Source organism: Mesorhizobium sp. RCC_202 (assembly GCF_041355295.1).
GTDB lineage: Bacteria > Pseudomonadota > Alphaproteobacteria > Rhizobiales > Rhizobiaceae > Mesorhizobium.
The window spans coordinates 1-114,131 of record NZ_JBFUPO010000014.1 but is presented as its reverse complement, the minus strand read 5'-3'; the positions used below and the strand labels follow the sequence as shown (position 1 = coordinate 114,131).

102 protein-coding genes and 1 tRNA gene (1 of these 103 running past the window's edge) are annotated in these 114,131 nt (G+C 63.8%); 58 read left to right on the top strand and 45 right to left on the bottom strand.

The window, feature by feature from the left end:
* Window positions 1-344 carry the 3' portion of a sugar transferase gene (locus AB6802_RS26590; protein ID WP_371013189.1) on the top strand. It extends 196 nt beyond the left edge of the window, so only the last 344 of its 540 coding nucleotides appear in the window; the start codon falls outside the window, past its left edge; its stop codon occupies window positions 342-344.
* 47 nt (window positions 345-391) lie between these two features.
* On the opposite strand, the gene AB6802_RS26585 is transcribed toward AB6802_RS26590, so the two are convergent.
* A complete protein-coding gene (locus AB6802_RS26585) occupies window positions 392-1,345 on the bottom strand; it encodes an NAD-dependent epimerase/dehydratase family protein (RefSeq protein WP_371013171.1) in 954 nt (317 codons plus the stop codon).
* A complete protein-coding gene (locus AB6802_RS26580) occupies window positions 1,342-2,634 on the bottom strand; it encodes an O-antigen ligase family protein (RefSeq protein ID WP_371013170.1) in 1,293 nt (430 codons plus the stop codon). The genes AB6802_RS26585 and AB6802_RS26580 overlap by 4 nt, the downstream gene beginning before the upstream one ends.
* Before the next feature lie 440 nt (window positions 2,635-3,074).
* Between AB6802_RS26580 and cysD the strand changes: the two genes are divergently transcribed.
* From cysD to cysQ, 3 genes are read left to right on the top strand one after another with little or no spacing between them, the layout of a single operon-like run.
* Window positions 3,075-3,980, top strand: coding sequence for a sulfate adenylyltransferase subunit CysD (gene cysD / locus AB6802_RS26575; RefSeq protein ID WP_371013169.1), 906 nt, complete (start codon window positions 3,075-3,077; stop codon window positions 3,978-3,980).
* 2 nt (window positions 3,981-3,982) lie between these two features.
* Window positions 3,983-5,920: a sulfate adenylyltransferase subunit CysN gene (gene cysN, locus AB6802_RS26570; protein WP_371013168.1), complete on the top strand. Its 1,938-nt coding sequence runs from the start codon at window positions 3,983-3,985 to the stop codon at window positions 5,918-5,920.
* Between the two features lie 10 nt (window positions 5,921-5,930).
* Window positions 5,931-6,713 carry a 3'(2'),5'-bisphosphate nucleotidase CysQ gene (gene cysQ / locus AB6802_RS26565; RefSeq protein ID WP_371013188.1) on the top strand — a complete coding sequence of 261 codons (783 nt, stop codon included), beginning with the start codon at window positions 5,931-5,933 and terminating at the stop codon, window positions 6,711-6,713.
* Window positions 6,714-6,924: 211 nt separating this feature from the next.
* On the opposite strand, the gene AB6802_RS26560 is transcribed toward cysQ, so the two are convergent.
* From AB6802_RS26560 to AB6802_RS26545, 4 genes are all read right to left on the bottom strand, one after another.
* Window positions 6,925-8,067 carry a DegT/DnrJ/EryC1/StrS family aminotransferase gene (locus tag AB6802_RS26560; RefSeq protein WP_371013167.1) on the bottom strand — a complete coding sequence of 381 codons (1,143 nt, stop codon included), beginning with the start codon at window positions 8,065-8,067 and terminating at the stop codon, window positions 6,925-6,927.
* A gap of 239 nt (window positions 8,068-8,306) precedes the next feature.
* Window positions 8,307-9,230, bottom strand: a complete 924-nt coding sequence (locus AB6802_RS26555) for a carbohydrate kinase (RefSeq protein ID WP_371013166.1) — start codon at window positions 9,228-9,230, stop codon at window positions 8,307-8,309.
* Complete coding sequence (locus AB6802_RS26550) at window positions 9,227-9,673, bottom strand: RbsD/FucU family protein (protein WP_371013165.1); 447 nt, start codon at window positions 9,671-9,673, stop codon at window positions 9,227-9,229. Before AB6802_RS26550 ends, AB6802_RS26555 begins: the two co-directional genes overlap by 4 nt.
* A 2-nt stretch (window positions 9,674-9,675) precedes the next feature.
* Window positions 9,676-10,899 (bottom strand): ROK family protein, encoded by a 1,224-nt coding sequence (locus AB6802_RS26545; RefSeq protein ID WP_371013164.1) that lies wholly within the window; start codon window positions 10,897-10,899, stop codon window positions 9,676-9,678.
* Between the two features lie 211 nt (window positions 10,900-11,110).
* Between AB6802_RS26545 and AB6802_RS26540 the strand changes: the two genes are divergently transcribed.
* From AB6802_RS26540 to AB6802_RS26495, 10 genes are all read left to right on the top strand, one after another.
* Window positions 11,111-12,139 carry a sugar ABC transporter substrate-binding protein gene (locus AB6802_RS26540; RefSeq protein ID WP_371013163.1) on the top strand — a complete coding sequence of 343 codons (1,029 nt, stop codon included), beginning with the start codon at window positions 11,111-11,113 and terminating at the stop codon, window positions 12,137-12,139.
* A gap of 95 nt (window positions 12,140-12,234) precedes the next feature.
* Window positions 12,235-13,311 carry an ABC transporter permease gene (locus AB6802_RS26535; RefSeq protein WP_371013162.1) on the top strand — a complete coding sequence of 359 codons (1,077 nt, stop codon included), beginning with the start codon at window positions 12,235-12,237 and terminating at the stop codon, window positions 13,309-13,311.
* Window positions 13,308-14,087, top strand: a complete 780-nt coding sequence (locus AB6802_RS26530; RefSeq protein ID WP_371013161.1) for an ATP-binding cassette domain-containing protein — start codon at window positions 13,308-13,310, stop codon at window positions 14,085-14,087. Before AB6802_RS26535 ends, AB6802_RS26530 begins: the two co-directional genes overlap by 4 nt.
* Window positions 14,088-14,221: 134 nt before the next feature.
* Window positions 14,222-16,684, top strand: a complete 2,463-nt coding sequence (locus AB6802_RS26525; RefSeq protein WP_371013160.1) for a glycogen/starch/alpha-glucan phosphorylase — start codon at window positions 14,222-14,224, stop codon at window positions 16,682-16,684.
* A gap of 150 nt (window positions 16,685-16,834) precedes the next feature.
* A complete protein-coding gene (gene glgB / locus AB6802_RS26520) occupies window positions 16,835-19,057 on the top strand; it encodes a 1,4-alpha-glucan branching protein GlgB (protein ID WP_371013159.1) in 2,223 nt (740 codons plus the stop codon).
* 28 nt (window positions 19,058-19,085) lie between these two features.
* Window positions 19,086-20,351, top strand: a complete 1,266-nt coding sequence (gene glgC, locus AB6802_RS26515; protein WP_371013158.1) for a glucose-1-phosphate adenylyltransferase — start codon at window positions 19,086-19,088, stop codon at window positions 20,349-20,351.
* A 90-nt stretch (window positions 20,352-20,441) separates the two neighbouring features.
* Window positions 20,442-21,887 carry a glycogen synthase GlgA gene (gene glgA / locus AB6802_RS26510; protein ID WP_371013157.1) on the top strand — a complete coding sequence of 482 codons (1,446 nt, stop codon included), beginning with the start codon at window positions 20,442-20,444 and terminating at the stop codon, window positions 21,885-21,887.
* Between the two features lie 3 nt (window positions 21,888-21,890).
* Complete coding sequence (locus AB6802_RS26505) at window positions 21,891-23,519, top strand: alpha-D-glucose phosphate-specific phosphoglucomutase (RefSeq protein ID WP_371013156.1); 1,629 nt, start codon at window positions 21,891-21,893, stop codon at window positions 23,517-23,519.
* Between the two features lie 277 nt (window positions 23,520-23,796).
* Window positions 23,797-25,797 (top strand): glycogen debranching protein GlgX, encoded by a 2,001-nt coding sequence (gene glgX / locus AB6802_RS26500; protein ID WP_371013155.1) that lies wholly within the window; start codon window positions 23,797-23,799, stop codon window positions 25,795-25,797.
* The gene (locus AB6802_RS26495) at window positions 25,797-27,452 is read left to right on the top strand and encodes an alpha-glucosidase family protein (RefSeq protein ID WP_371013154.1); all 1,656 of its coding nucleotides are present in this window, start codon (window positions 25,797-25,799) and stop codon (window positions 27,450-27,452) included. The genes glgX and AB6802_RS26495 overlap by 1 nt, the downstream gene beginning before the upstream one ends.
* Window positions 27,453-27,470: 18 nt before the next feature.
* On the opposite strand, the gene AB6802_RS26490 is transcribed toward AB6802_RS26495, so the two are convergent.
* A complete protein-coding gene (locus tag AB6802_RS26490) occupies window positions 27,471-29,234 on the bottom strand; it encodes a TadG family pilus assembly protein (protein ID WP_371013153.1) in 1,764 nt (587 codons plus the stop codon).
* Window positions 29,234-29,680 (bottom strand): TadE/TadG family type IV pilus assembly protein, encoded by a 447-nt coding sequence (locus tag AB6802_RS26485; protein WP_371013187.1) that lies wholly within the window; start codon window positions 29,678-29,680, stop codon window positions 29,234-29,236. Before AB6802_RS26485 ends, AB6802_RS26490 begins: the two co-directional genes overlap by 1 nt.
* Before the next feature lie 291 nt (window positions 29,681-29,971).
* Here AB6802_RS26485 and AB6802_RS26480 point away from each other — a divergent pair, with 291 nt between their 5' ends.
* The 4 genes from AB6802_RS26480 (at window position 29,972) to AB6802_RS26465 (ending at window position 35,394) form a co-directional block, all read left to right on the top strand.
* Window positions 29,972-31,564: a peptide ABC transporter substrate-binding protein gene (locus AB6802_RS26480; RefSeq protein WP_371013152.1), complete on the top strand. Its 1,593-nt coding sequence runs from the start codon at window positions 29,972-29,974 to the stop codon at window positions 31,562-31,564.
* Window positions 31,565-31,735: 171 nt separating this feature from the next.
* Window positions 31,736-32,659, top strand: coding sequence for an ABC transporter permease subunit (locus AB6802_RS26475; RefSeq protein ID WP_371013151.1), 924 nt, complete (start codon window positions 31,736-31,738; stop codon window positions 32,657-32,659).
* On the top strand, window positions 32,652-33,776 hold the full coding sequence (locus AB6802_RS26470) for an ABC transporter permease (RefSeq protein WP_371013150.1): 1,125 nt from the start codon (window positions 32,652-32,654) through the stop codon (window positions 33,774-33,776). Before AB6802_RS26475 ends, AB6802_RS26470 begins: the two co-directional genes overlap by 8 nt.
* A gap of 1 nt (window position 33,777) precedes the next feature.
* Window positions 33,778-35,394, top strand: coding sequence for an ABC transporter ATP-binding protein (locus tag AB6802_RS26465; protein ID WP_371013149.1), 1,617 nt, complete (start codon window positions 33,778-33,780; stop codon window positions 35,392-35,394).
* A 27-nt stretch (window positions 35,395-35,421) separates the two neighbouring features.
* Here the strand turns inward: AB6802_RS26465 and AB6802_RS26460 are convergent, their stop codons facing one another.
* The 4 genes from AB6802_RS26460 to AB6802_RS26445 all read right to left on the bottom strand — a co-directional run bounded on the left by AB6802_RS26460 (window position 35,422) and on the right by AB6802_RS26445 (window position 37,139).
* Window positions 35,422-35,718: a hypothetical protein gene (locus AB6802_RS26460; RefSeq protein WP_371013148.1), complete on the bottom strand. Its 297-nt coding sequence runs from the start codon at window positions 35,716-35,718 to the stop codon at window positions 35,422-35,424.
* Window positions 35,719-35,888: 170 nt separating this feature from the next.
* On the bottom strand, window positions 35,889-36,389 hold the full coding sequence (locus AB6802_RS26455) for a hypothetical protein (RefSeq protein ID WP_371013147.1): 501 nt from the start codon (window positions 36,387-36,389) through the stop codon (window positions 35,889-35,891).
* A gap of 119 nt (window positions 36,390-36,508) precedes the next feature.
* The gene (locus tag AB6802_RS26450; protein ID WP_371013146.1) at window positions 36,509-36,772 is read right to left on the bottom strand and encodes a hypothetical protein; all 264 of its coding nucleotides are present in this window, start codon (window positions 36,770-36,772) and stop codon (window positions 36,509-36,511) included.
* A gap of 290 nt (window positions 36,773-37,062) precedes the next feature.
* Window positions 37,063-37,139: transfer RNA gene (locus tag AB6802_RS26445), tRNA-Pro, on the bottom strand.
* 302 nt (window positions 37,140-37,441) lie between these two features.
* On the opposite strand from AB6802_RS26445, the gene AB6802_RS26440 reads away from it, so the two are divergent.
* Window positions 37,442-39,679 (top strand): AGE family epimerase/isomerase, encoded by a 2,238-nt coding sequence (locus AB6802_RS26440; RefSeq protein ID WP_371013145.1) that lies wholly within the window; start codon window positions 37,442-37,444, stop codon window positions 39,677-39,679.
* Between the two features lie 35 nt (window positions 39,680-39,714).
* Here AB6802_RS26440 and AB6802_RS26435 read toward each other — a convergent pair whose 3' ends face one another.
* The 7 genes from AB6802_RS26435 to betI form a co-directional block, all read right to left on the bottom strand.
* On the bottom strand, window positions 39,715-39,870 hold the full coding sequence (locus AB6802_RS26435) for a hypothetical protein (RefSeq protein WP_371013144.1): 156 nt from the start codon (window positions 39,868-39,870) through the stop codon (window positions 39,715-39,717).
* Window positions 39,867-40,565 carry a YoaK family protein gene (locus AB6802_RS26430; RefSeq protein WP_371013143.1) on the bottom strand — a complete coding sequence of 233 codons (699 nt, stop codon included), beginning with the start codon at window positions 40,563-40,565 and terminating at the stop codon, window positions 39,867-39,869. The genes AB6802_RS26435 and AB6802_RS26430 overlap by 4 nt, the downstream gene beginning before the upstream one ends.
* Window positions 40,566-40,657: 92 nt before the next feature.
* A complete protein-coding gene (gene betB, locus AB6802_RS26425) occupies window positions 40,658-42,121 on the bottom strand; it encodes a betaine-aldehyde dehydrogenase (RefSeq protein ID WP_371013142.1) in 1,464 nt (487 codons plus the stop codon).
* A gap of 52 nt (window positions 42,122-42,173) precedes the next feature.
* Window positions 42,174-43,826, bottom strand: a complete 1,653-nt coding sequence (gene betA / locus AB6802_RS26420) for a choline dehydrogenase (RefSeq protein ID WP_371013141.1) — start codon at window positions 43,824-43,826, stop codon at window positions 42,174-42,176.
* Window positions 43,819-44,823 (bottom strand): threonine/serine dehydratase, encoded by a 1,005-nt coding sequence (locus AB6802_RS26415; protein ID WP_371013140.1) that lies wholly within the window; start codon window positions 44,821-44,823, stop codon window positions 43,819-43,821. The genes betA and AB6802_RS26415 overlap by 8 nt, the downstream gene beginning before the upstream one ends.
* The gene (gene betC, locus AB6802_RS26410) at window positions 44,820-46,349 is read right to left on the bottom strand and encodes a choline-sulfatase (protein ID WP_371013139.1); all 1,530 of its coding nucleotides are present in this window, start codon (window positions 46,347-46,349) and stop codon (window positions 44,820-44,822) included. The genes AB6802_RS26415 and betC overlap by 4 nt, the downstream gene beginning before the upstream one ends.
* The gene (gene betI, locus AB6802_RS26405; RefSeq protein ID WP_371013186.1) at window positions 46,346-46,936 is read right to left on the bottom strand and encodes a transcriptional regulator BetI; all 591 of its coding nucleotides are present in this window, start codon (window positions 46,934-46,936) and stop codon (window positions 46,346-46,348) included. Before betI ends, betC begins: the two co-directional genes overlap by 4 nt.
* A 199-nt stretch (window positions 46,937-47,135) precedes the next feature.
* Here betI and AB6802_RS26400 point away from each other — a divergent pair, with 199 nt between their 5' ends.
* Both AB6802_RS26400 and AB6802_RS26395 read left to right on the top strand, forming a co-directional pair.
* On the top strand, window positions 47,136-48,302 hold the full coding sequence (locus AB6802_RS26400; RefSeq protein WP_371013138.1) for an acetyl-CoA acetyltransferase: 1,167 nt from the start codon (window positions 47,136-47,138) through the stop codon (window positions 48,300-48,302).
* Window positions 48,303-48,328: 26 nt separating this feature from the next.
* Window positions 48,329-49,333 (top strand): asparaginase, encoded by a 1,005-nt coding sequence (locus tag AB6802_RS26395; RefSeq protein ID WP_371013137.1) that lies wholly within the window; start codon window positions 48,329-48,331, stop codon window positions 49,331-49,333.
* Window positions 49,334-49,502: 169 nt separating this feature from the next.
* On the opposite strand, the gene AB6802_RS26390 is transcribed toward AB6802_RS26395, so the two are convergent.
* Both AB6802_RS26390 and AB6802_RS26385 read right to left on the bottom strand, forming a co-directional pair.
* Complete coding sequence (locus AB6802_RS26390; RefSeq protein WP_371013136.1) at window positions 49,503-49,988, bottom strand: GNAT family N-acetyltransferase; 486 nt, start codon at window positions 49,986-49,988, stop codon at window positions 49,503-49,505.
* Window positions 49,988-50,269: a DUF1778 domain-containing protein gene (locus AB6802_RS26385; RefSeq protein ID WP_371013135.1), complete on the bottom strand. Its 282-nt coding sequence runs from the start codon at window positions 50,267-50,269 to the stop codon at window positions 49,988-49,990. Before AB6802_RS26385 ends, AB6802_RS26390 begins: the two co-directional genes overlap by 1 nt.
* Before the next feature lie 178 nt (window positions 50,270-50,447).
* Here AB6802_RS26385 and AB6802_RS26380 point away from each other — a divergent pair, with 178 nt between their 5' ends.
* A complete protein-coding gene (locus AB6802_RS26380) occupies window positions 50,448-51,260 on the top strand; it encodes a class I SAM-dependent methyltransferase (protein ID WP_371013134.1) in 813 nt (270 codons plus the stop codon).
* 27 nt (window positions 51,261-51,287) lie between these two features.
* On the opposite strand, the gene AB6802_RS26375 is transcribed toward AB6802_RS26380, so the two are convergent.
* Entirely contained in the window at window positions 51,288-52,664 is a 1,377-nt protein-coding gene (locus tag AB6802_RS26375; protein WP_371013133.1) for a TIGR03808 family TAT-translocated repetitive protein, read from the bottom strand.
* 128 nt (window positions 52,665-52,792) lie between these two features.
* Between AB6802_RS26375 and greA the strand changes: the two genes are divergently transcribed.
* A complete protein-coding gene (gene greA, locus AB6802_RS26370; RefSeq protein ID WP_371013132.1) occupies window positions 52,793-53,269 on the top strand; it encodes a transcription elongation factor GreA in 477 nt (158 codons plus the stop codon).
* Window positions 53,270-53,271: 2 nt separating this feature from the next.
* Here greA and AB6802_RS26365 read toward each other — a convergent pair whose 3' ends face one another.
* The 4 genes from AB6802_RS26365 to AB6802_RS26350 all read right to left on the bottom strand — a co-directional run bounded on the left by AB6802_RS26365 (window position 53,272) and on the right by AB6802_RS26350 (window position 57,520).
* Window positions 53,272-53,658: a type II toxin-antitoxin system death-on-curing family toxin gene (locus AB6802_RS26365; RefSeq protein ID WP_371013131.1), complete on the bottom strand. Its 387-nt coding sequence runs from the start codon at window positions 53,656-53,658 to the stop codon at window positions 53,272-53,274.
* Window positions 53,655-53,885 carry an AbrB/MazE/SpoVT family DNA-binding domain-containing protein gene (locus tag AB6802_RS26360; RefSeq protein ID WP_059189028.1) on the bottom strand — a complete coding sequence of 77 codons (231 nt, stop codon included), beginning with the start codon at window positions 53,883-53,885 and terminating at the stop codon, window positions 53,655-53,657. The genes AB6802_RS26365 and AB6802_RS26360 overlap by 4 nt, the downstream gene beginning before the upstream one ends.
* A gap of 72 nt (window positions 53,886-53,957) precedes the next feature.
* Complete coding sequence (gene scpA / locus AB6802_RS26355; protein ID WP_371013130.1) at window positions 53,958-56,081, bottom strand: methylmalonyl-CoA mutase; 2,124 nt, start codon at window positions 56,079-56,081, stop codon at window positions 53,958-53,960.
* A complete protein-coding gene (locus AB6802_RS26350; protein ID WP_371013129.1) occupies window positions 56,078-57,520 on the bottom strand; it encodes a methylmalonyl-CoA mutase family protein in 1,443 nt (480 codons plus the stop codon). Before AB6802_RS26350 ends, scpA begins: the two co-directional genes overlap by 4 nt.
* A gap of 275 nt (window positions 57,521-57,795) precedes the next feature.
* On the opposite strand from AB6802_RS26350, the gene AB6802_RS26345 reads away from it, so the two are divergent.
* The 7 genes from AB6802_RS26345 to AB6802_RS26315 all read left to right on the top strand — a co-directional run bounded on the left by AB6802_RS26345 (window position 57,796) and on the right by AB6802_RS26315 (window position 66,957).
* The gene (locus AB6802_RS26345; protein WP_371013128.1) at window positions 57,796-59,319 is read left to right on the top strand and encodes a helicase HerA-like C-terminal domain-containing protein; all 1,524 of its coding nucleotides are present in this window, start codon (window positions 57,796-57,798) and stop codon (window positions 59,317-59,319) included.
* Between the two features lie 455 nt (window positions 59,320-59,774).
* Window positions 59,775-60,197, top strand: a complete 423-nt coding sequence (locus tag AB6802_RS26340; protein WP_371013127.1) for a helix-turn-helix domain-containing protein — start codon at window positions 59,775-59,777, stop codon at window positions 60,195-60,197.
* Between the two features lie 207 nt (window positions 60,198-60,404).
* Complete coding sequence (locus AB6802_RS26335) at window positions 60,405-60,860, top strand: hypothetical protein (RefSeq protein WP_371013126.1); 456 nt, start codon at window positions 60,405-60,407, stop codon at window positions 60,858-60,860.
* Window positions 60,857-65,107 carry a YadA-like family protein gene (locus AB6802_RS26330; RefSeq protein WP_371013125.1) on the top strand — a complete coding sequence of 1,417 codons (4,251 nt, stop codon included), beginning with the start codon at window positions 60,857-60,859 and terminating at the stop codon, window positions 65,105-65,107. The genes AB6802_RS26335 and AB6802_RS26330 overlap by 4 nt, the downstream gene beginning before the upstream one ends.
* A gap of 8 nt (window positions 65,108-65,115) precedes the next feature.
* Window positions 65,116-65,691 (top strand): invasion associated locus B family protein, encoded by a 576-nt coding sequence (locus AB6802_RS26325; protein ID WP_371013124.1) that lies wholly within the window; start codon window positions 65,116-65,118, stop codon window positions 65,689-65,691.
* A 12-nt stretch (window positions 65,692-65,703) separates the two neighbouring features.
* Window positions 65,704-66,429: a hypothetical protein gene (locus AB6802_RS26320; RefSeq protein WP_371013123.1), complete on the top strand. Its 726-nt coding sequence runs from the start codon at window positions 65,704-65,706 to the stop codon at window positions 66,427-66,429.
* A 54-nt stretch (window positions 66,430-66,483) separates the two neighbouring features.
* A complete protein-coding gene (locus tag AB6802_RS26315) occupies window positions 66,484-66,957 on the top strand; it encodes a DUF4189 domain-containing protein (RefSeq protein ID WP_371013122.1) in 474 nt (157 codons plus the stop codon).
* Between the two features lie 164 nt (window positions 66,958-67,121).
* On the opposite strand, the gene AB6802_RS26310 is transcribed toward AB6802_RS26315, so the two are convergent.
* Together AB6802_RS26310 and AB6802_RS26305 are read right to left on the bottom strand one after the other, a co-directional pair.
* A complete protein-coding gene (locus tag AB6802_RS26310) occupies window positions 67,122-67,949 on the bottom strand; it encodes a L,D-transpeptidase family protein (RefSeq protein ID WP_371013121.1) in 828 nt (275 codons plus the stop codon).
* Between the two features lie 171 nt (window positions 67,950-68,120).
* Entirely contained in the window at window positions 68,121-68,783 is a 663-nt protein-coding gene (locus AB6802_RS26305) for a haloacid dehalogenase type II (protein WP_371013120.1), read from the bottom strand.
* 152 nt (window positions 68,784-68,935) lie between these two features.
* Between AB6802_RS26305 and AB6802_RS26300 the strand changes: the two genes are divergently transcribed.
* From AB6802_RS26300 to AB6802_RS26285, 4 genes are all read left to right on the top strand, one after another.
* Window positions 68,936-69,814: a branched-chain amino acid aminotransferase gene (locus AB6802_RS26300; protein ID WP_371013119.1), complete on the top strand. Its 879-nt coding sequence runs from the start codon at window positions 68,936-68,938 to the stop codon at window positions 69,812-69,814.
* Window positions 69,815-70,013: 199 nt separating this feature from the next.
* Window positions 70,014-70,616, top strand: a complete 603-nt coding sequence (locus AB6802_RS26295) for a superoxide dismutase (RefSeq protein ID WP_371013118.1) — start codon at window positions 70,014-70,016, stop codon at window positions 70,614-70,616.
* Between the two features lie 247 nt (window positions 70,617-70,863).
* Window positions 70,864-71,301 (top strand): cytochrome c, encoded by a 438-nt coding sequence (locus tag AB6802_RS26290; RefSeq protein WP_371013117.1) that lies wholly within the window; start codon window positions 70,864-70,866, stop codon window positions 71,299-71,301.
* Between the two features lie 8 nt (window positions 71,302-71,309).
* Entirely contained in the window at window positions 71,310-72,257 is a 948-nt protein-coding gene (locus AB6802_RS26285; RefSeq protein WP_371013116.1) for a cytochrome c, read from the top strand.
* A 29-nt stretch (window positions 72,258-72,286) separates the two neighbouring features.
* Here AB6802_RS26285 and AB6802_RS26280 read toward each other — a convergent pair whose 3' ends face one another.
* Entirely contained in the window at window positions 72,287-72,676 is a 390-nt protein-coding gene (locus AB6802_RS26280) for an SET domain-containing protein (protein WP_371013115.1), read from the bottom strand.
* Between the two features lie 149 nt (window positions 72,677-72,825).
* Window positions 72,826-74,925 carry a S9 family peptidase gene (locus AB6802_RS26275; protein WP_371013114.1) on the bottom strand — a complete coding sequence of 700 codons (2,100 nt, stop codon included), beginning with the start codon at window positions 74,923-74,925 and terminating at the stop codon, window positions 72,826-72,828.
* A gap of 109 nt (window positions 74,926-75,034) precedes the next feature.
* On the opposite strand from AB6802_RS26275, the gene AB6802_RS26270 reads away from it, so the two are divergent.
* Window positions 75,035-75,403: an SH3 domain-containing protein gene (locus AB6802_RS26270; protein ID WP_371013113.1), complete on the top strand. Its 369-nt coding sequence runs from the start codon at window positions 75,035-75,037 to the stop codon at window positions 75,401-75,403.
* Window positions 75,404-75,812: 409 nt separating this feature from the next.
* Entirely contained in the window at window positions 75,813-76,238 is a 426-nt protein-coding gene (locus tag AB6802_RS26265) for a MucR family transcriptional regulator (protein ID WP_371013112.1), read from the top strand.
* Window positions 76,239-76,381: 143 nt separating this feature from the next.
* Here AB6802_RS26265 and AB6802_RS26260 read toward each other — a convergent pair whose 3' ends face one another.
* Together AB6802_RS26260 and AB6802_RS26255 are read right to left on the bottom strand one after the other, a co-directional pair.
* Window positions 76,382-76,810 (bottom strand): SufE family protein, encoded by a 429-nt coding sequence (locus AB6802_RS26260; RefSeq protein ID WP_371013111.1) that lies wholly within the window; start codon window positions 76,808-76,810, stop codon window positions 76,382-76,384.
* 171 nt (window positions 76,811-76,981) lie between these two features.
* A complete protein-coding gene (locus AB6802_RS26255) occupies window positions 76,982-77,374 on the bottom strand; it encodes a DUF5330 domain-containing protein (protein ID WP_371013110.1) in 393 nt (130 codons plus the stop codon).
* Window positions 77,375-77,928: 554 nt separating this feature from the next.
* Between AB6802_RS26255 and AB6802_RS26250 the strand changes: the two genes are divergently transcribed.
* The 3 genes from AB6802_RS26250 (at window position 77,929) to AB6802_RS26240 (ending at window position 80,856) form a co-directional block, all read left to right on the top strand.
* Complete coding sequence (locus AB6802_RS26250) at window positions 77,929-79,671, top strand: sensor histidine kinase (RefSeq protein WP_371013109.1); 1,743 nt, start codon at window positions 77,929-77,931, stop codon at window positions 79,669-79,671.
* Complete coding sequence (locus AB6802_RS26245) at window positions 79,646-80,434, top strand: peptidoglycan-binding protein (protein WP_371013108.1); 789 nt, start codon at window positions 79,646-79,648, stop codon at window positions 80,432-80,434. Before AB6802_RS26250 ends, AB6802_RS26245 begins: the two co-directional genes overlap by 26 nt.
* Window positions 80,435-80,508: 74 nt before the next feature.
* A complete protein-coding gene (locus AB6802_RS26240; protein ID WP_371013107.1) occupies window positions 80,509-80,856 on the top strand; it encodes a DUF1491 family protein in 348 nt (115 codons plus the stop codon).
* 5 nt (window positions 80,857-80,861) lie between these two features.
* Here AB6802_RS26240 and AB6802_RS26235 read toward each other — a convergent pair whose 3' ends face one another.
* Window positions 80,862-81,887 (bottom strand): DUF2336 domain-containing protein, encoded by a 1,026-nt coding sequence (locus AB6802_RS26235; protein WP_371013185.1) that lies wholly within the window; start codon window positions 81,885-81,887, stop codon window positions 80,862-80,864.
* Window positions 81,888-82,083: 196 nt separating this feature from the next.
* Between AB6802_RS26235 and AB6802_RS26230 the strand changes: the two genes are divergently transcribed.
* On the top strand, window positions 82,084-82,272 hold the full coding sequence (locus tag AB6802_RS26230) for a hypothetical protein (protein WP_371013106.1): 189 nt from the start codon (window positions 82,084-82,086) through the stop codon (window positions 82,270-82,272).
* A 22-nt stretch (window positions 82,273-82,294) separates the two neighbouring features.
* Here the strand turns inward: AB6802_RS26230 and AB6802_RS26225 are convergent, their stop codons facing one another.
* The 4 genes from AB6802_RS26225 to AB6802_RS26210 all read right to left on the bottom strand — a co-directional run bounded on the left by AB6802_RS26225 (window position 82,295) and on the right by AB6802_RS26210 (window position 86,537).
* A complete protein-coding gene (locus AB6802_RS26225; protein WP_371013105.1) occupies window positions 82,295-82,843 on the bottom strand; it encodes a DUF1254 domain-containing protein in 549 nt (182 codons plus the stop codon).
* Window positions 82,836-83,420, bottom strand: a complete 585-nt coding sequence (locus AB6802_RS26220) for a DUF1214 domain-containing protein (RefSeq protein ID WP_371013104.1) — start codon at window positions 83,418-83,420, stop codon at window positions 82,836-82,838. Before AB6802_RS26220 ends, AB6802_RS26225 begins: the two co-directional genes overlap by 8 nt.
* A 171-nt stretch (window positions 83,421-83,591) precedes the next feature.
* Window positions 83,592-85,748 carry a transglycosylase domain-containing protein gene (locus AB6802_RS26215; RefSeq protein ID WP_371013103.1) on the bottom strand — a complete coding sequence of 719 codons (2,157 nt, stop codon included), beginning with the start codon at window positions 85,746-85,748 and terminating at the stop codon, window positions 83,592-83,594.
* A gap of 159 nt (window positions 85,749-85,907) precedes the next feature.
* Window positions 85,908-86,537 (bottom strand): TetR/AcrR family transcriptional regulator, encoded by a 630-nt coding sequence (locus tag AB6802_RS26210; protein ID WP_371013102.1) that lies wholly within the window; start codon window positions 86,535-86,537, stop codon window positions 85,908-85,910.
* Window positions 86,538-86,650: 113 nt separating this feature from the next.
* On the opposite strand from AB6802_RS26210, the gene AB6802_RS26205 reads away from it, so the two are divergent.
* Window positions 86,651-89,062: an FAD-dependent oxidoreductase gene (locus AB6802_RS26205; protein ID WP_371013101.1), complete on the top strand. Its 2,412-nt coding sequence runs from the start codon at window positions 86,651-86,653 to the stop codon at window positions 89,060-89,062.
* Between the two features lie 117 nt (window positions 89,063-89,179).
* Window positions 89,180-90,733, top strand: a complete 1,554-nt coding sequence (locus tag AB6802_RS26200; protein ID WP_371013100.1) for a trimethylamine methyltransferase family protein — start codon at window positions 89,180-89,182, stop codon at window positions 90,731-90,733.
* Window positions 90,734-90,737: 4 nt separating this feature from the next.
* Here the strand turns inward: AB6802_RS26200 and AB6802_RS26195 are convergent, their stop codons facing one another.
* The 3 genes from AB6802_RS26195 to groES all read right to left on the bottom strand — a co-directional run bounded on the left by AB6802_RS26195 (window position 90,738) and on the right by groES (window position 93,145).
* On the bottom strand, window positions 90,738-90,902 hold the full coding sequence (locus AB6802_RS26195; protein ID WP_371013099.1) for a hypothetical protein: 165 nt from the start codon (window positions 90,900-90,902) through the stop codon (window positions 90,738-90,740).
* Window positions 90,903-91,036: 134 nt separating this feature from the next.
* Complete coding sequence (groL, locus tag AB6802_RS26190; RefSeq protein ID WP_371013098.1) at window positions 91,037-92,665, bottom strand: chaperonin GroEL; 1,629 nt, start codon at window positions 92,663-92,665, stop codon at window positions 91,037-91,039.
* Between the two features lie 114 nt (window positions 92,666-92,779).
* Complete coding sequence (groES, locus tag AB6802_RS26185) at window positions 92,780-93,145, bottom strand: co-chaperone GroES (protein ID WP_371013097.1); 366 nt, start codon at window positions 93,143-93,145, stop codon at window positions 92,780-92,782.
* Between the two features lie 248 nt (window positions 93,146-93,393).
* Here groES and AB6802_RS26180 point away from each other — a divergent pair, with 248 nt between their 5' ends.
* The 3 genes from AB6802_RS26180 to AB6802_RS26170 all read left to right on the top strand — a co-directional run bounded on the left by AB6802_RS26180 (window position 93,394) and on the right by AB6802_RS26170 (window position 94,461).
* On the top strand, window positions 93,394-93,657 hold the full coding sequence (locus AB6802_RS26180; RefSeq protein ID WP_371013096.1) for a hypothetical protein: 264 nt from the start codon (window positions 93,394-93,396) through the stop codon (window positions 93,655-93,657).
* Window positions 93,654-93,920, top strand: a complete 267-nt coding sequence (locus tag AB6802_RS26175) for a DUF1488 domain-containing protein (RefSeq protein ID WP_371013095.1) — start codon at window positions 93,654-93,656, stop codon at window positions 93,918-93,920. The genes AB6802_RS26180 and AB6802_RS26175 overlap by 4 nt, the downstream gene beginning before the upstream one ends.
* A gap of 154 nt (window positions 93,921-94,074) precedes the next feature.
* A complete protein-coding gene (locus AB6802_RS26170; RefSeq protein WP_371013094.1) occupies window positions 94,075-94,461 on the top strand; it encodes a DUF3168 domain-containing protein in 387 nt (128 codons plus the stop codon).
* Window positions 94,462-94,522: 61 nt separating this feature from the next.
* On the opposite strand, the gene AB6802_RS26165 is transcribed toward AB6802_RS26170, so the two are convergent.
* Together AB6802_RS26165 and AB6802_RS26160 are read right to left on the bottom strand one after the other, a co-directional pair.
* Window positions 94,523-94,909 carry an ester cyclase gene (locus tag AB6802_RS26165; protein ID WP_371013093.1) on the bottom strand — a complete coding sequence of 129 codons (387 nt, stop codon included), beginning with the start codon at window positions 94,907-94,909 and terminating at the stop codon, window positions 94,523-94,525.
* A 42-nt stretch (window positions 94,910-94,951) separates the two neighbouring features.
* Window positions 94,952-95,344 carry a RidA family protein gene (locus tag AB6802_RS26160; RefSeq protein WP_371013092.1) on the bottom strand — a complete coding sequence of 131 codons (393 nt, stop codon included), beginning with the start codon at window positions 95,342-95,344 and terminating at the stop codon, window positions 94,952-94,954.
* 257 nt (window positions 95,345-95,601) lie between these two features.
* Here AB6802_RS26160 and AB6802_RS26155 point away from each other — a divergent pair, with 257 nt between their 5' ends.
* The 8 genes from AB6802_RS26155 (at window position 95,602) to AB6802_RS26120 (ending at window position 102,893) form a co-directional block, all read left to right on the top strand.
* On the top strand, window positions 95,602-95,901 hold the full coding sequence (locus AB6802_RS26155; protein ID WP_371013091.1) for a hypothetical protein: 300 nt from the start codon (window positions 95,602-95,604) through the stop codon (window positions 95,899-95,901).
* A 63-nt stretch (window positions 95,902-95,964) separates the two neighbouring features.
* Window positions 95,965-96,630, top strand: coding sequence for a response regulator transcription factor (locus AB6802_RS26150; RefSeq protein ID WP_371013090.1), 666 nt, complete (start codon window positions 95,965-95,967; stop codon window positions 96,628-96,630).
* A 22-nt stretch (window positions 96,631-96,652) separates the two neighbouring features.
* On the top strand, window positions 96,653-98,041 hold the full coding sequence (locus tag AB6802_RS26145) for an ATP-binding protein (protein ID WP_371013089.1): 1,389 nt from the start codon (window positions 96,653-96,655) through the stop codon (window positions 98,039-98,041).
* A gap of 152 nt (window positions 98,042-98,193) precedes the next feature.
* The gene (locus AB6802_RS26140) at window positions 98,194-98,631 is read left to right on the top strand and encodes a hypothetical protein (protein ID WP_371013088.1); all 438 of its coding nucleotides are present in this window, start codon (window positions 98,194-98,196) and stop codon (window positions 98,629-98,631) included.
* A gap of 108 nt (window positions 98,632-98,739) precedes the next feature.
* Window positions 98,740-99,876 (top strand): c-type cytochrome biogenesis protein CcmI, encoded by a 1,137-nt coding sequence (gene ccmI / locus AB6802_RS26135; protein ID WP_371013087.1) that lies wholly within the window; start codon window positions 98,740-98,742, stop codon window positions 99,874-99,876.
* Between the two features lie 4 nt (window positions 99,877-99,880).
* The gene (ccmE, locus tag AB6802_RS26130) at window positions 99,881-100,321 is read left to right on the top strand and encodes a cytochrome c maturation protein CcmE (protein WP_371013086.1); all 441 of its coding nucleotides are present in this window, start codon (window positions 99,881-99,883) and stop codon (window positions 100,319-100,321) included.
* A gap of 125 nt (window positions 100,322-100,446) precedes the next feature.
* A complete protein-coding gene (locus AB6802_RS26125; protein ID WP_371013085.1) occupies window positions 100,447-102,435 on the top strand; it encodes a heme lyase CcmF/NrfE family subunit in 1,989 nt (662 codons plus the stop codon).
* Window positions 102,432-102,893 carry a cytochrome c-type biogenesis protein CcmH gene (locus AB6802_RS26120; RefSeq protein WP_371013084.1) on the top strand — a complete coding sequence of 154 codons (462 nt, stop codon included), beginning with the start codon at window positions 102,432-102,434 and terminating at the stop codon, window positions 102,891-102,893. Before AB6802_RS26125 ends, AB6802_RS26120 begins: the two co-directional genes overlap by 4 nt.
* Here the strand turns inward: AB6802_RS26120 and AB6802_RS26115 are convergent.
* Window positions 102,890-103,198 (bottom strand): type II toxin-antitoxin system RelE/ParE family toxin, encoded by a 309-nt coding sequence (locus AB6802_RS26115; RefSeq protein ID WP_371013083.1) that lies wholly within the window; start codon window positions 103,196-103,198, stop codon window positions 102,890-102,892. The two genes, AB6802_RS26120 and AB6802_RS26115, sit on opposite strands and share 4 nt — an antisense overlap.
* Window positions 103,195-103,464 (bottom strand): CopG family ribbon-helix-helix protein, encoded by a 270-nt coding sequence (locus tag AB6802_RS26110; protein ID WP_371013082.1) that lies wholly within the window; start codon window positions 103,462-103,464, stop codon window positions 103,195-103,197. The genes AB6802_RS26115 and AB6802_RS26110 overlap by 4 nt, the downstream gene beginning before the upstream one ends.
* A 224-nt stretch (window positions 103,465-103,688) precedes the next feature.
* Here AB6802_RS26110 and AB6802_RS26105 point away from each other — a divergent pair, with 224 nt between their 5' ends.
* From AB6802_RS26105 to AB6802_RS26085, 5 genes are all read left to right on the top strand, one after another.
* Window positions 103,689-105,242, top strand: coding sequence for a Do family serine endopeptidase (locus AB6802_RS26105; protein ID WP_371013081.1), 1,554 nt, complete (start codon window positions 103,689-103,691; stop codon window positions 105,240-105,242).
* A gap of 375 nt (window positions 105,243-105,617) precedes the next feature.
* Entirely contained in the window at window positions 105,618-106,292 is a 675-nt protein-coding gene (locus AB6802_RS26100; RefSeq protein ID WP_371013080.1) for a response regulator transcription factor, read from the top strand.
* 8 nt (window positions 106,293-106,300) lie between these two features.
* Window positions 106,301-107,770 (top strand): ATP-binding protein, encoded by a 1,470-nt coding sequence (locus AB6802_RS26095; protein ID WP_371013079.1) that lies wholly within the window; start codon window positions 106,301-106,303, stop codon window positions 107,768-107,770.
* A gap of 11 nt (window positions 107,771-107,781) precedes the next feature.
* Window positions 107,782-110,787, top strand: a complete 3,006-nt coding sequence (locus tag AB6802_RS26090; protein WP_371013078.1) for a bifunctional [glutamine synthetase] adenylyltransferase/[glutamine synthetase]-adenylyl-L-tyrosine phosphorylase — start codon at window positions 107,782-107,784, stop codon at window positions 110,785-110,787.
* Entirely contained in the window at window positions 110,784-111,056 is a 273-nt protein-coding gene (locus AB6802_RS26085) for a hypothetical protein (RefSeq protein ID WP_371013077.1), read from the top strand. The genes AB6802_RS26090 and AB6802_RS26085 overlap by 4 nt, the downstream gene beginning before the upstream one ends.
* A gap of 405 nt (window positions 111,057-111,461) precedes the next feature.
* Here AB6802_RS26085 and AB6802_RS26080 read toward each other — a convergent pair whose 3' ends face one another.
* A complete protein-coding gene (locus tag AB6802_RS26080) occupies window positions 111,462-113,783 on the bottom strand; it encodes a PAS domain-containing sensor histidine kinase (RefSeq protein ID WP_371013076.1) in 2,322 nt (773 codons plus the stop codon).
* Window positions 113,784-114,131 lie beyond the last annotated feature (348 nt).

The window sequence follows — 114,131 nt, the reverse complement described above, 5'->3', positions numbered from 1 at the left end:
CGTCCCTGCCCACCCACGAGGCGCCGGCCAATTCGGTCACCGCGATCGGCAAGATGTTGCGCGCAACCAAGATCGACGAGCTGCCGCAGCTTTGGAACGTGCTCAAGGGCGAGATGAGCCTTGTCGGCCCGCGCCCCTGCCTGCCGACGCAGACCGAACTGATCGAGCGGCGCAGGCAGTTAGGTGTGCTCACCGCACTTCCGGGCATCACCGGGCTTGCGCAGATCAAGGGCATCGACATGTCGGATCCGAAGCTTTGCGCCGAGACCGACGCCGCCTACCTCAAGGCGGCTTCCGTCGGCCTGGACCTCAAGATCCTGCTTGGCACGTTCTATCGCAACTGATGCGTGTCGCCCAAAAGTGTGCAGCGGTTTGGGGACAACGACATCCATCAAAGAAGACTTAAAAGCGCACCGCGCTTTAATCTGCGCGCCAACTGGCGGAGCCGGCCGAGCGTATCGGCTTCGGGCATCCAGCCTTCCGATGCCAGCAGAGACGCATCGCAAATCTGGTTTGCGGCGAGGCCCTGCCATGACGCTCGCTTGCCGAGCAGCGTCGCCGCCAGCCGAAGTGGCAGCGGCAACGTGGGAAAGAGGCGCGGCGGACGACCAAAACCTTGCCGGAACGCGATGACGATCTCGGACATCGCGATTGGCAAGGAATCGCTCGCGATGTAGACCGGGCGGAGCGGCGTCGACGTCGTCAGTATATGCAACACCGCGTCCGCCACCGCGTCGGCCGAGATCAGCGAGCGGACGCCGGTCAGCGCGCTGCTGGGCAACGGCAAGGCCGTGTCGGCAAGCCGCATGAGCGCCTTCATGTTGCCCTTCATGCCTTTGCCATAGACCGGCGGCAGCCGCAGCGCCGTTGCATCGGCGCGTCCGGCGGCGGCATAGGCCGCCAGCATCCTGATCTCGCCCTCGCGCTTGGAGCGCCCATAGGCGTCCTGCGGCACAGCGGGCGTGGCCTCGTCGATGGTGCCGCTGAAGCCGGGGCCTGCGACGGCGCGGATCGAAGACAGATAAACGAAGCGCCCGCCGCTGCCGGCTGCCGCTGCTTGGGCCAGCCTCCCGGTCAGGGTTGCGTTTGCCGCCATGTAATCCGCGTCGCTGGCGCGCCGGTCGCTGTTGAGGGCGGCGCAGTGAACGACATGCGAAACGTCCTGCATCAGCGCCAGGAAGGCGGGGTCCGGCGCATCGACCCCGGGCAACGTGACGGCATCGACTGCGTCCGCCAGTCGTTGCTGCTGTCGAGAGGCGATCCGTATGTCAAAGCCGGCCGCGCACAGCCGGCTGACCACCTGGCGCCCGATGAAGCCCGTAGCGCCGGTGATCAGGACCTTCATGATTGCCGGTTGGCGCCGGGGATTGTCGCGGGCGCGCTTTTCCCGGTCGGCGCCACAGTGCGCCCGGATGCAAGGTAGGTGCCCGAAATCAGGAACACCATCAGTGTCGCGTCGAGGATATCATGGCCGACAACAATGCCGGTCATTCCGCCGACGAGGTAGGTCATGACAGTGACAAGGATCATCGTCGCACCGAACCGCTCCACCGGAGCGGTGCTGAGCCGCAGCACCCTTGCCGCGTTCCAGGCGGCAACGATGAAGATCGCGGCCAGGGCAAGTGCCCCCAGCAGGCCGGCCTCCACCAGCGCGGTGATAAAGCCGTTATGGAAATGACTGAAGCCGGAGTCGAGGCCGAACCGGTCGTGAAATCCCTGCTTCATCAGGTCCCGGCTGGCGGAGATGCCATGACCGAAAATCGGCGCCTCGCGAAAAGCGCTAAGGCCGATATCCCACATCGCCACGCGAAAGCCGATCGCCGTCGAGTGGTCGCCGGTGGCGTTCAGCGCTTCCAGGTCGCTGATCATGAAGTCGGTGCGGTTTATGATGACCGGGAAACCGATTGCCGCGATCACCAGGCAGACCGCGCCGACAATCACCACGATCCGCACCAACTGGGCGCGCGTGAGCCCTCGGCGGTTGACGAGTAGGACGGCGACACCGGCGATCAGCATGGCCACCCAGATGGTGCGCGATCCCGAAAGGATGACGGAGGTGGCTCCGGCGAAGGCCGCGACAGCCAGCGGCTTCCAACGCTTTTCGATCCCGACCAGCGCGCCCGCCAGGCACATCATGACGGCAAGGCAGGCAACCGTCGCGAACACGATCGCATTTCCGGCGCCGCCTTCGGGCCTGGTGCCAAACCAGTAATGCTGGACGACCGCAAGCGCCAGCGCGCCGAAGCAGGCCGCGGCACTCGCCAGCACGGCGATGCGCGCCAGCGTGGTCTTGTCCGTAATGGTCCAGGTCGAATAGGAGATCGGGAAGAAGACCAGAGTGATCAGCGGCAGGAACAACCGCAGATCGTCCTTCACCGTGCCGTTGACGATCGAGGCCAGCACCATGGCCGCGCAATAGGCATAGATTGCTATGGTCAGCGCGAGCATCGGCCGGTCGATGTTGAAACGTCGCCGTTTTGCGGCCAGGAGCAGCGCCGACCATACCGCGCCGGCATTGAACGCGACGCTCACCAGCGAGCCGAGCACAGGCGGTGAGAAGAAACAGACGATCGAGAAATAGATGTTGATTTGTGCGGGCGTGAGATAGCGCCGGAGCGATGTAAGCGGGTTCAATGCCTTGCTTCGCAATCTTCCAGGTTGTCCGCAATCCACGAAGCCAGCCAATGCCGCTTCATGGTTTCCGTCGATCCTGCCTTGCCCCGTTCCCCAAAGCCCTATTAGCGGTTGGCGTCGGTCCGCGATAGGCCGGCGGGTGGATGTTCAGGTAAAAAACCGGTGCCGCGGAAATCCTTTGACCCGCGGGGGGCAACGGCTTTCCCCGGTTGGCAGATATTTCGATCCATAGGTAAGATTTTTCGCCGGGCCGGGCTTGGCTGGAAAATTCGTTCCCGAACCAGGGTGCTCCACACGCGTCTTGCATTGTTATCGGCGGTGCCGATCTGTTAGAACGCCTGCACGAAACAGATTGTCCCGATCGAACCTGGCCCGGCGTACGGCTTTCGCCCCAAAACGCAAGATTTCGTTCGGCGGCACGAGAGAATGCTCAACAGTCCATGAACATCGCGCTTACGCATCTGCAGCGGCTCGAGGCCGAATCCATCCACATCTTCCGGGAGGTCGCCGCCTCTTTTTCCAAGCCGGTGATGCTCTATTCGGTCGGCAAGGATTCCTCGGTGCTGATGCATCTGGCGATGAAGGCGTTCTATCCCGCCAAGCCGCCTTTTCCGTTCCTGCATGTCGATACAACCTGGAAGTTCCGCGAGATGATCGCCTTTCGCGATCAGATGGCGCAGAAGCTCGGCTTCGACCTGCTGGTCCATGTCAACGAAGACGGCGTGCGCGACGGCATCAATCCCTTCGACCACGGCTCCAACACCCACACCCATGTGATGAAGACGGTGGCGCTGCGCCAGGCGCTCGACAAATACGGCTTCGACGCCGCCTTCGGCGGCGCGCGCCGCGACGAGGAGAAATCGCGCGCCAAGGAGCGCATCTTCTCCTTCCGCAACGCCCAGCACGCCTGGGATCCGAAGAACCAGCGGCCGGAAATGTGGAAGATCTTCAACACCCGCATCGCGCCGGGCGAATCGATCCGCGTCTTCCCGCTGTCCAACTGGACCGAGCTCGATATCTGGCAGTACATCCTGCAGGAAAGCATTCCGATCGTGCCGCTCTATTTCGCCAAGGAGCGCCCCGTGGTCGAGCGCGACGGCATGCTGATCATGAAGGACGACGATCGCATGCAGTTGCGTCCCGGCGAGACGATCGAGAACCGCCTGGTGCGCTTCCGCACGCTGGGCTGCTATCCGCTGACCGGCGCCATCGAATCCGAAGCCGACACGCTGGAAGCGATCGTCGGCGAGATGCTGACGGCGCGGACCTCCGAGCGCCAGGGCCGCCTCATCGACCGCGACGAGGCGGGCTCGATGGAAAAGAAGAAGCGCGAGGGTTATTTCTGAGAATGCGCCACATCATGGCCAAGAGCCTCGCCCCGACCGATCAGATCCGCGACTACATGGCCGCGCAGGAGAAAAAGTCGCTGCTGCGCTTCCTCACCTGCGGTTCGGTCGACGACGGAAAGTCCACGCTGATCGGCCGCCTGCTCTCCGACACCAAGCAGATCTTCGAGGACCAGCTTGCCGCGCTCGAGAAGGACTCGCGCAAGCACGGCACCACCGGCGACGATATCGATTTCGCGCTGCTGGTCGACGGACTGGAGGCGGAGCGCGAGCAGGGCATCACCATCGACGTCGCCTATCGCTTCTTTGCCACGCCCAAGCGCAAGTTCATCGTCGCCGACACCCCTGGCCATGAGCAGTATACGCGCAACATGGCGACCGGTGCTTCGACCGCCGATCTCGCCATCGTGCTGATCGACGCGCGCCAGGGCGTGTTGCGCCAGACCCGGCGCCATTCGATCATCGCCTCGCTGCTCGGCATCCGCCACATCGTGCTGGCCGTCAACAAGATCGATCTAGTCGATTTCGACCAGGCGGTGTTCGACCGCATCGTTGAGGATTACCGCCAGTTCTCGCAAGAGCTTGGCTTCCAGACGATCGCGCCGATCCCGATGTCGGCCCGCTATGGCGACAATGTCACCAGCCGCTCGGACAAGACGGCGTGGTACTCCGGCCCGTCGCTGATCGAGCATCTCGAAACCGTCTCGGTCGACGAAGCCGCGGCGGAGCTGCCGTTCCGTTTTCCGGTGCAATATGTCAACCGGCCCAATCTCGACTTCCGCGGTTTTGCCGGCACGATCGCGTCCGGTTCCGTCGCGCAGGGCGACGAGGTCGTCGTCGCCAAGTCCGGCAAGGCCTCGCGGATCAAGCGCATTGTCTCCCAGGACGGCGATCTCGCCCAGGCGGTCGCCGGTCAGGCCATCACGCTCGTGCTCGATGACGAGGTCGAGGTTTCCAGAGGCAACATGCTGGTGTCGCCGGCGGCGCGACCGCAGGTCGCCGACCAGTTCGCCGCCAACATCGTTTGGTTCGACGAGGCGGCGTTGCTGCCTGGCCGCTCCTACATTCTGCGCACCGAGACAGACCAAACCAGCGCCACCGTCACCGATCTGAAATACCGCGTCAATGTCAACGATTTCGCCCGCGAGGCGGCGAAGTCGCTCGAGATGAACGAAGTCGGCATCTGCAACATCTCGACGCGTGCGCCGATCGCGTTCGATGCCTTTGGCGAGAACCGCACCACCGGCGCCTTCATCCTGATCGATCGCATCACCAACGCCACCGTCGGCGCCGGCATGATCCTGCATTCGCTGCGCCGCGCCGAAAACATCCACTGGCAATCGCTCGACGTCGGCAAGCGCGGCCGTTCCGACTTGAAGAACCAGCGCCCTGCCGTGTTCTGGTTCACCGGGCTCTCCGGCTCCGGCAAGTCGACCATCGCCAACCTGTTCGAAAAGAAGCTGTTCGCGTCGGGACGCCATACCTACATCCTCGATGGCGACAATGTCCGTCACGGCCTCAACCGTGATCTCGGCTTCACCGACGCCGATCGCGTGGAAAACATCCGCCGCGTCGCCGAGGTGGCCAAGCTGATGGCCGATGCAGGCCTGATCGTCATCGTCTCCTTCATCTCGCCCTTCGCCGCCGAGCGGCGCGTGGCGCGTGAGCTGATGGCGGAGGGTGAGTTCGTCGAGGTGTTCGTCGACACGCCCTTCGAGGAATGCGCCCGCCGCGATCCGAAGGGCCTTTACGCGCGCGCCTTGAGCGGCGAGATCAAGAACTTCACCGGCGTCGATTCGCCTTACGAGGCGCCGCTGAACCCGGAAATCCATCTGAAGACGCTCGGCAAGAAGCCGGAAGAGATGGCGGAAGCCCTGGAGCATTGGCTGGATGAGCGCGACATTGCCGAGGACCAGTACGACAATGGCGGCGGTATCTGACGACCAAGCCATGCTCGGCGTGTTCGAGCGCCTGGCGCTCGATGCCGGGCGCGAGGTGATGCGCGTCTTCCATGAAGGCTGCGCGGTCGACAGCAAGGCCGATTCTTCGCCGGTCACCGAAGCCGATCGCGAAAGCGAGAAGATCATCCTTGCCGGCCTGCGTGCCGCCTATCCGGATATCCCTTGCGTGGCCGAAGAGGAGGTTGCGGCGGGCGTCGCCACGCCCGATCTCGACGGCGCCTTCTTCCTGATCGATCCGCTCGACGGCACCAAGGAATTCGTCAACCGGCGCACCGACTTCACCGTCAACATCGCGTTGGTGCGCCACGGCGTACCGGAAGTGGGCGTCGTCTACGCGCCTTGCACAGGGCGTTTTTTCACCGGACGACCGGGCAACGCCGAGGCCCTGGAGGTCGACGCCGATTATCGCATAGTCGGCCGCCGGCCGATCACCGTGCGGGCAGGGGTCACGCCGCTCGCCGTCGTCGCCAGCCGCTCGCACAACACGCCGGAAACCGATGCCTTTATCCGTGATCTTGGGGCTGCCGAGATCGTCTCGGTCGGCTCATCGCTGAAATTCTGCCTGCTCGCCGCGGCGGAAGCCGATGTCTACCCGCGCTTCGGCCGCACCATGGAATGGGACACGGCAGCAGGTGACGCCGTGCTGCGCGCCGCCGGTGGCATGACGCGCACGCTTGACGGCGCGCCGCTCACCTACGGCAAGCGAAACCAGGCGAGCGACAGCGATTTCGCGAATCCACATTTTATCGCGACGGGGAAGAGCGCGGCTTAAACGTCAGCGATTGGTGGCCGCCAGTCATCGCTTCGTCTCCTAGGGCGAAGCAAGGAGCGAAGCGACGCGCGCAGACCCTGGGATCGATGCCGTTACGCTAAAGCGTTGCAGCGGTTACAGAATTCCGCACCGTTGCGATCGACGTCGAAGGTCACGGCATGGATCCTCGAGTCAAGCCCGAGGATGACGAACGGAAGGTGCGACGGGCTCCTTAAGCCGCCGCGACATGCGCCGAATTCGAGCCGATATAATTCCTGATCGTCTCGATGATCCGATCCTGGTCGGCTTCGCTGAGATAGGCGTGCATCGGCAGGCAGAGGATCTGCTTCGGCAGCTCTTCCGACACAGCCAACCCGGTCGGGGTGCGCGGGTAGTTCTTGTAAGCCACCTGCTCGTGCAGCGGCTTCACGTAATAGATCACCGACGGAATGCCCTTTTCGCCGAGATGCGCCTTCAGCCCGTCGCGCTTCGGCGTCTCGATGGCGTATTGCGCCCAGGCCGAGCGGCCATGGCCCAGATTGCGCGATGCCTTGACGATGTCGCCGAGACCCGCCGCATAGCGGTCGGCAACGACCTGGCGGGCGACCATCTCGTCCTCGAGGATGGCGAGCTTCTCGATCAGGATTGCCGCCTGCAGCGTGTCGAGGCGCGAATTGATGCCGACGCGGACATTGTCGTACTGCGTCTCGCCCTTGCCGTGGAACGCGAAGGACCTAAGCTTGTCGGCCAGCGCGCCGTCATTGGTGAACATCGCGCCGCCGTCGCCGTAGCATCCGAGAGGCTTCGCCGGATAGAAGCTGGTCGCGCCGACATGGCCGAAGGCGCCGCACATCTTGGTGTCGGCGGAACCGCCCATCGACTGGGCGGCGTCCTCGATCACCAGAAGGTTCTCGCGATTGGCGATCGCCATGATCGCCTCATAGTCGGCGGAAAGCCCGAACAGGTCGACCGGGATGATCGCCTTCGGCTTCAGCCGGCCTTCCTTCTTGACCATCTCGATCGCCGCCTCGAGGCTGGCGATGTCGATGTTGTAGCTGGTGCGGTCGACGTCGACAAAGACCGGCTCGGCCTTGGCCAGCGCCACCACTTCGGCCGTGGCGGCGAAGGTGAAGCTCGGCACGAACACCGCGTCGCCCGGGCCGATGCCGGCGGCAAACAGCGGCAGGAGCAGTGCGTCGGTGCCGTTGGCGCAGGCCACGACATGCTTGACGCCGATATAGGCCGCAAGCTTGTTCTCGAATTCGGTGACCTGCGGTCCGAGGATATAGCGGCCTTCCTCGACGACTTTGTCGATGGCGGCCTTGAGCCGGTCGCGGATTCGTTCGCGCTGCGCGCCAAGATCGATGAATTGCATGTCGGCCTCAAATGCCAATAAAACCGCCCGCTGGTACCAGACTTGGCGCGGCTGAGAAAGCCGGCCACGGCCAGGCCGAATTGCGTCAGTGTCGCAGCCTGTTACCGCTGTTTGCCGGCATATCGCCCTGGGAGGCCGGAAATCCAAGCTTCCGCGAGCATTTTCAACGCTTTATATCGCGTCGCTCGGGCCTTTGGAAACATAAAGTGATCGGGTGTCGTGGGCCTCTCGGCCTCCGTTCAGCCGATCTCGTGGCGCCAGGGTGGGTTGGCTCCGGCCCGCGAAACCGTCACGGCCGCGGCCCTGGCGCCAAGCTCCAGCGCCTTGCGGATCGCGTCCTCCGGCAGGTCGCCGATAGCCGCCTTGGTCAGCAGGCCCTGCTCGTGCAGCGAAGCCAGGATGCCGGCGTTGAACGTGTCGCCGGCGCCGACCGTGTCGACCACCTTCACCTTCTGCGGCATCACCGTGACCCTGTGCGCCTTGCTGTAGCCGACGGCGCCTTCGCTGCCATGGGTGACGACGATCAGCTTCGGCCCGCGGTCCAGCCAGTTGCGCACCACGTCCTCATGCGAGCCGGCCTCGTCGAACCATTTGAGGTCCTCGTCCGAGAGCTTGACGATGTCGGCCATCGCCATCATCTCGCGGATGCGCCTGAGATGCTTGGCCTTGTCCGGAATGAAGTTCGGCCGGATGTTAGGATCGAGCATCATCACACGGGCTTCGTGCTCGCGCCGCATGAACTCCTCATAGGCCGATCCGGCCGGCTCCGAGATCAGGCTGATGGCGCCGAACAACATCGCCTCGATCTCGGTGCCGAGCTTCGGCAGATCCTCGATGGTCAGCATGCGGCCGGCGGTGTTCTCGTCATAGAAGGTATAGGTCGCCTGGCCGTTGGTGAGCCGCACGAAGGCGAGCGTCGTCGGCCGGGGCGAGGTGTGCGCGTAGGTCGAGCTTACCTTGCTCGCCCCCAGCGCGTCGCGGAACTGGCCGCCGAACAGATCCGAGGAGAGGCCGGAGAAGAAGCCCGCCGGCGCGCCCAGGCGTCCGAGCGCGATCGCCGAGTTGAACACCGCGCCGCCGACATAGGGCGCGAAGGCGGCTTCGCCCTCGGTCGTTATGCGCGGCAGCATGTCGATCAGGGCTTCGCCACAGCAAAGGATCATGTCTTGTCGGTCTCCGGCGGATGGATCACGCCCTTGCGGATGATGATGTTGGCAAAAAGCCTGGGTTCTGAGGTCGCCACGATGGCGTGCGCGGCCTTGACGCGTGCATAGAAGTCGGGTCCGGCCAGCGCAACCACCTTGTGGCCTGGCGCACGCTTGGCGCACACATCTTCCATCTCATGATGCACGGGATCGGCGAGTGTGGGGTCGCCCTTCACCGAGGCGCGGAACAGCGCCTGCGGCACCGCCTCGTCCACCGGCAGGACGGCAAGCACGGCGTCGAGCACCGCGATGATATGGTGGCCGTCGGCGCGGATCAGCCGCCGCGCCTGCTCCTCGGCCGGGTAGTTGCCGTCGACGATGGCGATCTCGTCGCCATGGCCCATAGCCCGCAGCGTCGCCAGGAACTCGGGCCCGAGCAGCGACGGAATGCCGATCAGCATGGTCAGGCACCCCCGGACGTGTTCGGCCCGATGAGAAAACGCTCGGAAAGCGGCAGGCTGGCGCCGCCCAGCGCGCGTGCGTGGATGCCGACGGTTCCCTCGCGCACGATGGGCAGCTTCAATCCTTCCGCGTCGATGCGCGCGATCGCTTCGGTGACGGCGTCGACCAGCCGGCGGCGGACGGTCAGCGGCATCCAGCCGTCGATCACCGCGGCCTCGAAATCGATGACCGAGCAGGCGGCGACGATGGCGTAGGCGAGCGCGCGCGCCGCGCTGGCGATCCAGTCGTCGAGCTCGGCGCCGATCTCGCCCCATTCCTGCGGCGAGGTCCAAAGATAGGAGCCGTCGATGCCTTTGGCCGACAGGGCCTTTTCCAGCATGGCGATCGAGGCGACGTCGATGAGCTGCGCGGGCTTGCCGTCGGGTCCCGGCACCGGCATCGAGCCCAGCGCGCCGGCATTGCCGTTCGGCCCGCTGTAGAGCCGGCCGTTGAGCACGATACCGCCGCCGGCGAAGGCGCCGATGTAGAAATAGACGAAATCGCGCGCGCCGCCGGCGCGGCCGAAGACGAGCTCGGCCCCGCAGGCCGACGTCGCGTCGTTCTGCAGATAGACCGGGAAGTCGCATTGCGCCTGGATGTTGGCGCGGATGTCGCGGTGGCGCCATTCATCCATGATGTCGCGTGGCGCGCCCGCCGTATCGGCCCAGTTCCACAATTCGAACGGCATGGCGATGCCGAGGCCGGCGATGCGCTTGTCCTGCGCCGGCGTCAGCTCGGCGCGCATCGTCTTGATGCCGTCGGTGACGAATTCGACCGTCTCGCGGGGCGCCGGATAACGGTAGGAGTTCTGCAGCATGGCGCGCACATTGCCGAGGAAGTCGATCAGCACCAGCTCGGCCGAGCGCCGGCCGATCTTGAGGCCGATGAAGAAGGCGCCTTCCGGGTTGAGCGCCATGGGGATCGAGGGCTGGCCGATCTTGCCGCGCATCGGCGCCTGGCGCACCAGCAGCTTGTCTTCCTCGAGTTCGCGCATGATCACCGACACGGTCTGCGCCGAGAGACCGGTCATGCGCGCAATGTCGGATTTGGCCAGGCTGCCATGCTGGCGCACCAGGGAAAGCACGAGCCGTTCATTGTGGTCGCGCATGCCGCTCTGGTTGGTGCCGCGATGCAGCCGGCTTTCTAAAGCCTCGGGCGAACCGTGCCTGGCAGTGCCGGTCTCCACCCTGATCCTCCCGTCGTTTTACCCTTTGTGCTTTTCGTTCAGAATGTGTGAACAGCGCAAGAGTGTCAATAATAAATAAGAGTGATTTAATTATTGACAGCCGTTCTGGACTGGTGTCTTTTTGACATTGCGCTCACACTGGGAGAACTTCGGTGGGCGCTCCGCAAGCGCCGGTTGGCCGGCGCCCAAGGTGGTTCACTGGGAGGAAATCATGGGTAAATGGACTATACTGAAGGCGGCCGTCGCTGGCCTTGCCTTCTACGGCGCGATGGCCACGGCCTCGCATGCGGCCGACATCGTCGGCCTGATCACCAAGACCGAAGGCAATCCGTTCTTCGTCAAGATGCGCGAAGGCGCGCAGGCCAAGGCCAAGGAACTCGGCCTCACGCTGCAGACCTTTGCCGGCAAGTTCGATGGTGACAATGACAGCCAGGTCGCTGCCATCGAGAACCTGATCTCGGCCGGCGCCAAGGGCTTCGCCATTGTGCCGAGCGATTCCAGCGCGATTGTGCCGACCATCAAGAAGGCGCGTGACGCTGGCCTTCTGGTCATCGTGCTCGACACGCCGCTCGATCCGATCGACGCCGCCGACGCAACCTTCGCCACCGACAATTTCAAGGCCGGCGAGCTGATCGGCCAGTGGGCCAAGGGCACGCTGGGCGACAAGGCCGCGAGCGCCAAGATCGCCTTCCTCGACCTCGCCACCAACCAGCCGACGGTCGACTATCTGCGCGACCAGGGCTTCATGCAGGGCTTCGGCATCGACGTTAAGGATCCGAAAAAATACGGCGACGAGTCCGACGCACGCATCTGCGGCCACGAAATGACTGGCGGCGCCGAGGATGGCGGCCGCACCGCCATGGAAACCCTGCTGCAAAAGTGCCCCGACGTGAGCGTGATGTACACGATCAACGAACCGGCCGCGGCCGGCGGTTACCAGGCGCTCAAGGCAGCCGGCAAGGATGACGGCTCGGTGCTCGTCGTCTCGATCGACGGCGGCTGCCCGGGCGTCAAGAACGTCGCGGCCGGCGTCATCGGCGCGACTTCGCAGCAATATCCGCTGAAGATGGCGGCGATGGCGATGGAAGCCATCGAGAAGTTCGCCAAGACGGGCGAGAAGCCGAAGCCGACCCCCGGCAAGCAGTTCTTCGACACCGGGGCCACGCTGATCACCGACAAGCCCGTCAACGGTGTCGAATCGATCGACAGCAAGAAGGGCGCGGAACTTTGCTGGGGCTGACGCCTTCCTAAGACCCGCAATCGCAGACTAAACTCACCGAAAGGGCGGCTCCGGCCGCCCTTTCCCGAAACACGGGATCCTTTGGGAGGGGATAAATGAGCGACGACGCAACCGGCTCGGTAACAGCCGAGCGCGGCCTTAAGGGCAGCGACCAGTCCGTAGCGAGTTTCGACGAGGACGGGGGTTCGCTTCTCAAAACTCTGCAGCGCTTCCTGCACGAATATCCCACGGCCATCCCGTTCATCGTGCTGCTTGTCGGCGTGCTGATCTTCTCCTTCGCCGCGGGAGGTCGCTTCTTTGCGCCATTCAATCTTTCGCTCGTGCTGCAGCAGGTCACGATCATTGCGTTTCTCGGCATCGCCCAGACGCTGGTTATTCTGACCGCCGGCATCGATCTTTCGGTAGGCGCCATGATGGTTCTGTCGTCCATTGTCATGGGCAGGCTGACCGTTACCTACGGCGTACCGGTCGAATTGAGTTTTGCGCTGGGCCTGCTCACCGGTCTTGTCTGTGGCTTGATCAATGGGGTTCTGGTGGCGGTGGTCAAGCTGCCGCCTTTCATCGTCACGCTCGGCAGCTGGAGCGTTTATGGCGCGATGGTCATCTACGTCTCGCATTCCGAGACGGTGCGGGCTCAGGACATTGAGGCGGCGGGACCGCTGCTCCAATGGCTGGGCCACACGATCAGGCTTGGTGGCGGCGCGGTGCTGACCTACGGCGCCATCGCCATGATCCTGACGGCTATCGTCATCTGGTACGTGCTGAATCGCACTGCCTTCGGTCGCCATGTTTACGCCACCGGCGATGACGACGAGGCTGCTCGCCTTGCCGGTATCAACACGCGCGGCGTGTTCATCGCCGTGTACACGCTGGCCGGCTTCATCTGCGCCATTGCCGCCTGGGCGCTCATTGGCCGCATCGGCGCGGCAAGCCCGCTCGGCAACCAGACCGCCAATCTCGATGCCATCACCGCCGTGGTGATCGGCGGCACCTCGCTGTTCGGCGGCCGAGGGTCGATCGTCGGCACGCTGTTCGGCGCGTTGATCGTCGGTGTCTTCCGCAACGGTCTGGCGCTCGCCGGCGTCGATTCGCTCTGGCAGGAGTTCACCGTCGGCATCCTCATCATCCTCGCCGTCACCATCGATCAGTGGATCAGGAAGATTTCGGCATGAGCACGACACCCATCCTTCAAGCGAAAGGCCTCAACAAGCGCTACGGGCGGGTCGTGGCGCTCGACAATGCCGATTTCGACCTGATGCCGGGCGAGATCCTCGCCGTCATCGGCGACAACGGCGCCGGCAAGTCGACGATGGTCAAGGCGCTCTGCGGCGCGGTCATCCCGGACTCCGGCACGATCGAGCTCAACGGCGAGCCGGTGCATTTCCGCTCGCCGATCGAGGCCCGCCTGGCCGGCATCGAGACCGTCTACCAGAACCTGGCCCTGTCACCGGCGCTGTCGATCGCCGACAACATGTTCCTCGGCCGCGAGCTGCGCAAACCGGGCTTTGTCGGCCAATGGCTGAGAAGGCTGGATCGCGCGGCGATGGCGCGCATTGCCCGCGAAAAGCTCTCCGAACTCGGGCTGATGACCATCCAGAACATCAACCAGTCGGTCGAAACGCTCTCCGGCGGCCAGCGCCAGGGCGTTGCCGTGGCTCGCGCGGCCGCCTTCGGCAGCCGCGTCGTCATCATGGACGAACCGACGGCCGCCCTCGGCGTCAAGGAAAGCCGCCGCGTGCTGGAGCTGATGCTCGACGTCAAGAAGCGCGGCCTGCCGATCGTGCTGATCTCGCACAACATGCCGCATGTCTTCGAGGTGGCCGACCGCATCCACATCCACCGCCTTGGACGTCGCCTCGCCGTCATCGATCCCAAGCAATATACGATGTCCGACGCCGTCGCCTTCATGACCGGCGCCAAGGCGCCGCCGGAAGTGCTGGCGGCGTGATCGCGCCGCAATGTCGCGGGCGCAATCCGACGCGCAATTGCCTAAATCGATTGAAACTATGCTGCAACGCACTAAGATGGGCTGGGACGAACGGTGAAAGCCGGTATGATCAGGCCAATTGAACGAGAGGCGAAATGACATCCGCCATGACGATCGAAGTCCCTGTTCTCGACAATCCCGACCCCAAGACGCTCGCCGAAGAGGTCTTGATGTCGCTCAAATACCGGGTCGGCAAGGATACCACCGTCGCCACGCCCTATGACTGGCTGACGGCCTCGATCAAGGTGGTGCGAGACCGCATCATCGATCACTGGATGGAGGCGACCAAGGAAGCCTACGACCGGCAGGAAAAGCGGGTCTATTATCTGTCGCTCGAATTCCTCATCGGGCGCCTGATGCGCGACGCCTTCTCCAATCTCGGCCTGATGGAGAATATGCGCGAGGCGCTGTCCTCGCTCGGCGTCGACCTCGACGTGATCGCGGCGCTGGAGCCGGACGCGGCCCTTGGCAATGGCGGCCTCGGCCGGCTCGCCGCCTGCTTCATGGAAAGCATGGCGACTGTCGACATCCCTGCCCACGGCTATGGCATCCGCTATGCCAACGGCATGTTCCGCCAGGAAATTCAGGGCGGCTGGCAGGTCGAATTGCCGGAGAACTGGCTCGACCATGGCAATCCGTGGGAATTCGAACGGCGCGAACGGTCTTTCGAGGTCGGCTTCGGCGGCTCCGTGGAATCGATCACCTCCAAGGACGGCAGGCTCGAACGCCATGTCTGGAAGCCGACCGAGCATGTGCTGGCCGTCGCCTACGACACGCCGGTCGCCGGCTGGCGCGCCAAGCGCGTCAACACGCTGCGGCTGTGGTCCGGCATGCCGATCGACCCGATCCTGCTCGACAAGTTCAATGCCGGCGACCACATCGGCGCCCTTGCCGAAAGCAACAAGGCCGACGCGCTGTCGCGGGTGCTTTATCCGGCCGATTCCCATATGGCCGGACAGGAGCTTCGGCTGCGCCAGGAATATTTCTTCTCGACCGCCTCGCTGCAGGACATCGTGCAGCGGCATTTGAGCCAGTATGGCGACCTGAAATCGCTGCCCGACAAGGCGGCGATCCACTTGAATGACACCCATCCGGCGGTCGCCGTGGCGGAGCTGATGCGGCTCCTGATGGATGTCCACGGCATGGACTTCGACCTTGCCTGGGACATCACCAAGCGCACCTTCGGCTACACCAACCACACGCTGCTGCCCGAGGCGCTGGAAAGCTGGCCGGTGCCGCTGTTCGAGCGCTTGCTGCCGCGCCACATGCAGATCGTCTACGCCATCAACGCGCAGGTGCTGCTCGAAGCCCGCGCGACTGACAGGTTTTCGAACGAGCAGATCGCCCGGATCTCGCTGATCCAGGAAAATGGCGACCGCCGCGTGCGCATGGGCAATCTCGCCTTCGTCGGCTCGCATTCGATCAACGGCGTCTCTGCCCTGCACACCGAGCTGATGAAGGAGACGGTGTTCGCCGACCTCCACAAGCTCTACCCCGACCGTATCAACAACAAGACCAACGGCATCACGCCCCGCCGCTGGCTGATCCAGTGCAATCCGGGGCTGACCGGCCTTGCCCGCGAGGCGATCGGCGAACGCTTCCTGGACAACATCGAGGCCATCAAGGCGCTCGATCCTTTTGCCGACGACGCGGCCTTCCGCGAGAAGTTCGCCGGCGTCAAGCGGCAGAACAAGGTAAGGCTCGCCAACCTCATCGCCGACCGGCTCGGCATCAGGATCGATCCGTCGGCGCTGTTCGACATCCAGGTCAAGCGCATCCATGAATACAAGCGCCAGCTACTCAACATCCTGGAAGCCATCGCGCTTTACGACCAGATCCGCTCGCACCCCGAGCGGGACTGGATGCCGCGCGTGAAGATCTTCGGCGGCAAGGCGGCGCCCAGCTACCACAACGCCAAGCTGATCATCAAACTGGCCAACGACGTCGCCAAGGTCATCAACGGCGATCCGTCGGTACGCGGCCTGCTCAAAGTGGTGTTCGTGCCGAACTACAATGTCAGCCTGGCCGAGGTGCTGATGCCGGCCGCCGACCTTTCCGAGCAGATTTCGACCGCCGGCATGGAAGCGTCCGGTACCGGCAACATGAAGTTCATGATGAATGGCGCCTTGACCATCGGCACGCTCGACGGCGCCAATGTCGAGATGAAGGAGCATGTCGGCGACGACAACATCTTCATTTTCGGCCTGACCACCGCTGAAGTCGCGGAGCGCCGCAACAATGGCTACAATCCGCGTGCGGTTATCGAGGCGTCGCCGGAACTGGCGCAGGCGGTGGCGGCAATTTCGTCCGGCGTCTTCTCGCCCGACGACCCCGATCGTTACCGCGATCTCATGAACGGCCTCTACCAGAACGACTGGTTCATGGTGGCCGCCGACTTCGATTCCTACGCCGACCGCCAGCGCGACGTCGACGCCGTGTGGCGCAACAGTCCCGACTGGTACGCGCGCGCTATCCGCAACGTCGCCCGCGCCGGCTGGTTCTCTTCCGATCGCACGATCCGCCAATATGCGAAAGAAATCTGGAACGTGCCCGTCTGATGTGATTGCATGAGGTCACAAGCAATGTGGCCAGGTGCATGTCGCCCAAAAGTGCGCAGCGGTTTTGGGGTGACGACGTGAACCGAACAAAAAGGTGCATGTCGTTCATGCACCATAACAAGACTGGTGCCCGGGGAGGGCGACCGCCTGATGAGGAAGCCGCGCGTGACCGCTGCGACAAGCGGGCCGGACGGACTGGCGCCAGCCGGTGATGTCGCGGCGATTGTTGCCGGAACGCATGGCGATCCCTTTGCCGTCCTTGGCGTGCAGGCGGCCGGCAACGGCTTTGTCGCTCGCTGCTTCGTGCCGAATGCCGAGTTCGTTACGGCGCACACGCTGGCCGGCAAGGAAGTCGGCGAGCTTTCGCGCCGCGACGATGCCGGCTTCTTCGAAGGCAAGGTTTCGATCCGTAAGCGCCAGCCGCTGCGCTATCACGCAAGAAATGCCGCCGGCGACTGGTGGCTGACCGATCCCTATTCCTTCGGCCCGGTGCTCGGCCCGCTCGACGACTATTACATCGCGCAAGGCTCGCATCTGCGGCTCTTCGACAAGCTCGGCGCCCACATCATCGACCATGAGGGCGCGACCGGCGTGCATTTCGCCGTCTGGGCGCCCAATGCCAGGCGCGTTTCGGTTGTCGGCGCATTCAACGACTGGGACGGCCGCCGCCACACCATGCGCGACCGCCGCGACACCGGCATCTGGGAGTTGTTCATCCCCGACATCGGCGCCGGCCAGCCCTACAAGTTCGAGATCATCGGTCCCGATGGCGTGCGGCTGCCGCTCAAGGCCGATCCGTTCGCTTTCGAATCCGAACTGCGCCCGGCGACCGCCTCGGTGACGGCGCCGCCGATCGCGCATAAATGGGGCGACGAAGCGCATCGCAACTATTGGCGCAAGGCCGATCCGCGGCGCGAGGCGATGTCGATCTACGAGGTCCATGCCGGTTCATGGCAGCTCCACGACGACGGCACGTTCCTGTCCTGGGACGAGCTTGCCGCGCGGCTGATCCCTTATGTGGTCGAAACCGGCTTCACCCATATCGAGTTCCTGCCGATCTCGGAGCATCCCTACGACCCGTCCTGGGGTTATCAGACAACCGGACTTTATGCGCCGACCGCGCGCTTCGGCGATCCCGACGGCTTTGCCCGTTTCGTCGACGGCGCCCACCGCGCCGGCGTCGGCGTCATCCTCGACTGGGTGCCGGCGCATTTCCCGGTCGACGAGCACGGGCTCGTCCATTTCGACGGCACGGCGCTCTACGAGCATGCCGATCCGCGCCAGGGCTTCCATCCCGACTGGAACACCGCGATCTACAATTTCGGCCGCCGCGAAGTGGTGTCGTTCCTGGTCAACAACGCGCTGTTCTGGGCCGAAAAATACCATGTCGACGGTCTGCGCGTCGATGCGGTCGCCTCGATGCTCTACCTCGACTATTCGCGCAAGGCCGGCGAGTGGATCCCCAACGAAAAGGGCGGTCGCGAGAATTTGCAGGCCGTCAGTTTCCTGCAGAAGATGAACAAGGAGCTCTACGGCCACCATCCCGGCGTGGTGACGATCGCCGAGGAATCGACCTCATGGCCGAAGGTCTCGCGCCCCGTCCATGAAGGCGGGCTCGGCTTCGGCTTCAAGTGGAACATGGGCTTCATGCATGACACGCTGGAGTATCTCTCCAAGGAGCCGATCTTCCGCAAGCACCACCACAACGACATCACCTTCGGCCTGACCTACGCCTTCTCGGAAAATTTCGTGCTGCCGATCTCCCACGACGAGGTCGTGCACGGCAAAGGCACGCTGCTGGGCAAGATCGCCGGCGACGACTGGCAGAAATTCGCGACATTGCGCGCCTACTACGCCTTCATGTGGGGCTATCCCGGCAAGAAGCTCTTGTTCATGGGCCAGGAATTCGCCCAGCGCCGCGAATGGAGCGAGGCGCGCGCGCTCGACTGGAATCTGCTCGAATTCGCGCCGCATCGCGGCGTCTGGCAGACGGTGCGCGACTTGAACTACCTCTATCGTTCGCGGCCGGCGCTGCATGCGCGCGATTGCGAGCCGGAAGGCTTTTCCTGGCTGATCGTCGACGACAAGGAGAACTCGGTCTTTGCCTGGCTGCGCAGCGCGCCGGACGGCAATCCGATCGCCGTCATCTCCAATTTCACGCCGGTGCCGCGCGAGAACTATCGCGTGCCGCTGCCGAAGGCGGGCAAATGGCGCGAGATCATCAACACGGATGCCGCCGACTATGGCGGCACCGGCATGGGCAATGGCGGCTCGGTCGAGGCACGCGGGGAAGGGGGCGGCACATCGGCGACGATGCTGTTGCCGCCGCTGTCGACGATCATGCTGGAATTCGTCGCGGATCAAGGCAAATGATCCGGGAAGCTTACTTGGGAGGGTAACAATGGCAGAACTCAAAAGAACCCAGCCGCTGGCGCGCGACGCCATGGCCTATGTGCTGGCCGGCGGCCGTGGCAGCCGCCTCAAGGAGCTGACCGACCGGCGCGCCAAGCCCGCCGTCTATTTCGGCGGCAAGACGCGCATCATCGATTTCGCGCTCTCCAACGCGCTGAACTCCGGCATCCGCCGCCTCGGCGTCGCCACCCAGTACAAGGCGCATTCGCTGATCCGCCACCTGCAGCGCGGCTGGAACTTCCTTAGGCCCGAGCGAAACGAGAGCTTCGATATCCTGCCGGCGTCGCAGCGTGTTTCCGAGACGCAGTGGTATGAAGGCACGGCCGACGCCGTCTACCAGAACATCGACATCATCGAGGCCTACGGACCCGAATACATGGTCATCCTGGCCGGCGACCACGTCTACAAGATGGACTACGAGCTGATGCTGCGTCAGCACGTCGACGCCAATGCCGACGTCACCGTCGGCTGCCTGGAAGTGCCGCGCATGGAAGCCACCGGCTTCGGCGTCATGCATGTCGACGGCAAGGACAACATCATCGCCTTCGTCGAAAAACCGGCCGATCCGCCCGGCATTCCCGACAAGCCGGAGTTTGCCCTGGCCTCGATGGGCATCTATGTCTTCAAGACCAAATTCCTGATGGAGCAATTGCGCCGCGACGCCGCCGAGCCCGGCTCCAGCCGCGACTTCGGCAAGGACATCATCCCCTATATCGTCCAGCACGGTAAGGCGATCGCCCACCGCTTCGCCAAATCCTGCGTGCGCTCGACCGCCGAGAACGAGGCCTATTGGCGCGACGTCGGCACCGTGGACGCCTATTGGGAGGCCAATATCGACCTCACCGACATTACCCCAGAACTCGACCTATACGACCGCGACTGGCCGATCTGGACCTATGCCGAGTTGAAGCCGCCGGCAAAGTTCGTCCATGACGAGGATGGCAGGCGCGGCTCGGCCGTTTCGTCGCTGGTGTCGGGCGATTGCATCGTCTCGGGTGCTTCGCTGAAGAGAAGCCTGATCTTCACCGGCGCGCGCATCAATTCCTATTCGACGCTGGAAGAGGTGGTGATGCTGCCCGACGTCCATGTCGGCCGCAACGCCCGCCTCAAGCGCGTCGTCATCGACCATGGCGTTCACGTTCCGGAAGGGCTGGTGGTCGGCGAGGACCCGGTGCTCGACGCCAAGCGTTTTCGCGTGTCGGAAAAGGGCATCTGCCTGATCACGCAGGAGATGATCAACAAGCTGTCGACCTGACTAGGTCGATCAACAAGCTGTCGACCTGACTTAGGTCGATCAACAAGTTGTCACTTTGACCTGTCACGTTAAGATCGGAATGTGAGGCGCATGCAGGTTCTGTCGGTCACGCCCGAAATCTTCCCGCTGATCAAGACCGGCGGGCTTGCCGACGTGACCGGCGCCTTGCCGATCGCGCTGGCCGCCAAAGGCGTTGCGATGCGCACGCTGATCCCCGGCTATCCTGTGGTGATGGCCGCCTTCACCAAGAAGAAGGCAGTCTACCAATATCCGCTGCTGCAAGGCGGCAAGGCCTCGGTCCATGCGGTCAAGATCGGCGATCTCGACCTCTTCGTGCTCGACGCGCCGCATCTGTTCGACCGCCAGGGCGGCCCTTACGGCACCGCTTCGGGCGCCGATTGGCCCGACAATTGGCGGCGCTTCGCGGCACTGAGCCAGGTCGGCGGCGACATCGCCGGCGGCGCCATTTCCGGCTACCAGCCCGATCTGGTGCACGCCCATGACTGGCAGTCGGCGATGACGCTTGCCTATATGCGCTACGGCAAGGCGGTCGGAGTGCCGTCGCTGATCACCGTGCACAATCTGGCTTTCCAGGGCCAGTTCGGCGCCGGCATCTTCGGCGAGCTCGGCCTGCCGGCTGTCGCCATGCAGCTCGACGGCGTCGAATATTACGGCGGCGTCGGCTATCTCAAGGCCGGCCTGCAGGCCGCCTGGGCGATCACCACGGTGAGCCCGACCTATGCGCAGGAAATTCGCTTGCCGGAATTCGGCATGGGCCTCGATGGCCTGATCAACATGCGCGCCACCGACCTCTACGGCATCGTCAACGGCATCGATGTCGATATCTGGAATCCCGAAACCGACAAGCACCTGGTGGCGAATTACTCGGCCGACACGCTCGAGGCCCGCGCCAAGAACCGCAAGGCGGTCGAGGAGCGCTTCGGCCTCGCAGCCGACGGCAGCCCGATCGTCTGCGTCATCAGCCGGCTGACCTGGCAGAAGGGCATGGATATCCTGGCGGCGGTTGTCGACGGTATCGTCGCCGCCGGCGCGCGCCTTGCCATCCTGGGCTCGGGCGATGCCGGCCTGGAAGGCACGTTGCTTGCCGCCGCCGCCCGCCATCGCGGCCGGGTCGGCGTCGTCGTCGGCTATGACGAGGGCCTTTCCCACACCATGCAGGGCGGCTGCGACGCCATCGTCATCCCGTCGCGCTTCGAGCCTTGCGGCCTGACCCAGCTCTACGGCTTGCGCTATGGCTGCGTGCCGATCGTCGCTAGGACAGGCGGCCTCGCCGACACCATCATCGACGCCAACGAAGCGGCATTGTCGGCCGGTGTCGCCACCGGCTTCCAGTTCACGCCCAACAATGGCGGCGCCATGGTTCATGCGATCCAGCGGCTGGTCGAGCAGCATGCCAGGCCGGCGATTTGGGCCTCGATCCAGCGCCAGGGCATGAAGGCCGATGTCTCCTGGGACAAGAGCGCCGAAAGATATGTCGAACTTTATCGCTTGCTGCTTTCAAAAAGGACTGCCTGAGGCATGATCAGAACCGTCCCCACCAAACCCTTCACCGACCAGAAGCCCGGCACGTCCGGTTTGCGCAAGAAGGTGCCCGAGTTCCAGCAGGAGCACTATGCAGAGAACTTCATCCAGTCGATCTTCGACGCGCTGGAAGGTTTTCAAGGCAAGACGCTGGTGATTGGCGGCGACGGCCGATTCTACAATCGAGAGGTCATCCAGAAGGCGATCGCCATTGCCGCCGGCAACGGCTTCGGCAAGGTGATGGTCGGGCAGGGCGGCATATTGTCGACACCGGCGGCTTCCAACATCATCCGCAAATACAAGACCTTCGGCGGCATCATCCTGTCGGCCAGCCACAATCCGGGTGGCCCGCATGAGGATTTCGGCATCAAGTACAATGCCGGCAATGGCGGCCCGGCGCCGGAGAAAATCACCGACGCGATCTTCGCCAAGTCGAAGGAGATCAACAGCTTCAAGATCGCCGATATCGGCACGATCGACATCGACACCATCGGCACCGTCAAGGCGGGCGACATGACCGTCGAGATTTTCGACTCGGTCAAGGATTACGCCGAGCTGATGGAAAGCCTGTTCGACTTCGACGCGCTGAAGAAGCTGTTCAAGTCGGGCTTCCGCCTGCGCTTCGACGCCATGCACGCGGTGACCGGTCCCTACGCCAAGGAGATCTTCGAGCATCGGCTCGGCGCGCCGAACGGCACCTGCCGCAACTTCAAGCCGCTGCCCGATTTCGGCGGCCATCACCCCGACCCGAACCTGGTCCACGCAAAACATCTCTACGACGAGATGATGGGAGCCGACGCGCCCGACTTCGGCGCCGCCTCGGATGGCGATGGCGACCGCAATCTGATCATCGGCCGCGGCATCTTCGTCACGCCGTCGGACTCGGTTGCGATGCTTGCCGCCAATGCGAAGCTGGCGCCCGGCTACAAGGATGGCCTGAAGGGCATCGCGCGTTCGATGCCGACCAGTGGCGCGGCCGACCGCGTCGCCGAAAAGCTCGGCATCGGCATCTACGAGACACCGACCGGCTGGAAGTTCTTCGGCAATCTGCTCGACGCCGGCATGGCGACGATCTGCGGCGAGGAAAGTGCCGGCACCGGCTCCAACCATGTGCGCGAGAAGGACGGGCTGTGGGCCGTGCTTTTGTGGCTCAACATCCTGGCGGTGCGCGGCGAGAGCTGCAAAGAGATCGTCACCGAGCATTGGGCGACCTATGGGCGCAACTACTATTCGCGTCACGATTACGAGGAAGTCGAGAGCGACCGCGCCAACGCGCTGGTCGACGAATTGCGCGCCAAGCTCGGCTCGCTGCCCGGCACCAGCGTGCGCGGCTTGAAGATCACCAAGGCCGACGATTTTGCCTACCACGATCCGGTCGACGGCTCGGTGAGCGAGCATCAAGGCATCAGGATATTGTTCGAGGGCGGCTCGCGCGTCGTGCTCCGCCTCTCCGGCACCGGCACGTCCGGCGCCACCCTGCGCGTCTATATCGAGCGCTACGAGCCGGACACGGCAAGACACGACCTCGACACGCAGGCAGCGCTCGCCGACCTCATCGCCGCCGCCGACGACATCGCCGGCATCAAGAGCCACACCGGCCGCGACAAGCCGAGCGTGATTACTTGAGAGTGGTGCCCTGGCGATTGGCCAAAACGTCCATCGCTTCGTCATCCACGGGCGGAGCAAGGAGCGGAGCGACGCGGCGCAGACCCGAGGAGCCATGCCGTGACGCTGAGGCGGCGCTGCGGTTCAGAATTCTGCTCCGCTGCGTCCTTCGGTCGAGGTCACGGCATGGATCCCAGGGTCTACGCGACGGAGCTTCGCTCCCGCTTCGCCCTGGGATGACGACGTCACGGAGGCTTCGGCAAATCTCCAACGTTTGCAGTACGCAAGGCCGGCCCGCATGACACGGCTCGGCGCAACCATCACTTCCGAAGGCATCCGCTTCGCCGTCTGGTCGTCATCGGCGCGGCGCCTGTGGGTCTCGCTCTTCGACGACAGCGGCACGCGCGAAACCGATCGGTTGGAGCTGAAATCGGAAGGCGAGGGCACTCATGCGCTGTTCATCCCCGGCCTTGCCGAGGGCACGCGCTACGGGTTTCGCGCCGATGGCGATTATGCGCCTGAACGCGGCCTCTGGTTCGATCCCGACAAGCTGCTCATCGATCCCTATGCCGTCGAGATCGACCGGGCCTATCAATATCACTGGCGCCTTGCCGCCAAGCGTAGTGAGGGCGCCGACACCGCCTCGCTGATGCCGAAGACAGTCGCGCGTGCCTTGCCGCAACCGCTGCCAAGCAAGCTACCTTTATTCCAGCCCGGCGGCCTGATCTACGAGCTCAATGTCCGCTCCTTCACCAAGCTGCATCCGGACGTGCCGGAAGCCCAGCGCGGCACCATTGCTGCGCTCGCCCATCCGGCCGTCATCGATCATCTGAAGCGCCTCGGCGTCTCGGCCGTCGAGCTGATGCCGGTCACGGCATCGATCGACGAGCGCCATCTGCCGCCACTGGGTCTGACCAACGCCTGGGGCTATAATCCCGTCACCTTCATGGCGCTCGATCCGCGCCTGGCGCCCGGCGGGCTGGCGGAACTGCGCGACACCGTGGCGGTACTGCGCAAGGCAGGCATCGGCACCATCCTCGATCTCGTCTTCAACCACACCGGCGAGAGCGACCGGCTTGGCCCGACCTTGTCGCTGCGCGGCCTCGACGCGCAGGCCTATTACCGGCAATTGCCGGACGGGCGCCTGGCCAACGACACCGGCACCGGCAACACCGTTGCCTGCGATCATCCGGTGGTCCGCAAGATGGTGCTGGACACGCTGCGCCATTTCGTCCGGCAAGCCGGCGTCGACGGTTTCCGCTTCGATCTTGCACCCGTGCTCGGCCGCGTCGATGGCACTTTCGAGCCCGACGCGCCACTGCTGCAGGCGATCGCAAGTGATCCGATACTGGCCGACCGGGCGTTGATCGCCGAGCCCTGGGACATCGGCCCGAACGGCTATCAGCTCGGCAATTTCCGCCCGCCCTATCTGGAATGGAACGACCGCTGCCGCGACGACATCAGGCGCTTCTGGCGTGGTGACGCGGGCGCGCTCGGCGCGCTGGCCACGCGGCTTGCAGGCTCGTCCGACGTGTTCAGGAGGGAAGGGCAGCTTGCCAGCCGCAGCGTCAATTTCATCGCCGCGCATGACGGCATGACGCTGGCCGACATCGTCGCCTATGAGCGCAAGCACAATGCCGCCAATGGCGAGCAGAATCGCGACGGCCACAACGACAATCTGTCCTGGAATAACGGCGTCGAGGGCGAGACGGACGATGCATCGATCGCCGACGCCCGCTTCGGCGATCGATGCGCGTTGCTCGCAACGCTGTTTGCCTCGCGCGGCATGATCATGCTGACCGCTGGCGATGAGTTCGGCCGCACCCAAAAAGGCAACAACAACGCCTATGCGCAGGACAATGCCATCACCTGGCTCGACTGGGCCGGCCGCGATAAGGCGCTGGAGAGTTACGCGACGGCGCTCTCAGCGCTGCGCCGCGCTTTTCCGGCATTAACCGACACCCGCTTCCTGACCGGTCAGCCGGCGGCGGACGCGGACGTCGCCGATGTCGCCTGGCTGACCGAGACCGGCGCGCCTCTGGGCCAAGCCGACTGGAACGATCCTGCCCGACATCGCCTCGTCATGCTGCTTGGCGATAGCGAGGGCAATCGCCTTGCCGTCCTGATCAATGGCGACCGCCGCCAATGCGTCTTCTCCTTGCCGGTGCGAGACGGATTGGAGTGGCGTCCAGCAATAGAGGCGCAGCCGATCGACCAGGCGCGGCCACTCTCAGGCCGCAGCGTCAATTTCATGATCGAGCGCCGGGTGACAAAGACCCGAGCCGGGAAGGGTTCGTGATGGCTGGCGAGAATGCGGAACAAGGCGCCGAATGGTGGCGCGGCTGCGTCATCTACCAGATCTATCCGCGTTCCTTTCAGGATACGACCGGCGACGGCAGCGGCGATTTGAAGGGCATCACCGCGCGGCTCGGCCATGTCGCCTCGCTCGGCGTCGACGCCATCTGGCTGTCGCCCTTCTTCAAGTCGCCGATGGCCGACATGGGCTACGACGTCTCGGACTATCGCGACGTCGATCCGATGTTCGGCACGCTGGAGGATTTCGACGCGCTGATCGCCGAAGCGCATCGGCTCGGCCTGAAGCTCATCATCGACCAGGTGATCTCGCACTCCTCCGACAAGCATGAATGGTTCATCGAAAGCCGCGCGGCCCGCGACAGTGCCAAGGCCGATTGGTATGTCTGGGCCGACGCCAAGCCGGACGGCAACGCGCCCAACAACTGGCTGTCCGTCTTCGGCGGGCCGTCCTGGGAATGGGACGCCACGCGCCGGCAGTATTACATGCACAATTTCCTCGCCGCGCAGCCGGACCTGAACTTCCACACTATGGAGGTGCAGGATGCGTTGCTCGACACCGTGCGCTTCTGGCTGGAACGCGGCGTCGACGGCTTTCGCCTCGACACCGTCAACTACTATGTTCACGACCGCTGGCTGCGCGACAACCCGCCCTTGGCGGCGAGCGTCGCCGGCACCAATGGCTCGACCAGCACCTACGGTTTCCAGGAGCATCTCTTCGACAAGACGCGGCCGGAGAACCTCGATTTTCTGAAGCGGTTTCGAGCGCTGCTCAATGAATATCCGGACCGTGCCGCGGTCGGCGAGGTGGGCGACGAGGAGCGTTCGCTGCAGACGCTCGCCGCCTATGTATCCGGCGGCGACAAATTGCAGATGTGCTACACTTTCGACCTGCTCAGCCCGCAATTCTCGGCCGCTCATGTGCGCGGCTGCGTCGAGGCGTTCGAAAGCACTGCACCGCAAGGCTGGGTCTGCTGGGCCTTTTCCAACCACGACGTCGTGCGCCATGTCAGCCGCTGGACATGGCCGGGCGGCGATCCGGTCGCGGTGGCGAAATTCTCGATTGCGCTGCTTGCCTGCCTGCGCGGCTCGATCTGCCTTTACCAGGGCGAGGAACTTGGCCTCGAAGAGGCTGAACTCGCCTATGAGGATCTGCGCGATCCCGTCGGCATCCGCTTCTGGCCGGGCGTGAAGGGCAGGGATGGTTGCCGCACGCCGATGGTCTGGGAGGCGGAGGCTGAGAATGCCGGCTTCTCCACCGGCAAACCGTGGCTGCCGGTGCCGCAGGCGCATCGCGACCGCGCCGTCGATGTCGAGAATGGCGAGGACCATTCGGTGCTGTCGGCCTATCGCTCGGTGCTGGCCTTGCGCAAGCGCCATCCGGCGCTGACCATCGGCTCCATCCGGTTTCTCGAGGCGGAGGGCGACGTGCTGGCCTTCATTCGCGAGGGTGATGGCGAGAAGCTGGTCTGCGTCTTCAACTTCGCCGGCGATCAGGCGGCCTGGACGCTGCCGCCGGAGCTTGCCGATGTCGAGCTGGTCGCGCTTGAGATCGATAGCTCCGGCGTCCTTGCCGGTGTCCTCGAAGAGGCCACGCTAGCGCTGCCGCCCTTGGGCTGCTTCATCGGAAGGGTTGCCTAACCTCGTCGGCGGCCGGGCTTATTGGACGAGGACCGAGCGTCCGCAGGTCGCGCCTGTCACCCGCACGTCGGCCTCGCCGACACGCACGCCAAGCGCGCCGAGCAGGTTGTAGACGAGGCTGTCGACCGGCGCGGTCACACCGTCGAGCACGGTAACCACCGCCGGCTTCACGGTCCCCAGAAGCGCGGTGAGATCGATGCCGAGACCCAGCGCCGTGACCGTCAGCGACAAATTGTTGACCAGCGAGGTGGTGAGCGACTGCGTCAGGTTTTTGGTCGACACCGTCTTGATCGCCTTGTTGGCGATATCGGTGGCGTTGAAGGTCAGGTTGGTGGGCGTCATGTTGGTGATGTTGAAGTAAGACGAACCGTTGATCTGTATGAGACTGAGGTTGATCAGCAGCAGCTTCAGGCTGACATCCGCGATTTCCGCATCGGAGAAGGATTGCGGCTTGGTGAAGTCGGCGAAACCGGTGGCGTTGCTGTTGGCCAGATGCGCCGCGACCACGCCCGGTTGAGCGGCGATCGTAACCTGGATGCTGGATGGGCCGGTCGGACAGGTGATGTCGGTCAGCTTGGCCTCGGCGTAGGCGATCTCGATGTTGAGCGGCAGGTTGACCGCGAGCAGGCTGATGCCGCCGCCGAGATTGGAATTGCCGAGCCCGACGCTGGCATTGATCTTGATGCGCGTCTGCGCGGTGCGAACCACAGTTCCCAATTCCCCCACTGCCAGCCAGGGCGTGGATTGTGGCGGCTCGCCGATGGCGATCGAAACCGTTGTCGACAACAGCCCCGGTATCGTGGCGCCGAGGTTGACGGCGACCTGATTGGTGCCATTGGCAAGACCGGCGGCCGCCGTCAGCATGCTGAGCGCGCTCGCCGCCACGGTGAGCCCCGGCGGCTTCTGCCCGATGCCGAGATTGCCGACCGACCCGAGGTCGACAAGGGTGCTGAGCGGAATCTTGACGGTGTTGGTGGCGCTGGAGGCCATGGTCTGCAAGGCTACCTTGGCCGTGTTGCCAAGCCCGGGAACATTGGCCATGGCCGTGGCGATCTGCCCGACCGTTGCCTTCGAGGCGAGCACGTCGTTGTAGGAAACCCCGGTCAGATGCAATTGCGTCGCCAACGCATCGGTGAAGGAAAGAACGTCGATATCGGCTGAGATCAGCGAATTATAGTCCATCACGCTCAGCGAGATGTTGCCGCCCAGAAGGCCGCCGAGAAGCGCGTTGAGAATGCCGCCATTGAGGCTGGCGAGCCGCGAGCCGACCGAAAAGGCCGCTTGTGGCTGCGCGCTGGCGATGGCGCTTGTGCCGATCGTCGGCGGGCTCATCATGGAGGCAGCGAAATAGAGCGTGCCTTGCTTCTTCAGCGACACCTGGACGGCGTTGTAGGGCAACTGCCCCGCCTGGAAGCGGCTGCCGGTGGCGACGGTTGTCAGACCGGTATAGCGCCCTGGTGTGACCTGGACGACGGCCTTGGTTGCGGTCGGCGCGATCGTCGTGCCCGATTGCTGGACGGCGACGGAGTTGATGCCATTGTCGCTCAGCGCGGTCAGCACCGCTTGCTGGGCGTTGCTGATGTTGTTCGCCGCGGTGATCGCGGCGATGTCGACGATCGACTGCGCGGCGCGGCGCTCGTTATAAAGCGCGCCTTCGTCGACCGCGAAAGCAGTCAGGGCCAGCGCCACAGGCGTGCACAACGCTGTCATGACGGCGAAATTGGCGCTCCGGTCGGCAAGCAGCCGCCGGGTTGCCCCCATAAATCCCCCCTTGATACGCATCAAATTCCTCCGACACGGATCGTCGACTGGCGCTGGATCGTCGTGCCCGGCAGCGGCAGGTTCCGGAACAGGTTCCAGATCGGCAGGTTGCGCGCATCGTAAGTGACCGAGACGACGAACTGGCTGCCGTCGACGGCGCTGTCCTGCGCGCTGATTGTCAGCTTGGTGGGATCGACGAACGGGTAGCCCGCGACGTCATTTGTGACAAAGTCGGTCACCAGCGCTTGCCGTTCCGTCTGGTTCAGCCCGGCGATCGCCGTCCGCGCCGCATCGGCGGCGATCTGCTGCACCGAATGGCTGGCGCCGAAATAGATGCCGTATGCAACCATTCCGAGCAGAAGCACGATGAAGATCGGCGCCAGCATGGCGAATTCGACCGCCGACGTGGCCGCCGTATCGGCTCGGAAACGAGACCAAGAAACGAGGGTTTTCCGGTTTTTCAGCATGAGCTGAGAATGCCAAGACCTGGCTGCAAAAACAGAAAACGCATTGAACAACCGGCAGGTGCAGCAAGTTGAATTGAAGCTGTGAGCGTTAGATTTCGCTGTTTTAGCAAAGGTGCGCTCACTTAGCGTCAAGCAGGCAATGGTTGAAATAAAATACTCCTCTGTCTAGTCTCCTGCCACCAGCTGCCGGAAGGGACCGGCGGCACGCTTGAAAGGGGCCGTTTAACGGTTCCAATGCGTCAACACTCAAAAAGGCGTGGCTGAGGGGCCGCGCCGACAGGGAGAAACTTCATGCTGAAAAACATGCTGAAGGCGACGGTGTTCGCCGCCACCATGGCTCTGGCCACGGGTGCCTTCTACACGCACGCTTACGCCGAAACCGTCTACAACCGCGGTAGCGCCGCCGAGGCGGAGACGGTCGATCCGCACAAGACGTCGACGACCTACGAAGCCGATATCATACGCGACCTGTTCCAGGGCCTCGTCATGCATGACCAGAAGACGAACCTCATCCCCGGCGCCGCCGAAAGCTGGACGGTGTCCGACGACGGCACTGTCTACACTTTCAAGCTGCGCAAGGACGGCCTCTGGTCGGATGGCAGCCCGGTGACGGCGGACGACTTCGTCTATTCGTTCCATCGGCTGGAAGATCCGGCCACCGCCGCGGAATACGCTTCGATGCTCTATCCGGTGAAGGGCGCCGAGGACTTCAACACCAAGAAAGGCAAGGCCGAGGATATGGGCGTCAAGGCGGTCGACGCCAACACGCTTGAAGTCACGCTGAAGGCTCCGACGCCCTATTTCCTGGAGATGTTGACCCACCAGGCGACCTATCCGGTCAGCAAGGCTTCCATAGACAAACTCGGCGCCGACTGGATCAAGCCGGGCAAACTGGTCTCCAACGGCGCCTACACGCTGGCGGAGTGGGTTCCCAACGACCATATGAAATTGGCCAAGAATCCGAAATTCTGGGACGCCGCGAGCGTCAAGCTCGACGTGGTCAACTACATCCCGACCGAGGATCGCTCGTCGGCGATGAAGCGCTTCGAGGCTGGCGAACTCGACAGCTACGGTGACCTGCCGACCGAACAGCTTGCCGATCTCAAAACCAAATTCGGCGACCAGGTCCGCGTCGGGCCGTATCTCGGCACCTACTATTTTGCGATCAAGACCGACAAGGCGCCGTGGGACAATGTCGAGCTGCGCAACGCCATCTCGATGGCGATAGATCGCGACTTCCTGGCGGAAAAAGTCTGGCAAAATTCGATGCTGCCCGGCTATTCGATGGTGCCTCCGGGCATTGAGGGCTACACGCCGGCAGTGGCCAAATATGCCGACATGCCGCAAATCGACCGCGAGGACGCGGCCAAGAAGATCCTTGAGAAACTCGGCTACACGCCCGAGCATCCGTTGAAGATGGAGATCCGCTACAACACCTCGGAGAACCACAAGAACACCGCTGTCGCCATCCAGGAACAGCTTAAGCCGCTCGGCGTCGAGGTGACGCTGCTCAACACCGACACCAAGACCCACTACAGCTTCCTCGAGCAGAAGGGCAACTACGACGTTGCCCGCGCCGCCTGGATCGCCGACTACAAGGACCCGGAGACCTTCCTCGGCATCTCGCGCAAGGCGAGCGGCAACAACTACTCGAGCTACGACAGCAAGGCCTTTGAGGCCGCGATGGACAAGGCGGCAGCCGCCGGCGGCAAGCCGGAGGAGCGCATGAAGGACCTCGCCGAGGCCGAGCGCATCCTCGTCGACGATGTCGGCGAGATCCCTCTGCTCTACTACAGCTTCCACGACATCGTTTCCTCGAAGGTGCATGGCTTCGACGACAATGTCATGGACATCCATCCGTCCCGCTTCATCTCCAAGGACTGACAAGAAACCTTGGCCGTGCCGCCGCTCCATTTGGGGGGCGGCGGCGCGGTTTGTCGGCGTACCGGGCCGAAAGTCGGATTTGATTCCGGCGGGCCGGGTGCGAAGATCAGAGATGCCAGCGCCGCGGATCTTCGTCTGGAGAGCCGTCGCCCTGGCTGAAGCGGGGCGCCGATGCTGCGTTATGTCTTCCGGCGGCTGTTGACCGCCATCCCGACGCTGTTCGTCATCGTGACGGTGGCGTTCTTCCTGATCCGCGTCGCGCCAGGCGGCCCGTTCAACCAGGAGCGGGGCTTGAGCCCCGAGATCAAGGCCAATCTCGAAGCCCAGTTCGGCCTCAACGATCCGCTCTGGCTGCAATATGTCCACTATCTCGGCAATCTTTTGCGCGGCAGTTTCGGGCCGAGCTACAACTTGCCGGATTTCACCGTCACCGAGCTGTTCGCCAAGGGCCTGCCGATCTCGATCCAGATCGGTACTTCGGCGCTGATATTGGCGCTGCTGCTTGGCAGCATCCTGGGCACGATCGCCGCGCTCAACCAGAACAAACTGGGCGACTATTCGGTGATTGCGCTCGCCACTGCCGGCAGCACCATCCCCACTTTCGTCATCGCGCCGGTAATCCAGCTCGTCTTCGGTCTCTCCTGGAAGCTGCTGCCGATCGGCGGCTGGGGCGACGGCGCGCTGATCAACAAAGTCGGCCCGGTGCTGACGCTGGCCCTGCCGCAGATCGCCATCGTCGCCCGGCTGATGCGTGGCTCGATGATCGAGAGCCTGCGCTCGCACCACATCCGCACCGCCCGCGCGCTCGGGCTGTCGGACTGGTCGGTTGTGGTCAAGCACGCGCTGCGCGGCGCCATCCTGCCGATCGTCTCCTTCACCGGTCCGGCGGCCGCGGCCCTGCTAACCGGATCGATCATCGTCGAGACGATCTTTTCCATTCCCGGCGTCGGCCGCTACTTCGTCGACGCCGCGCTCAACCGCGACTACACGCTGGTCATGGGCACTGTGGTGGTGATCGCGCTCTTCACCATCGTCTTCAACCTGATCGTCGATGTCCTCTACGCGGTCGTCGATCCGAGGGTGCGTTATGACTGATCTTGCTGTCGTCGTTCCCGAACCGATCGTCGGCCGCTCGGCCTGGGGCAATGCCTGGGCGCGGCTGAAGCGCAACCGCGCCGCCATGTTCAGCCTCTATTACCTGATGCTGATCGCAATCATCAGCATCTTCGGCCCGTGGGTCGTGCCGCATGAATACACGACCATCTATGGCGACTATGTCCGCATGCCGCCGAGCCTGTCGGCCTACCCTAAACCGGAGATGATCCAGGGCGCGTTGACCGACGCCGTCAAGCGCATGCGTGTCGACTTCAAGGAATGGCATCAGGAGGGCAATCGGGTCATCGTCACCGTAAAGTCCACGAAGCCGGTCGACGACCGCAACGTGCGTTATCTCGACCGCTCCGACGCCTTCGACGACACCAGGATCGAGAGCAAGTCGCCGGACGGGCTCGAAGTGACGATGAGCTCGGCCGTCAAGCAGCAATATTTCTACTTCGGCACCGACAACACCGGGCGCGACCTCTTATCGCGCACGCTGATGGCCGGCCGCATCTCGCTGGCCATCGGCCTTCTTGCCGGCGTCGTCGCCGGCGTCATCGGCGTCATCTATGGCGCGACGGCCGGCTTTGCCGGCGGCAGGGTCGACGAGGTGATGATGCGCATCGTCGATGTGCTTTATTCGCTGCCCTTCATCTTCTTCGTCATCATGCTGGTGGTGTTCTTCGGCCGTAATTTCGTGCTGATGTTTCTGGCTGTCGGCGCGGTGCTGTGGCTCGACATGGCGCGCATCGTGCGCGGCCAGGCGCTGTCCATCCGCCGCCAGGAATATGTCCAGGCGGCCGAGGCGATGGGCGTCGGCCAGCGCGGCATTCTGCTGCGCCACGTCATCCCTAACCTGCTCGGGCCGGTCGTCATCTACATGACGCTGCTGGTGCCGCAGGTCATCATCCTGGAGAGCTTCCTCTCCTTCCTCGGTCTCGGCGTGCAGGAGCCGATGACCAGCTGGGGCGTGCTGATCTCGGTCGGCGCCAAGAACATCGGCTATGCCAACTGGCTGCTGCTGTTCCCGGCCTTCTTCCTCGTCTCGACACTGTTCGCGCTGAACTTCGTCGGCGACGGACTGCGCGACGCTTTAGACCCGAAGGATCGCTGAGATGGCCGCCGAAACGATCCTCAGCGTCAAGGACCTGCGCGTCCGCTTCCAGACCCTCGACGGCACCGTCGAGGCGGTCAAAGGCATCAACATCAAGGTCAACGCCGGCGAGACGGTCGCCGTCGTCGGCGAATCCGGCTCCGGCAAGAGCCAGACGATGATGGCGGCGATGAGCCTGCTGTCCTCCAATGGCGAGGCGACCGGCCATGTCGACTATCGCGGCCAGAACCTTTTGACGATGTCGAAGAGCGAGCTCAACAAGGTGCGCGGCCGCAAGATCAGCATGATCTTCCAGGAGCCGATGACCTCGCTCGATCCGCTCTACACCATCGGCAACCAGCTGATCGAGCCGATCCGCCGCCATCGTGGGCTGAACGGGCCGGCGGCCAGGGAAGAGGCGTTGAAGCTTTTGCGACTGGTGCACATTCCCGACCCCGAGCGGCGGATGAAATCCTACCCGCACGAAATGTCGGGCGGCCAGCGCCAGCGCGTCATGATCGCCATGGCCTTGGCCAACGATCCCGACATATTGATCGCCGACGAGCCGACGACGGCGCTCGACGTGACCATCCAGGCGCAGATCCTGGTGCTGCTTGCCGAGCTGCAGCGCAAGCTCGGCATGGCCATCGTCTTCATCACCCACGATCTCGGCATCGTGCGTCGCTTCGCCGACCGCGTCTATGTCATGCGCCAGGGCGAGGTGGTGGAGGAGGGCGACGCCGAGGCGCTCTTTGCCAAGCCGCAGCACCCCTATACCAAGATGCTGCTCGCGGCCGAGCCGACCGGCACCAAAGCGGCGCCGCCGGCCAACGCGCCGGTGCTGCTCGAAGGCAGGAATGTCGAGGTCACCTTCAAGATCGGCGGCGGCTTCCTCGGCGGCGAGCCGCTGATGCTGCATGCCGTGGACAAGATCTCGATCCGGCTGAAGCGCAACCAGACCATCGGCATCGTCGGCGAATCCGGCTCGGGCAAGTCGACGCTTGGCCGCGCGCTGCTCAGGCTGTTGCCCAGCGACGGCGTCATCCGCTTTGGCGACCGCGATATTTCGCAAGCCGACAAGCAGGCGATGCGGCCGCTCCGGCGCGAATTGCAGCTCGTCTTCCAGGATCCGTTCGGCTCGCTGTCGCCGCGCATGACCGTCGGCCAGGTCATCACCGAGGGGCTTTTGGTGCACGAGCCTTCGTTGAGCGGCAAGCAGCGCGACCAGCGCGCCGTCGAGGCGCTGCGCGAGGTCGGGCTCGACCCTAATGCGCGCAACCGCTACGCGCACGAATTCTCCGGCGGCCAGCGCCAGCGCATCGCCATTGCCCGCGCCATGATCCTGAAGCCGAAAGTGGTGGTGCTCGACGAGCCGACCTCGGCGCTCGACCGGTCGGTGCAAAAGCAGATCGTCGAACTGCTGCGCAAGCTGCAGGCCGACCACGAGCTGTCTTATCTGTTCATCAGCCACGACCTCGCCGTGGTGCGTGCGATGGCCGACTACATCATCGTCATGAAGCAGGGCAAGATCGTCGAGGAAGGGCCGACGGAAGAAATCTTCAGCAACCCGCAAGCCGCCTACACGCAGACGCTGATGAACGCCGCGATCGACGTCACCCGATTCAGGATCAGTGCCTGAGGCGAGAGCCGGGCACTCGGCGCGCCATCACTGCGCGGACGGGCACTGACGCTTTCGTGTCGCGATAATCGCCTGCTGCTGTTGCTGCAGCCGCTCGATCCGGGCGGTTTCGCGGTCGGCCACCACCGTCTTGACGCGCTCGCCGCCCAACAGCCAGCTCGGCACGCTGGTCTTGGCGACCTTGCCGCGGCCAATCGCGGTCCGCGATATCTCGGTGGCGGTGTCGCCGAGCGCGACGTTGAGTTCGCTGCAGCTCATCTTGTCGTATTTGGCCTGGTTGGCGCTGCCAGCCGTCGAAGAGCAGCCGGCTGCGACGAGAAGCATGGCGGTCAAACTAAACGGTAAGGCGACAGTCGGCGCGAACTTCATTTTCTACCTGGCCTCGTTCCAATGGTTTCGCATACCCCTTGAATTAGGACGGCTAGCCATTAGGCCGAAGTGAGGGCTCACTGTCGAGCGCATGGATAGCGGAGCCCGGAATAAGGCGAGTGGCCCTAGGCAGCTCGACCATGATCGGCTTGAACCCAAGCTAAGACGAGCCGCTCGTAATCTGCGAACAAAATATTAACCGCATCTATCCCGGCCTGTGCCGCCAGATTGGGTAACGCAGCAATGAATCTATCGAAGCTGTCCAGAACCAAATTTGGCGGGGGAATAGCGGTCCGCCGCGAAACCGTTGCAAGCCAATCCCGCACCCGTGAAACCATCGTTCTTGGCTCTCCCTGATGAGCAGAGATATCCATTCCGGCGAGGTCCGAGATGAATTGTTGATATCGAAAAGGAGCTACGTCCAATATGAGACAACGTTTCTTTTTCTGATTGTCATCGCCATATCGCTTGGCTCCGAGAAACATCCCTAACTCCAGTGGCATATTGAAACGCGGTAAGCCGCTGACCGGGTCACTCTCGGTCCGGGATAGATCATGTATGCCATAGCGGCTTTGTTCGACAATTCTGTATAATTTGTCGATACGAGTTTCCGCACCGTCGTCCATTTCTCGGGCACATCTTGCGCGGAACCCGCAGGCCAATACTGCAAATATCAAGGCGTGAAAGGCTGGTGAAAACGCGGCGTCAAATGGGCAATTTATGAAGACGTCACGCGATGCCATAGTCAGTGAGAGTACTTGCGTACATAGTTACTGACCACATCCAGCGCTTGGCGGTCGGATATCCTGCCAGGTTTTGTAACTGGCTTTTGAGCGAAGCTGTACGAAGCCGATCTGGCAGCAGCCTTCGCGGCCGGTTTGGCGGCAGCCTTCGCCGCTGGTTTAGCGGCAGTTTTCGCCACTGGTTTAGCGGCTGCTTTCGCAGCTGGTTTACCGGCTGCCTTCATCGCTGGTTTCGCAATTGCCTTTGCCGGTGCTTTGGCTGACATGACGCTAGAGACCTTCTTGATGTCGAACTATGCTCATACTCAAACAGATAGCACCTCAACCTCCAATGTTAAATGCCAACTGCCGAGGATCTAGGACATTCCAGCGCCTTAACTCCGTCATTCAAAGGCCGCCTGCAAGGCCGCTTGGACATCACTGAATGGCGAAAGTCTCATTTGAAACGTCAGACGGTCTCACGGCCGTCGCATGTTCCTAAATCGTTCTCTTCGGCAGATGCGGCCAAGCATCTGAACCAACTGCAAAAATCATCGATTGCGGGAAAACTTCGGACTGGTCGGAGTGGCAGGATTTGAACCTGCGACCCCCTCGTCCCGAACGAGGTGCGCTACCAGACTGCGCTACACTCCGTGACCAGACCGCGGGCTTATAGCCGCCGCCTTCCGATCCTGCAAGCGCCAATGGCAGCACTTCTGTCGCATTTCGCCGGCTTTCGTCGCGATGGTCCGGATGGCAGGAAATTCAGGCAGTCCGCGAGCGACCACTTCCAGTCTGTGTAACCAACCTTGAACCCGCTTAGGCGGTTCGCCGTCTCACGGAAACGGCGAACCTTTAGCTCTTTGTTTTCCATGCAACCGCGGATGGAAAACCGTTTCACACTTGTCCTGGAATTTGCTCTAAAACGAGCCCCGGCTGCCTGGAGTTCCTGAGTCTTGCCTCAACGCATTGTCAGTTTTGTCATGAGCGGCGGCGTCGGCTCGCGGCTCTGGCCGCTGTCGCGCGAGGACAATCCCAAGCAGTTCCATGACTTTTCCGGCGACGGCTCGATGCTGGCCAAGACCTTGCGCCGGCTCAAGGCGCGGCCGGATGGCGAAACGCCGATTTTCCTGATCGCCGCCGAGCGTCACGCCGAGCGCGTCCATGCCGACCTCGCCGGCCTCGATCTTTCCGGCGGCGGTCCGCTGTTCGAGCCAACGGGGCGCAACACGGCAGCCGCCGTGGCGCTGGCCAGCCTGCGCACGCTCTCGGAGTTCGGCGACGAACTGGTGCTGGTCGTGCCCTCCGACCATGAGATATCGACGCCGCGCAAGTTCTGGCAGAGCATCGAGGTGGGCGCGGCGGCCGCAAATGCCGGCCGTCTCGTGGTGTTCGGCCTCAAGCCGACCCAGCCCGAGACCGGCTACGGTTATATCGAGGTCGCGGCGGACAGAGACGGCGTGTTCGACGTTTCGCGCTTCGTCGAGAAGCCCGATCTCGCCACGGCGCAAAGCTATCTCGCGGCCGGGACATTTTATTGGAACACTGGCATCTTCCTGTTTCGCGCCGGCGCGATGCGCGATGCTTTCGCGGCTTTTGCGCCCGATATCTGGCAGACGACCGAAGCGGCTTACAAAGCGGCGATCAGCGATCTGTCCGGCCTTTACATGCCGCTGGATCTTTATACGGCGATCCCGTCGACCTCGATCGACTACGCCGTCATGGAGCGGGCGAGCGGCATCGCCATGGTGCCTGCCGGCTTTCGCTGGAACGATCTCGGTTCCTGGCAGTCGCTGCTCGATGTCGGTCCGTCCGACAGCCAAGGCAATGTCATCGTAGGCGATGTCGTCGCCATCGATTGCGAGAACTCCTATATCCGCAGCGAGGGCCGCCTGCTGTCGGCGATCGGCATGAAGGATGTGGCCATCGTGTCGACGGCCGATGCCACGTTTGTCGCCCCGGTCAGCCATAGCCAGCACGTCAAGAAGATCGTCGAGCAGCTGGAGAAATCCGGCCGGCTGGAGACCCGCTTTACGCCGGCGCCGGACCGCGTCATCGAGAGCGGCGCCTGGCAACGGCGTGTGCATCACTGGCTGTTCGACGAGACGCTGCCGCTGTGGTCGACGTCGGGCGTCGACGAGCATTATGGCGGCTTTCACGAGGCTCTCGCTTTCGATGCCTCGCCATTGATGAAGCTCAAGCGCATGCGCACGCAGGCGCGTCAGGTCTATGCCTTCGCGGTCGCCAAGGAGCGTGGCTGGGATGGCCCGGCCGATCGGCTGATCGCTCACGGCATCGACTTCATGGCCGGCAAGGGCCGTACCGAACGTGGCGGCTGGGTGCGTACGCTCAACATCGACGGTTCGGTCGCCGATCCCGTCGAGGACGCCTACGACCATTCCTGTGTGCTTCTGGCCCTGGCGCACGCCCACATTTCGGGCCACCCCGACGCGCTGCGGCTCGGCGAGGAGACGTTCGCCTTCCTCGATGCGCATCTTGAGGACAGCCGCATGACCGGCTTCCTCGAAACCTCGGACGGCGCCGGCGAGCGACGCTCCAACCCGCATATGCATTTCCTGGAGGCTTTTCTCGCCTGGCACCAGGCGACCGGCGATCGCGCTTATCTGCGCCGCGCCGCGCGCATCGTGGATCTTTTCCGCAGCCATTTCTTCGACGCCGAAAGCTGGACGCTGGGCGAATATTTCGATGAAGGCTGGAAGCCAGCCATAGGCGACAAAGGCAACTGGACCGAGCCCGGCCATCATTTCGAATGGGCCTCGCTTGTTGTCGACTTCGCCGGCCGCAGCGGCCAGAGCGAGCTCACCGCTTTTGCCCGCAAGCTTTATGCTTCCGCCATCGCCAACGGCCTCAACCGCGCCACCGGGTTGGCCTATGGCGCCGTCTCGCGTCAGGGCCTGCCGCTCGACACGGTCTCGCGCAGCTGGCCGCAGGCAGAGGCGATCAAGGCCGCGATCGCGCTAGACGGGTCGGGAGGCCCGGATCTCAAGCCGGAGATCGAGGCGCGTGTCGGCCGGCTGTTCCGCTGGCACATCGATCCGGCGCCGCTCGGCCTGTGGATCGACCGCATCGACGAACGCGGCCGCTCGCTGGCGACCGACGTGCCGGCCAGCATCTTCTACCATCTGGTCTATGCGCTGACGCAATATCTGGATGGGACGGCGGGAAAGGGGTGAGGAAGGGACCATACGTCTCGTTCCCTCGCGCCAGCCTACAAGGGCTTGGACTCTTCTTTCGGCTGTGGCTCGCGGTACTTTGCTTCCAGCCGGTCAAGAACCTCCGACACCGGAATGCCAAGTCCGCTTTCCTGTCCTTTGCGGATATCATCACGCAAAACGACTAGCTTCGTTTGCCGCTGTTCAGTCACGGTGTTGCCCCAGATGCGCTCTCTCGCACAGCCAGCGATGCAAGCGCCACGATCGGCGGCAGCGCGAATGACCAGACCCCGATCTGTACGTGGAGCAGCGCGGCGACCCCGCATCCGAGCGCGAAGACGGCCACCATGACCGACATTCGCTTGAGGCGCGCTCGTGATGCGGCCGTATCCTGCGCGGACGACCCGTGGATCAGGTCGGCCAGATCGAGCATGATCTGCGTTGTGGTGCCAGTCATCAGCGTCGATGGCGGCAGGCTGGCGAGATGGACGCGCTGCGCGGCGTTCTGAACGGCCATCGCCGAGACCAATGTCATCCCCGTGACGATGGCCGCCCAATGGTCGCCATCCGGGAAAGGCCCCAGTCGAACCGCCAGGACGGCGGCTGCGACCAGCAAGACGAGCTTGATCGCCAGCAGCGAGCGAAAAACCGGAAGCTCCCTGCTTCTAAGCGCGTGCGACAACAGCCGGCTGAGCACCACCACCACGCAAAACACCGGCAGCGCAAGCAGCTTCGACAGCGCGCCCGATGTGCCGAGCGCCAGAGAGGCGCCAAGCGTTACGAAATTGCCGGTGACATGCGCCGTAAACAGCCCCTGGAGCGCCAGGAAACCCATCGTATCGACATAGCCGCCGTTGAAGCCGAGCAGCAGCGGCAAAACGGTGGTTCGCTTGGCTTCGCCCGTCATGCAGGCCTCCCTAATTCTCGCGCACCGGGAAGCCTACGGCAAATCGCGGCGGGGCGAATAGTGGTATCGGCCTGCCGCGGCGGCTCGTGACCTCAATAGGGGCTCGCCACGTCCCCGGTCTCGACATACACGGCCTTGATCTGCGAATAGTGCGCCAGCGCGGCCAGCGAGTTCTCGCGGCCGATGCCGGATTGCTTGACGCCGCCGAAGGGCATTTCCACCGGCGTCAGATTGTAGGCGTTGATCCAGCAGGTGCCGGCCTGCAGCTCGGCGATCACGCGGTGGGCGCGCGGCAGGTCGCGCGTGAACACGCCGGCGGCAAGGCCGAATTCGGTATCGTTGGCGCGATCGATCACTTCGTCCTCGCTGTCGAACTTCAGCACGCTCATCACCGGCCCGAAGATTTCTTCACGCGCGATGCGCATGGTGTCCGTCACGCCGGTGAACACCGTCGGCTCGATGAAGAAGCCGCCATCAAAGCCCTGCAGCGCCGGCACGTTCCCGCCGCAGGCGAGCGTCGCCCCGCCCTGCTTGCCGGCTTCGATGTAGGAGACGATCTTGTCCTGCTGCGCCTTGTTGACCAGCGGCCCCATCTGCGTTTCGGGGTCGAGCGGATCGCCAATGCGGATCTTTTTCGTCCGCTCGACCAGCCGGTCGACGAAGCGGTCATGCAGGCCCGCCTGCACGAAGACGCGTGTGCCGTTCGAGCAGATCTGGCCAGTCGAATAGAAATTGCCGAGCATGGCGCCGCTGATGGCGTTCTCAAGGTCGGCGTCGTCGAAGACGATCAGCGGCGACTTGCCGCCGAGCTCCATCGTGGCATGCTTCATCTTCGAGCCGGCGAGCGACAGCACCTTGCGGCCCGTCGGCACCGAGCCGGTCACCGAGACCTTCGCCACGACATCATGGCCGACGAGGCCGGCGCCGACATCGCCATAGCCTTGTACGACGTTGAACAGCCCGTCCGGCAGGCCGGCCTCCGAGTAGATCTCGGCCAGCGCCAGCGCCGACAGCGGCGTGTTTTCCGACGGCTTGAACACCATGGCATTGCCCATGGCGAGCGCCGGCGCCGACTTCCAGCCGGCGATCTGGATCGGATAGTTCCAGGCGCCGATGCCGACGCAGACGCCAAGCGCTTCACGGCGCGTATAGGCGAAGGGTCCGCCGAGATCGATCATCTCGCCGTTGAAGGTCGCAACCGCGCCGGCGAAATATTCAAGGCAATCGGCGGCCGAAGGCGCGTCCGCCACCAGTGTCTCCTGGATCGCCTTGCCGGTGTCGAGTGTCTCGATGCGCGCCAAATCGGCATTGCGTGCGCGCAAAATGTCGGCGGCGCGACGCAGGATGCGGCCGCGCTCGACCGGCTTCATCCGCGCCCAGGCCGGCTGCGCGGCACGGGCGGCTTCGATAGCCAACTCCAGCACGTTCGGCGTCGCCGAATGCAGCGTGGCGATGACCTCGCCGGTCGCCGGATAGATCACCGGCAAGGGCGCGCCGCCTTCGTCCTCGATGTAGCGGCCGTTGACATAGTGCGATGCCGTTGGCTGAGCGCGCATGGGCTTCTCCAAAATCTAGTCGCTGTGGCGGAGCGTTTTGTCGGACAATGCCCTATCGGTCCGCCACCTGCCAGCGCGGATTGATCCAGGGTTCCTGGTTGGATGGCGCCAGCGGCGTGCGGCCAAGGATATGGTCCGACGCCTTCTCGCCGGTCATGATCGACGGCGCGTTGAGATTGCCGTTGGTCACGCGCGGGAAGATCGAGGAGTCCGCCACCCGCAGGCCTTCGACGCCGATGACCCGGCATTCCGGATCGACGACGCTGGTCAGATCGTCGGCGCGGCCCATCCTGCAGGTGCCGCAGGGGTGGTAGGCGCTCTCGGCGTGCTCGCGGATGAAGGCGTCGAGCTGATCGTCGCTCTGCACGTGGCTGCCCGGCGAAATCTCCTTGCCGCGGAAGGCATCGAAGGCTTTCTGACCGAAGATCTCGCGCGTCAGCCGGATGCAGTGGCGGAACTCGCTCCAGTCGTCGGGATGCGACATGTAGTTGAAGCGGATCACCGGCTTCGCCTTCGGGTCGGGCGAGCGCAATGTTACCGAACCGCGCGACTTCGAACGCATCGGTCCGACATGCGCCTGGAAGCCATGCGACTTCGCCGCCGCCTTGCCGTCATAGCGCACCGCCGCCGGAATGAAGTGATATTGGATATCGGGATAGTCGACCCCGGCTTGCGAGCGCACGAAGGCGGCGGCTTCGAAATGGTTGGTGGCGCCAAGTCCGGTCTTGAAGAACAGCCACTGGGCGCCGATCAGCGCCTTGGAGAACGGGTTGAGCACCGAGTTCAGCGTAATCGGCTTGGTCGCTTCCTGCTGGATATAGAGCTCCAGATGGTCCTGCAGATTGGCTCCGACGCCTGGACGATCGGCGACCACCGCGATGCCGTTTTCCTGCAGATGCGCGCCCGGGCCGATGCCGGACAGCATCAGGATCTTCGGCGAGTTGATCGATGAGGCGGCGACGATCACCTCACGCCGCGCCTTAACGACCTGAATCTGTTTGTGAGCTTCGATCTCGACGCCGACGGCGCGTTGATTCTCGATCACCACGCGCCGGGCGAAACCCTTGACCACGCGGACATTTCCACGCTTGAGAGCCGGCTTGAGATAAGCGTTCGCCGCCGACCAGCGACGACCGCCCAGGATGGTCTGTTCCATGGCTCCGAATCCTTCCTGCTTGGAGCCGTTGTAGTCGTCGGTCAGCTCGAACCCGGCCTGGCGGCCGGCCTCGACGAAAGCGCCGTAGAGCGGATTGTTGCGCGTGCCGCGTTGCACATGCAGCGGCCCACCGTGACCGCGCCAGCCGTCCTCGCCGCCGTCGGAATCTTCCATGCGCTTGAAATAGGGAAGCACGTCGGCGAAGCCCCAACCGGCAGCCCCCTGGTCGGCCCAATGGTCGAAGTCATGCGCATGTCCGCGCACATAGACCATGCCGTTGATCGAGGACGAACCACCGATCACCTTGCCGCGCGGTGTGGCGAGCACGCGGCCGCCCAGATGCGGTTCCGGCTCGCTGGCGAAACCCCAGTCGTAAAGGCTCATGTTGAGCGGAATAGACAGCGCCGACGGCATCTGGATCAGCGGCCCAATATCGGTGCCGCCGAACTCGATGACGATTACCGAGTTCTTGCCGTCCTCCGACAGCCTGTAGGCCATGGCCGAGCCTGCCGAGCCGGAGCCGATGATGACGAAATCCGCTTCAAGCATTGTTCATATGCGCCATAAAATCGGCGAGCGAGACATTGCCGCCGGTAGCCACAACGAGGACGGTCTTGCCCGCCACATCCACCTTGCCGCCGAGAAGGGCGGCGAGCGATGCCGCGCCCGACGGCTCCAACACCAGCTTCATCCGCTCGAAGGCAATCTTCATGGCCCGCCGCACCGAGGCGTCGTCTACGGTAATGCCGCGCACGCCGGCAGCCTTGACCGCCGCGAACGGCGCGTCGCCTGGACGTCGCGACATCAGCCCGTCGCAGATCGATTTCGGTCCGATCGGCATGGTCTCGATCGCGCCATGCGCCAGCGAGGAGCCCATGCCGTTGAAGCCTTCCGGCTCGACCGCGATGATCTCGGTCTTGGGCGACAGATAATGGAAGGCAAGCGAGACGCCGCCGATCAGCCCGCCGCCGCCGACCGAGCAGAACACAAGGTCGGCATGCGCGCTCTTCGCCGCCAACTGGTCGAGCGCCTCCAGCCCGGCGCCTGCCTGGCCGGCGACGATCTCGGGATCATCGAAAGGGTGGAGCAAGGTGATGTGCTCGGTCTCGGCGATCTCGCGCGCCTTGGCAGCCGCGACCTCTTCGCGGGCGCGCTCGCCATGGTCGGTCAGCACCACGCGCGCGCCATAGCCGGCGGTGGCATCGCGCTTGGCGGCCGGCGCATCGATCGGCATGACGATGGTGACGGGAATGCCGAGCGCCTGGCCGGCGGCAGCCAGCCCCTGCGCGAAATTGCCGGAGGAGTAGGCGACGACGCCTTGGCTCGCCTCGTCGGGCGACAGCCGCTTCAGCCGCCAATAGGCGCCGCGCACCTTGAAGGAGCCGGCCCATTGCAGCGATTCCGGCTTGACGAAGACACGCGCAGCGCCGGTTTCTTTGGCCAGCGCGGCCGACTCCAGCAGCGGCGTCACCTGCGTCGCCATCGAGGTGACGGCATAGGCCTGTTTCAGATGGTCGATGGTGGGAACGAGAATATCAGCCATCATTCGCCTCGCGGATACCGTTTGCTGTCTTCGAGGTTGTCGAGGTTCATATGATTGCGCATGTAGCGTTCCGACGCCTTTTGCAGCGGCTGGAACTCCCATGGGTAGTAGGCGCCGTTGCGCAGCGCCGGATAGATCACCCAGCGGCGCGCCTGGCTTTCGCGCACGGCGGCGTCGAAGCTCGCCATGTCCCAGCGCGCCCGGACCTTTTCCATGAAGCCCGCCACCACCTCCGCATGCGCCGGGTCGTTGGCGAGGTTGTTCAATTCCCGTGGGTCGGATTCGATATCAAACAGTTGTGACGGATCGATCTCGCAATGGACGAATTTGTATTTGCCCTCGCGGATCGCCACCATCGGCGCGTAGGAGCCCTCGGCGGCATATTCCATCAGCACCGGCTCGGAACGTTCCTTGCCGTCGAGGAGCGGCAACAACGACTGGCCATCGGTCCACGGCGCGATCGCGCTCATATCGATACCGGCGAGGTCGCACAGCGTCGGCGCGACATCGAGGTTGGAGACGGGCGCGCCGATCAGCCCGGCCTCGATGCCCTTGCCGGCCATCATCAGCGGCACTCGCGCCGAGCCTTCATAGAAGTTCATCTTGAACCACAGGCCGCGCTCGCCAAGCATGTCACCGTGGTCGGAGCAGAACAGCACGATCGTGTCATCGAGCATGCGGGTGCGTTCAAGCACCGACAGCAACTCGCCGACCTTATCGTCGAGATAGGAGATGTTGGCGAAATAGCCGCGCCGCGAACGGCGGACCTGCTCCGGCGTGATGTCGAAACTGTCGTAGTCCGAAGCCTTATAGAGCCGCTTCGAATGCGGATCCTGTCTGTCGTAGGGAATGAAGCCGACTTCCGGCTCCAGTGCCGGGCAATCCTCATAAAGGTCCCAGTATTTGCGCCGCGCGACATAGGGGTCGTGCGGGTGGGTGAAGGAGACCGTCAGGCACCAGGGCCGGCGCGTCGCGTCATCCGACGTGCGGGAGAAATCGTAGAGCCTCTGCACGGCATGGAAGGCGACCTCGTCGTCATACTCCATCTGGTTGGTGATCTCGGCGATGCCGGCGCCGGTGACCGAACCCAGATTGTGGTACCACCAGTCGATGCGTTCACCGGGCTTGCGGTAATCCGGCGTCCAGCCGAAATCGGCGGGATAGATGTCGGTGGTGAGGCGCTCCTCGAAACCGTGCAACTGGTCAGGCCCGACGAAATGCATCTTGCCCGACAGCACCGTGTGGTAGCCGGCGCCGCGCAGATGATGCGCATAGGTCGGGATCGAAGACGCGAACTCGGCCGCGTTGTCGTAGACTTGCGTGCGCGACGGCAATTGTCCGCTCATGAACGAGGCGCGGCCCGGCGCGCAGAGCGGCGATGCGGTGTAGTTGTTGGCAAATCGCGCCGAGTGGGCCGCCAGTGCCTTCAGATGCGGCGCATGCAGGAAATCGGCCGGCCCGTTCGGAAAGAACGTGCCGTTGAGCTGATCGACCATGACGATCAGGAAATTCGGTCGTCTGGTCGTCAAGGCAGGCTCCGTCCGCTGAGCTTGGTTTCGAGATAGTCTTCGATGAGCGCGATCGCGGTCGCAGCATCAGGCACGCCAGCTTTCAGCGCCCGCCGGATGTAAAGGCCGTCTATCAACGCCGCGGTCGCCTCCGCGACGCGATCGGCCTCGGCCCGCGGCAGGATGCCGGTCAGCCCGCTCATCAGGTTGGAATGCAGCCGCCGGGCATAGATGCGCAGCAGGCGGCGCAGCTCGGTTGATTTTTGCGCCTCGACATAGAAGGCGAGCCAAGCGGCTATGATCTCGGACTGGAACTGCTCGTCGGAGAAGCTGACCGCGACCACTGCCGAGACGCGCCGGCGCGGCAAGACGGCAGAACGAAACGCACGCCGCGTATCGGCGTTGAGCTCGGCCAGGATGTGACGCATCGTTGCAAACAGCAATTCGTCCTTGGCGCCGAAATAGTGATGCGCCAGCGCCGACGATACGCCGGCGCGGCCAGCGATCTCCGACATGGTGACATCCAGCGAACCGCGCTCGCCGATCGCGGAGATCGTCGCGTCGATCAGCGCCTTGCGACGCAATGGCTCCATTCCGATTTTCGGCATGCTGTTTCCGGCTTTTGCGGAGAGATTATTTTTTATTGACGCGTCAATCAACAAAAAATCGCGCCAATGGTACCTGCACCAAGCGATTGTCTGCTTCCGGCTCTTTTCGAGATGGGGACGATTGTTTATATTTGAACAATAAAGGCGAATTGCGCCACGGGCCCATATGCTAGGCTGGCGCCCAAGGATGGAGACCGCCATGACCGCATGCATCGTCGGCTGGGCGCATTCGCGCTTCGGCAAGCTTGAAGGCGAGACGCTGGAGAGCCTGATCACCAAGGTCGCCGTCGAGGCGCTCGACCATGCCGGCATCGGCCCGGACGATGTCGACGAGATCGTGCTTGGCCATTTCAACGCCGGTTTCTCGCCGCAGGATTTCACCGCCAGCCTCGTGCTGCAGGCCGACGACCGGCTGCGCTTCAAGCCGGCGACGCGGGTCGAGAACGCCTGCGCCACCGGATCGGCCGCCGTCCGGCAGGGCATCCGCGCCATCGACGCCAACGCCGCCCGCATCGTGCTGGTCGTTGGCGCCGAGCAGATGACGACGACGCCAGGACCTGAGATCGGCAAGAACCTGCTCAAGGCTTCCTACCTGCCCGAGGATGGCGAGACGCCGGCGGGTTTTGCCGGCGTCTTCGGCAAGATCGCTCAGGCCTATTTCCAGCGCTACGGCGACCAGTCCGATGCGCTGGCAATGATTGCCGCCAAGAACCACAAAAACGGCGTCGACAATCCTTATGCCCAGATGCGCAAGGATTTCGGCTACGAATTTTGCCGTCAGGAAAGCGAGAAGAATCCCTTTGTCGCCGGTCCGTTGAAGCGCACCGACTGCTCGCTGGTGTCTGACGGTGCCGCGGCACTCGTGCTCACCGACACCGCAACGGCGCTGAGGATGCGTCGCGCCGTCACCTTCCGCGCCAATGAGCATGTCCAGGATTTCCTGCCTATGTCGAAGCGCGACATCCTTTCCTTCGAGGGATGCGAGCAGGCCTGGAACCAGGCGCTGAAGAAGGCGGGCGTCACGCTCGACGATCTTTCCTTTGTCGAGACGCATGACTGCTTCACCATCGCCGAGCTGATCGAATACGAGGCGATGGGCCTGGCCAAGCCGGGTGAGGGCGCCAAGCTGGCGCTGGACGGGACGACGGCCAGGGATGGACGCCTGCCGGTCAACCCATCCGGCGGGTTGAAGGCCAAGGGCCACCCGATCGGCGCCACCGGCGTGTCGATGCATGTGCTCACCGCCATGCAGTTGACTGGCGAGGCCGGCGGCATCCAGGTGCCGGGCGCCAAGCTCGGCGGTATCTTCAACATGGGCGGCGCGGCGGTCGCCAACTACGTTTCCATTCTCGACCGGATCAGGTAGAACCTGCCCGATTTTTCGGGGGATCCATGACAAATCCGGTTCTGGTCGAAGTTCTGCGCGGGGCAATTGTCGAGAGCGCCCATCGCGGCGCCGTTGCGGTCTTCGATGCCGACGGCAAGCCCTTCCTGGAAATCGGCGACGCAACGCGCCCGGTGTTCCCGCGCTCGGCGGTGAAGGCGATCCAGGCGCTGCCGTTGGTCGAATCGGGTACTGCCGACGCCTATGGCTTCGGCGACCGCGAACTGGCGCTGGCCTGCGCCTCGCATTCCGGCGAACCCGTGCACGTCGAACTGGCTACGGCCATGCTCGCCAAGGCTGGTCTCGACCGGACTGCGCTCGAATGCGGTGCGCATTGGCCGTCGAGCCATGACGCCACGATCGCGTTGGCGCGTGCCGGCGGCTCGCCGAACGCCTTGCACAACAACTGCTCCGGCAAGCATTCCGGTTTTCTCTGCACCTGCGTCCACTCCGGCATCGCCCATCAGGGCTACGTCAAGGCCGGCCACGCCTTTCAGGAGATGGTGCGCGACGCTATGCAGTCGGTGACCGGCGTTGCCCACGACGCCGACAACAGCGCGACCGACGGCTGCTCAATCCCGACCTATGCCGTGCCGCTGAAAAACCTTGCGCTGGGTTTTGCCCGCATGGCGACGGGCAGGGGCTTTGCGCCTGAGCGCGCCAAGGCGGCGAACCGGCTTTTGTCGGCCTGCATGGCCGAGCCCTTCCTGGTCGCCGGCACGGGCAAGGCCGATGTCGCGCTGATGCAGGCGGCACCGGGCCGCATCTTCGTCAAGACCGGCGCCGAGGGGGTCTATTGCGCGGCGGTACCGGAGCTTGGCCTCGGCATCGCGCTGAAATGCGATGACGGCGCCGCCCGCGCCGCCGAGGTCATGGTCGCTTCCGTGCTGGCAAAGCTGCTGCGGGCGGACGAGGCCCTGGCCGCAAAGCTCAGCGAATTTGCCCGCCCGCCGATAGAAAGCCGCATCGGCGCCAAGGTCGGGTTGTTGCGGCCGACAGCGGCGCGGAACTGATGCATGTCGCCCAGAAGTGTGCAGCGGTTCTGGGACAACGACATGCATCAAGCAAAGGCTTAAAGCGCGTCGCCTGAATCCGTTTCAGCGCGACGCGTTTTGGCGCGTGGATCTCCGCACACGAACAGTCGCTGGCCGTATCTCGGGTGAGCCGCAACAGACGATGATATTACTCCTTGGGAGCCACCTTAAGCGATAGCACCAAAGTCATCGGATTTTTTGGCGAATCCTGGAAGCTATAATGTTCATAAAACGCTTTGGCCTCTTCCGATATGGCATGAACCAACAGACCGCGAATGCCAAGAATGGCCGCCGCTTGACTTGTCCGCAGCACCGCGTCCTGTAGCAGAGCGACGCCCAAGCCCTTGCCTTGCCAGCTTGCATCGACAGCCAGGCGGCCAAGTACGGCTATGGGCACGGGATCGGGCATATTGCGGCGGATCGAACCGGGCGCGTCCGCCAGGTCGAGCGCGCCTGACGAAAGGCAATAATAACCGACGACGCGCGTGCTTTCCGCAATCACATAGGTTCTGGACGCGCCGCTCACTTGATTGGCGCGCGCCCGCCTTCGAAGCCATTGATCTAGGCTGTCGGCTCCGCTTTGAAAAAGATCGAGTTCGTGGCTGTCGGCAAGAAGGATTGGCGCCGAAAGCATTAGTCCAGCCAGGGTTTGGGCGCGTTCATCAGGCGGGCAAATCCCTCGCCGCTCGGTGGCCGATCGAGGATATCGAGGTAGTGCTGATAGCTCTCGGCATCGACCTTGACGAGCGTCTGGTCGAGCAACGTGTCTTCGGCTGCGCGGTAAGCGGCGTCGATCATGAAGTCGGAGCGGGTCTTCCCACGTATCTTTGCGGCGCGGTCGATCAGCGTGCGAACATCCTCGCGGATGCGCAGATTGACGGGCTTGGCGTGGGTGTCCTGGTTCTTGGCGGCCATGGCAAAATCCTTCCGTTACCAAGATAGCATCTTTGCATACACAACGTGTATCTAATTCTGGAATCCCCTATTTTGGCCGCCGACGACTCGGAAAACGCCGGTTCTGCGACGAAACCGTACAGCAACGTGTCCATATTTTTGCTAGCGTCTTTCACCAATCAAACGGCGGGTGCTGACCATGCTGGAAGCGGACAAGGTGTTTGCCGGGTCGATCCCGGAAAACTACGATCGCCATATGGTGCCGCTGATTTTCGAACCGTATGCCACGGATATTGCGCGACGGGCGGCGGCCTTCTCACCCTTGGCCGTTCTGGAAATAGCCGCGGGCACCGGGGTCGTCACCCGCGCCCTGGCAACGAAGCTCTCGCCCGAAGCACGCTATGTCGTGACCGACCTCAATCAGCCGATGCTCGACTACGCTGCCTCGCGCCAGGGCGCCGACAGCCGCCTCACATGGCGCCAGGCGGACGCCATGAAGCTGCCGTTCGAAGACGCTGCATTCGACCTCGTCTGTTGCCAGTTCGGCGCGATGTTCTTTCCCGACCGGCCGGCAGCCTATCGCGAGGCAAAGCGGGTCCTGAAACCGGGCGGACGCTTCTTGTTCAATGTATGGGACCGCATCGAGGAGAACATATTCGCCAACGATGTCACGAACGCTCTCGCCAGGATTTTCCCGGACGATCCGCCGCGCTTCCTGGCGCGCACGCCGCATGGCTACCACGACAAGGACCTGATCCGCGGCGATCTGCGGGCCGCGGGTTTCGCCGATGTGGCGATCGAGACGAGGGCCGAGCAGAGCCGCGCCTCGTCGCCGCGCGTTCCGGCCGTTGCTTATTGTCGGGGCACGGTTCTGCGTACCGAAATCGAAGCCAGGGATCCGGAAAAACTTGAAGCCGCGACCGACTATGCCGCCGCCGCGCTTGCCGAAAGGCATGGCCATGGCGAGGTGGCCGCCAAGATCCAGGCGCATATTATCGTGGCTTCGAATTAGGACATACGCGTCGTGCAAGCGCGCTTGCTAGCTGACCTTGTTGCGCTCGACGGTCAGATGCGCGTAGCCGCTGTCGCTTGATTTGGCGAGGTCGCCGGTCACCGGCTCGGCCCAGCGCTGGCCGATGATGGCGCCATTCTTCACGCCGTCGATCACATTGTCCGAGATGACGGCGCTGCCGGAGCCCTCGACGACGCTGACGACGATGCCGGTTCCCGCTTTGCGGATGATGTTGCCGGTGGCCACGACATTGCGCAGATAGGGACCCCAGCCGAGTTGCATGCCGTAGAGCGGCGCGCCCTCAACGACATTGCCCGACACCGTGGTGTCGGCCTCGGCGCTGATGCCGACGCCGAAACCGGGCGGGTCGGCGGCGTAGGGGCCGACGGTCGTCAGGTTGCGCACGATGTTGTTGGCGCACACCGCCATGCGGCCGCCTTCGTTGAAGTTGACGATCGAGATGCCATTGGCGGCGCCGTCGACCAGATTGTTGCTGAGGATCGCGCCTTCGAAGGAAAACTCCGAATAGATGCCGGTCTCGCCCGAGCGCGAGCAGGTGTTGCCGGTGATCTGCAGGTTGCTGGCGCTGTTCGCGCGGATCGCTGTAAACGCGCAATCGGAGACGACATTGCCCGAAATGATGACATTGCCGGCGCGGAAAGCATTGATGCCGTTGCCGTTCTGGCCGGTGCCGCCGCTCTTGGCGCCGATCCGCTGCACGCGGTTGCCGCTGACGATGGTGCCGTCTTCCGCCGCTTGCCAGCGATGCACCAGGATGCCGCCATTTGCGCAGTCCGAAACCGTATTGCCGGAGACCTCCAGCCCGCCGGCCTCGACCGAATAGATGCCGGCATCCGCCGCGCCCGAGATATCGGAGCGGCCGACACGGCCGGCGACGTGCTCCAAGGCAAGGCCGCTCTTGCCGCTGCCGGTGACCTGGCAATTGTCGATGACCAGATGAGCGACGCGGCGCAGGTCCAGCAGGCCTTGCGTATAGTCGCCCAGCCACCGATTGCTGCCGTCGAAGACCAGGCCGGTGAGTTCGATATGCTCGGCCTGCTCGGCCATCATCAGATGGCCGTTGCCGCCATAGACGATGCGCGTCGCGCCGGGCACACCCGACAGCCGCACGCGGGCCGGCAGCTTCAGGTTGGAGACGAGATAGGTGCCGGGTGGCAGCGCGATCGGCGCGTCGCGCGCGCTGGCCTCGGCCAGCATCTTGGTGAAAGCCTTGCTCTGGTCGTCCAAGGCGCCCGGCTGCACGCCAAGCTCGGTTGCATTGATCGAGCCGCGCATGGCGGCCATCTCGATGCCGGGCAGCGTCTTGGCCGATGCCTTGCCGAGGCAAAGCCCGGCGACGGCGAAGCCGGCGGTCTGGGTGAGCAGGGCGCGTCTGTTCAACATCGGCACAGGTCCAGGCGTTTCGCCCGGCATCGGCCCAGGCTTTGCCTGTCGGTCGCAGGAATCGTGCCAAGGCCGGACTCGCCGCCAAATCGCTTGTACAGCGCCCGCGCCCGCCCTAAGTTCATCGCATGAGCAGAGCTTTTACACGCGAAGAAGACAGCGAAAACGCCATTGCCGGCGTCGGCGAACGTCCGGTCAGCACGCACCGCAACCTGGTGACGGAGCGCGGCCTGGCGATGATCGAGGACAATCTCGCCGATCTGCGCGACATCCTTGCCAAGGCCGAACGCCAGGGCGACCGCGAGCGCCTGGCTGTGGTGTCGCGCGACCTGCGCTACTGGACCGCGCGGCGAGAGAGCGCCGAACTCTCCGTGCCGGAGCCCGGCAGCGACGTGGTCCGCTTCGGCATGGGCGTCACGCTGGAAGCCGACGACGGTAAGAAGGTGCACTGGAAGATCGTCGGCGAGGACGAGGCCGACCCGACGAAGGGCAGCATTTCCCACGTCTCGCCGCTGGCGGTTGCGCTGTTCGGCAAGAAAGTCGGCGACGTCGCCACCGTCAACGGTAAGGAATGGGAAATCGTCAAGCTCTCGGACAAGGGCTAGGGTTAGCCTTCGAGCTTGACCGTGTGGTCGCGGAAGAATGCCGCGGCCCCAGCCTCGTCGATCTCGCCAGCGGCGACCATCATTACCAGTTGGATGATTTCCTGCTGCTCGGCTTCGACGCTTAGCCCGTTGAAATACAGAAAGAGATCGGCTGCGGCAAAGGCGGTGCGCTTGTTACCGTCCACGAACGGATGGTTTTTTGCGATACCGAAGAGGTAGGCGGCGGCGAGTTCGCAAAGATCCGGCCCCCCATATGCCTCTTTCTGCTGCGGACGAGCGAGTGCCGATTCCAACATACCTTCGTCGCGGATGCCCGATGCGCCACCGTGGAGGCGTAACTGCTCGGCATGCATCGCCTCCACGAACTCTCGCGAATGATGTTCCGTCATTTCGCGAGAGCGCGGTAGGCGACCTCGTACTTCTTCATCCGCTCGCGCGCGATCTTCATCTTGCGCTCGAATTCTTCGGCAGAGTCTTCTAAGCGGCGCAAGCGAAGCTCTTGGCCCTCTTGAACCACGACCACGTTGTCGCCCGCCTTCAAATTCAAACGATCGAGAAGCTCTTTTGGCAAAATCAGACCTTCGGAGTTACCAATCTTTCGAATGGTGGTGTTCATGACCGGATTGTCCTGTTGCAACGCCAATTATAACATCAAGCTCTAAATGTTGCAACAGAGATTATAACGGCGTTAGCTATCCGCCAGCAGCCGATCCATCAACCTATCCGCCGCCTCCGGGATCACCGTCCCCGGTGGAAAAATCTCGGCAGCTCCCGCCGCCAGCACCGCGTCAAAATCCTGCGGCGGGATGACGCCGCCGGCGACGATCAGCATGTCGCCGTGGCCGAGCTTCTTCAGCGCGTCCTTGAGCTCCGGTATCAGCGTCAGATGCCCGGCGGCCAAGGACGAGGCGCCGATGATGTCGACATTGTGCTGGACGGCCAGCCTCGCGATTTCGTCCGGCGTCTGGAACATCGGCCCGACGGTGACGTCGAAGCCAAGATCGGCAAAGGCGCTGGCAATGACCTTCTGACCGCGGTCGTGACCATCCTGGCCCATCTTGGCGACCAGGATGCGCGGCTTGCCGCCGTTTTTCTTCTCGAACGCCTCGATCTTTTCCTGCAGCCGGTCGACCGTCGGATTGTCGCCGAGCGCGTCGCGATAGACGCCGGAGATCGTCTGCACGGTGGCCGCGTGGCGGCCGAAGACCTTTTCCAGCGCCAGTGAGATTTCGCCGACCGTGGCGTTGGCGCGCGCGGCGCGGATCGCGACTTCAAGCAGGTTCTCACCGCTTTCGGCGGCGCGGCCGAGCGCGGCCAGCGCATCCTCGAGCGCGCCGACGTCGCGCGTGCCCTTCAGCCGCTGCAGCTTCGCCAACTGCCTGGCCTTCACCTCGGCATTGTCAATCTTCAGCACGTCGACTTCGATGTCGGTCTGCGGCCGGTGCGCGTTGACGCCGACCAGAATCTGCTCGCCGGAATCGATGCGCGCCTGGGTCCGCGCCGCCGCTTCCTCAATGCGCAGCTTGGGGATGCCTTGCTCGATCGCCGCCGCCATCCCGCCGAGGCTTTCGACCTCCTCGATATGGGCAAGCGCCCGCGCCGCCAGGTCATGCGTCAGCCGCTCGACATAGGCCGAGCCGCCCCACGGATCGATCAGGCGCGTGGTGCCGGATTCCTTTTGCAGGATAAGCTGCGTGTTGCGGGCGATACGCGCCGAATGGTCGGTCGGCAGCGCCATCGCCTCGTCGAAGGAATTGGTGTGCAGCGACTGCGTATGGCCCTGCGTCGCCGCCATCGCCTCGATCATGGTGCGGGTGATGTTGTTGTAGGGGTCCTGCGCCGTCAGCGACCAGCCGGAGGTCTGGCAATGGGTGCGCAGCGACAGCGAGCGCTCGTCCTTCGGCGCGAAATTCTTCTTCATCAGGCTCGACCACAAAAGCCGCGCGGCCCTGAGCTTGGCAACCTCCATGAAGAAGTTCATTCCGATCGCCCAGAAGAACGACAGCCGCGGCGCGAAGCGGTCGATATCAAGGCCCGCGGCGACGCCGGCGCGGGCATATTCGATGCCGTCGGCAATGGTGTAGGCGAGTTCGAGGTCCGCCGTCGCGCCGGCTTCCTGCATGTGGTAGCCGGAAATCGAGATCGAGTTGAACTTCGGCATATGCCTGGAAGTATAGGCGAAGATGTCCGACACGATCCGCATCGATGGCTTCGGCGGATAGATGTAGGTGTTGCGGACCATGAACTCCTTCAGGATGTCGTTCTGAATGGTTCCGGCCAGATCCTTCTGCGCGACGCCCTGTTCCTCCGCCGCCACGATGTATAAGGCCATGATCGGCAGCACGGCGCCGTTCATGGTCATCGACACCGTCATTTCGTTCAGCGGGATACCGTCGAACAACTGGCGCATGTCGAGGATGGAATCGATCGCGACGCCGGCCATGCCGACATCGCCGGCAACGCGCGGATGGTCGCTGTCATAGCCGCGATGGGTGGCAAGGTCGAAGGCGACCGACAGTCCCTTCTGGCCGGCGGCGAGATTGCGCCGGTAGAAGGCGTTGGATTCTTCCGCCGTCGAGAAGCCGGCATACTGACGAATTGTCCAGGGCTGCTGGACATACATGGTCGGGTAGGGGCCGCGCACGAAGGGCGGCAAGCCCGGATAGGTGTCGAGATTGGCCAGACCCTTGAGGTCGCCCTGGCCGTAGAGATGCTTGACCGCGATGCCTTCCGGCGTCATCCGCTGGCCCTTGAGCTCGACCGGCGCGCGCCTGGGCGCCGACCAGCCGATCCCGCTGAAATCCGGGATCATGAGCCGGCCCCGATCGACTGATCGATGCGCACCGCAAACAGCGGCTCGCACGTGGCAACGCCTTCGGTCAGCGCCGGCCGCCGTTCCGCCGGCAGTGTCTCGACCGGGCGTTCATTCAGCGCACGGAACAGCGTTGTGCCGACGATGCCGCGTTCGCCTGCCCGATAGGTGGCGTAGCGCTTGGCAGCGGCCATCTGTACGCGGTTCTGGATATAGCCCTGCTGCAGGCTGTCGAGCACGCCGCCTTCGGCTTCGATGCGCTGGAATTCCTCCCAGGCTTTGGCGCAAAGCTCATCGGTCAGCGTCTCGACCGCGCCGGAGCCGCTGACCGGATCGGCGACATGATAGAGGTGGCTTTCATGCGCCATCACCAGCTGCGCGTTGCGGGCAACGCGGCGGGCAAAGCCAGCCGGTAAGCCATGCGCGATGGTGTGCGGCAGGATGGAGATCGAATCCGCGCCACCGGTCGCCGCGGCGAAGGCCGCGATCGCGGTGCGCAGGATGTTGGTCTCGGCATCGGCCATCGTCATCATGCGATAGGAGGTCTCGGCATGCACGCTTGCCGTCGAGGCCGGGATCGAGCAGGTCTCCTGGATGCGCGCCCAGAGCTTGCGCAGTGCCCGCACCTTGGCGATCGACAGGAACTGATCCTGGTCGACGCTGAGCGCGAAGCCGATATGCGGCGCCGCGTAGAGCAGCGGCTGGCGCGCCTTCTCGAACATCCTCAGATAAGAGACCGCAGAGGCCATCATGGTGCCGAGTTCCTGCGCCTCGGTGGCGCCGGCATTGTGGAACACGCGGCCGTCGGCTTCGAGCAGCACGCCGGGCACGCCCATGGCGAAGAAATGCGCCAGCGACTGCGGCATCGATTCCTGTAGCGCCTCGATCGAGGTGCGCAGCCGGCCGGTGCCGGCGAAGATCGCGGCCGGGTCGATGCCGAAGGACAGATTGAGCTTGGTCGGATCGGAGCGGCGCTTGCTCAGGAAGGCGAGCAGCCAGTCGGCCACCGCGCGGCTCCAGGGGTGCGCATCGATGCGCACCTGCACGCGGTTGAGCGGCACGCCGTCGAGCACGGCCTCCAGCGCTTCGGCGGTGCGCGGCAGGCCATAGCCGAAGGCGTTCGGCGCGCCTTCGAAGACCAGCGACAGGCCGGTGGCGCCCTGTGCGATGTCTTCCAGCGCCTGAGCGCTGGCCCGCGCGATATCCGGATCGTCGACACGCTGGCTGATGATCCATGGCGCGGTCGGATTGGTGCGCAGCAAGGGTTCGGCGGTCGCAGAGCGTTGGCTGAGCGGTTCTATGCGGATGCCGTCATCGGTATGGGAAACGAGCTTGTCTTCGAAAGAGCCGTCGGCAAGCGCCTTCTCGGCCAGCGCCAGCCAGCGCTTGGCATCCGGGTTCGGAAGGTCGACATCCCTGGTCGTGGCGCCGGCGCCCATCGCTCTCCTCGTCTGTTGGCCGCATCGGCCAACCACATCAGCCCGTAGGGTCAATCTAGGGTCCCCGGGCGGATATCACAATGTGCCACCCGGCCATGTTCCGGTGCGGTACGTCAACCGATTGCCAAACATGGGCAAAATGCGCAAGCGCCAAAGGCCGATTTTGGCAGTCGCCCCAATTTCGGCAGCTACCGTTCTGGCATTGTCGCTTGGGCCTCGCCTGACTATACCTCGCAAAAGGCTTTTCGACGGAACTGATTGCGGAGACCGGATATATGGCTGACGAGACCAGCATCTTCATCGGCGCCAGCCGCAAGCCGGACGATACCTACCAGCGGGCCGAAGAGCTCTTGCTGCGTTACGGCAACCGCCACGGCCTTGTCACCGGCGCGACCGGAACCGGCAAGACGGTCAGCCTGCAGGTCCTGGCCGAGGGCTTTTCCAATGCCGGCGTGCCGGTCTTCTGCGCCGACATCAAGGGCGACCTTTCCGGCATCGCCATGATGGGCGAGACCAAGGATTTCCTGGTCAAACGCGCCGCTGAGGTCAAGCTCGACCCCTACCAGTTCCAGGAATTCCCGGTCATCTTCTGGGACCTGTTCGGCGAACAGGGTCATCCGATTCGCGCCGCCATCTCCGAGATGGGACCGCTGTTGCTGTCACGGTTGATGAACCTCACCGACGCTCAGGAAGGCGTCATGAACATCGCCTTCCGCATCGCCGACGAGGAAGGCCTGCTGCTGCTCGACCTCAAGGATTTGCAGGCGCTGCTTGCCAACATCGCCGCGCGCTCCGACGAGCTCAGCGCCCGCTACGGCAACGTTACGAAGCCTTCCGTGGGCGCCATCCAGCGCACGCTGCTGGTGCTCGAGCAGCAGGGCGCCGCCAATTTCTTCGGCGAGCCGGCGCTGCGCATTGCCGATATCATGCGCACGACGCGCGATGGCCGCGGCGCGGTCAGCGTTCTGGCCGCCGACAAGCTGATGATGAACCCCAGGCTCTACGCCACCTTCCTGCTCTGGCTGATGTCGGAGCTGTTCGAGGAACTGCCCGAGGTCGGCGACCTCGACCAGCCAAAGCTGGTCTTCTTCTTCGACGAGGCGCATCTGTTGTTCGAGGACGCGCCGAAAGTGCTGATCGACCGCGTCGAGCAGGTGGTGCGGCTGATCCGTTCCAAGGGCGTCGGCGTCTATTTCGTCACCCAAAACCCGCTGGATATCCCGGAAAAGGTGCTGGCCCAGCTCGGCAATCGCGTCCAGCACGCGCTGCGCGCCTATACGCCGCGCGAACAGCAGGCGGTGCGCACGGCGGCCGATACATTCCGGCCCAATCCCGATTTCGACTGCGCCACCGCCATCACCCAGCTCGCCACCGGCGAGGCGCTGGTCTCGATGCTGGAAGACAAAGGCGTGCCGGCGATGGTCCAGCGCACGCTGATCCGTCCGCCATCCTCGCGGCTTGGGCCGATCACGCCGGACGAGCGCCGCAAGATCATCGCCGAGAGCCCGGTCGCCGGCCAATACGACCAAGTGATCGATCGCGAATCGGCCTTCGAGATGCTGCAGAAGAAGGCGAAAGAAGCACAGGACGCCGAGGCGCAGGCGCCGCAGCAGAACAGCGGCGGCTCGCGCTGGACGATCCCCGGCTTCGACGATGTCCTCGGAACAGGCAACCGGCGCTCTTCCAATCGCCAGACCGTTGCCGAAGCCGCCATCAAGTCGGTGGTGCGCTCGGTCGGCTCCTCCGTCGGCCGCGCCATCGTGCGCGGCATCCTGGGGAGTCTCGCCCGGGGACGCTGACCGAGCCACAGCCGATCGGTTCCATCATGCCTCGATGGCCGTTCCGGCGGCTGCTCTCTGTTGCCGATCCGTGATTGACGGGAATCGAGATGCGCGACGGCATGTTCCCAGCGGCGGCTTGGTCGCCATCGCTGCCGACGTGCTTGCGCGTTCAGTCAGTCCCCGACCTGCGACGGGTCTGTCGCTGTTACCGTTCGACGACTGAATCTTACCTCGCGACGACTGGATCGCTTCGGCGGCTACCAAAGTTTTCGCAACGGAACTTTTTCATTGCTGAACCGCAATTTCATGAAATACCGAACGCGCCAAATCATGGCCTTTGACGTGCTGTTGCCGGGGGGCAAACTCGATAGCGCCGACAGCACGTGCGATCACGAATTATTGTGACCAGGGAACCAAAAACGCCCTCTAAGGTTGGGCCAAGGCTGCGGAGGGCTGAGCATCAGGAGTCCGAGTTGCGGCGTGATGATGATCTGCCAGCCTGGTTTTCGGAAATCCCTGCTGAGAAACGGCCGCTGCTCAACGCAAAGGGCGGGCTGTCGATCAGCTGCACCCGGCTGGCGCAGCAATTCTTGAACAGGAACTTTTCGCGCAAGCTCTCCCTCGCGGAGATGGCAGCGGTATGCGATTTGTCCCCCTATCATTTCGCCCGGGCCTTCTCCAAAACGTTCGGCGTTTCGCCGCATCAATACGTCCTCACCCTTCGTCTGGACTATGCCGAAAAGCTGCTTGCCGACAGGCGCATATCGATCACCGACATTGCCGATCTGAGCGGGTTCTCGAGCCAAAGCCACCTCACCACCATGATGAAGAAGTACCGCAACGCCACTCCACAGCAGGTACGGGAGAGGCAGGTCCGATCGCGGGCTAGTGAGTAAGGCGATGGCTAATTGCCTAATTTGTCGGCAGGTTTATTTATGCACCCGCTAATATAAGGTAGGTTTAAAGTAATTTCCCGTTAACCTCTAGAATATCGGCTGTATATTTTCAGATAAACAGCAATTTATTGGAATACGGGATTCGGAAAACATGTCTTCCTGCGGCAAGTCCGGCCATTCTGGATTCTGAGCCGGCCGCGGGGGCACATGAGCGACCACACGGCTATCGCCCGAAGCCTTTCCGAGGAGATCGGCTATTGGCTGGAGTCGGCCTCGAAGACGCTCGAGAAACGCTACGGAAACAGCGTGCCGCTCGCCAAGCAGGATGTCTTGTTGGCCCATTATCTCTATGGCCTCACCGCAGTGGTTCATGCGGGCGATGCCCCTGCCATCCATTTGGCGGCTATGCGATCCTACCTCGAACGGCTGATTCCGGCGGAACGGGTCGCGGCTGCGCTCCAGGCTGTACCCGAGCCGGGCGACGCTTGGCTCGAAAACACGCTCGCTCGCGTCGAGGCGATCGGCGAAAAGCAGGGCCATGCGCTGCTTGCGCGCGGCGCCGACGTGATCATTCCATTTTCGAGCAGAAACGCTTCGGCGGCAGGGTCGGCGGAACCTGTCGTCATCGAGCGCGACCCACCCAAGGAGGCATTCTCGCGATGAACTTTAGGCAAGGACGAACCATCCGGCGCGGATCGGCCCGCTTCGCAAGCAACTGGGTTTCCGGCGCTGCCGACAGCCGCTCGCTCCGTCGCCGCCTGATGGCGGCGCTGCGCAACGCGCATCGTGTGCTCGGCCTGAAGCGCAATAGGCTCGGGCTGGGGACGCTTGGCACCGGCAACATCCTCGCGGCGGCGCTGGGTGCGATTGCGCTGGGCGGTATCGCCACGCCGGCATCGGCACAGGTTTTCGGCGGTGGCGGCACGGCAAACGGCGTGCGCGGTATCGCGTTTGGATCCGGAGCCGTGCAAAACGGGGCCGACTCGATAGCCGAGGGCACCAATGCCAGCGCGGGCAGCCAAAACGCCGTCGCGATCGGCTTTGGAACGATCGCCTCCGCGATAAACTCTATCTATCTTGGCTCGCGCACCGCCCCCGGGACAGGTGTCACGGCCCAAAGCGCCATCGGCATCGGCACCGATGTGACGGCATCCCAGGTCGACGCCATCGCGGTGGGGCGTTCGTCCGTTGCGTCGGGGCAATATAGTGTGGCCCTCGGTCTGAGTGCGAAGGCCACGGGTCCCGGCGGCGCGGTGGCGATTGGCGGCAGCGCGGTCTCAAGCAATGTCAATACGGTCGCGATCGGCGTTAATTCAAGCGCCATCAACGCTGGCGCCAGCGCCTTGGGCACCTTTGCCTCGGCTTCGGGAGGGAACTCGACGGCGGTCGGCGTCAGTTCCACAGCCAGCAACGCTTATGCCTTTGCCGGTGGCTGGGCGTCCGTCGCCAGTGGGGACAGTTCCCTTGCACTCGGCAAGCAAGCCGGTGCATCCGGCATCAACTCGGTCGCTGTCGGTTCCAGCACCGTTGCTTCGGGAGCCTTCGGCGTTGCCTTGGGTAATCAGGCTCAGGCGCTCTCTGCCGGTGGTGGTGTTGCGATAGGCTCGGGTGCAATCGTTGCCAGCACCGCGACCTCAGGCGTCGCGCTCGGCAACAATGCAAATTCCGGTGGTGTTTTATCGATTGCCGCAGGCGCCAGTGCGAACGCCAGCGGCGACAATTCCACTGCCATGGGACGCCAGGCTGTTGCCAGCGGCACAAACGCCTCCTCATTCGGGTCGGGAGCAACTGCGGCAGGAGACAATTCTCTCGCCGCCGGTGTCAGCGCCAACGCCGGCGGTGCCGGCAGCACCGCACTCGGCATCGGCGCCAATGCGTCGGCGACGAGCGCCATCGCCGTCGGCAACAATGCCAAGGCCGATTCCGCCGAAGCGGTAGCCATGGGCACGAATGCAGTCGCGACCGGCGGCAAGGCGGTCTCCATCGGCTCCGGCAACACAGCTTACGGCAACGGCGCGGTTTCGATCGGCGATCCGAGCTACGCCAGCGGCACCGGCGCCTTCACCGGCGGCGCCAACAACATCGCCAACAGCGACGGCACCGCAACCGCCACCGCCGCCAATATGGCCAACGGCGCCGTCGCCATCGGCAACAACAACAAGGCTATCGGGCAGGGCTCGGTGGCGCTGGGCAACGGCTCGACCGCAGGCGCGGCCGGCCTCGCTGGCAATGTCGCGCTCGGCAACGGCGCGACCGCGGCGGCAAGCTCCGGCGACGTGGCTCTGGGTTCCGGCTCGGTCACGACGACTGCCGTCGGCACCAGCGGCACGACGATCGGCAGTACCGCATACACATTCGCCGGCACGGCGCCGACGTCGACCGTCAGCATCGGCGCGCCCGGCGCCGAGCGCACTCTCACCAACCTCGCGGCGGGCCGTCTCAGCAACGGCTCAACCGACGCGATCAACGGCTCGCAGCTCTTCGCGACCAATCAGCAGGTGACGCAGAACACGACCGATATCGCCGCCAACACCGCCGACATCACCAATCTCGGCAACACGATCACCAACATCAATACCGGCGGCGGCATCAAGTACTTCCACGCTAACTCGACGCTGCCGGATTCGCAGGCGCTGGGGACGGATTCGGTCGCGGTCGGCCCCAACGCCGTGGCCAACAATGCCGGCGATGTGGCGATCGGATTGAATTCCGCATCCCGCACCACGACCGCGACCGGCGGCACGACGATCGGCGGGGTGAATTACACCTTTGCCGGCGGAGCGCCAGCGGGTGCGTTCTCGGTCGGCGCCGTGGGCGCCGAGCGCCAGATTCAGAACGTCGCGGCCGGGCAGTTGAACGGCTCCTCGACGGATGCCGTCAATGGATCGCAGCTGTTTGCGACCAATCAGCAGGTGACGCAGAACACCACCGATATCGCCGCCAACACGGCCGACATCACCACTCTGGGCAATACGATCAACAGCATCAGCACCGGCGGCGGCATCAAGTACTTCCATGCCAATTCCACGCTGGCGGATTCCCAGGCGCTCGGGACAGACTCCGTCGCGGTCGGCCCGAACGCGGTGGCCAACAATGCAGGCGACGTGGCGATCGGATTGAATTCCGCGTCCGGCACCACGACGGCGGTCGGCAGCACGGTCATCGGCGGCACGACCTACACCTTTGCGGGTGGGACGCCGGCCGGTGCCTTCTCGGTCGGCTCGGTGGGCGCCGAGCGCCAGATCCAGAACGTCGCGGCCGGGCAGTTGAACGGCTCCTCGACCGACGCCGTCAACGGCTCGCAGCTCTTCGCCACCAACCAGCAGGTGACGAAGAACACCACCGACATCGCCGCCAACACCGCCGATATCGCGGCCAACACGGTTGACATCACCAATCTCGGCAATGCCATCAGCAACATCGCCGGCGACACCTCGACCGCCTATACCGACGCCAATGGCGAGGGCATCCGCTATGTGCGCACCAATGACAGCACCCTGCCGGTCACCGATGCCTTCGCTCAAGGGGTCGGCTCCTCCGCCCTCGGCTACCAGGCGACGGCGTCCGCTGCCGATGCGCTGGCGCTCGGCCGCGGTACCGCGGCCAGTATCGCAGGCGGCGTAGCGCTTGGCGCCGGCTCGGTCTCGGACCGCGCGGTCGCGCCCGTATCGGGATCGATCCTCTCCGGCACCGGCCTCATTCCCTACAACACCACGGATATGAGCCTGCTCGGCGCCGTCTCGGTCGGCACTTCCACCTCCTATCGCCAGATCATCAACGTGGCCGACGGCACCGAGGACCAGGACGCGGTGACGCTGCGCCAGTTGAAGGGGGCGCTGAGTTCCTTCGCGGTGACGGGGACCAAGTACTTCCACGCCAATTCGACCGCCTCCGACTCCCTTGCGGTCGGGGTCGACTCGGTCGCGATCGGTCCGCGCACGACGGTCAACGGCGACAACGGCATCGGCATGGGCAACGGCGCCATCGTGCAGCAGACGGCGCCGGGCGGCATCGCGATCGGACAGACAGCCACCGTCAACCAGGCCGACAGCATCGCGCTAGGCACCAAATCAACCGCCAACGGCGCGCAGTCGATGGCGCTTGGCGCCGGCGCCACGGCCAACGAGCCGGGCAGCGTCGCGCTCGGCGCGGGCTCGACGACGGCGGCTGCGGTCGCGACCACCGGCACCACGATCAACGGCGTCGCCTACGCCTTCGCCGGCACCAATCCGACGAGCACCGTGAGCGTCGGCGACGTGGGCAAGGAGCGTACCGTCACCAATGTGGCGGCGGGCCGGATCAGCGGCACCTCCACTGACGCCATCAACGGCAGCCAGCTTTACGCCACCAACCAGGCTGTCGAAGCTGTGAAGGGGAGTGTCGGCGATCTCAACGAGTTCGCCGTCCAGTACGACAAGAACGGCGACGGCACCAAATCGAACTCGCTGACATTGGTCGGCGGCGACGTGAATGCCCCTGTCGTCATCCACAATGTCGGCGCCGGTACCGCTGATACCGACGCGGTCAACGTGCAGCAGCTCAATCTGGGGCTGGCGACCACGTTCGACAACTCCAAGGCCTATACCAACCAGGTGGCGACAACCACGCTCCAGCAAGCCAATGCCTATACCGACTCCAAGCTCAGCCAGCTCAACATGGATATGGACGAGGCTCGCGGCGAGGCACGGCAGGCGGCCGCGATCGGCCTGGCGGCCGCTTCGCTGCGCTATGACGACCGTCCCGGCAAGCTGAGCGTGGCGGCCGGCGGCGGCTACTGGCGCGGCGAGGGGGCTGTCGCGTTCGGCGCCGGCTACACCAGCGAGGACGGAAGAGCCAGGGCGAACGTCTCCGGCACGACAGCGGGCGGACATTGGGGCGTCGGCGCCGGTGTCAGCTTTACCTTGAACTGAGCGTGTTCATGGCCAGGCATGCGGTCTCTCTGTTCGCGGCGTGCGTGACTTGCCTGCTCCTGTCCGGCCCATTGGCGGTCGGGCAGGAGCAGGCGTCGTCCGCCTATCGGATCAAGCCGTCCGATGTCGCGGTGCCTGCGGACGTCAAGCTTGGCCAATATCAACGGACCACGCGTCCTTTCGAGAACTGGACGCTGATCTGCGACGAGAACCTGCAGGCCAGGAAGAAGGTCTGCAACATCAGCCAGTCCTTCATCGACCAGGACCAGGCGCTGGTCTTCAGCTGGTCGCTGGCGGCCGACGAGAAAGGCAAGCCCTTCATGATCTTGCGAACCCCGAGCGCGGCGGGTGCGGGAAGCAAGCTTTCGCTGAGATTTGCCGGCCGCAAACAGGCGGTCGATGTTCAGCTGCAGGGCTGCGATGCGTCGGTCTGCGTCGGCTATCTGCCCGTCGGCCCGGTGCTCCGCGAGCAGATCGGCAAGGAGACCACCGTCCAGGTTTCCTATTCCCTGCCGTCGGGAGCGACCGTCAGCCTCGATGCCCCCTTCATGGGGCTCAAGACCGCTCTGTCGGCCATCAACTAGAAAGACTTTGAGATGACACGCCAATCGATCGAGGACAGAATCCTGACGCGCTCCGAGCCCGTTGCGCTGCCGGAGCAGCCGGCCGGCTCGCCGCCGAAGCGTTCGTCTGTCGGGCGCCTGCTGCGAAACACGGCGTTGCTCGGCGCATTCGCGATCGTGGTCGCGGCGGCGGTCATCGTGTCGTTCCGGCTCTCACCCGCGCTCGGGGCGTTCGTCGCAGGCACGGCTTCCGCGCAAGCACAGGCGCCCGCCCAGGGCAAGCCGGCGCAAGCAGCGCCGGCGCCGGCGGATGCTGCCGCGGCCAAGGACCCGTTTCAGGCGCATGTCGCTCAGGCGGGCGTGCGCACCTGCGCCAATCTCTTCGCCACGCTCGGACAAGCTCTGACCGCCGGATCGACCTATGCGGTCCAGACGCAATGGGACAACACCTCGCCCGATACCCATGCCGTGCAGGCCGTCGCCGGGATGAGCTACAACCTGCCGGACTACAAGATGCAGGCAGCCGGCGTCGTCTTTGCCTCGCCCGTCGGCCAGACCTGCGAGGGCGGCTTCGTGCGCGTGGCGCCGTTCCAGCGCTCCTGTCAGGAGGTCGCGGGAACGCTTCCGAAGGGCAGCCTGCTGGCGGACAATCTTTCGAACACGATGCTCTTCAACCTGGCCGACAATGGCGGCCAGGCGCTGCTGGTCCCCACCGGCAACACCTGCATCGTCGTCTCGGTCGCGCGCATGGGCGGCTAGGGCGCCGGGCACAGTCACCAATCTTGAACAGCCGTTAATCGGGAGCTAGGAAAAATGCTGATCGACCGTCGCCTCTCTTTCCTGCTGCTTGCGGCCCTCGCCGGGCTTACGATCGCCAGCCATGCGGCCGACCTCGTGTCGCCGCCGCCGGCGCAGACGGGTGAGGAAAAAGGCATCTGGGGCGCGATCGCCTATTCGCCGGACGACGGCCGGCATGGCTTCTTCTGGGGCGCCGACAAACGGCAGGAAGCAGAAGACATCGCGCTCAAACACTGTGAGAATGCGGACGGCAAGGGCTGCCGGGTGGTCGAAGTGTTCCGCAACCATCGCCATTGGGACGATGACGACGGCACCGGTTTTCCCTATGAGCATTGCGCGGCGCTCTCGGTCGGCAAAAGCCGTGGCCCGGCAACGCCGTTCTGGGGCGCCGCGTCGGCCACGACCCGCCACGAGGCCGAGGACAAGGCCACGGCGCAATGCGGCGGCGAGCAAAAGCAGTGCAAGATCCGCGAGTGGGTCTGCACTTAGAGCAATTCCAGGAAAAGTGTGATCGGTTTTCCGTCCGGAATTGCGTAAAAACAAAGAGATAGAGCGTTTCACCGAAACGCTCTATCTCTTTGTTTTCACGCAATTCCAAGCGGCGGCGCTGATGCGCGGAGGGCGGTGGTCCGCCGTTCCGCGCCGCTCTAGTTCTAGAGGATCGCGTTGGTGAGCCGCTTCACCGGGCCGAGCAGGACCGAACCCGTCGGCACGCCATTATCGATCGGGATCGCTTGCCGGGCCGGCGTGTCGGCCTCCGGCGCGCCGACATTGGCCGTCACGATGACTGGGCTCTTGGTGGGCACACGGTCGTAGAGATCGATGATGTCCTGGTTCATCAGGCGCACGCAGCCCGACGACACCGACTTGCCGATCGAGAACCATTCCGGCGATCCGTGCAGGCGATAGAGCGTGTCCTGATTGCCCTGGAAAAGGTAGAGCGCACGCGCGCCGAGCGGGTTCTTCAAGCCGCCGGGCATGCCGCCATTCTTGGAGCTGTATTGCGTCAGTTCCGGCTGGCGCGCGACCATCTCGTCCGGCGGGGTCCATTTCGGCCATTTCTGCTTCCACTGCACGACCGCGTCGCCCGACCATTCGAAGCCGGCGCGGCCGAGGCCGACGCCGTAACGGATCGCCTGGCCGCCTTCGCGCACCAGATAGAGGAAGTGGTTGGTGGTATCGACGACGATGGTGCCCGGACGCTGTCCGGTCGGATCGGGCACGATCTGGCGCAAGAATTGGTGATCGATCTTCTTGATCGGAATGGCCGGCAGATCGAAGCCATTGTCCGACATCGGCCCATACATCGTCTCATAGTCACCGAGCGGCGGCTCGACATAGGCCTGCGGCGGCGGCGTTTGGATGGGGGCGGGGCCCTGATCGCTGGTGGTGGTGCAGGCGGAGACCGCGACCGATGCAGCGCCAAGGGCTGTGAAATTGAGGAAGCCACGGCGGCTGAGGCGGAAGGAAGCGTCTGACATGGTTGCCTTTTCTAGGTCTTAATTCGCAAGAAAGCATGAATCCGAGGGCACGGCGCCGGTGGCATCCATAACAATCGGCGGTGATAGGCGGTTCCAATTCAGGCCTGACAGTGGACAGAAAAAGGCGAAGCTGTGATCGCGCCACAGCTGTTGCACCGCAGCAACAGAGGATCAGATACCGGCCAACAGCCCTTCCAGCGATGGCAGGATCAGCCCGGGCGGGAAATCCCGGTATTCGTCCGGATGGTTGGCGCGGTTGATCCAGACGGTGCGGAAGCCGAATTTGGCAGCGCCCGCAATATCCCAGCGATTGGACGACTGGAACGACACCGCGTCCGGGTAGAGCCGCCAACCGGTGACGACCATGTCGTAGACCGACGGATCGGTCTTGAAGCGCTTGACCCGGTCGACCGAAAAGACGTCGTCGAGGATCTGGTCGAGTGCCGCCGATTTGACTGCGGCGTTGAGCATCTCCGGCGAGCCGTTGGACAGGATCGCGAGCTTGGCGCCCGACCCTTTAAGCGCCTTCAGCACCGCCGGCACTTCCGGGTAGCAGTCGAGCCGCCAATAGGCTTCGAGCAGTTTGGCCCGGAGCGCCGGGTCGGCCGAAGGCACCTTGCGGAGCGCGAAGTCGAGCGCCTGCTCGGTCAGCTGCCAGAAATCGCTGTAGGAGCCCATCAGCGTCCTGACCCAGGAATATTCAAGCTGCTTGGCGCGCCAGATGTCCGACAGCAATTGCCCGTCCGGCCCGATCTCGCCGGCATGGCGGCGCACGGCTGCGTGCACGTCGAATAACGTGCCGTAAGCGTCGAAGACATAGGCTGCATGGTGCATGCATGGAGTTTTGCGGTGTGCCGGCCCGTCGCGCAAGCGCCGATTGCAGGCCAAGTGCCTCTGGCCTCAACGAATTTCGCCCATGTCGGTTGACGCAAGCCGCCAAAGCATCGTCCTATGACGGCCTGCAACCACCCACGGGAAGATAAACGATGACACTGGCGGCAGCGGCGCTAACCGCGACTTGGACCTATGTGGACGGCGACTGGTACGAGGGCAACGTCGCCATACTGGGGCCGCGCAGCCACGCCATGTGGCTCGGCACCAGCGTCTTCGACGGTGGCCGCTGGTTCGAGGGCGTGGCGCCCGACCTTGATCTGCATGCCGCGCGCGTCAACGCTTCGGCCATCGCGCTTGGCTTGCAACCGTCGATGACGACCGAAGAGATCGTCGGTCTGACCTGGGACGGCTTGAAGAAGTTCGATGGCAAGACCGCCGTCTACATCAGGCCGATGTATTGGGCCGAGCATGGCGGCTATATGGGCGTGCCGGCGGATCCTGCCTCGACCCGCTTTTGCCTCTGCCTCTATGAATCGCCGATGATCCCGCCCTCCGGCTTCTCGGTCGGCGTCTCGCCGTTCCGGCGCCCGACCTTCGAAACCATGCCGACCAACGCCAAAGCCGGCTGCCTCTATCCCAACAACGGCCGCGCCATCCTCGAGGCCAAGAACCGCGGCTTCGACAATGCGCTGGTGCTCGACATGCTGGGCAATGTCGCCGAGACGGGGACGTCCAACATCTTCCTGGTCAAGGACGGTCACGTGATGACGCCGGCGGCCAACGGCACGTTCCTGTCCGGCATCACCCGCGCCCGCACCATCAACCTGCTTGGCGATTACGGGTTCAAGACCACCGAAAAGGCCTTGTCGATCCGCGACTTCCTCGAAGCCGACGAGATTTTCTCGACCGGCAATCATTCCAAGGTGGTGCCGATCACGCGCATCGAAAACCGTGATCTGCAGCCCGGGCCGGTGGCCAAGAAAGCACGCGAACTCTATTGGGAATGGGCGCATTCGACGTCCGCCGCGTGAAGGCTGGAGTTTCGCGTTTCACGCTATGGCGAACCACTCTTTCTCTTGTTTGAGGCAATTCCGAACGGAAAACCCTTTCACACTTTTCCTCGAATTGCTCTAAAGTCGCTTGGCGCTTCATTCCGGAGTTGCCCCAACCCATTCAAGTCCTATCTAAGTCCGGTAGTTTCACCGGATTTTCCTCGAGGGAGTACCATCCATGGCTTTTGAGTTGCCCGCTTTGCCTTACGACTACGAGGCGCTTCAGCCCTACATGTCGAAGGAGACGCTGGAGTATCACCACGACAAGCACCACAAGGCCTATGTCGACAACGGCAACAAGCTCGCCGCCGAGGCTGGACTGGGCGACCTGTCGGTCGAAGAGGTTGTGAAGCAGTCCTTCGGCAAGAATGCCGGGCTCTTCAACAACGCAGCCCAGCATTACAACCACATCCATTTCTGGAAGTGGATGAAGAAGGGCGGCGGCGGCAGCAAATTGCCCGGCGCGCTGCAGAAGGCGGTCGACAGCGATCTCGGCGGCTACGACAAGTTCAAGGCCGACTTCATCGCCGCCGGCACCACCCAGTTCGGCTCCGGCTGGGCCTGGGTTTCGGTCAAGAACGGCAAGCTCGAGATTTCGAAGACCCCGAACGGCGAGAACCCGCTGGTTCATGGCGGTGCGCCGATCCTCGGCGTCGACGTGTGGGAGCACTCCTATTACATCGACTACCGCAACGCGCGGCCGAAATACCTCGAGGCCTTCGTCGACAGCCTGATCAACTGGGACCACGTCCTGGAGCTGTACGAGAAAGCAAAGGGTTGACAAAATCCCCGAAAGCCCCGGCATGCCGGGGCTTTTCTTTTTCAGCCAGGAACCCCGAGGCGGCCGGTAAAATCGTCACATCGACAGGGAATAATGCTGCCGCGACACCCGTTAACCTGCAGAGCAATTCCAGGAAAGTGTGGAACGGTTTTCCGTTCGGAATTGCGCCACACAAGGAAATAAGCATTTCACCGTGGAACGGTGAAATGCCTTAGTCGCGAACTCTCTTCATCATGGAGCCAATTGAATGAGAAAGCTTGTCATCGCCATCTCTATGCTCGCCTTTGCCGGCACGGCCGCCTATGCCGATCCGATCAAGGACCGCCAGGACCTGATGAAAGAGCGTGGCAAGCTTGCCGGCCAGATTTCCGACATGGTCAAGGGTAAGACGCCTTTCGACGGCGCCGCCGCATTGGACGCGCTGAAGGCGATGCAGGCCAATGCCGAGAAGTTCGACGTCGACACGCTGTTCCCGGCCGGCTCCGACCAGGGAAAGACGACCGCCGCGCCGAAGATCTGGGAAGACATGGCGGGCTTCAAGGCCACAGAGGATAAGTTCCTGGCCGACACCAAGGCTGCCGTCGCTGCCGCGCCGGCCGATGCCGATGCTCTGAAGGCACAGCTCAACACGCTCGGTGGCGACTGCGGCACCTGCCATCAGACCTACAGAATCAAGAAGAGCTGATCGCCGATATGGCCTGGCTGAAGAAGCTTGTCGGCGCCGTCATCGTGCTCGGCGGCGCTGGAGCCGTTGCCGGCTGGGTCCTGTCGGCGCCGGTCAGGCTCGATGCCGCCACCGTCGCACAGCTCGGCCCCGGCGATGCGGCCAAGGGCAAGCGCATCTTCTATGCCGGCGGCTGCACCTCCTGCCACTCCAAGCCCGGCGCCGAAGGCGACGCCCGGCTGGAACTGGTCGGCGGTCTTGAACTCAAGACGCCGTTCGGCACCTTCGTGCCGCCCAACATCTCGCAGGACCAGAAGGACGGCATCGGCGCCTGGAGCGAGGAGGATTTCGCCAACGCCATGCTGAGAGGCGTCTCGCCGTCCGGCCAGCATTTCTATCCGGCTTTTCCCTACGCCTCCTACGCCCGCATGAAGCCGGCCGATATCGCCGACCTCTATGCCTTCCTGAAGACGTTGCCGGCCGTCGCCGGCAAGGCGCCGGATCACAAGCTTTCCTTCCCCTTCAACATCCGCCGCGGCATCGGCCTGTGGAAGCTTCTCTATCTCAGCCCCGAGCCGGTGATCGCGCTGCCCACCGGCACGCCGGACAACGTCATCGCCGGCCGTTACCTTGTCGAAGGCCCAGGGCATTGCGGCGAGTGCCATACGCCGCGCGACTTTGCCGGCGGCGTCAAGAAGGCCGAGTGGCTGGCGGGCGCCGTGGCCGCCGAGGGCTCGGGCGTTGTGCCCAACATCACGCCCGACGGGAAGACCATCAAGAGCTGGTCGGACGCCGACATCGCCAATTATCTCGAAACCGGCTTCACGCCCGAATTCGATTCCGTCGGCGGCGCCATGGTCGAGGTGCAGAAAAACATGGCGCAACTCACCGCCGACGACCGCGCCGCGATCGCCGCCTATCTCAAGGCGGTGCCGCCGCATCCGAACGGTTATCCGGCGCGCAAGCCGGCTAATTAGCTCGGCTCAACGGCTTTGGCCGCCCCTGTCTACAGATGGCGGTCGCCGAGGAAATCGAAGCCTTCGTTGAAGAAATGGTTGTAATTGCAGGTCAGTTCCTCGCCTGCCTCGATGTCGCGCAGCGCATAGGTTTCCTCTGGCGTGGACACGTCGCAGTTCGGATCGTCGTCGTGGTTCATGTAGCGCGCGTCGTCGGCCTCGAAGACGATGAAGCTCGGGTCGCGCCGGTCCGGGTAGGAGTAGCGGTCGAGATAGGATTTCACCGGACCCGTCTGGCTCTCATAGGTGTCGACCGGAATGCGCCGGTCGAACCGTGCGTCGAGCTTCCAGACCAAGGTGCCCTTGGCGATGCGGTTCTTGGCGAAGACGCCGATGCCCTGGATCGCGGATTTGTCGAGATAAGTGTCGACGAGCAGCATGAGAGACCTTGTAAATGAATGGACGGCCCGGCCTTGAAAACAGGCCGGGCCCAAAACGACGGCGCCCAAATGGACGGCGCCCAAATGGACGGCGCCCAAATGGACGGCGCATTGCGTAACGCGCGCGCCTGGCAATTGCGAGTGGAAAATCAGGCCTTGCCGGTCACTTTCAAGGCATAGGCGTAAATGTAGGCGATCTCCTCCAGGCGCGAGAACCGGCCCGATGCGCCGGCATGGCCGGAGTCCATGTTGATCTTGAACAGCACCGGCTTGTCGCCCGCCTGGCGCTCGCGCAGCTTGGCCACCCATTTCGCCGGTTCCCAATAGGTGACGCGTGGATCGGTCAGCCCGGCCAGAGCCAGGATCGGCGGGTAGTCGAGCGCGGCGACATTGTCGTAGGGCGAATAGGCGGCAATGGTGTTGTAGTCGGCGGCGGACGCGATCGGATTGCCCCATTCCGGCCATTCCGGCGGCGTCAGCGGCAGGCTGGCGTCGAGCATGGTGGTCAGCACGTCGACGAACGGCACTTCGGCGACGATGCCGCCGAAATCGCCCGGCGCCATATTGGCGACCGCGCCCATCAGCATGCCGCCGGCCGAGCCGCCTTGCGCCACGATGCGGTCGTGTTGCGTGTAGCGCTCGGCGACGAGATGGCGTCCGCAGGCGATGAAATCGGTAAACGTGTTCATCTTGTGCGCGCGCTTGCCGTCGTCGTACCAGCCATAGCCCTTGTCCTTGCCGCCGCGCACATGCGCGATGGCGTAGACGAAGCCGCGATCGACCAGCGATAAACAATTGGTGTTGAACGCCGCCGGCACGGTGATGCCGTAGGAGCCGTAGCCATAGAGCAGGCAGGGCGCCGAGCCGTCGAGCGGCGTGTCGCGGTGGTGCAGAAGCGAGATCGGCACCAGTTCGCCGTCGGCCGCCGGCGCCATCAAACGGCGGGTGATGTAGTGGTCCGCATCGTGGCCGGAGGGCACTTCCTGCGTCTTCAGAAGCACACGCTCGCGCGTGCGCATGTTGTAGTCGAAGATCTGCGCCGGCGTCGTCATCGACGAATAGGTGAAGCGCATCGCTTCGGTATCGTATTCGTAAGAACCGGACAGGCCGAGCGAGAAGGCTTCCTCGTCGAACGAGATGAAGTGTTCTTCGCCGCTTGAACGCTCGCGCACGACAATGCGCGGCAGACCGTCCTTGCGCTCCAGCCTGACCATGTGATGCTTGAAGCCGAGCACCGACAGGATCAACCGTCCCGGCTCGTGCGGTACCAACTCCTGCCAGTTGGCGCGCACCGGGTTTTCGACCGGCGCGGTCATGATCTTGAAATCCTTGGCGCCGTCGGCATTGGTCAGGATGAAGAAGACGTCGCCGCCCTCTTCGAGATCGTATTGCAGCCCGGTTTCGCGCACCGCCACCAGCCTCGGCTGTGCGGTTGGATCGTTGGCGGGCAGCAGCCGGTACTCCGACGTCTCATGGTCGTTGATGCCGATCATGATCCAGTCATTGGCGCGCGTGCCGCCGACGTCCATGAAGAAGCCGTGATCGGTCTCTTCATAGATCAGCCGGTCGTTTTCGTGGCTGTCGCCGAGCGCGTGGAAGAACACTTTCGACGGTCGGTGGTTGTCGTCGAGCCGTGTGTAGAAGAAGCCGTCATCGCCGGCGTTCCACACGCCGCCGCCACCGGTATCGGGTATCTGGTCGGCGAGTTCCTTGCCGCTGGCAACATCGCGCACGCGCAAAGTGAAGAACTCCGAACCCTTGTCGTCGAAGGCCCAGAGCAGCTTCTTGTGGTCGGCCGAATGATCGACGCCGCCGAGCCGGAAATAGGCCTGGCCCTCGGCTTCCGCGTCGCCGTCGAGCAGGATCTCGTCCGCGCCGCCGTCGCGCGGCGTGCGGAAGTAGCGCGGTTGCTCGCCGCCTTGCCGGAACGACGAACCATAGGCGTAAGGGCCGTCCTTCATCGGCACGGTCGAGTCGTCTTCCTTGATGCGGCCCTTCATCTCGGCAAACACCTTGCCGCGCAGCTCCGCCGTGTCGGCCATCAGTGTCGCCTGATAGGCATTCTCGGCTTCGAGATGGGCGCGGATCCGGCTGTCGAGCAGGGAGGGGTCCCGGAACACCGCCTGCCAGTTGTCGGCTCGCATCCAGGCGTAGTCGTCGCTTCGCGTGATGCCGTGATGCGTATCGGAGACCGGGTGTTTCTCAGGGGCCGGCGGGCTCGCGATCGGGAAGGCTGAAGCTCGGGTCATTACGTCTCGCTGCGGAATTTGCTTGAATGGCGAATGAACGCGCCGCTCAGCGGTCGTTCAAGGGGTGGATGCGAAGTGGTCTACAGAAGCTAAGTTCAAGGGGGAATAGATGAAATCCTGTGCTCATATAGGCGTGGCCATCGCTGTTGCGGCGACGCCCCTGGCGTTTTCAGCCCAGTCTCATGCAACCGCATTCGCCGCCTGGCAAGTGGCGGGCGTGCCCTTCGGCGACACGCTCAATGCCCGCAAATACCCTTCCAATGCATCGCAGAAGCAGGCAGCCTATCCGAACGGCACGGTGCTGCAGATGACCGGACGCTGCACCGGCGGCGTGAACCTGCTCGACATCGCCGGCCAGCCGAAGGAGAAACAGCGCCAGACGATCCGCTATCGCTGGTGCGAGGTCTGGCATGGCCCGGCCCAGAACGACCATTTCGTCACCGGCTGGGTCTACGGCAAATACATCGCACCCTATTGAGGATTTCTATTGCCTTGCGGTTGGGCTGACACAGATATTCATGCGCGCCATGCACGGCAGGATTCCGGGCTGGCATAAAATGGGGGTGCAAGCATTGGCCAAGCATTGAGTACAGCGTGCTGTTGCGCCCGGATGTCTAAAGCGCGACTGACGCAACGTCAGGGTATGCCTTTCTGGCGGGAGAAATCTCGCGAAGTTACAGGGTGCACGAATTTTTGAAGCTGAATCAGCAATATTTGATGAATATCGGTGAATAGAAGTCAATAAGCGAATTGACTTACTTGCAACTCAGCGCCATGAAGATAACCGACGCGAATCGTCGGGCCTTTCCTGATGAAATTCGCGCGATGCCCGTTCCCAGAAAAAGGGCGCAGTTTTTAGAAACAACTCTCGTTGGGGCTTTAGAACTATGGAAATCGTCGAAACACCTTCGAAAAACGGTGATGCACTGATCGAGCTGACCGCCGATGTCGTCGCCGCTTATGTCAGCAACAACCCGGTACCGGTTGGCGAACTGCCGAACCTGATTGCCGATGTCCATGCCGCGCTCGGCCGTGTCGGTGGCGCGCCGGAGCAGCCGTCGGCCGAGAAGCAGAAGCCGGCCGTCAACCCGAAGCGTTCCGTGCATGACGACTATATTGTCTGTCTCGAGGACGGCAAGAAGTTCAAGTCGCTGAAGCGTCACCTGATGACCCATTACAACCTCACGCCGGAGGAATACCGTGAGAAGTGGGGCCTCGACGCTAACTACCCGATGGTCGCTCCCAATTATGCGGCTGCCCGCTCGCAGCTCGCCAAGAAAATGGGTCTCGGCCGCAAGCGCAAGGGCCGCTGAGAAAGTCAGTGCGTTTGCACTGACAAAGTCAGCGCCTCGCTGACAGATCAGCGCCTCGCTGACAAGTCAGCGCATCAAGCAGTTCGACGGCGCCCTTGTGGCGCCGTTTTGCTTTGGGATGTCCTGGATATGTTGGCCCCGGATCAGGCCGTCTGCTTCAACGCGGCTTCCGCATCGCGCTTGATGCGCTTGACCATCGAGCGCAGGCCGTTGGCGCGCTGCGGCGACAGGTGCTCGTCGAGGCCGAGCTCCTTCAGCGTCGCTTCGGCATCCGTCTTCTGGATCTCGCTTGCCGGCCGGCCGGAAAACAGTGCCAGCATGATGGCGACGAGGCCGCGCACGATATGAGCGTCGGAATCGCCTTTGAAGTTGATCACCGGGTCGGCGCCGGCGGCCTGTTCCGTGGTGAGCCAAACCTGGCTGACGCAACCCGGCACCTTGTTGGCCGCGGTGCGCTCCTCGTCGGGAAACGGCGGCAGGCTCTCGCCGAGCTCGATCACATAGCGATAGCGGTCTTCCCACTCGTCGAGCAGGGAAAAGTCGTCGCGGATGGTTTCGATCGAGGCGGTCATTGTCCCGCATATAGTGGCGCGGCGTTTCCGCGTCACGGAAAAAAGAAACGCCGCGGGCGTCGAGAGGTCGGACGGGCCCGCGGCGTAGAGCAATTCCAGGAAAAGTGCCTAGCGGTTTTCCGTCCGGAATTGCGCCAAAACCAAAGAGCCAAGTGAGTGGCTGGAAACGTCTTAGTTCTTGGCGGTCAACAGCACCGGGATGTTGACCTTGGCGGGCAGCACGATGTCCTCGACGGCGACGCTGCCGGTGGTCATCTTGGCCATATCGGCAACCTTCGTCTCGACCGCGCCTGCCTGCTCGGACTTGTCGTCGATCATGGCGGCGGCGATCTTGGCCGTTTCCTTGGCGCGAACGGTAATGGTGTACATGGCTGATTTGCCGGTCTCGCAGACGTCGGGCTTGCGCTCGCACAGGCCGGCGATGTCGCCCACCGCTTCGCGTGCCGCAAACAGTGCCTGGAGCGGTCCGACGCTCTGCTGGCCGTCCTCGCCGGGGCCGACCCCGAGCGGCAGCGCCAGAAGCACCAGCGAAAACCAGAAAGCCATCCTGATCAGAAAGCCCATCTTACTTGCCTCTCATCTGGGACGGATATGCATCCATCCGCAATGGATCATGCATCCACCGGCATGACCTCTTTTATGGGCACGATAATGGCACGGCCGCGCAAAGGACGGCTTGCGCGGAAGCCGCGAATTTTCCTCAAATTTTAGGCAAATTGGAAAGGAACGGGTTTTGGTTTCGGTTTGCCTCAAGTCTCATCGACTGCATTAACTTTATGATAACCATATATCCCACTGTTATTGAATGATTTTTCAAGAAAGCTGGGATAGCCGGCGTTCGTCTCTGACCCATCTCGGCACAGGCTTGCGGCTAACCCGCCGTTTACCATGCCGCCAACTCGGCGTGCATTGGCGGGCCGGCGCGACAATATTTGGCGGGGGCGGGGCGTTGAGCTGGTTAGCCTTATCCATTCCTTAAACGCTGGATGCGAGTTTCAAGCCAATTAATGAGTCACCTGCGAAGCAGGGCGTTTTCACGACCGGGTACGCGTGCGTTGAGTTCGATTACGGCCAGATACGTTCAATTGCCTGGCGCGGTCGCCGCCGGCTGCGAGCGCATGGTTCACCCGACTGTCACGGGTGAGGCCGAGCGCTTGCGCCAACGCCGCTTCATCGGCGTCATGCTGGCCGCCCCCTTCCTTGCCGCGGGCGCCGCGGTCACGCTGGTCACCTCGAGCCTGGGCGCGGCCGTCACGGTCGCCGCCATCTTCGCCGCTTTCGGCCTCTGCTGGTTTGCAGCACTTCTGGTCGCGGCGACCGGCCATGTGACGTTCGCCGGCCGGGTGGCGATCGTGCTGGGCGGCGTGGCGCTGGCCGGAGCCATCGCGGCGGCGGGCGGGTTGGCCTCGCCGGTCGCGTTGCTTGCCATCGCCTTGCCTGTCGAGGCCTGGTGGATCGCCGGATCGCGGCGCGCTGTCTTGTCCGGCGCGCTCGCAGCACTTGCAGCCATTCTGGTGCAGCCCTTTGCCGGCGAGGTCCTGCCGCTCGGTTCGACCGGCGTCGCGACATGGCACTGGCTGCTGCCGCTCGGCTGGGCATTGACGCTTCTGCCGCGCGCCGCCGCCTTGACCAATATGATGGTGCGCCGTCCGGCAGAGGTTTCCAGCGATCGCCTCGAGGATGTCATCGACGCGGTCGTGCTGCGCGTCAGCCTGCAGGGCGAGGTGCTGGACGCCTCAGTCAAGGCGCGTTCGCTGCTCAAACTGGCGCCGGAGCTTCTGCTCGGCACGGGCCTGTTCGACCGCGTCCATCTTTCCGACCGCGTCGCCTATCTCACCGCTTTGGCCGATATGCGCGAGGGCGCGCCGAAGCGCCGTCTCGATCTGCGTATCCGCCTGCCGCGCGAGAACGCCGGCAACGCCGACAATTTCCGGCCTTTCAGTCTGGACCTGATGCGCGGCGAACTGGATCGCGACGTCGTGACCCTCGTCCTGCGCGAAAATGACGATGTCGCGGCACTGCGCGATGAGCTTACGCAAGCCAGGGATGCGGCTGCCGCCGCCGAAGTGGCCAAGGGCCGGTTCCTAGCGGTGGTCAGCCACGAACTGCGCACGCCGCTCAACGCCATCATCGGTTTTTCCGACATGCTGCTGCATGAGATGTTCGGCGGCTTCAAGGATCCGCGCCAGAAGGAATATGTCGGCCTGGTGCGGGAATCCGGCCAGCATCTGCTGTCGGTCGTCACCTCGATCCTCGATGTCTCGCGCATCGAGGCAGGCGCTTACGCGACCGAGCTGGAGCCGTTCCGCTTCGTCGAGGCGGTCGACATGTGCCGCTCGATGATGCGCCCGCTGGCCGACGCAAAGAGCATCGTGCTTGCCACGCAGATCGCGGCCGATACCGGCGAGATCAACGCCGACCGCCGCGCCGTGCAGCAGATCCTGATCAATCTTGTCTCCAACGCGGTCAAGTTCACCCCCGACGGCGGCAGCGTCGTGATCGGCGCCAAGCGCGTCGGCTCGAGGCTGCATTTCTGGGTGAGCGATACCGGCATCGGCATCGCCGAGGAGGATTTCGCCAATCTCGGCAAGCCATTCATGCAGATCCAGAACGACTACACCCGCCGTTTCGAGGGAACCGGGCTTGGACTGTCGCTGGTCAAGGGGTTGGTGGCGCTGCACGAGGGCACGATGTCGATCGAGAGCGCGCCGGGCGAGGGCACCACGGTGACGATCGGCCTGCCGGTGAACGGGCCCAAGCGGCGCTCCGGCGCACCGGTCGGCGTGCTGGCCATGCCTGCTACGAAGCCGAAGGGGGACACAGATGGGGAGAGAAATGGCTCGCTCCGCAAAACGGCCTAAGGTGGTCGAACCCGAGCGCGGCGTCCTTGCCGAGGGCGCGGTCGCTGTCGGGCAGATGATCGCCAGCAATCCGGTTCTGGTCGGCGGCTCGACCGCTTTCCTGGTGACGCTGTTCTACGTCTCGGCCAACGCGCTGTGGTATCAGCCCTTTCCGCATGCGGGCGCGTTCTTCGCCACCCGCAGCATCGAGAATTTTCCGCACACGGTGTCGGACGAACCCGAAACCACCATCAACATCGTACGCCAGGCGCCGGCGCAGCCCACCGTCAAGCCGGATCCGGTCGTCCAGCAGGTGCAAGGCATCCTGAAGGACCTCAGTTTCTACGACGGCACCGTCGATGGCCTTACCGGGCCGGCAACCCGCAAGGCGATCCAGGCCTATCAGCTCAAGGTCGGCTTGCCGGGTTCGGGCGAGATCGACAACGCGCTGCTCGACCAGCTCGGCGCCAGGCAGACGACGGCCGCCATCCCGCATCCGGCGCCACGGCCGGCCGACGCCACTGTTACCGCATCCGCCAAGCCGGCGATCAATGCGGTCTCCGCTCCCGCCGATGGCGCGACCCAGTCGCCCGACGCCCGCATCGTCAAGATCCAGGCCGGCCTCAAGGCCTTCGGCAATGACGACATGCAGCTCGACGGGAAGGTCGGCGCCCGCACCAAGTCCGCGATCAAGGAATTCCAGGCCCTGTTCGGCCTGCCCGAGACCGGCGAGCCGGACGAGGCCGTCTACGTCAAGATGCGCCAGATCGGGCTGACGAACTAGCGCTCGTTGCCGCCGGCCATTCCGGTCCCCTTGTCGATGCTGTAAGGACCGGAGATGCCGTCCGGAACCTTCCCATGCGCGTGACCACCGATCTCTGGGTTTCGGCCCTTGTGCGCCGCGTCTTCGGCGCCGGCGGTTTCGCCGCCGTGGTCAAGCGCGGCGCCACCGAGGCGGGCGCGGTTTTCGTTTTGTCGCGCGGCCGGTCGGGCGAGGTCGCTCTTTACGGCCCGGCTCCCCAGACCAGCTACGATTCCGCCAAGCCGGACGACCGTTTTTTCACGCTTCTCGATACCAGCGAGGATGGCGCGGCCTTCGACTCGCGGCTGGAGCGGGAAAAGAAATTCGATCCCGACATCTGGGTGGTCGAGATCGAGGCTGGCACCGTTCCGGTCGAGGAACTGCTTACCGTGGCGAGCGACTAAACCGGTCAGGACGCCTTGAGGCTAGCGGTCGCGCTGTCGCTATTCGAGGCCTCGCGTTCGGCGTCGGCCGTGCTGGATGCCTTGCTGCGGATCGCCCGCGCCAGGGTCTCGGCCTTCCAGGCCCGCACCTTCTCCTGCGCCGCCTCATGATGCAGCAGCCGGTACCGGTCGAGGAACAGCCGGATCGCCTGCGGGTGCGGGAACTCGCCGGGATAGACGGCGACCGCGATCAGAAAGGCCCTGTCCTCGCTGAGGTCGAGCGCTCTCAGCGCCGCAAGCAGACCGGCGTAGCTTGACTGCTCGGTTACCGAGCGTGCCGTCGCGAAGTCGATTTCCAGAGTGTCGGCAAGAGCCGTCTGGAAGAAGGCGGCGTTGCCGGTCAGCGCCGTCTCGCGCAACTTCACAAAGGCCGGCTGGCCAAGGAACCTGTTGATGGCGGCGCCGTCTTCGGCCGGCCGCATCATCGAACGCAGCCGGCGCCGTGCATTGTCGGCCGCTTCGCCCGGCGCCGGACGGGTTTGCTCGACCGTTGCCGTGGGCTCCGGCTTCGCGGCGGGCTTCGGCTTGGCCGGTTGCAGCTTGGCGACCGTCTCCGGCGGCTTGGTGCGCACAAGTGTCGGCTTCTCCAGCACCCGGATCAGGTCGGCGATGGTCGGGTTGAGCTGCTTGCGGCGCGCGATCGCGCGCGCATGCGGCAGCCCGTGGCGGCCGATCAGCGCGATCAGGTCGATGTCGCTCAACGCCTTCGAGCGGGTGAGCAGGGGTGCTGCGATCTCGACCGGCTCTTCCGCCAGCCGTCGCACCAGGGCGGTCGGCGCGTATTCGCATTCGGACAGAGCCGCCGCGACATAGCGGCGGGACTCGACCGAGACGTCGTCGAACAGCGGCAGCGTCAGATCCTCGAGCTGGGCGATCTCGCGGCGTGAGGGGCGCGTCAGGCAGCAGAATGCCGACACGGCGGCGCGGAACAGCCTTTCAGCTTTTCCAGCCTCGGTCCGGATAGCGATTTGCCTGAAATCCGAAGATGACACGGAGGATACGCCCGACACTCGACACAATCCCGAACCGCTCAATCCGGCTGGCCGGTTTCGCGTCTCCAGGAAAAACAAACATCAAATTAGCCGCGATCCGTTAGCGCTCCGTTAACCCTCTAGGTTCCTTAATGAATATTGGAGGCGTTGCGTTGTGCTCCGGGAAAACCGAGAGAGGAATGCGCGAACCATGGGCATGGTCCTGTCATTTGTGCCGCGCGCGGCACCAGTAAATCGGGCAAGTCACGACACCACCACGGCGGCGGCGGTCATCATTTTCCCCGGCGTCCGCTATGAGCTGCGCCCGCATACCAGCGAAGCCCAGCCTAGCGGCAGCGGTGCGGACAAGCCGGGCTCGCCGCCACCTTCCACGCCGCATCACTGATCGGCTCGCCTTCTTTTTGGGATCAGTAATCCTGTAATTCGCAGGCGCTCTGCTCGAGGAAGCGTGACACGATCGGCTTCCAGCTTTCGTCCGGAACGAAGGCGCGCACAACGAATATGCCTTCCTCGATCGGCGCCTCGACGAAGATCGCGCCCTGCAGATCCTCCGGCAGATCGCGCCGCACGTCGATCATCTGCGCCGGCGTCAGCACCACCGTATCGAGCTTCTCGCCATTGGCGTTGTGGTCGTTGAAGGAATAGATGTTGTGGCCGTTGCGGTCGTAGACCGAGGCCGACCAGAACGGCACGTCGCCCGGCGCCTTGATCCGCACCAGCCCGTCGGCAAGGTCGAACCGGCAGGCGGCGGCATAAAACATCGGATCGACGGACTTCACCACCGGCGCGCCGCCGGCTTCGGCGTCCAGCCGGGTCATCCTGTAGAGGTCCGAGGCCATCGCCAGCCGCGACCAGGCATCGCGCTCGGAAAATTCCGGCACCAAAAACAGCACGGCGATGTGCACGATGCCGGCGCCGAGCAGTCCGAGGATGAGTGCGTGCAGCAGCCTACGCATTGCAGCCCGCCTTCAGGATGCGCGGCAGCGTCACGTCGGACAGGCCGGTGCTCGAAGCGATCGGCGTGTCGTAGAAGGTGAGCACGAAATACATCTTGCCGAAGCCGTTGGTGATGAGCCAGTTGCCGGGGGCGGGGCGGTTGCCGACGGAAATGACGACCGCATTGTCGGCCTGGCGCAGCACCTCGTAGGATTGCAAGGCGGCCTGCCTTGGCTTGCCGGTACCAATGACGCCGAGCGACTGATCGGCCGCATAGAGCGTCCAGAACCGGGCGGTCGGATAGCTGCCTTCGATCGTATAGGCGCATTCGCGCTTCAACGGCTCGCCGGCCTCGTCGCGCTCGGCGACGAAGGCAAGCCCTTCGGCCCGGCCGAGCGCCAGGACACCCTCGCGCGCCACACGCGCCTTCGAATAGGGGTCGGCGGCCAGCGAGCCCACATCCGGAAAGGCTGTCCATTGCCCGATACGGATGGCGCCGACGCCGTCCTGCGCATTGAGCGCGTACCATACGCTGTAGCCGCCAAGGCCGATGGCTATGGCAAGCGAGATGAGCGTGAGGAGGGCGGTCTTGAGCATGAAGGCCGGAAACAGAAGAAGGTTGCTCGGGATATCGCGGCGCGGGGTGCCGTGGCAAGCCGGCTTGCCGGCCTAATGCACGTCGCCCAGAAGTGTGCAGCGGTTCCGGGGCAACGACATGCATCAAAACAAAGACCTTGATGCGCGTCGTCACTTTTTGGGCGACACGCGTTAGAGCGCCGACAGTGTCTCCGGTGGCGCCGCGGCGTCAAGCATCGGTGCCGCTTGGAACACCTTTGTCATGTCCCGTAGCGTCTGCGTGGTGCGGGCCGAAAGCACCGGCGGCCGTTCGGCCGCTTCTTGCGCGGCCGCGGCGTCGGCCTCTTTCTTCGCCGCCTCTTCCGCCTTTGCCGCAACCTCGGGGTCGACGAACGGATGATCGATGCCGGGGATCGGCTTCAGGTCGATGTTCTGGTGCGCGTAGACCATCAGCCGCTGCCAGACCATTGCCGGCAGCGTGCCGCCGGTCATGTTGCGGGTCGGGGTGAAGTCGTCATTGCCGAGCCACACGGCTGCCGTGTAATTGCCGGTGAAGCCGACGAACCAGGCATCGCGGTAGGATTGCGTCGTGCCGGTCTTGCCGGCAACCACGATGTTCGGGATCTGCGCGCGCCTGGCCGTGCCCATCACCGGCACGGCGGCAAGCATCGTGTTCATCGACTTCAACGCCTGCTCGGACAGCACGCGATGCGGCGGCGGCGCGTCCTTGGTCCAGTCATAGACGACGTCGCCGGTGCGCGTGACGAGCTGCGTGATGCCATGACGGGAGCCGACGAAGCCGTTCTGGGCAAACACGCTGTAACCTGTCGCCTGGTCCATCACCGTCATGCCCGATGTGCCGAGCACCATGGTCTTGTGCGCTTCCAGCGGCGATTCGACGCCGAACGACTCCGCCATCGCCTTGATCGGCCCGATACCCAGATGGTCCTTGGCCAGCCGCACCGGCACCGTGTTGATCGATTTGGCCATCGCCACGATCAGCGGGATGTTGCCCGCCGATTCGCCGTTGTAATTGTGCGGCGACCAGTTGCCCCAGCTGATCGGCCCGCCGGAAATGATCGTATTCGGCGTGAAACCATGCTCCATCGCCGTTGCGTAGACGTAGGGTTTGAACGACGAGCCGGCCTGACGCAGCGCCTTGGTGGCGCGGTTGAACTGGCTGGCGCCATAGTCGCGGCCGCCGACGATGGCGCGCACCGCGCCATTGGTCTCGATCACCACCACCGCGCCCTCGGTGACGTTGTATTCCTTGCCGAACTGGCGAAGGTGGAACTCGACCGACTCTTCCGCGGCCTTCTGGATGTTGGCGTCGAACGTGGTGTGGGCGACCAGCGAATGCTGGCCCGGCTTGGCGATCTTCTTGACCTCGTCGAAGGCCCAGTCGAGGAAATAGTCGGGGCTCTTCTGCTCGCCGCGGTCGACGACATCGGCCGGGTGCAGGCGCGCCTGCAGCACCTGGCCTTCGGTCATGAAACCGGAATCGACCAGGTTGGAAAGCACGACGTTGGCGCGGGCGCGAGCGGCCGGCAGGTTGATGTGCGGGGCGTATTTGGTCGGCGCCTTGAACAGGCCGGCCAGCATCGCCGCCTCGGCAAGGTTCAAATCCTTCACGCTCTTGCCGAAATAGAAGTCCGCCGCCGCTTCGATGCCGAAGGTGCCGCCGCCCATATAGGCGCGGTCGAGATAGAGCTGCAGGATCTCCTTCTTGGAGAGATTGGCCTCCAGCCACAGCGACAGGAACGCTTCCTTGATCTTGCGCTCGAAGGTGCGCTCATTCGACAGAAACAGGTTCTTGGCGAGCTGCTGGGTGATGCTGGAGCCGCCCTGGACCACGGAATTGGCGCGCACATTCTCGAAGATGGCCCGCGACAGGCCGAGCACATCGATGCCGTAATGGTCGAAGAAGCGCCGGTCCTCGGTCGCCAGCACCGCCTTGATGACGATGTCGGGCATCTCGTCGACCGGCACGGAATCGCGCTGGATGATGCCGCGCTGGCCGATCTCGTTGCCGTAGCGGTCGAGGAAGGTGACGGCGAAGTCCCCCTGGTTGCGCCAGTCGCCGGTGGTGATATCGAACGCCGGCATGGCGAGTGCGAGCAGCACCACGAAACCGCCGGCGCCCATTGTGAAACCTTCGCTCAGCACCTCGACGATGGCGCGGCGCCAGCCATGCAGGCGGAAACGGCGCGAAAAGATGGTCGCAGCTTCCCAGAATTCGCGCGCTTTGAAGCTGATCTCATAGAGCGTTGAATCGAGCCACGCGTCGACGGCGAGCAGCGCAGAAGCGATCCGGCCTCTTCTCTTGCGTGGTTTCGAAGGACTTGCCATTGCGGAATTCCACCCTGGACGTCCCCGGCTGCCTCCACGGGCGTTTCAGGACCGTCTCGAGCGACTATTCATCCATTTCGAGCCCGCTCACAAGGGCGGCGAAGCCACACCACAAGAGTTGTTGATCGGGATTGCCACGGCCGTGAACGGCCAATGATGTCACCTGGCGGCGATGAAGCGCATGAAATGCGCTACATCCGCCTCGCTGGGCTCGAGGCCGGTGAAGGAGCGCAGATAGGCGGCGAGATGGCTGACGCGCGCCTCGACCGGTTCCTTGAGGTCGAGCACATAGTAGCCGATCTGCATGTAATAGAGCACGCGGGCCCGGATGAAGGCGTCCTCGCCGTCATAACCGTGGCGGCGGTACATGTCGCGGATGGCCAGCAGGCGCTCGTCGTCGGCCCGGTCGATCATGCGTCGCACGTCGTCCGAACGCCGCGCCCATTCGCGGACGGCAAAATCGAGCCGGGGATCGAACAGGCGCTCGTCTGCCCAGCATTCGAAGACGTTCATGACGCCCATGATGATGGTTTCAGCCGGGCGCAGCGCACGTTCGACGATCGCGTTGGTGTTGGTGTCGTGCCAATGGTTGAGCAACTGCTCCAACAGGTCCTGCCGGCTTTCGAAATACCAGTAGAAGCTCGAGCGCGACACGCCGAGCTTCTGGCCGAGCGACAGGATGCGCACGCTTTCGATGCCCTCGGCAATCAGCGTCTTCAACGCGATGTCGATCCAGTCCGCGCGGGTCACCTTGATGTTGCCGGGCGCTTCGGCCTGTGAGGCGGTCATGACGTCACAAGTGGCATGGCGCGAAGCGGCGTGCAAGCGCTCCGTACACAAGTGTCTAGACACATATGTACAGGAACTGTATGGTGCGAGCCTCCAACGAGAGGGAGAGGCTCGTGAAGTCACACTATCGCGCTGTCGTTATCGGGGGTGGCGTGGTCGGCGCCTCGGTGCTCTATCACCTGACGCGGTTCGGCTGGAGCGACGTCGCGCTCATCGAGCGCGCCGAACTGACGGCGGGCTCGACGTGGCATGCGGCCGCCGGCTTTCATGCGCTCAACGCCGATCCCAACGTCGCAGCACTTCAGGACTACACGATAAAACTCTACCGCGAGATCGAGGCCGAGTCCGGCCAGAATGCCGGCCTGCACATGACCGGCGGCGTCAACATGGCGAGCGACCCGCAACGCTGGGAATGGCTGAAATCGGCCTGGGCGGTGTTCCAGTCGGTCGGCATCGAGACCGCGCGGCTGGTGACGCCGGAAGAAATCAAGGAAATCTGCCCGATCGTCGATGTCAACGGCGTGCTCGGCGGCCTCTACGATTCCAACGAGGGCCATCTCGACCCCTATGGCACCACGCATGCCTATGCCGGCGCCGCCAGGAAACGCGGCGCCGATGTCATCTTGCGCAACCGCGTCGTCGAGCTGAAAGCGCGTGCCGATGGCGGTTGGGATGTCGTCACCGAAAAGGGCACGATCGTCGCCGAGCACGTCGTCAATGCCGGCGGCCTGTGGGCCAAGCAGGTCGGAAAGATGGCCGGCGTCGACCTGCCGGTGACGCCGATGGAGCACCATTACTTCGTCACCGAGGACATCCCGGAGGTGGCAGCGCTCGACAAGGAACTTGGCCTTGCCGTCGATCTCGACGGTTTCTCCTACCTGCGGCAGGAACGAAAGGGCGTGCTGCTCGGCGTCTACGAGCAGAACCCGAAACACTGGAACATGGACGGCGCGCCCTGGGATTACGGCATCGAATTGATCCCCGAGGATATCGATCGCATCAGCCCGGAGCTGTCGAAGGCCTATGAGCGCTTTCCGTGCCTGGCCAATGCCGGCATCCGCAAATGGGTCAACGGCGCCTTCACTTTCACGCCGGACGGCAATCCGCTGGTCGGCCCGGTGCGCGGCCTGAAGAATTACTGGGTCGCCTGCGGCGTCATGGCCGGCTTCAGCCAGGGCGGCGGCGTCGGCAAGTCGCTGGCCGAATGGATGATCTACGGCGAGCCGCAGGCCGACATCTTCGGCATGGACATCGCCCGCTACGGCGCCTTCGCCGCCAACCGGGAATATCTCGGACAAACCACGCGCCAGTTCTACGCCCGCCGCTTCGTCATGACCTTCCCCAACGAGCGGCTGCCGGCAGGCCGGCCGCTGAAGCGGCCCGGCGCCTATGACGGCATGACCGCCGCCGGCGCCGAGTGGACCGCTTCCTGGGGGCTGGAGATCCCGGCCTATTTCGCGCCGATGGGGTTCCGCGAGGAGACGACGCTGAAGCGCTCCAACGCTTTCGACATCGTCGGCGACGAAGTCCGGCAGGTCCGCCGCGCCGCCGGGCTGGTCGATACCACCGCGTTCTCGCGCTACGCCGTGTCCGGCCCCGGCGCCGAGGCCTGGCTCGACCGGCTGCTCGCCTGCGGCTTGCCGAAGCCCGGACGCGCGAAGCTGGCGCCGATGCTCGGGGTCGACGGGCGCCTGAAGGGCGATCTCACCCTTATCAACTGGGGCGGCGGCGAATACTGGATCATGGGTTCATACTACCTGCGCGAATTCCATATGCGCTGGTTCGAAACCCATATGGCCGACGGCGTGACGGTCACCGATATCTCCGATGCGATGTCCGGCTTCCTCGTCACCGGCCCCAACGCCAGGACGATCATCGAACGCACCACGCACCGGGACGTCTCGGCCAAAGCCTTGCCGTTCATGGCCTGCGGCGAATTCGATATCGGCATGGTGCGGGCCCGCGTCGCGCGGCTCTCCATAGCCGGCGAGCTTGGCTTCGAGATCAACTGTTCCGCCACCATGCATTCGACCTTGCGCGAAACCCTGCTCGCGGCCGGCGACGATCTTGGCTTGGCCGAGATCGGTTATTACGCGCTGAACGCGCTGCGGCTGGAAAAGAGTTTCGGCATCTGGTCGCGCGAATTCACCCAGGGCTACACGCCCGGCCAGACCGGGCTCGACCGCTTCATCGCCTTCGACAAGGGCGACTTCATCGGCCGTGAGGCGGCGCTGAAAGAGCGCGAGGCGGGTGCCCGGCGGCGGATCGCGACGCTGGAGATCGATGCTGTCGATGCCGACGCCAGCGGCTTCGAGCCGATCTGGCATCAAGGCCGGCGCGTCGGTTTCGTCACCTCGGGCGGCTACGGCTATACGATCGGCCGGAGTGTCGCCCTGGCGTTGCTCGACGACGAATTCACAGGGGAGGGTACGGAGCTTTCCGTCCACATTGTCGGGGTCGAGCGGTCGGCGCGCGTTATTCCGGCCTCGCCCTATGACGCGCAAGGCAAGGCGATGCGGCAATGAGCATGATCCCGAAAAGTGGAAACCGGTTTTCGGAAAAGATCATGCTCAAACAAGAGGATAAGATGGAACGGGATGACGTTTCGAAGAAAAGTCATCCCGTTCCCAGGAGGGACGACCATGGTTGACGAGGCCGCACGCGATGTGAGGCGCGAACGCCGGCGGGGACGCACCGGCGAGGCAGGCTCGGAGTCGAGCCGCCATCCGAATTACCGCGCGCTGAAAAACCCGTTCCTGCCGCAGCCGATCTTTTCACAAGATCAGGTCGCCGCCATTCACGAAACGGCGCTACGCGTGCTGGAGGAACTCGGCATTAAGGTGCTCCTGCCCGAGGCGCGTGCGATCTACGCGAGGGCCGGCGCGCTGGTCGACGAGGACAGCCAGATGGTGAAGATCGGCCGCGACATCGTCGAGGCCGCCCTTGCCTCGGCGCCGCGCTCCATTCATGCCCGCGCCGGCGCCGGCCTGCGCGACCTGACGCTCGAACTCGGCTCCATGACGTTCCTTGCTGGGGCCGGCGCGCCCAATGTCACCGATCTCGAACGCGGCCGGCGTCCAGGCACGTTCGCCGCCTTCGAGGAACTGACCAAGCTGGTGCAGCATTTCGACGTGCTGCACATGCTTTGTCCTTCCGTCGAGCCGCAGGATATCGACACCCGCTTCCGCCACTATGCCGCCAACCGGGCGCAGCTGACGCTGTCGGATAAATTTCCCTTCGTCTTCGCGCGCGGCACACCGCAGGTGGACGACAGTTTCGAGATGATCCGCCTGGCGCGCGGCCTGTCGCAAGACGAGTTCCGCAACGGCGCCTATTGCTACACGGTCATCAACACCAACTCGCCGCGCCAGCTCGATATCCCGATGGCGCAAGGCATCATCGACTTCGCCAAAGCGGGCCAGGTCTCGATCATCACGCCCTTCTGCCTGGCCGGCGCCATGGCGCCGATCACCGTCGCCGGGGCGCTGACCTTGCAGCATGCCGAGGCGCTGGCTGGATTGGCCCTGGCCCAGATCGTGCGTCCAGGCGCGCCGGTGGTGTACGGCTCGTTCTCCTCCAATGTCGACATGAAGTCCGGCGCGCCGGCCTTCGGCACGCCCGAACACGTCAAGGCGACGCTTGGCGCCGGCCAGCTGGCGCGCTTCACCGGCCTGCCCTGGCGTTCCGGCGGCGGCAGCGCCGCCAACATCTCCGATGTGCAGGCAGCGCACGAGACGCAGTTCGCGCTGTGGGGTTCGGTGCTTGCCGGCGCCACCGTCTGCATCCACGCCGCCGGCTGGCTGGAAGGCGGCTTGAGCGTCTCCTACGAGAAGCTGATCACCGATATCGAGGCGCTGCAGACCGTCGCCGAATTCTGCGCTGTCACTCCTGGGGATGAAGATGCGATCGGCTTCGAAGCCATCGCCGAGGTGCAGCCGGGCGGCCATTTCTTCTCGGCCGGCCACACGATGGCGCGCTATCGAACCGCCTTCTACGAGCCGCTGGTGGCCGACTGGTCGAATTTCGGCAACTGGACGCAAAGTGGTTCGAAGAGCGCCACGGAACGCGCCACCGGCGTCTGGAAACGCATCCTTGCCGATTTCAAGGCGCCGCCATCCGCGGCCGCCACCGCCGGTGTTCTCGACGAGTTCATCGCCAGGCGCACCGAAGAGGGCGGCGCGGCACCGGTCTCGTGACGCATTACATCGGGCGCTTGTCGCCCGCCTTTTGCGGGTCCTGGCGTATTTTACCAGTATCAGTCAGTTTGTGCTTGTCGGCAGCAATCCTGCGGATGCGGTCGAAGGGGCTTTCTTCGGCCGGCTTGGTCTGCGGAACGCCATTTGGCTTCGGCCCGAACGTGATCATTTGTCGATCTCCCTGTCGTTGCTGACTGGTCTTTCTGACTGACGGAAATCCTTGGGGCGCGCCGGGAACCCCCGGCAGCCATTGTTCCGGTTATGCCCGTCCGGCTTTCTAGGGCGGGCATCTTAGCCGGTGGTTCAGTAGCCGCCCATGCCGCCGCCAGCGCCCGCGGGTGCTGCATCCTTGGCCGGGATGTCGGTGATCATCGCTTCGGCGGTGATCAAGAGGGCAGCGATCGAGCCGGCATCCTGCAGGGCCGTGCGCACCACTTTCGCCGGATCGACAATGCCGGCCTTGATCATGTCGACATAGACCTCGTTCTGGGCATCGAAGCCCTGATTGTGGTCCTTGCTGTCGGAGAGCTTGCCGACGACGATCGAGCCTTCCACACCGGAATTCTCGGCGATCTGGCGGATCGGCGCTTCGAGGGCCCTGAGCACGATCGAAATGCCCGCGGTCACGTCGTCATTGGCGCCGTTCAAACCGGCAAGTGCCGACCTGGCGCGCAGAAGTGCCACGCCACCGCCGGGCACGATGCCTTCCTCGACCGCCGCGCGCGTCGCGTTCAGCGCGTCGTCGATGCGGTCCTTCTTTTCCTTGACTTCCGATTCGGTGGCGCCGCCGACGCGGATGACGGCAACGCCGCCGGCCAGTTTCGCCAGCCGCTCCTGCAGCTTTTCCTTGTCGTAGTCGGAGGTCGTTTCCTCGATCTGCCCCTTGATCTGGGCGATGCGCGCCTGGATGGTCGCTTTGGTGCCGGCGCCGTCGATGATCGTGGTGGTGTCCTTCTCGATCAGCACGCGCTTGGCGCGGCCGAGCATCTCGAGGGTGACGTTCTCGAGCTTGATGCCGAGATCTTCGGAAATCATCTGGCCCGATGTCAGCACCGCAATGTCTTCCAGCATCGCCTTGCGGCGATCGCCGAAGCCGGGCGCCTTGACGGCCGCGACCTTGAGGCCGCCGCGCAATTTGTTGACCACCAGCGTGGCAAGCGCCTCGCCTTCGACGTCCTCCGAGATGATCAGCAGCGGCCGGCCGCCCTGCACCACCGCTTCGAGGATCGGCAGCATCGCCTGCAGATTGCCGAGCTTCTTCTCGTGGATGAGGATGTAGGGCTCTTCCAGCTCGACGCGCATCTTGTCGGCATTGGTGACGAAATACGGGCTGAGATAGCCGCGATCGAACTGCATGCCTTCGACGACGTCGAGTTCGGTTTCGGCGGTCTTGGCTTCCTCGACAGTGATGACGCCGTCATTGCCGACCTTGTCCATCGCCTTGGCGATCATCTCGCCGACGGTTGCGTCGCCATTGGCGGCGATGGTGCCGACCTGGGCGATCTCGGCCGACGACTTGACCTTCTTGGCCTTCGCCTTGATCTCGACGACGACGGCCGCGACGGCCTGGTCGATGCCGCGCTTCAAATCCATCGGGTTCATGCCGGCGGCGACCAGCTTGGCGCCTTCGCGCAGGATCGAGGCGGCGAGCACGGTTGCCGTGGTGGTGCCGTCACCGGCAAGGTCGTTGGTCTTCGAGGCCACTTCGCGCACCATCTGCGCGCCCATGTTCTCGAACTTGTCGGTGAGTTCGATTTCCTTGGCGACGGTGACGCCGTCCTTGGTGACGCGCGGCGCGCCATAGGCTTTGTCGATGATCACGTTGCGGCCCTTGGGGCCAAGCGTCACCTTGACCGCGTTGTTGAGGAGCTCGACGCCGCGCAGCATGCGGTCGCGGGCATCGGTGGAGAATTTGATTTCCTTGGCGGACATGGTTTTCATCCAGTTCGTATTTGGAGTGGATCAGTCGCCGCGCGGAACGCGCAGCGCCGTTGTCTGTAAAGGCCTGCAGCGTCCTTGCGCGTCCCGAAGGACACGCGGCGCTGATCAGGCAGCCTTCTTGGCGGCCGCGGTCTTGGCGGCGACAGTCTTGGTGGCGACAGTCTTCCCGGTGGCTGCCTCGCCTTTGTCGATGACACCCATGATGTCGGCTTCCTTCATGATCAGCAGGTCCTCGCCATCGATCTTGACCTCTGTGCCCGACCATTTGCCGAACAGGATCAAGTCGCCGGCCTTGACGTCGAGCGGCACGAGCGCGCCGTTTTCGTCGCGTGCGCCAGGCCCAACGGCGATGACTTCGCCTTGCTGCGGCTTTTCCTTGGCATTGTCGGGAATGATGATGCCGCCCTTGGATTTGATATCGCCTTCCGCGCGCCGGATGACGACGCGGTCGTGGAGTGGCCGGAATTTCATGGGAGCTTCTTTCTGGGGCCGTCATAGCCGGCCGCTGCCGCTCTTATAGACCCGTTGGCACTCGATAGATAGGAGTGCCAAAAATTATTCGTGCTCAAAATTAAATATTGAAAAGTATTATGCCGCTATCTGGTTTCGAAATGTCGGGAAGCGCCTAAATATTTCAAAAAATTGAATTTCAAGGCGAAAGTGACTATTTAACGCGTAAGTTCGATTCCACAATTTCAGGCACGAAGGAGGTCTAAGCGATGGCCGAAGGCAATCAGACTATCATGGAAAAAGCTGAGGCCCGTTTCATGGACAAACAGAAGAAGACGGCCGAGCGCAGCAAGGCGACCGCCGATTACGTATCCGAGGCGAAAGCCAGGGAGATCAAGACGGCAAGGCTCAGGGAGCTGCGACTGGCCAAGGAAGAGGCCGACCGGGTGGCGGAAGCCTTGAACCCGACCCCGAAGAAGAAGCGGGCGGCAGTCAAGAAAGCCGTCGCGGTACCGAAGGGAGCGAAGTCATGAGCCTTACATTTCCAAACCGTAGCCGCAGCTATGACGAGGCCGGCAGACGAATTCGCTTCGTCGGTCATGACGGCATGTTCCAGATTTCCTTCTCTGTCGCCGCCGATGCCATTTCCAATGCGCCAGCGGGAACGGCGACCGCCGAAGCCACCTATCTGGCGGCCTTCGACTCGGCTTCCGGCCCAATTCATGACGTCGCCAGCAAGGCCTACGCCCGCACGCGCAAGAGCATATATGTGCTGACCGCCGCCGATTTCGCCTGAATGGGATCACGGCGTCTTTTGGTTGCCGCGCGCTACCCGACAGATGTAGACGGTGTCCTGAGAGTGGCTGATCGCTGAGGTCTCGTGACCGGGCGCGGCAGCTTGAAGGTGGTTTGTTGGCAATGGACGGGAAATGACGGCGCCTGGGGATTTGATGCAAGCCTTGTTCCTGAGGTTGAAGAGCGATCGCTCGCTCTCGGCGCTGCTCGGCGGCACCGGGCTGCTCGAGCGCGCGAACGACAAGGCGGCTTTTCCGCACGTCACCTATGGCCGCACCAGCGCTTTCAATCTGGAAACCGGCGCCGACAACGACAATGATCAGCTCGTCACCTTCCATGTCTGGTCGAAGACGCAAGGGGAAGCCGAAACGCGCCTGATCATGGACAGTATCCGCACACGCCTCGACAGCGCGGCTTTTTCCATAGGCTCGCGTGCCCAGACGCGCCTGTCGCTGGAATTCGCCGAGGCCCGCTACGACGAGGACCTGGCCGTCCACCATGGGCTGCTGCGTTTTCGCGCGCTGACGCAGGAAAGTGCCTGACCGAGCATGATCCCGAAAAGCGGGAACCGGTTTTCGGAAAAGATCATGCTCCAACAAAGAGTCAAAGCTGCGCCTGGATTGCGGCCTTGTCGATGACCGACCAGACCTCGCGGATACGGCCATCCCGGAATTCGTAGAAGACGTTTTCGGCAAAGGTGACACGCTTACCGTGGACCGGCAGGCCGAACAGCACGCCCTTGGGATGGCAGTCGAAATGCAGGCGGACCGCCACCCGTGGCGGCTCGCAAACGAGGAACTCGATATTGAAACGCAGATCGGGGATTGCTGTGAAATCGCTTTCCAGCATGCCCCGGTACCCCTCCAGCCCGATCGTCTCGCCATTATATTGCACGGCATCTCCGACGAATCGGCCGAGATTGTCCCAATCCTGGTCGTTCAGGCACGCGATGTAGCCCCGGTAGACATGGGTGAGCTGATGGTCCGCCACGGTGCCCTCCGACTTTTCGAGAACTAGCTTCTGACGACAGGGTCAAATGACCGCTATCGCATCGACTTCTATAAGGTAGCCTGGGGACATTATCGCTACCCCGACCACCACATTCGCTGGTTTGTGATCTCCAAACAGCGAAATCTGCGCCTCTTCGAGGATAGGCACGTGTTCATCGCGCTTATAATCGACGATGTAGATTGTGATTTTGCAGACCTGCTCAGGTCGCGCACCTGCCGCACTGAGCGCTCGGCCGAGATTGCCGAACGCCAGGCGCGCTTGTGCGCAAAAATCTCCATGCCCAACGAGCTTGCCGTGTATGTCTTCGGGCTGCTGACCTGAAACGAATACCAGCTTGGATCCCGTCGCGACGACAACCTGCGTGTACATCTCTGGGATTGGCAGATCATGTGGATTGATGAGTTCGAGCGACATTAAAAGGGTCTCCCTGCTTCGTTCGACGGAAATGGCCATTGGTGATCACCGGAGGCTGCCGAACCGGGCATTCCCCGTATCCGAAAAGCGTAGCCGGAGCATCGATTTTCCGGTTATGATTCGCTGCCCGGCTTGAGGGAGCCAGGCGGCAGGATCACATTCATTCGTCTCGCGTTAAAGGGGGGTATGGCGGGCATGGGTTTCGGGTCACTCACCGTTCATTTCATGTTCAGCACACATGCGTTAGAACCGTGATCATGAAAAACCTTGGTCCCCATCTCCGGACAGCAGGGCTGGCGCTTGCAGCAGCCGGCCTCTTTGCGTCGCAGGCGACAGCCGTGCCGGTCATGGAGCCGTCGGTCGATCAGGCGATCGTGCTGGCCGCAGGCGACTGCTATGCGATCGGCCAGCAGGTGGCGGAGCAGAATGGCGGCACCTTGGCCAAGGCATCCCAGGCCAACCGAGGCGGCCAGCAGGTCTGCGTCATCGTCGTGCTGGTGCCCGGTAAGGATGGCCAGCGTCCGCGCCGCTCGGAGATCGTGGTTCCGGCAGGCTGACGCTCGCGATTCCCAGGCCATCGGAATCGGCCTATAGCTTTACCCTCAACAGGCTTGGAAATCATGCGCGTGCTCGTCGTCGAGGATGACAAGGATCTCAACCGGCAGCTGGCCGATGCGCTGGTCGACGCCGGCTACGTCGTCGACCGCGCCTATGATGGCGAGGAAGGGCACTTTCTCGGCGATACCGAGCCTTACGACGCCGTCGTGCTCGACATCGGCCTGCCGCAGATGGACGGTATCAGCGTCGTCGAGCGCTGGCGCCGCAATGGCCGCAAGATGCCGGTGCTGATCCTCACCGCGCGCGACCGCTGGAGCGACAAGGTGTCCGGCATCGATGCCGGCGCCGACGATTACGTGACAAAGCCGTTTCACATCGAGGAGGTTCTGGCGAGAGTCAGGGCGCTGATCCGCCGAGCCGCCGGTCACGCCTCGTCGGAGCTGACTTGCGGGCCGCTGCGCCTGGACACCAAGGCCTCCAAGGCCGATGTCAACGGCGTGCCGCTGAAGCTCACCTCGCACGAGTTCCGGCTGCTCGCCTATCTGATGCACCATATGGGCGAGGTGGTGTCGCGCACCGAACTGGTCGAGCATCTCTACGACCAAGATTTCGACCGTGATTCCAACACCATCGAGGTGTTCGTCGGCCGGCTTCGCAAGAAGATGGGCATCGACATGATCGAAACCGTACGCGGCATGGGCTATCGCATGCGTGAACCGGAGGCGTGACGCGGAACCGCTGCAGCCAACCATGACGACGCGGCTTTCGCGGCTGCGGTTCTGGCCGCGCTCGCTGACCTTCCGCGTCATCGCCTTTTCCACCATCTGGGCGATCCTGACGCTGGTCGTCATCTTCACCCTGATCACCACGCTCTACCGCCAGGCCAGCGAGCGCGGCTTCGACAGCTTGCTGTCGGCGCATCTGTTCAACCTGATCGGCTCAGTCGGCATTTCCGACAATGGCGCGCTGACCGGCACGCCCGATCTGGGCGACTTGCGCTTTTCCGAGCCGAACTCGGGCTGGTACTGGTCGGTCGAGCCGGCTTCCGAGGGCGTCCATGGCGAAATTCACTCCTCCTCGATGACGACCTCGATCCTGTCGCCGACCGTCGCCGACGTGCCCTTCAACTCGAACTTCCAGCGCAGCTATTCGATGGCAGGCATAAAGGGCGAGCAATTGGAAGTCTTCGAGAGCGAGTTCGTGCTCGATGCCAAGAACCGCGCCGCGCGTTTCCGCGTCATGGGCAATCACAGCGAGCTGGAGCAGGAGATCGGCAGCTTCCAGCGCCGCCTGCTTACCTACCTGTCGCTGTTCGGTATCGGCATGATCGCCATCAATGCCATCGCCATCCTTTTGGGTTTGCAGCCCTTGCGCCGCGTGCGCAATGCGCTGGCGATGGTCCGTGAAGGCACCGCGCAGCGGCTCGACGGCAGCTTTCCGGCCGAGATCGAGCCTCTGGCCAACGAGACCAACGCGCTGATCGAGAACAACAGGCGCATCGTCGAGCGCTCGCGCACGCAGGTCGGCAATCTCGCCCATTCGCTGAAGACGCCGCTTGCCGTGCTGATCAACGAAGGCCGCGCGCTCGGTGGGCCGAAGGGCCAGCTTATCGCCGAACAGGCTGCCTCGATGCAGAAGCAGGTCGACCATTACCTGCAGCGCGCCCGTGTTGCCGCCCAGCGCGACAGCGTCGTCTTCCGCACCCCGGTTTCGCCGCTGGTCGAGCGCATGGTGCGCGTGCTGCGGAAGCTCAACCCGCAAACCAGGCTTACGCTGTCGCTGCCGCCGATCGAGATCGTCTTTGCCGGTGAGCGCGAGGATCTGGAGGAATTACTCGGAAATCTGCTGGATAATGCCGTGAAATGGGCAAAGAGCGCCGCGATGGTGTCTGTCGCCGCCGTGCCGGGAAACATCAACCTGTTTGAAATCGTTATAGAGGATGACGGTCCGGGAATTCCCGAAGACAGCGCGCGGGACGTGTTGAAGCGTGGCAAGAGACTGGACGAGACGAAGCCGGGGACGGGGCTTGGCCTTGCCATTGTCGCTGACCTCGTCAACGAGTATGGAGGCGCCTTGGCGCTGGAACGGTCCGGCATGGGCGGCTTGAAGGTGGTGGTAAGATTGCGGAGCCTCCAATAATGTTCTTTATCGATTTTCGGGCGGCCGGGCGCGGCCAAATTTCCGACAAATATCAATACTATGGCCACCATCTCGATGGCGCGGCCCCCGATCATTCCCAGTCACGAAGTCCATCAAGACGTCCATCTCGCTCAAGAGAACCGATTGCTGGCATGAAGATTCGCGTCGCGCTCGTTTCCGTCCTGCTCGCCGTTTCCGGATGCACGACGCTGGGTAGGGGTGGTCCCACCTCTCCGGCCACGCCCGTGTCCACGCCGCCGTCCGGCGGCAAGGTGTCGACCAGCATCGTTTCGGCCATGAATGGCGGGCTGATCGGCGGATCGATCGGCTCGGGCCTGAGCGATGGCGAAAAGCGCAAGGGGCTGGAGGCGGAGTACAAGGCGCTGGAATACAACACCAGCGGCCAGAAGGTGACGTGGAAGAGCGACAACTCGACCCGCTATGGCGAGGTCGTCGCCGCCCAGCCTTACCGGGTCGGCTCGCAGGATTGCCGCCAGTACACCCATACCGTTTATACCAACGGCGCGGGCGTCACCGCGCGCGGCACCGCTTGTCGCAACACCGACGGCAGCTGGACGCCGCTGAGCTGACAAGTCGGCGGGATTGACGTCGATCAAGGTCAGACGGTCGATCTGCCGCCAAAGCGTCGCAGGACATGCGTGTTGGCAGGGCAGGGCTCTGCCTTTATTGGAAGAGCCATGCTGTTCTGGGTCATAGCCGCAATCCTCACGCTGGGCGCCAGCCTGGCGGTGCTTTTGCCGCTCACCGGCGGCTTGCGAGGCGCGTCGCCGGCAGGCGATCATGACCTCGAAGTCTACCGCGACCAGCTTTCCGAGCTCGACCGCGACATGGCGCGTGGCCTGATCCAGCCGGGCGAAGCGCAAGAGGCGCGCGCCGAGATCGGCCGCCGCATCCTGCGCCTCGGCGCGGCCGCCGAACCGGGCGCCGCAACCGCCAGCCCAGCGCGCGGCGCCAGGCTGGTCGCCAGCGCGGCGGTGCTTGCCGTGCCGCTGCTGAGCTGGGGGCTCTACGGCGTGCTCGGCTCGCCCGACCTGCCTTCGCAGCCGCTGGCCGAACGCCTCGCCAAGAACCCGGCCGATTCCTCCGTCGATGAGCTCGTTGCCCGGGCGGAGGCGCATCTTGCCGCCAATCCGCAGGACGGCAAGGGCTGGGACGTGCTGGCGCCGGTCTATCTGCGCCTGCAGCGCTATGCGGACGCGGTAACCGCCTATCGCAACGCCATCCGGCTCGACGGCGACAGCGCTGCTCGCCGGGCGGGGCTGGGCGAGGCGATCGCCAGTGCGGCCGGCGGCATCGTCTCGGCCGACGCCCAAGAGGCCTTCGAGGCGGCGCTGAAGCTCGATCCGGCCAACGCCAAGGCGAGTTTCTACCTGGCGGTCGGCCTTGCCCAGGAGGGCAAGAAGACCGAAGCAATCGCGGCCTGGCAGAAGATGCTCGGCCAGCTGGCGCCGGATTCGCCATGGCGCAACGCTGTCCAGCAGGCGCTGGCCGAAGCGGTGGCGCCTGCGGACGCGGCCGGCACCACGACCAATGGCCCGGATGCGCAGCAGGTCGAAGCGGCCCAGCAGATGGCGCCGCAGGACCGGCAGGCGATGATCGAGACCATGGTTGCCGGCCTCGACGACAAATTGAAGCAGAATCCGCGTGACGAGGAAGGATGGATGCGGCTCATTCGTTCCTATGTCGTGCTTGGCAAGGCCGACCAGGCGCGCGACGCGCTCGGCCGTGCCGTCGCCGTCTTTGGCGCCGGCAGCGAGCAGGCCAGGAAATTCACCGCCTTCGCCGCCTCCCTCGGCGTGACGGCGACGGAGTAGAGGAATGACGCGCAAACAGAAGCGATTGTCGGTGATCCTTGCCGGGCTGGCCTTTCTCGGCGCCGCCGCCGGCCTCACCTTCTACGCGCTCGGCCAGAAGGCTTCCTATTTCTACATGCCGGCCGATCTTGCCACCGCGAGCGTGCCGCCCGGGCAGCGCATTCGCCTCGGCGGCCTTGTCGAGAAGGGAACCGTCGCGCGCGGCCAGGGCGCCACCGTTGTCTTCTCGGTCACCGACAAGCTGAAGTCGGTCAAGGTCACCTATACCGGCATCCTGCCCGACCTCTTCCGCGAGGAGCAGGGCGTCATCACCGAGGGCGCGTTCGGCCCGGACGGCGTCTTTGTCGCCGACAGCGTGCTGGCCAAGCACGACGAGCGCTACATGCCTAAGGAAGTCGCCGACGGGCTGAAGGCCAAGGGCGTCTGGCAGGAAAGCACCAACTGATGAGCAGGTTCCGCAAAAGTGCCACGCGGTTTTGCGATCAGAACCTGCGCCAAAAGGAAGATCGCAGGTTCCGCAAAAGTGCCACGCGGTTTTGCGATCAGAACCTGCGAGAAAACGGGTAAACAATGGTCGAGACTGGACATTTCGCCCTCGTCCTCGCCTTCGCGCTGTCGCTGGTGCAGATGCTGGTGCCGCTGATCGGTGCCCGCACCGGCAATCAGCGGCTGATGGCGGTCGGCGGTCCGGTCACGGTCACCGGCTTCGCGCTGACGGCGCTGTCTTTCGCGGCGCTGGCGAGCGCCTATGCCAGTTCCGATTTCTCGGTGGCGAGCGTGTGGGAAAACTCGCATTCGCTGCAGCCGATGATCTACAAGATCACCGGCACCTGGGGAAACCACGAAGGCTCGATGCTGCTGTGGGTGCTGATCCTGACCTTCTTCGGCGCGCTGGTCGCCGTCTTCGGCACCAATCTGCCTTCGACCCTCAAGGCCAATGTGCTTGCCGTGCAGGGCATGATCGGCGCCGCCTTCTTCCTGTTCATCCTGGCGACGTCCAACCCGTTTGTCCGCTTGAATCCGGCGCCGATCGAAGGCCGCGACTTGAACCCGATCCTGCAGGATCTCGGCCTCGCCATCCATCCGCCGATGCTCTATCTCGGCTATGTCGGCTTCTCGATCTGCTTCTCGTTCTCGGTCGCGGCGCTCATCGAGGGCCGCATCGACGCCTCCTGGGCGCGCTGGGTGCGGCCGTGGACGCTGGTCGCCTGGATGTTCCTGACCGGCGGCATCGCGATGGGCTCCTACTGGGCCTATTACGAGCTCGGCTGGGGTGGCTTCTGGTTCTGGGACCCGGTCGAGAACGCCTCCTTCATGCCGTGGCTTGCCGGCACGGCGCTGCTGCATTCGGCGATCGTCATGGAAAAGCGCTCGGCGCTGAAGATCTGGACGCTGCTGCTTGCCATCCTGACCTTCTCGCTGTCGCTGCTCGGCACCTTCCTGGTGCGCTCCGGCGTGCTGACCTCGGTCCATGCGTTCGCCACCGACCCGACGCGCGGCGTGTTTATCCTCTGCATCCTGACGCTGTTCATCGGCGGCTCGCTGGCGTTGTTTGCGCTGCGCGCCTCGCGGCTGACGGCAGGCGGCCTGTTCCAGCCGATCTCGCGCGAGGGCGCGCTGGTCTTGAACAACCTGTTCCTCACCACGGCAACCGCCACCGTGCTCGTCGGCACGCTCTACCCGCTGGCGCTGGAAGCGCTGACCGGCGGCAAGATCTCGGTCGGCGCGCCGTTCTTCGACCTGACCTTCGGCCCGCTAATGCTGCCGCTGCTGGCGATCGTACCTTTCGGCCCGCTGCTTGCCTGGAAGCGCGGCGACATCCTTGCCGCTTCGCAGCGCCTGATGGCGGCCTTCGCGCTGGCGCTCGCCACCATGTTGGTCACCGGCCTCTTCATCAACGATGCTTCGGTCTTTGCCGCGCTCGGCGTCGGCCTTGCCGTCTGGCTGATGGCCGGCGCGCTGACCGACCTTGCGGTCAAGGCGGGTGTCGGCTCGGTAGCGCCGACGGTCATGTTCAGGCGCTTCATCGGCTTGCCGCGTTCGGTCTTCGGCACGGCGCTTGCTCATCTTGGCCTCGGGCTGACGCTGCTCGGCATCGTCGGCACGCTTTGCTTCGGCACCGAGAAGATCCTCACCATGAAACCGGGCGAGACGGTGGAACTGTCGGGCCACAGCGTTCGCTTCGAAGGCCTCGTCCCGCAGAAAGGGCCGAACTTCACCGAGGATCGCGGCCGCTTTGTGCTGATCTCGAACGGATTTGAGGATGGCGAGATCACCTCGGCCAAGCGCTTCTATCCGGTCCGCCAGACGGTGACGACCGAGTCCGGCATCAGGACGCTGGGCTTCAGCCAACTCTATCTGTCGCTCGGCGACGAGGCGAAGGACGGCTCGGTGGTCGTGCGCCTGTGGTGGAAGCCGCTGGTAACGCTGATCTGGGGCGGTGGCCTGGTGATGATGGCGGGCGCGGCGATGTCGCTGCTCGACCGCCGCCTGCGTGTCGGCGCGCCGGCAAAGCGGCGCAAATTGGCGACGGCGGCGGCAACCGCGAGCCCGACATGAAGGCGAGGTTTTCGTTCGCCTCGCTGGTCCTGCTGCTGGCCTTGCTTTTTGCCGGCGCCGCCCACGCGGTGAAGCCCGACGAGGTGCTGCAGAATCCGGCGCTTGAGGCGAGGGCGCGCGCGCTGTCCGAGGGCCTGCGCTGCATGGTCTGCCAGAACCAGTCGATCGACGAATCCGACGCCGATCTCGCCCGCGACCTGCGCATCCTGGTGCGCCAGCGCCTCGTTGCCGGCGACACCGACCAGCAGGTGATGGACTACATCGTCTCGCGTTACGGCGAGTTCGTTCTGCTCAAGCCGCGCTTCAGCCTGCGCACCGCGCTTTTGTGGGGCACGCCGGTGCTGCTGCTGCTTATTGGCGGGGCTTTTATCGTGATCGGCGCCCGTTCGCGCCGTCCATCCGCGTCGGCGCTTTCAGCCGAAGAGCAGGCGGCGCTGGAAAAGATGTTGCGCGACTAAGAAGGCCACTCTCCCGGCGGCCAATCTCGTGACGTATGGATAACGTGTAAGATAACGACGCTTTCCCGGCCGGCGATCGCGCGCAATTGGTAGGTAATGATGTAGGGCAAACGGCCGACGGGTTTTTCGTAAGTGCCCGTCACCCTACCAGACCTGCCCGTCGCCATGTCACCTAGGCGCTGCCCAGCTTCACGAATACGATCCGCGAGCCGTCTGGCGGCCGCAGGATTATCCAGAGCGACATAGGCTATCTGCTGCTTGACATCGTCTAGCGCTTCCCGCGACCAGGTGACGAACCGCTTCACGCCTTGCCTGCGCGCTCAGCTTCCGCTGCTTCGATTACAGCGTCGATTTCCGCCATGGCTTCGTCGTGAGATACCAGACGACCAGCCTCCGCATCGGCCATGCCGCGCTTTATGCCGTCGATAATTCCGAGCTCTCGGTCGACATAGGCTGAAACAGCCTCCGCTGCGAGGAAGGACTTGCTGCGTCGGGTATCGGTGGCGATGCGCTCGAGTTTTTGCCGTGTTTCCGACGAAACTCGGATTGTCATGGTGGTGCTTGCAGTCATTGTGAAAGCCCTGTGTTGAGTTGTGTACAAGGTAGCACAAGTCTTAAGCGACACCAAGCCAAAGGGCGATGTATCGCGGCGTCAACCGCACCGATGGAGCCAAGCGCCAACATTACAAAACTTTCATGTCGCGGAAATGGCGCCGTAATGTGCGGCTCTCTAATCCTCTTGCCCGAGGATGCATTGCCTGAGCGCATCCCTGTCTACATAGAGGATAGAACCCCATGAATATTGCCCCCAATTCATATTCCGCCAGCACCCGCAAGCGCCTGTTGGCTGCCGTCGCTTCGCTCGCCCTTATCGGCACGGTCGGCGCCGGCATGCTCGCAACCGGCACCGCCCCCGTGCTGGCCGATGCCGTGCGTGTCGAAGCCCCGCAGATGCCGAGCTTCGCCGATGTCGTCGAGCACGTCTCGCCGGCTGTCGTCAGCGTCAAGGTCAAGTCCAAGATTCAGCCCACCGCCGATGACGGCTCCGACGATCAGAACGGTTTCGACAACCTGCCCGACAATCCGCAGCTGCGTCAGTTCTTCAAGCAGTTCCGCGGCTTCGGCGACCAGGGTCAGGGCGGCCAGTTCGGCCAACGGCACTTCGATCATCGCAATCCCGGTAACGGCCAGCCGCGTCCGGTGGCGCAAGGGTCGGGCTTCTTCATCTCCGAAGACGGCTATCTCGTCACCAACAACCACGTCGTTTCGGAAGGCTCGGACTATACGGTCGTCACCAATGACGGCAAGGAACTCGACGCCAAGCTGGTTGGCACCGACCCGCGCACCGACCTCGCCGTGTTGAAGGTCGATGGTGGCAGCAAGTTCACCTATGTCGACTTCGCCGACGATTCCAAGATCCGCATCGGTGACTGGGTGGTGGCCGTCGGCAATCCGTTCGGCCTCGGCGGCACGGTTACCGCAGGCATCGTATCGGCCCGTGGCCGTGACATCGGCGCCGGCCCCTATGACGACTTCATCCAGATCGACGCTTCGGTCAACCGCGGCAATTCGGGTGGCCCGACCTTCAACCTCAACGGCCAGGTGATCGGCATCAACACGGCCATCTTCTCGCCGTCGGGCGGCAGTGTCGGCATCGCCTTCGACATCCCGGCCTCGACCGCCAAGCAGATCGTCCAGGACCTGATGAAGAGCGGCTCCGTCCAGCGCGGCTGGCTCGGCGTCGAGATCCAGCCGGTCACCTCCGACATCGCCGAATCGCTCGGCCTGAAGTCGGACAAGGGCGCGCTGGTCTCGAGCGCCCAGGATGCCGGTCCGGGCAAGAAGGCAGGCATCGCCGCCGGCGACGTCATCACCCAGATCGACGGCAAGGACGTCGACTCGCCGAAGGATCTCGCCCGCACCATCGGCGCCTATGCGCCGGGCAAGTCGGTCGATGTCACGGTCTGGCGCGGTGGCAAGTCCCAGTCCGTTAAGGTCGACCTCGGCACGCTGCCCGCCAGCGACAAGCAGGCCTCGAACGACGACGGCAAGCAACAGGCGCCCGCCGCCAAGGCCGACACGCTGGCCGACCTCGGCCTGACCGTCACCAAGGCTGAGAGCGGCAAGGGCCTCGTGGTCACCGATGTCGATCCCGACAGCGACGCGGCCGATCGCGGCATTCAGCCCGGCGACGTCATCACCTCGATCAATTCGAACGATGTGAACACCACCGATGACGTCTCCAAGGCGATGGTTGATGCCGCCAAGGCCGGCCGTAAGGCCGTGCTGATGCAGATCACTCGCGACGATTCGAACCGCTTCGTCGCGCTGCCGGTCGGCAAGGGCTGATAGCAAACGCTTTCGACTTTTCCCTGCGGCGGTATCAACACCCCCGAGCCGCCGCCGGGAAAACATGGGGCCGAACACGTCAGTCAGTCACCGTGTTTCGCTCCTGGCGGCAGCGGGTTCCCATCCCCGCTGCCGCTTTAACTTGGAGCATGTCGCCCAAAAGTGGGCACCGGTTTTGGGATGACGACATGCGAAGCAAAAAAGCGCATGTCGCCCAAAAGTGGGCACCGGTTTTGGGATGACGACATGCGAAGCAAAAAAGCGCATGTCGCCCAAAAGCGGGCACCGGTCTTGGGATGACGACATGCGGCTTTGATAAGGCAAAGAGCCATGACTGCCCCTCAACCTTCCAGTGAAATCGCGTATAACGGATCCATGAAGATTCTCGTCATGGAAGACGATCGCGAGGCGGCGGACTATCTGCAGAAAGCCTTCGCCGAGGCTGGCCACACCGCCCATGTCGCCGGCGACGGCGAGACCGGTTTCGCGCTGGCCGATGCCGGCGACTATGACGTGATGGTGGTCGACCGCCTGATGCCACGCCGCGACGGCCTGTCGGTGATCGCGGCACTTCGCTCGCGCGGCAACACCACGCCGGTGCTGATCCTGTCGGCGCTGGGCGAGGTCGACGATCGCGTCACCGGCTTGCGCGCCGGCAGCGACGACTATCTCACCAAGCCTTACGCCTTTTCCGAGCTGCTTGCCCGTGTCGAGGTGCTGAACCGCCGCGCCAGTGCAAGGGAATCCGAGACGGTCTATCGGGTCGGCGATCTCGAGCTCGACCGGCTGTCGCATTCGGTCAAGCGCGCCGGGCGCGAGATCACGCTGCAGCCGCGCGAGTTCCGTCTGCTTGAATATCTGATGCGCCATGCCGGCCAGGTGGTGACGCGCACCATGCTGCTCGAAAATGTCTGGGATTATCATTTCGATCCGCAGACCAACGTCATAGACGTCCATGTCTCGCGCCTGCGCGGCAAGATCGAGAAAGGCTTCGACAAGCCGATCCTGCACACCATCCGCGGCGCCGGCTACATGCTGAAGGGCGGCTAGAGCCCAACATGGCATTATCCCTGCCGGCCATCATGAAGACGACGGCGGCGCGGCTTTCGGCGCTTTATCTTCTGCTTTTCGCGCTCTGCGCCGTGCTTTTGGTCTTCTACATGACCTCGCTGTCGGCGCGCATGCTGATGGCGCAGACCCAGGATACCATCAACGACGAGGTATTGGGCCTGGCGCGTGCCTATCAGCGCGGCGGCCTGCCGGTGCTGGTGCGCGTGGTCGAAAATCGCTCCCGCCAGCCCGGCGCCAATCTCTATCTCATCGCCGACGCCAACGGCCAGATCCTGACCGGCAACGTGCAAAGCCTTGAACCTGGCGTGATCGAGACCGAAGGCTGGACCACCGAACCCTTTTCCTACCAGCGTTTCGGCGAGGGCGAGCTCGACCGGCTGCGCGGCGGAGATCAGAGCGCGCCTTCGACCGGCACGAGCGGGGCGCAAGCCGAGGGCGAGAAGGGCCACAACGCCATTGCCCTGGTGCTGCGGCTGCCCAACCAGATGATCATGCTGGTCGGCCGCGACCTCGGCGAGCCTGAGCGCTTCCGCGCCGTCATCAAACGCGCCTTGATGCTGGCGCTCGGCATGATGGGGCTCGGCGGGCTGCTGATCTGGTTCTTCGTCGGTCATGCCGCCTTGAAGCGCATCGACAACGTCTCGGAGGCGAGCCGCCGCATCTTGGGCGGCGACCTGTCCGGGCGGCTGCCGGTGACCGGCGCAGGCGACGAGTTCGACCGCCTGTCGGAAAGCCTCAACACGATGCTTGCGCGCATCGCCATGCTGAACGAAGGCCTGAAGCAGGTTTCCGACAACATCGCCCACGACCTCAAGACGCCGTTGACCAGGCTACGCAACCGCGCCGAGGCCACGCTTGCCGGGAAGCACAAGACGGACGCCTATCGCCAGGCGCTCGAGGGCACGATCGCCGAATCCGACCAGCTGATAAAAACCTTCAACGCCATCCTGATGATCTCGCGCCTGGAGGCGGGCTATTCGTCGGAGACGACTAGCCCCGTCGATCTCGCCGCCACGGTGAGCGATGTCGTCGAGCTCTACGAGCCGGTGGCGGAGGAGGTGGGCGTCGCGCTGGAAGCCTCGGCGCCGGATGCCCTTGTCGTCAACGGCAACCGCGAGCTGATCGGCCAGGCGCTCTCCAACATTGTCGACAACGCCATCAAATATTCGACGGACGCCACCGAGGGCCCGAAGGTGCGGCTCACGCTGGCGCGCGTCGGCAACGAGATCAAGCTTGCCGTCGCCGACAATGGCCACGGCATTCCCGACGATGGCGACCGCGCGCGTGCCACCGAGCGCTTCGTGCGGCTGGAGAAGAGCCGCTCGCAGCCGGGCTCAGGCCTCGGCCTCAGCCTCGCCAAGGCGATCATGACTTTCCACAATGGCAGGCTTGATCTTGCCCCGGCCAATCCCGGATTGTCCGTGGTCATGAGTTTCCCGGCGCGGGAGATGCATTGATGGCGGTGAGGATGACGAAGAAAAAGGTCGAACCCGAGTGGCGGCTTGGTCCGAGGCTGGCGCTTCAGCCGCTGGACAGGGACCATGCCCGGCGCGAGCTCTCTGAAATCGCCGACGCCGCCGAAGAGGAAGGTCTTTTACGTCTTGCAGGTTTCCTGGCCGGCGAGGGACCTTCGCAGGACCTGCTTGCCGCCATCTTCGATCTGTCGCCTTTCCTGCGCGATCTGGCGCGTCGTCGGCCGGCCATTCTCGACACGCTGTTCGACCAGACCATTGAAAAACGACTGCTCGCCATCGGCGAAGCGATCGCAAGTGCCGCGAGCGCAGAGGACGTCTCGGAATCGGCGCTGATGATGCAGCTCAGGCAATGGAAAACCGAGGCGCATTTCCTGATCGCGCTGGCCGATCTTTCAGGCGAGGCGGAAGCCTCGGTTTCCGTGCGCCGTCTCAGCGACCTGGCCGACGCCTGTACTGGCGCCGCCGTCGATTTCCTGCTGCTCGACGCGCACCGCCAGGGCAAGCTCAAGCTGCCCGATAAAAAACGTCCGGCGCGCGGCTCGGGCTGGATCCTGCTCGGCATGGGTAAGCTCGGCGCGCATGAGCTGAATTTTTCCTCCGACATCGACCTGGTCGTTTTCTTCGATCCGGCAGCGCCAGCCATCGTCGATCAGCTCGACGCGACGGAGCTGTTTTCGCGCCTCACGCGCCGTCTGGTGCGCATCCTGCAGGACCGCACCGAGCACGGTTATGTCTTCCGCACCGATCTGAGGCTGCGTCCCGATCCCGGCTCGACGCCGCTGGCGATCCCGGTCGAGGCAGCGCTTCGCTATTACGAGGCGCGCGGCCAGAATTGGGAGCGCGCGGCCATGATCAAGGCGCGGCCGGTGGCGGGCGATCTCGCCGCGGGCGCGGCCTTCCTCAAGGAATTGCAGCCCTATGTCTGGCGCAAATACATGGACTATGCGGCGATCGCCGACGTCCATTCGATCAAGCGCCAGATCCATGCCCACAAGGGCCATGGCGAGATCGCGGTGAAGGGCCACAACGTGAAGGTCGGCCGCGGCGGCATCCGCGAGATCGAATTCTTCGTCCAGACCCAGCAGCTCATCGCCGGCGGCCGCTTCCCGGAGCTGCGCGGCCGCGAGACGGTGCCGATGCTCGCCGCGCTCGCCGCGCGTGGCTGGATCACCGCCGAAGCGCGCGATGCGCTTGCCCGCCAGTACTGGTTCCTGCGCCGTGTCGAGCACGCTATCCAGATGGTCGCCGACGAGCAGACGCATATCCTGCCGGACAGCGACGAGGAGCTTCGGCGTATCGCCTTGATGCTGGACTTTGCAGGCGAGGCGGAATTCGCCAAGGCCTTCCGCGCCTCGCTGCAGGAGGTCGAGCGCCATTATGCGGCGCTGTTCGAGACCGCGCCCGAGCTCTCGGCCGGCGTCGGCAATCTGGTCTTTACCGGCGATGTCGACGACCCCGATACGTTGCAGACCTTGCACGGCCTCGGTTTCCAGCGGGCGAGCGATATTTGCCGCGTCATCCGTGGCTGGCATTTCGGCCGTTATCGCGTCACCCAGTCGGCGGAAGCCCGCGAGCGACTGACGGAACTGACGCCGGCGCTGCTTAAGGCCTTCGGCCAGACGCGCCGCGCCGACGAGGCGCTGATGCGCTTCGACGAATTCCTCACCGGCCTGCCGGCAGGCATCCAGCTCTTCTCGCTGCTGCAGTCGAACCCGGCGCTCTTGAAGCTGATGGCGACGATCATGGGTGCGGCGCCCCGGCTGGCGACCATCATCACGCGCCGGCCGCATGTCTTTGATGGCCTGCTCGACCCGGCGCTGCTGACCGAGCTGCCCAACCGCGCCTATCTCTCGGCGCGGCTTGCCGCCTTCATCGAGGGCGACCGCGCCTATGAGGATGTGCTCGATCGCCTGCGCATCTTCGCCTCCGAGCAGAAATTCCTGATCGGCGTGCGCCTGCTGGCTGGTTCGATCGATCCCCCGCGCGCCGGCCGCGCCTTCTCTGATCTCGCCGACCTCACCATCGAGGCGGCGCTCGACGCTGTTATCGCCGAATTCGCGCTGCGTCATGGCAGGATAGCAGGCGCCAGGGTAGCCCTGCTCGGCATGGGCAAGCTCGGCAGCCGCGAGCTGACCGCCGGCTCCGACGTCGATCTCATCCTGCTCTACGACCATGATGCCGATGCCGAAGAGTCCGACGGCGACAAGCCGCTGGCGCCCTCGCATTACTATACGCGCATGACGCAGCGCCTGATCGCCGCCGTCTCGGCACCGACGGCCGAAGGCGTGCTCTATGAGCTCGACCTGCGCCTGCGCCCGTCCGGCAACAAGGGTCCGGTCGCCACCCATATCGACGCTTTCAAGAAATACCAGCGTCAGGAAGCCTGGACCTGGGAGCACATGGCGCTGGCGCGGGCACGCGCCGTCGGCGGTGATGCCGAGCTCTGCGCCGAACTGGAAGAGGAGGTGACGGCGGTGCTGGCGCAGCCGCGCGATGCCGCCAAGGTGAAGGCCGAAGCGTCGGAGATGCGGGCGCTGATCGAGAGGGAGAAGCCGCCGCGCGACCTCTGGGACATCAAGCTCGTCCCGGGCGGCCTCATCGATCTCGAATTCATCGCCCAGGTCGCTGTCATCACCGGCGCTGTCGAGCCCGGCCGCCGGACGACGGCGACCGCCGACATCCTGGCGCGGCTGGAGCCGAGCTTCGCCGCCACGGATGTGCGCGACGAACTTGGCGAAGCCTATCGGCTCTATCTGGCGCTAACCCAGATGATCAGGCTTTGCCTTACCGGCGAGTTCCAGCGCGACGATGTCCCGCCGGGGCTTTCGGATCTGCTCCTGGCGGTAACCGACCTGCCGGATTTCGCCGTGCTCGAAGCGCATCTCAAGGAAACGTCGCGGAAGGTCAGGAAGGATTTCGACCTTCTGCTTCGCACGGGCGCGCGAAAGAGCGCATCCGGCCGCATCGGGGGTGACGATGCAACAGGAGAAGACCCATGAAGAAATCCACCAAGCTTGCCCTTGCCTTCGTGGCGCTGGCCGGCGCCGTCGGCACGGTTGCTTATGCCGAAAACAAAGCCGCCGGCGGCGAGCGCGCGCCAAAGGGTACAACGGCGCGGCTCAGCAAAGCGACCAGCGGCACCATCGGCTTCGACCAATTCTCCGATGCAATGGAGGCGCGGCTGAGAGAGTTGGCCGCCGGTAAAGGCAGAAGGTTGACGGTGGCAGAACTCGCCGATGCGCTGGAGAAGGCGCGACCAGAATCCTAAGATCTCGGCTACTCGGTGCGTTGGACTTGATGCAGCCTCCGACGTGCATACGCCTGCAGAATCCGGTCGCGCAGATGGGCGTAGAAGCGTGGCGGCAACATGCCGTAGTGGAAGCGGGATGGATTACTTCCCGGAATAGACCTGAGATCGGGACCAGGCCAGAGGAAATCGTTGGTTTCGCTGACCTCTACTGCATCGTTAGGATCTGCTGGAGGCGAGTGTGTGATTGGAACGACCGTCACAACTTCTTCGTTATCGCCACTGGGCTCCGTTGAGCAGCGTCCTGAAAGCGGCCCACATTCTGCTGAAACTCTGTCGATGTTACGCGCATAAAAGTCACCTCTTTATCCAAAATAGATAAAATAGATAACTTTTCAAGGTTGCTTTAGCGCGCAGATTGTTGCGTCACGCCGCGACCTTCACCGCCGCTGGCGACTTCTTCAGCGGGATGCGCACCGACACGATGGTGCCGACGCCTTCGGTCGAGCGGATTTTCAGCGCGCCGCCCTGCAGTTCAGCGAGCGAGCGTGAGATGGCCAGCCCAAGACCCGAGCCGGCATGGTTCTTGGAAAACTGGTTCTGCACCTGCTCGAACGGCCGGCCGAGCTTGGTCAGTGCCTGCTTGGGGATGCCGCAGCCATTGTCCTCGATGGTAAGGACCAGCGCTCCCGAAGTGTTGCGGGCCCTGACCGTGATCCTGCCGCCCTGTCCGGTGAATTTCACCGCGTTGGACAAGAGGTTGATGGCGATCTGCTTGATCGCGCGTCGATCGGCGAAAAGCCGCATCGAATCGGCGATACGCGTGTCCACCATGATCGACTTTTCGGCGGCCTGCAGCGAGATCACGCGCACCGTTTCCTTGATCAGCGGGCAGAGGTCGATCTCCTCGCGGTCGAGCGAGAACTGGCCGGCTTCGATCTTCGACATGTCGAGGATGTCGTTGATGACGCCGAGCAGGTATTTGCCGCTGCCGTTGATGTCGGTTGCGTATTCCTCGTAGCGCGGCGAGCCGAGCGGTCCGAACAGGCCCTGTTCCATCAGCTCGGAGAAGCCGATGATGGCGTTGAGCGGCGTGCGCAGCTCATGCGACATGTTGGCGAGAAATTCGGATTTCGCCCGGTTGGCTGCCTCGGCGCGTTCCGTTTCCTTCATGTATTTGCGGTTGAGCTCGACCAGTTCGCTGGCCCGCTCTTCCTCGGCGCGGCGCGCGAGGCTGAGGTCGTGGATCGTCGCCATCAGCCGGCGCTCGCTGTCGACCAGCTTCTCCTGGTGCAGCTTGATCTGGGTGATGTCGGAGCCGACCGAGACGATGCCGCCGTCGCGGGTCGTCAATTCGTTGACCTGCAGCCAGCGGCCGTCGGCCAATTGCCGCTCGAAGCTGACGCCGCCTTGCGGCCCGTTGGCGTTGGCGAGCCTGCGCTCCGACGCGAAGGCCAACATGCGCTCCTCCAGGAAATCGCGTGTCGCGCCCGGCACCACGTCGCGGTCCGAAAGCCCGTTGTCCTTCTGGAATTTGGAATTGCACATGATCAGCCGGTCAGCCGCGTCCCACAGCACGAAGGACTCGTTGATGTTCTCGATCGCCGTCCGCAGCCGCATGTCGGCGGCTTCCGAGCGCAGCGCCAGGTGCCGCTGCTCGGTGACGTCGACGGCGATGCCGATCAGCTGGATCTCCGGCGCCTCCGGATCGATCACCTGGGCGCGGGCGCGCATCCACACCCACTGCCCGTCGGCGTGGCGCATGCGGAACACCTGGTCGATATGATCGATCTCGCGTTCGATGATGCGGTTGGCCAGCTCGAACAGGTCGTCGTCCTCGGGATGGATGATCTCGTCGACCTCACCGAAGGAGAGCATGGATTCGCAGGGCTCATAGCCCAGCATGTCGTACATCGAGCGCGACCAGTACATCTTGCCGCGCACCATGTCCCAGTCCCACAAGCCGCAGCGGCCGCGCACCAGCGCCATGTCGATGCGCTGATGCGCTTCCAGGTAGATGCGGTCGGCGGCCTGGGCCCGCGCCGCCTGGCCGAAATAGGCGTAGAGGATGACGATCAGCACGCCGGCCGTCAGCACGAACAGCGTGACGTTGAGCGACATCGACTTGCGCCAGCTGTCGAACACCGCGGCCTGCGGCACCAGAACGGCGGCGGCGTTCTTGCGGTTGCCCGAAAGGCTTACCGCCGCATACCAGTCCTGTCCGGCGATGGTGACGTCCATGACGCCGGCGCGGTCGCCGAACATGAACAGCGGCTGGCCGCCAAGCACCAGGCTGTCCAGCGTGCGGCCCTGCCAGCCCGTCGACAGCGGCGAGACGGCGACGATCTTGAAGGCGGCGTCGGTAATCATGAGCACATGGGCGCGGCCCATGGCGCCCTGGCGGCTCGTGTTTTCCAGCAGGTCGACGGCGTTCATGCCGGCAGCACTCGGGTCGGCGGTGATCGCCTGCGCCATTTGGCCGGCGGCCAGCGCCAGCACGGCCTTGGAATCGCGTTCGATTTCGTCATGCTCGTTCATCAGCGACAGGAAGCGCAGCGCTGCAATGACGACGAGGAAAATGATGATCAGCGCCGGGATAGAGCGGCGCAGCAGCGGCTCGGCGGCTAGAAGCCGCTGATAGGCAGGTTCGGCGATCAGGCGCGTGTTGCCGGCAAGTCCATCGCTTCTTGCCTTGCGACGCGCAAAAGCCTTCCCTCCGGGCGCGCCCCACGCGTCCGCCTTGGCCATAAATGGCACTCCCCGATCTGCCGTATTTACAGAAATGATCCGGTTACGCCGCACGCCCGAATCGTCAGTAAAGAATCAAAGCTGATTCGCCTTGTCCAGAGGCGCGGCCAAAAAAGATTAAAAATTGATTGAAATTCGCTCTTTTTCCCTTCTCCCCTTGTGGGAGAAGGTGGCCGCGAAGCGGCCGGATGAGGGGTGTTCCAGCGGAGTGAGGCGTTGGCATTCCCTGAAACACCCCTCATCCGTCTCGGCACTAGCGCGCCGATCCACATTCTCCCACAAGGAGGGCTTTGCACGGGAGCCGGTATCTGGCGCACATGGCGCACAGGCGTTTTTTGAAATGCAATC

Bases quoted from the DNA above. Each gene is read 5' to 3' on its own strand.
- AB6802_RS26270 (WP_371013113.1), top strand. From the start codon at position 75,035: ATGAAATCCTGTGCTCATATAGGCGTGGCCATCGCTGTTGCGGCGACG.
- AB6802_RS26105 (WP_371013081.1), top strand. From the start codon at position 103,689: ATGAATATTGCCCCCAATTCATATTCCGCCAGCACCCGCAAGCGCCTG.
- AB6802_RS26230 (WP_371013106.1), top strand. From the start codon at position 82,084: ATGGTCCTGTCATTTGTGCCGCGCGCGGCACCAGTAAATCGGGCAAGT.
- AB6802_RS26095 (WP_371013079.1), top strand. From the start codon at position 106,301: ATGGCATTATCCCTGCCGGCCATCATGAAGACGACGGCGGCGCGGCTT.
- AB6802_RS26585 (WP_371013171.1), bottom strand. From the start codon at position 1,345: ATGAAGGTCCTGATCACCGGCGCTACGGGCTTCATCGGGCGCCAGGTG.
- AB6802_RS26080 (WP_371013076.1), bottom strand. From the start codon at position 113,783: ATGGCCAAGGCGGACGCGTGGGGCGCGCCCGGAGGGAAGGCTTTTGCG.
- AB6802_RS26310 (WP_371013121.1), bottom strand. From the start codon at position 67,949: ATGTCAGACGCTTCCTTCCGCCTCAGCCGCCGTGGCTTCCTCAATTTC.
- AB6802_RS26155 (WP_371013091.1), top strand. From the start codon at position 95,602: ATGAAAAACCTTGGTCCCCATCTCCGGACAGCAGGGCTGGCGCTTGCA.
- AB6802_RS26550 (WP_371013165.1), bottom strand. From the start codon at position 9,673: ATGCTGATCGGCATTCCGTCGCTGCTCGGGCCCGAGTTCCTGGCGACG.
- AB6802_RS26275 (WP_371013114.1), bottom strand. From the start codon at position 74,925: ATGACCCGAGCTTCAGCCTTCCCGATCGCGAGCCCGCCGGCCCCTGAG.
- betB (WP_371013142.1), bottom strand. From the start codon at position 42,121: ATGCGCGCTCAGCCAACGGCATCGCACTATGTCAACGGCCGCTACATC.
- AB6802_RS26560 (WP_371013167.1), bottom strand. From the start codon at position 8,067: ATGCAATTCATCGATCTTGGCGCGCAGCGCGAACGAATCCGCGACCGG.
- AB6802_RS26085 (WP_371013077.1), top strand. From the start codon at position 110,784: ATGAAGAAATCCACCAAGCTTGCCCTTGCCTTCGTGGCGCTGGCCGGC.
- AB6802_RS26460 (WP_371013148.1), bottom strand. From the start codon at position 35,718: ATGCTTCTCGTCGCAGCCGGCTGCTCTTCGACGGCTGGCAGCGCCAAC.
- AB6802_RS26385 (WP_371013135.1), bottom strand. From the start codon at position 50,269: ATGGCCGCCAAGAACCAGGACACCCACGCCAAGCCCGTCAATCTGCGC.
- AB6802_RS26250 (WP_371013109.1), top strand. From the start codon at position 77,929: ATGGTTCACCCGACTGTCACGGGTGAGGCCGAGCGCTTGCGCCAACGC.
- cysQ (WP_371013188.1), top strand. From the start codon at position 5,931: ATGCTCGGCGTGTTCGAGCGCCTGGCGCTCGATGCCGGGCGCGAGGTG.
- AB6802_RS26380 (WP_371013134.1), top strand. From the start codon at position 50,448: ATGCTGGAAGCGGACAAGGTGTTTGCCGGGTCGATCCCGGAAAACTAC.
- AB6802_RS26280 (WP_371013115.1), bottom strand. From the start codon at position 72,676: ATGCTGCTCGTCGACACTTATCTCGACAAATCCGCGATCCAGGGCATC.
- AB6802_RS26335 (WP_371013126.1), top strand. From the start codon at position 60,405: ATGAGCGACCACACGGCTATCGCCCGAAGCCTTTCCGAGGAGATCGGC.
- glgA (WP_371013157.1), top strand. From the start codon at position 20,442: ATGCAGGTTCTGTCGGTCACGCCCGAAATCTTCCCGCTGATCAAGACC.
- AB6802_RS26290 (WP_371013117.1), top strand. From the start codon at position 70,864: ATGAGAAAGCTTGTCATCGCCATCTCTATGCTCGCCTTTGCCGGCACG.
- AB6802_RS26145 (WP_371013089.1), top strand. From the start codon at position 96,653: ATGACGACGCGGCTTTCGCGGCTGCGGTTCTGGCCGCGCTCGCTGACC.
- AB6802_RS26110 (WP_371013082.1), bottom strand. From the start codon at position 103,464: ATGACTGCAAGCACCACCATGACAATCCGAGTTTCGTCGGAAACACGG.
- AB6802_RS26160 (WP_371013092.1), bottom strand. From the start codon at position 95,344: ATGTCGCTCGAACTCATCAATCCACATGATCTGCCAATCCCAGAGATG.
- cysN (WP_371013168.1), top strand. From the start codon at position 3,983: ATGCGCCACATCATGGCCAAGAGCCTCGCCCCGACCGATCAGATCCGC.
- betA (WP_371013141.1), bottom strand. From the start codon at position 43,826: ATGCTTGAAGCGGATTTCGTCATCATCGGCTCCGGCTCGGCAGGCTCG.
- AB6802_RS26395 (WP_371013137.1), top strand. From the start codon at position 48,329: ATGACAAATCCGGTTCTGGTCGAAGTTCTGCGCGGGGCAATTGTCGAG.
- AB6802_RS26465 (WP_371013149.1), top strand. From the start codon at position 33,778: ATGGCCGCCGAAACGATCCTCAGCGTCAAGGACCTGCGCGTCCGCTTC.
- AB6802_RS26530 (WP_371013161.1), top strand. From the start codon at position 13,308: ATGAGCACGACACCCATCCTTCAAGCGAAAGGCCTCAACAAGCGCTAC.
- AB6802_RS26480 (WP_371013152.1), top strand. From the start codon at position 29,972: ATGCTGAAAAACATGCTGAAGGCGACGGTGTTCGCCGCCACCATGGCT.
- AB6802_RS26360 (WP_059189028.1), bottom strand. From the start codon at position 53,885: ATGAACACCACCATTCGAAAGATTGGTAACTCCGAAGGTCTGATTTTG.
- AB6802_RS26400 (WP_371013138.1), top strand. From the start codon at position 47,136: ATGACCGCATGCATCGTCGGCTGGGCGCATTCGCGCTTCGGCAAGCTT.
- AB6802_RS26450 (WP_371013146.1), bottom strand. From the start codon at position 36,772: ATGTCAGCCAAAGCACCGGCAAAGGCAATTGCGAAACCAGCGATGAAG.
- groES (WP_371013097.1), bottom strand. From the start codon at position 93,145: ATGAAATTCCGGCCACTCCACGACCGCGTCGTCATCCGGCGCGCGGAA.
- AB6802_RS26225 (WP_371013105.1), bottom strand. From the start codon at position 82,843: ATGCGTAGGCTGCTGCACGCACTCATCCTCGGACTGCTCGGCGCCGGC.
- AB6802_RS26195 (WP_371013099.1), bottom strand. From the start codon at position 90,902: ATGATCACGTTCGGGCCGAAGCCAAATGGCGTTCCGCAGACCAAGCCG.
- AB6802_RS26320 (WP_371013123.1), top strand. From the start codon at position 65,704: ATGACACGCCAATCGATCGAGGACAGAATCCTGACGCGCTCCGAGCCC.
- AB6802_RS26430 (WP_371013143.1), bottom strand. From the start codon at position 40,565: ATGACGGGCGAAGCCAAGCGAACCACCGTTTTGCCGCTGCTGCTCGGC.
- AB6802_RS26490 (WP_371013153.1), bottom strand. From the start codon at position 29,234: ATGCGTATCAAGGGGGGATTTATGGGGGCAACCCGGCGGCTGCTTGCC.
- AB6802_RS26100 (WP_371013080.1), top strand. From the start codon at position 105,618: ATGAAGATTCTCGTCATGGAAGACGATCGCGAGGCGGCGGACTATCTG.
- AB6802_RS26330 (WP_371013125.1), top strand. From the start codon at position 60,857: ATGAACTTTAGGCAAGGACGAACCATCCGGCGCGGATCGGCCCGCTTC.
- AB6802_RS26475 (WP_371013151.1), top strand. From the start codon at position 31,736: ATGCTGCGTTATGTCTTCCGGCGGCTGTTGACCGCCATCCCGACGCTG.
- AB6802_RS26555 (WP_371013166.1), bottom strand. From the start codon at position 9,230: ATGATCCTTTGCTGTGGCGAAGCCCTGATCGACATGCTGCCGCGCATA.
- AB6802_RS26315 (WP_371013122.1), top strand. From the start codon at position 66,484: ATGCTGATCGACCGTCGCCTCTCTTTCCTGCTGCTTGCGGCCCTCGCC.
- glgC (WP_371013158.1), top strand. From the start codon at position 19,086: ATGGCAGAACTCAAAAGAACCCAGCCGCTGGCGCGCGACGCCATGGCC.
- AB6802_RS26535 (WP_371013162.1), top strand. From the start codon at position 12,235: ATGAGCGACGACGCAACCGGCTCGGTAACAGCCGAGCGCGGCCTTAAG.
- AB6802_RS26390 (WP_371013136.1), bottom strand. From the start codon at position 49,988: ATGCTTTCGGCGCCAATCCTTCTTGCCGACAGCCACGAACTCGATCTT.
- AB6802_RS26525 (WP_371013160.1), top strand. From the start codon at position 14,222: ATGACATCCGCCATGACGATCGAAGTCCCTGTTCTCGACAATCCCGAC.
- AB6802_RS26455 (WP_371013147.1), bottom strand. From the start codon at position 36,389: ATGGACGACGGTGCGGAAACTCGTATCGACAAATTATACAGAATTGTC.
- greA (WP_371013132.1), top strand. From the start codon at position 52,793: ATGAGCAGAGCTTTTACACGCGAAGAAGACAGCGAAAACGCCATTGCC.
- AB6802_RS26485 (WP_371013187.1), bottom strand. From the start codon at position 29,680: ATGCTGAAAAACCGGAAAACCCTCGTTTCTTGGTCTCGTTTCCGAGCC.
- AB6802_RS26365 (WP_371013131.1), bottom strand. From the start codon at position 53,658: ATGACGGAACATCATTCGCGAGAGTTCGTGGAGGCGATGCATGCCGAG.
- AB6802_RS26175 (WP_371013095.1), top strand. From the start codon at position 93,654: ATGAGCCTTACATTTCCAAACCGTAGCCGCAGCTATGACGAGGCCGGC.
- AB6802_RS26245 (WP_371013108.1), top strand. From the start codon at position 79,646: ATGGCTCGCTCCGCAAAACGGCCTAAGGTGGTCGAACCCGAGCGCGGC.
- AB6802_RS26125 (WP_371013085.1), top strand. From the start codon at position 100,447: ATGGTCGAGACTGGACATTTCGCCCTCGTCCTCGCCTTCGCGCTGTCG.
- betI (WP_371013186.1), bottom strand. From the start codon at position 46,936: ATGCCGAAAATCGGAATGGAGCCATTGCGTCGCAAGGCGCTGATCGAC.
- AB6802_RS26345 (WP_371013128.1), top strand. From the start codon at position 57,796: ATGGCTGACGAGACCAGCATCTTCATCGGCGCCAGCCGCAAGCCGGAC.
- cysD (WP_371013169.1), top strand. From the start codon at position 3,075: ATGAACATCGCGCTTACGCATCTGCAGCGGCTCGAGGCCGAATCCATC.
- glgX (WP_371013155.1), top strand. From the start codon at position 23,797: ATGACACGGCTCGGCGCAACCATCACTTCCGAAGGCATCCGCTTCGCC.
- glgB (WP_371013159.1), top strand. From the start codon at position 16,835: ATGAGGAAGCCGCGCGTGACCGCTGCGACAAGCGGGCCGGACGGACTG.
- AB6802_RS26140 (WP_371013088.1), top strand. From the start codon at position 98,194: ATGAAGATTCGCGTCGCGCTCGTTTCCGTCCTGCTCGCCGTTTCCGGA.
- AB6802_RS26220 (WP_371013104.1), bottom strand. From the start codon at position 83,420: ATGCTCAAGACCGCCCTCCTCACGCTCATCTCGCTTGCCATAGCCATC.
- AB6802_RS26210 (WP_371013102.1), bottom strand. From the start codon at position 86,537: ATGACCGCCTCACAGGCCGAAGCGCCCGGCAACATCAAGGTGACCCGC.
- AB6802_RS26285 (WP_371013116.1), top strand. From the start codon at position 71,310: ATGGCCTGGCTGAAGAAGCTTGTCGGCGCCGTCATCGTGCTCGGCGGC.
- AB6802_RS26505 (WP_371013156.1), top strand. From the start codon at position 21,891: ATGATCAGAACCGTCCCCACCAAACCCTTCACCGACCAGAAGCCCGGC.
- AB6802_RS26150 (WP_371013090.1), top strand. From the start codon at position 95,965: ATGCGCGTGCTCGTCGTCGAGGATGACAAGGATCTCAACCGGCAGCTG.
- AB6802_RS26350 (WP_371013129.1), bottom strand. From the start codon at position 57,520: ATGGGCGCCGGCGCCACGACCAGGGATGTCGACCTTCCGAACCCGGAT.
- AB6802_RS26265 (WP_371013112.1), top strand. From the start codon at position 75,813: ATGGAAATCGTCGAAACACCTTCGAAAAACGGTGATGCACTGATCGAG.
- AB6802_RS26415 (WP_371013140.1), bottom strand. From the start codon at position 44,823: ATGATGGCTGATATTCTCGTTCCCACCATCGACCATCTGAAACAGGCC.
- AB6802_RS26305 (WP_371013120.1), bottom strand. From the start codon at position 68,783: ATGCACCATGCAGCCTATGTCTTCGACGCTTACGGCACGTTATTCGAC.
- AB6802_RS26540 (WP_371013163.1), top strand. From the start codon at position 11,111: ATGGGTAAATGGACTATACTGAAGGCGGCCGTCGCTGGCCTTGCCTTC.
- AB6802_RS26260 (WP_371013111.1), bottom strand. From the start codon at position 76,810: ATGACCGCCTCGATCGAAACCATCCGCGACGACTTTTCCCTGCTCGAC.
- AB6802_RS26180 (WP_371013096.1), top strand. From the start codon at position 93,394: ATGGCCGAAGGCAATCAGACTATCATGGAAAAAGCTGAGGCCCGTTTC.
- AB6802_RS26240 (WP_371013107.1), top strand. From the start codon at position 80,509: ATGCGCGTGACCACCGATCTCTGGGTTTCGGCCCTTGTGCGCCGCGTC.
- AB6802_RS26495 (WP_371013154.1), top strand. From the start codon at position 25,797: ATGGCTGGCGAGAATGCGGAACAAGGCGCCGAATGGTGGCGCGGCTGC.
- AB6802_RS26200 (WP_371013100.1), top strand. From the start codon at position 89,180: ATGGTTGACGAGGCCGCACGCGATGTGAGGCGCGAACGCCGGCGGGGA.
- AB6802_RS26215 (WP_371013103.1), bottom strand. From the start codon at position 85,748: ATGGCAAGTCCTTCGAAACCACGCAAGAGAAGAGGCCGGATCGCTTCT.
- AB6802_RS26170 (WP_371013094.1), top strand. From the start codon at position 94,075: ATGCAAGCCTTGTTCCTGAGGTTGAAGAGCGATCGCTCGCTCTCGGCG.
- AB6802_RS26375 (WP_371013133.1), bottom strand. From the start codon at position 52,664: ATGTTGAACAGACGCGCCCTGCTCACCCAGACCGCCGGCTTCGCCGTC.
- AB6802_RS26325 (WP_371013124.1), top strand. From the start codon at position 65,116: ATGGCCAGGCATGCGGTCTCTCTGTTCGCGGCGTGCGTGACTTGCCTG.
- ccmE (WP_371013086.1), top strand. From the start codon at position 99,881: ATGACGCGCAAACAGAAGCGATTGTCGGTGATCCTTGCCGGGCTGGCC.
- AB6802_RS26255 (WP_371013110.1), bottom strand. From the start codon at position 77,374: ATGGGCTTTCTGATCAGGATGGCTTTCTGGTTTTCGCTGGTGCTTCTG.
- ccmI (WP_371013087.1), top strand. From the start codon at position 98,740: ATGCTGTTCTGGGTCATAGCCGCAATCCTCACGCTGGGCGCCAGCCTG.
- AB6802_RS26120 (WP_371013084.1), top strand. From the start codon at position 102,432: ATGAAGGCGAGGTTTTCGTTCGCCTCGCTGGTCCTGCTGCTGGCCTTG.
- AB6802_RS26090 (WP_371013078.1), top strand. From the start codon at position 107,782: ATGACGAAGAAAAAGGTCGAACCCGAGTGGCGGCTTGGTCCGAGGCTG.
- groL (WP_371013098.1), bottom strand. From the start codon at position 92,665: ATGTCCGCCAAGGAAATCAAATTCTCCACCGATGCCCGCGACCGCATG.
- AB6802_RS26470 (WP_371013150.1), top strand. From the start codon at position 32,652: ATGACTGATCTTGCTGTCGTCGTTCCCGAACCGATCGTCGGCCGCTCG.
- scpA (WP_371013130.1), bottom strand. From the start codon at position 56,081: ATGATCCCGGATTTCAGCGGGATCGGCTGGTCGGCGCCCAGGCGCGCG.
- AB6802_RS26300 (WP_371013119.1), top strand. From the start codon at position 68,936: ATGACACTGGCGGCAGCGGCGCTAACCGCGACTTGGACCTATGTGGAC.
- AB6802_RS26295 (WP_371013118.1), top strand. From the start codon at position 70,014: ATGGCTTTTGAGTTGCCCGCTTTGCCTTACGACTACGAGGCGCTTCAG.